The sequence below is a fragment of the Pikeienuella sp. genome, from assembly GCF_046290545.1.
Taxonomy (GTDB): Bacteria; Pseudomonadota; Alphaproteobacteria; order Rhodobacterales; family Rhodobacteraceae; genus Pikeienuella.
The window spans coordinates 1-103,225 of the sequence record NZ_JBKAGV010000014.1 but is presented as its reverse complement, the minus strand read 5'-3'; the positions used below and the strand labels follow the sequence as shown (position 1 = coordinate 103,225).

Sequence of the window (103,225 nt, the reverse complement as noted above, 5' to 3'; positions counted from 1 at the left end):
GATCGACTGGTTGGCAAGCTCCCGGCTGAACGTCGAGATGACGCCGAGTTTGTAGCGGTTCATCGTCTTGCCGCCGAAGGTCGTGCGTTTCACCGGGATCGGATTCGACTCTCCGACCCACGAGCCCGCGAGATCCTCTCGCCCTCCGCCGCGCTGCGGCGTCAGGATCGAGCCGTTCCGACCAAACTGGAGCGCCACGCCCATGGAACGCAGCTGCGCGTAAACCGAGACGGGTTCGAGCGACTGCAAGAAGGCGGCGCTGTCGGTCTCGATCAGCTCGGCGGCCCATCCCGCATTCGTCGTCGTCGCCGGCTCCACCGCCGTTCGAACGATGGCGTCGACGCGCTGATCGTTCGCATAGGCCCGCTCGGCAATGGTGATCGGCGAGACCTGCTTGACGTAGGAGAGGAACTGGACGACCGCGTGCTTGACGAGGAGGTCGCCGGGCTTTTCGTTCTTCACCTGGGCGGGCACGGTCGGCGCGTTTCCGCCGGCGGCGACGGCGCGAGACTGAAGGTTGCGCGCCATGATCGTCTCGGCGCGACGCAACGAGACGAGATTGTCTTCGAGCGCCTTCGACTCGGCCTCGAGCTCGGCGAGCTGAGCCTCCTCTTCGGGCAGGAAGTCGCGCCCGCCGTCGTCATCGACGGCCTTCATGAGCGCGGCGGTTTCGTCCTTGATGGCGGCAAGGCGCTTCTGCGCAGCCTCGATGCGGTCAGCGATCCTCATCGCTTGTCCTCCGGGATTCGTGGGTTTCGGTTTCGGCGGAGAAGCGACGGACTTGTCGCGAGTGCCGGCGAGACGATTGGCGAGCTCCGAGCGCACGGGCGCAGCGGACTTGCTGCGGCGCGAGGAGGTCGGGTTCGTACCGCCGGTCAGAAAACGGCTGATCGTGTCCTCGGAGACGCCGAGGGACTTCGCGGCCTGGATGGCGGCGGGATTTGCGGGAACGCTGCACAGCGAGCATTCGAGGAGCTCGGCCTCGATGAACCTGAACCCGCCGGTCCATTCGTTCTGCTTGTCGAGGATTTTCTCGTAGGCGGAGGGCAGGAAACCGACAGAGACGGCCCGCAGGATGCGCTGCTCAACGAGGGCGCGGAGCTCGTCGATCTGCGCGGACGTGCCGGCGGCGGCCAGCTTGAGGCGCCCGACGAGGCGCTTGCCATCGACGCGGACGTTGTCCCAGACGCCGATGGGCTGGCTCCCGCGATGCTCCCAGAGCGCGATAGGGTTCCGCTGGAAGTTGGCCAGTTGCCAGCCGGCGGCTTCAATCACGTCGCCCATGCGGTCGACCGTCTCGTCCGACATGACGAAGAGGAGCGGATCGTCGGGCGACTGGAGCCCGGCCTTGAAGACCACGGTCTCGGGTTTGGTTCGCTCTAACGGCGCCGGCAGGTCTCGTGGCATGAGCGGTCTTCCGCTGATGCCGGCCTTACCCTGCCCGTGCAGGACCCGTTGCGTGAAACGATGTCAGGACTCATCGTCGTCCCCGTCCTCTTGGGGCGTCCGCTCGCGCGAAGGGGGGCGACGACGGCTGGTCATGGCCGATTTATGCCGAAACCGAGCGCGATATGCAATATGTAGGAGTCTGTCGCTGACAGTCACCGTCCGAAGCGCTATAACTCAACTTCCCCTTCCATTCCGAAGCGCGATTTGCCGGGCGATTTCCCGTTCCAGTGCCTACGGGCCCATCGCCCAGCACCGATGGCCTTTCGATCAATGACCGAGTGCTTGCGGATCGCTAAGACGTTGCTGCGCCCACGATGCTTCTTCTCTTGCGCCGTGCGGCAGTCGGGAATGACCCGTGCGTCCGACGTTCGGTTTAGGCCGCGAAAGGCCAAAAGCTGCCGAAGACGCTAGGCCTAGCGACGCGCAACCAGCGGTGGCTAAGTGAACCCTGCTCGGGTCCCCTCGGGTTGCCGCAGGCACTGCCTGCGCGGCGACCAGTTTCCCGAAGCTGTATACGCCCTGCACAGCAGATCAAATCGGGAACGGATTGCTTCCGCCCGTCCACCATCGCTATGATACGCTCTCAGAATAACGAGCAGCGCACGGGGTCGCAGAATGCCCAGCTTCTACGAGTTTTTCGCTGGCGGAGGGATGGTCCGCGCGGGGCTTGGCAGCGCATGGAGTTGCCTGTTCGCCAACGATTTCGATCCGAAGAAGGCGATGGCATATCAAGCGAACTGGGGCTGCAACGGCGAGCTGAGAATTGGCGACATCGCAGCCCTCTCAGCTTCTGAGCTGCCCGCACGCGCTGACCTGATGTGGGGTTCCTTCCCCTGTCAGGACCTGTCACTCGCAGGAGCCGGAGCGGGTCTAAGAGGGGCGCGATCCGGCACCTTCTACCCCTTCTGGGCGCTGGTTTCTCAGCTTGAGTTCGATCACCGCGCGCCTAGGATCGTTGCCGTCGAGAACGTCGTCGGTGCGCTAACATCCCATAAAGGCCAGGACTTTGAGGCAATCATGCGCACCTTTGAGGATCACGGGTATCGCGCAGGCGCTCTCGTAGTGAACGCGGATATTTTTGTGCCGCAATCGAGACCCCGACTGTTCGTAGTCGGCATTCATTACAGCGTTGACCTGCGAGACGACCTGATAGCCGAAGCGCCGGTGCCTCCTTTTCATAGCACTGGCCTCATTCGGGCAGTTGAACGCCTCCCCGCGGACCTTAGCGATCGCTTTCTTTGGTGGAACATGCCGACGCCGCCCCTGCGGAACACCGCCTTCGCCGACATGATCGAGGAGAACCCCACCGGCGTGACCTGGCACAGCGCTGACGAAACGAACCGGCTGCTCGAGATGATGTCGTCTGTCAACCGCGCAAAGGTCGACGCCGCCAGGCGCGCCGGGCGCCGGATGGTCGGGGGCGTATACCGTCGAACTCGCAAGGACGAGGCAGGCGAGAAGATCGTGCGCGCCGAGGTCAGGTTCGATGAAGTCGCCGGCTGTCTGCGAACCCCGTCTGGCGGCTCAAGCCGGCAGACCATCATTATCGTGGATGGTCAGCGCGTCCGCTCTCGCCTCCTCTCCGCGCGGGAAACGGCCCGCCTAATGGGCCTGGATGACGGTTACGCCCTGCCGCGCAACTACAACGAGGCCTATCACCTGACCGGCGACGGCGTCGCGGTGCCGGTGGTGCGCCACATCTCGGCCCACGTGTTCGAGCCGCTGCTCGGCTTCGAAGCCATTCCAGACGAGACCGCCGATCGCGTTGCGTGAGGGCATGGTGATCCTCAGCGATAAGATCAGCGCGACGCCCTTCGAAACCGAAGACTTGCGTCAGCGCCTTGCCGCCTACCTGGATGCGCCGTTCAAAGGAAAAGACGGTGTTGTTCGTAAGATCGGCGACCATCAGTGGGGTGTCTACGGCTTCTACGACTATGACGGCGAGCCGATCTATGTCGGGCAAACCAACGAAAAGGTGCGCGTGAGAATTCGGCGGCATTTAACAAATCAGCGGACAGATGCAGTGGCGATGTCTGTCCTCGACCCATTCGAGGTGCTCGACATCGAGGTGTGGCCTCTCCCGCAGTTTCAAGGGCGAAGCGGCAAAGATGCGGAGGCGAGGGCGCACCTGAATGCACTCGAACGCCTCATAACCGAGCAGGCGGTCGCGCTGTCGAAGTTCAAAGCGATCCTGAATGAAAAGGACGCCCCTCCGACATCCATAGAGGTGAGCGCCCCCCCTTCATTGCGGGGCGCCATCGTTTCCGAGCGCGTGTTGGAGATCCGCTCGCACCCGGACTTCCGTATTGCACGCCGGGCGCTGATCATGGCTCGCCTTGCGCAAGTGATCTCCGAGAGGAAGGTGCAGGGTGGCCTGCGCCGAGTGCTGCTTACGCAAGCCAAGCGGTTGCAGTGGCTCGCAGCTCGACGGTTTGAAGCCGCCGGCGGCGATACGTTTCAGGTGGATGAGGACGAGCTGTGAATTCATATGCGACGACCGAAACCGGCCCAAAGCCGCCATTCGAGCTCATCGAGAGCAGCGTCCGCTTCTCGACGCTATTACAGTCAACTCAGCGAAAATGAAAGCTTCCTGAAAGCAAGGGTTCTTCGAAAACCTCTTTCGGATGCTGCTAGCAGCATGTTGAGGCCTACGATATATAAAAAAACGGAAAGAAAATAACTCAGTGCGTCTTCGATAACGCGAAGGGCGCTACCTGAGATAGTGAAATTCTACTTCTGTGCGCCGCTGATAAGCGCCAAGGCCCGCCGAAGATCGTCCGCAATCAAACCAGCTATCTCATCGAGGCGTTCAAGACCTGGCGCGCGAGCGGGAAGCGACGACGATTCCCAAGTCAGATCCAACCGACATTCGCTCGTCTGCATAATTGCCTTGATATCGAAGGCTCGAAAGCGACGCTCACTTTCGCTCCGATCGTCGTCGTGGAAGGCGAAACCAGAGCGATAGAGGGTGACAAATTCTTGCAAATCTTCGCGCTGCAACGGTTTCGCTTTCAGCGAAAAGCGCTTGTCCGATCTCAGATCGTAAGCCCAGATGCGTTCAGATATTGATTCATCTCCCGCACCCAATGGTTTCTCAAAGAACAAAACGTTCGACTTCACACCCTGCGCATAAAACAGGCCAGAGGGCAGTCTGAGAAGCGTGTGGACACGGCAAGTTTCAAGAATACGGCGACGAATGGCCGATGCTGCGCCGGTTTCGAACAAAACATTGTCAGGAATCACTACAGCCGCGCGCCCGCCTGGCTTAAGTAGTGACACGATATGCTGGAGAAAATTGAGCTGCTTGTTTGCGGTCTCGACCCAGAAGTCGGGCCGGATGACCGTGAGCGTAGCTTCTCCCCGCGTCGGACGGCGATCTTGCGCATAGGTCACGCTACCCTTGATGCCAAACGGCGGATTCGTCAGCACTACATCAACTTGAGTCTTGGGCGATTCCTTGAGGCTGTCCTTGCAGGCGATTGGCAGTTCGTCGTCCGCATTGCCGCCGACGCCATGTAAAAGGAGATTCATTGTCGCCAGGCGGGCGACCTCCTCCACGAGTTCAACGCCGCGAATCGTTTTGGTCGCAAGTTCGACTTCCTGCTGCCGTGTTATGTCCGGGTTTTTCCGCTTGAGATAATCATGGGCGACGAGCAAAAATCCCGCCGTCCCACAGGCCGGATCGCAAATGATCTCGCCAAGCTGAGGATTCACACATTCCACTATCGCGTCGATGAGCGGGCGCGGAGTAAAATACTGACCCGCGCCGCTCTTCGTGTCGCGCGCGTTCTTCTCTAGCAACCCCTCGTAAGCTTCTCCCTTGAGATCTGCTTCCAATCCTGTCCATTCGGTTTGACCAATGAGATCGACAATAAGCAGACGCAGCTTTGCTGGGTCGCGAATCTTGTTCTTGGCGTTGCCGAAGATGAGGCCGAGCATGCCGCCCTTTTCACCGAGCGCGGCGAGAATACACGCATAGTGCCGGTGCATTTCCTCCGCTCCGAGATTCTCGAGCGAGCGCCATCCAAATTCCTTAGGGACCGGTCCTCCATCCTGTTCGTCGGACATCTTCAGAAACAGAAGATACGTGAGCTGCTCTACATAATCCGGATAAGACAGGCCATCATCGCGAAGCACATTGCAATATTGCCATAGTTTGCGAACGAGAGCTGCTGCGTCTCCGGTTGGCTTGCGCGTTTTCGTCATGCCGCGACCTTCAAAACAATGTCGTTCACCCACCAAAGATGCCGAAATGACTCTACATAGACGCGTGCTGCCGACGCATATTCCTCACGAGCGGCCATTGCAGCGCGCAAGTCCCGGCAGGCATCGAAAAACGCCCCTTCTGCTGCTGGCATTCCGTCAAAGTTCTGCGGCGCTTCACGCTGACCGCGATCGATGAGACGCTCGATTCGATTATAGAGCATCACTCGGGCATCCCGAAATTTGGGCCAGTTGAGATGTAGGTGGAGACGGCTGGCATCAAACTTGGCTTCGGCAAGCGGCTGCCCCTTATATTGCGGCGAAAGATCGACCTCGCCGTTGGGCGCGAAAGTCAGCAAAATGACATCTGCCATCCTGGTCGGGTCGAGTAGCGCGGGCACCTCGCGGGAAAGGTCATCGCCGGGTGCACGGGCGCGAGTCGCCGGGTCGATTAATGGAAAATGCCCTGCCTTCCCGCCAGTCGCGCCGGTCTCGGGATTGGTGCGCGGCCGGTTGGCACGGTGACAACTTAGGCGCAGATTCGTCCAGTCGAACGCAAGCCAGTAGTAGCCTGGGTGGTCCGGGTCTTCCTTCACGCCGGCCTTCGGGCGAAAATGATCGATATCATCGTCCGTGCCGAGGTTCTTGCATTCGACATACCAGCATTTGTCATGGGAGTATGCAGCGAATGCGTCACGCAATGCCGTCCAGCGACTACGATATCGCTCGATCAGAACGGCGCGCTGCGCCGCTTCACTTTCCGCGAGAACCGCCGCACGCGCCTCTTCCAGCGCTGCGATCTGTTGGCGAATATGGGGCCTGATTTCTTCGAGATCAATAAACCGCATCAAGGTGTCTCGGTCTCTTGCCGCAGCTGGTCCACGATCTCGGAGGCTAGCCGCGCACGATCGTGCCGCTGCTCCGGCGTCAATTGGACCTCCTGCGTCCAAGCCGGGTTCTCACGTTCAGTCCACGCCTTCACGAACAGTTCGTAGAGCGGGTCGCGGGTTGTCTGCGCGAAGCCGAGGCCGCTGAGCTTGGTCTTGAGCCTTGCCAGCTCTTCTTCGTCATCCGCGTCGAGCTCCTTCTTCATCGACAATAGCCGCTGTCGATCAAGATCGCTTTGGGTTTTGTGATCGAGCGTGGATCGGAGGCGAAACAGGTCACTGGTTAGGATTGCCGCGACGCCCATGCCGCGCGGATCCTGATCGGGAGCCTCAACGATGGCGTGCCCCTGGGCGCTGCGCCTGAATATCCTCACTTGCGCGCGTTCCAGACCGGCAAACACCAGCGGATCGTGCGACGACATCACGATATGACAACTGTCACGGCCGAGGATGAAACGATCAAGAAATTCGAGATACTGCGTGCTCCAGACTGGATTGAGATGGGTGTCCGGTTCGTCGAGCAGGAACAGCGCCTCCTCTCGCGCCGTGAATTTGAGCAACCCGAGTACCAGCAGCAGTTGCTGCTCGCCTTCGCTCAGATCGCGATAGGTGACCTCTCCGCCGCCAGCCCCTGGCGCCATCCTGACGCGTGTCCGCACCTCTCCAAGCAGCTTCGACAGGTCCATGCTCTCCAGAGCGGTGAAGAAGGCATATTGGTTGCCGTAGGAACGGTAGACCTCTTCGAGGGCGTCGGGCTTAGGAAGGAACAGGTAGAGGTTCTCGACGACTGGATTTTTGGTCAGATCGATAGCCATCCGCCGGCCCATCCGGACCGGCAGCATGGCCTTGTCGTAAAGACGGCTCAGAAACTCCTGGACCTCGCCTACCGCCTTCCAGAAACGCGGATCGCCATCCCTGTTGCCCGGCCATGGCGGCTTCTTGAGCGCGAACAGGACACTGTCAAGGCCGTCGATCTGGAGGTGATCGCGCAGGAAAGCCCGATCATCGTCCGGTCCGGTCGCAGCCTCCATGAAGAAGGCGATAAGTGCGAACTGTCCATGTAGCGTTTGCGAATAGAACAAGCGGCGCAGCGAATTGGGGTCGGCGACCTCCTTGCTACGCTGAGCAGGCGCCTTGATAATCCAGTTATAATAGCGCTCGCGGTGCTTCTCGAAGATCGTTTTGAGCCGATCACTGGGACCAGAATAGTAGCCGAAAACGAAAGCCGGGCGATAGAGCGGGCTGCCGCGCTCATCTTCGGCCATAAAATGACGGCGCGGTAGATCCCTATATTCGGTCTCATTGCGCGACTTCGCACGGAACTGTGGATATTGGTCAGCGACAGCGTTGATCTCGATGTCGTGGTCGCGGCACTGATATTTTAGCTGATATGTGAAGGGTGCTTCCTGATCAAGGTCGAGGTTGCGGAAGATTAGCGAAAGCGCTTCGATAAGGTTTGACTTACCGGAGCCGTTCTCACCGACGAGCACTGTATAGGGCGAGATCTCGTCGAAATCGACATGTAGGTCGCGGAGATTCTTGAATTCCCCGATCGTTAGTTCCTCAAGCCGCATCGATAGTCTCCAACTCGGCGTTTTCGACCCCGTCGCGGACCTGCCGGATGGCGCTGCCGAGTTGCGAGCGCAGCGCGAGATAGAAGAGTTCGACATGCTCGGGTTCGTCACGATCGAAGCCCGCCTGTCCAAAAAGCTCGGGAAGCTTGAGTGGTGTTCCAGCTTCCCGCAGGACCTCTGCAAGATCCGTGTTGGGTCCTTGCCGACGGCTGGCTGATGGACGTTTGACGGTCACGGGCGGAGGTTCCTTTCTTTTGTCGACATCATTGGCCGGTCGCGATTCGGACGGTGGAGGTCCGAGCCGTTCGATCAACGCTGCTGCCGTTTCATCAGCCGGGTCCTGCTCGACGAGTTCGCCGGTGACAGCCGCTGCTAGGAGCTCGGCTTCCATTTCCGGAAGCCGGCTGATCGACGCTTCCACCGCTTGGATCTGCGCCGAGATGGAGGTCAGTCGAAGCCGCGTTTCGGCCACAATACGCCGCTGCTCTTCCAGCGGCGGCAAGGGGAACAGCAGCGCACGGAAGCGCTCAAGGCCGAGATGAGCAATGTTCGTCGACCAACGCGCGATCCGCCGAAAAACACCAGAATGCAAATAATGCCGGAAGACCAGCAGAGCGTAGTCGGGATCGGTCCCGTCGCCAGCTCTAAAGCGTATGAGCGTGTTCTGAAAGCAGGCACCCGGAATCTCTTCGCGATACATAGCCGGGCGCCCGACTAGTTCGGGACTTTGTCCTTCATTTAGGAGAATGTCGCCCGCCTTGAGCGTGTAAACTTCCGCTTCCTCCGGCGTGAAATTCATCTCGAGAACGTCCGATGTATCGATGCGTTCCTCGAAGACATTCGCCACGCGAAGATAAGGCCGCATGTGCGGGCCATGCTGATGTTGCGGCGCGCGCTGCCGTCCTAAGGTGACTTCGCCGGCCGCCGCGACGCGGACCCATCGCCATCCGGGCGGCAATGGTCCTAACGAAACATCCTCAGCTTCGGTCGCACGCTCGATTACGTCGAGCGGGTTGCCTTGCGGACCACCCGATCTTCCGGATGCCAGGTCGTGCAGGCGTTTGTCCCCGGCCTGGTCGGGACGCTGCTCAGCAAGCTCGCCGGCCGCGGCAGCGGCAAGCGTTTCGCGCATTTGCTCACCGAGCCGGTCGAGGGCCGAACGCAGTAGCGTCTCGGCTTTGCGTATGTCCTGAAGTCGCCGGTCCGCGGCGACGGCAATGCGCTGTTGTTCATTCTGCGGCGGCAGAGGGAAGTGCAGCGCAGCAAAACGCGACGCGCCAAGATGCTGAATACCTACGCCTCGCGCCACGTGAGCGAAGACCCCCGATGCCGCATAGTGACGAAATACTATGAGCGCATATCTGGACAGCGCCAGGTGCGGACGGAACCGAACGACCGTGTTCTGGAAGCAGCAAGGGTCAATCTCGCCTCGCCACAACGCTGCGCGGCCGACATGAATTGCGCTTCCCGACGCCTCGGTTAGCAGGATATCGCCGTCTACAAGGGCGAAAATCTGCCGTTCCCTTGGCGTGAAGTCCATTTCCAGTAGATCGCTAAGATCGAGACCGGCGGGAGTGATATTAGCCGCCCGCAGATATTTAGTTGCATGTCGCCCGGTATGCTTGTCGGGTGACCGTTGCCGGCCGAGGCGCACTGCGCCGGCCTGGTCCACGCGGATCATTTCCCAAGACGATGGAATAGAGCGGTTACCTGGCATGATAGTCGTTCGCTTTGCTCATCCGGCCCACCTTCCTTCATGGCCGTGACGAACAAAAATGCAGACCTCTGACGGACAAGATCGGGTGTCTCGATGCGGAATCCTTTGCCGCGTTCAGCCATTTATAGAATTTTACCCGCACAGTAAGGAAGAAGGCAATGGTCCTTCGGGCGGCGGCAGCGAAAAGAGCGAACCCGGCGGGGAGCGAGCTACTGGACGCGCCGGTACATGTCCTTCCCGCGCCAACGCCGTGTGAGTGCCGAGCGTAAACTCCTCAAAAGTGCCGTTTGAAGATTCCCCAGTCTGAGCGCCGGAGCGCCGATCTGCGGGGGGCATGCCTCCCGCAGATCGGCGGCCCAAACACCCCACCTGCAGACCCGCAAAGGAAGGGGCAGGCAGGTGATCACACTGGGAGAGATCGTCTTGATCCACGATTTGAAGCGGCAGGGGCTCAGCGTCTCGGCCATCGCGCGCAAGCTCGGCATGGACCGCAAGACGGTGCGCAAGCACCTCGAGGTCGGCATCGCGTCGCCGGCCTACAGCCCACGGCCGGCGCAGCCGCGGCTGATCGCGCCGTACGAGGATTATCTGCGCGCCCGGATCGCCGCCTGGCCCGACCTGTCGGGCAAGCGGCTGCTGCGCGAACTGCGGGAGCGCGGCTACAAGGGCTGCTACAGCGTCGTCACCGACTTCCTGCGCACCGCCCGGCCGCCACGGACGCAGAGCTTCGAACGGCGGTTCGAGACCGCCGCCGGCAAGCAGGCCCAGGTCGACTTCGCCCAGTTCCGTGTCGAGTTCCTCGACGGTGAGGAGGATCAGCGATCTTCCCAGTGGGAAGATCGCCCGACGAACGGCGTCGTGCGCATCCTGTGGCTGTTCACGATCATCCTCGGCCACAGCCGATGGCTCTGGGGCCGGTTCTGCGCGACGCAGGATCTTCAGACCGTCCTGCGCTGCCATATCGACGCCTTCGCCGCCATGGACGGCGCGCCGTCCGAGCTTCTCTACGACCGGATGAAGACGGCGGTGATCGGCGAGGACGCCAACGGGGTGGTGCAGTACAACGCCTCGCTCGTGGCGCTGCTCAACCATTACGGCGCCGTGCCGCGCGCCTGCAGGCCGTACCGGGCCAAGACCAAGGGGAAGATCGAGCGGCCCTATCGCTATGTCCGGCAGGACTTCTGGCTGGCGCGCAGCTTCCGCAATCTCGACGATCTCAACGCCCAGTTCGAAGAGTGGCGCACGCAGGTCGCCAATCCCCGGGTTCACGCCACGACGAACAGGATTGTCGATCAGCACTTCGCGGAGGAAAAGCCTGCGCTGATCGCGCATCCCGCCATCCCCTACAGCGCGGTGCTGACCATCGAGCGACGCGTCAGCCGCGAAGGCATGGTCTCTGTGGGCGGCAATCTCTACAGCGTTCCCGACACCGCCCGAAAGCGCGTGCTCGACGTCCAGAACCACCCCAGCGAGGTGCGCATCTTCGAGGACGGCGCGCTGATCGCGGCGCATCCGCTGCTGGAAAGCAAGAACCAGCGTCGCGTCGATCCTGCCCATCGGAAGGCGCCGCCTCCGGCGGCGGCGGCCCAGCCGGCGTCAGCGGGCGTGGCGGTCAGGCCGCTGAGCTTCTACGACGCAGTGGCGCGCAGACTGGCTGGCGAGGGGGTCGCGCGATGACCGGCACGCTCGATCGCATTCGCGCCAGCCTCTTCGGCCTGCGCAAGCCCTGCGCCCTGGAGGCGCTCGACCACACCATGCGCCAGCTCGAGCGTGGTGAGATCGGCGCGCTCGAGGCCATCGACGCGCTCCTGTCCCAGGAGCACGCCACCCGTGAGACCCGCCGCATCGGCGTCTCGCTGAAGACCGCCCGGCTGACGCCGCCCAAGACGCTGGAAAGCTTCGACTTCACCTTCCAGCCCTCGCTCGACCGGGGCCGCATCATGGCCCTCGCCCAGCTCGACTTCGTCGCCCGCGCCGAGGTTGTGCACTTCCTCGGCCCACCCGGAACCGGCAAGAGCCACCTCGCCACGGCCCTCGGCGTCGCCGCCGTGAAGGCCGGCAGGCGGGTCTACAGAGCCACGCTGGCGGAGCTCATCGAGGCTCTCGGCAGGGCCGAGCGCGAGGGGCGCCTCATCGAGAAGATTCGATTCCTCGGGCGCAGCAGCCTGCTGATCGTCGATGAGATCGGCTATCTGCCGATCACGCCGGGCGGGGCCAATCTGTTCTTCCAGCTCGTCAACGCCCGCTACGAGAAGGGCGCTATGATCCTCACATCCAACCGCGGCTTCGCCGAATGGGGCGAGGTCTTCGGCGACCCCGTCGTCGCGACCGCGCTGCTCGACCGCCTGCTGCATCACGCCATCGTCGTCCAGATCGAGGGCGCCAGCTACCGCCTGCGCGCCCATGCCGATCTCATCCCCGAGCACACCCGCTCGCACGCCGCAATCACGCCGCCGCCGGCCCCGAAGCGACGGGGCAGGCCGCCCAAAAATGGAGCCGCTCATCACTGATCCCGGCTGATCGCCGAACCCGAAAGTGGGGAATATTCGTTCGGCACTTCTGGGGAACTTTCTTTCGGCATTTACACGCCGCACGAAACTGTACAACATCAAACTGATCGAGCGCCTGAACAAGGACGTGAAGCGCCTCGGACCTCCACGGTAGGGCCGCTCGCAAAACGACAGTTTGTCGCAATCTCGGCCGAAACTCGCGAGGCTGGTACTGGCCCAGAACCGGACACACGTCCTTGACGCCGCGAACGACCGCTTCCCGCCCTTTGTCCAACTTGCGCAACTTCCTGCGATAGCGAACGTTCAATTTCTTTTCCATCGGAGGGGATGGGCCTGATATCCAACCTTATCCACCCTAAGCCATTGTTTTCGTTATGCCCGACTTCGCATCGTCACCGCACGGCGGCTGGAGTCAGCCAGCATCCTCCCTTCCTCCATGTCCATACAGGCTTGCGTTCTGGTGGGCCCGCTCTTGTCGCTCGAATTCCAGCGTCGAATGAGCAATGCCGAACTGGCTCTCAAGCATTCGCTTGATCTCGTCCTTGATGTCCTCGAGGCGCTCCCAGGATCCTGTCTCGAGGACAACATGTGTGTCGAGTGCCGCCGCGTGTTCCTGCATCTGCCAGAAATGAGCGTGGTGGATGTCCGCCACGCCGCCTATGCCGCGCATCGCGTCGACGACAGCGCCGTTGTCGATGTCGGGCGGACTGCCGAGCATCAGTGTGCGAATGGGCTCGCCGATCTCCGTAAACGCCAGGTAGAGGATGTACAGCGCGATACCGATGGTGATCGCAGGGTCGACCCATCGCATGTCGTAGAGGATGATGAGCGCACCACCGATGATGACCGCAACGGACGCCAGCGCATCCGACAGGTTGTGCAGGAACAGGGCGCGGATGTTCACGCTGCCCTTCTGCATCGAGTAGGTGAGCAGCGCTGTCAGCGTGTCCACGGCAAGCGCCACGCCACCGAGGATCACGACCGTCCAGCCGGCGACCTCAGGCGGGTCGATCATCCGCATCCCGCCTTCGCAGATCAGGTAGAAGCCGACGAGGATCAGCGTGGTGTAGTTGATCAGCGCTGCGACGATCTCGATCCGGCCATAGCCGAAGGTCATGCGCTCGTCCGCCGGTCGCCGCGCAATCTTGCGCGCGGCGAAGGCGATGACCAGCGAGGCCATGTCGGAGAAGTTGTGCAGCGCGTCCGCGATCAGGGCGAGGCTGCCCGATAGGATGCCTCCGACGATTTGCGCGACGGTCAGAAGAGCATTCGCCCAGATCGCGACGGAGACGCGGCGATCGCCGGACTTGGGGTCGATATGGGCGTGGCCATGATCATGCGGCATGTGCGTCCCCCTCGTGGCGGTGATTGAGCCGGGCAGTGCCTGGCTTGAGAGGCAACCGCCCATCGCGGATCCTGCGAACCCGAGCATTCATCCAGTGCCGGACGATGTGACGATAGAGCCAATCGCGCAGCTGGCCGAACGCCTGCCGGTGCACGTCATAGAATTGGTCCGGCGTCTCGAATGTTCCCAGATCCCGGGCAATACCGGCTTTCTGGATATACGTGCTGGCCCCCGTCCATTCGACCGGCGGACTGTTCAGGCACTCGGTGCCCGCACCATAGCCGCAGAGGCTGTCGGTGTCGCTGAACGCCCGCTGCAACGCCGCGAGGTACGGCGCGTCGAGGATGAAACCCTCAAGGTCGATCCACGTGTCGCCGGTCTCCACCTCGATCCAGGAATGGAGGATTTCCGCGGGCGCGACCGGATAGACAAGCTCGGGGACGACACCGCGCTGGAGCGCCTTGTGAATGGTGAAGCCATGCAATCTGCACCGGATGCCGGCTCCCCTGAGCAGCGCCATCAGCAATGTGCCCTTGGTGTTGCATTGGCCGAAGCCGTCCACCAGCACCTGTGATGCCGGAATGTCGTCCGCCCGATTGTAGCCGAAGGCGATTTCGTTGCGGACGAAATCGTAGATGGCCCCGATCCGCGCGTCAGGCGGCAGAGCTTTCCAGCCCCGCGCTACCAATAGCGCCGCGATCGCCGGACTCTCGAAATCGAGGAGCCGCGTGGGGGCGAACAATGTGTCTGTTTGAATCATGACATCTCTCCTCGGATCGGTATGGGAGAGATAATTGCTACGGCGACTGTAGCTTCAAGCCCTGAATTCACGCTCCGCGCGGTGCGGCCAGAATGATCGCGGCGCCAACCAGGCACACCGCTGTACCGAATACGTCCCACCCATCCGGCCTATGTCCTTCCGCGAGCCACATCCACAGAACCGATGCCGCTATATAGACCCCGCCATAGGCCGCAAAGGCGCGTCCCGCCGCCACGGTGTCGACCTGCGCCAGAAGCCAGCCGAACGCCACCAGCGCGGCCACGCCGGGAACGAGCCAGAGGGCGGACGCGCCGAGACGCCACCACGCCCAGAAGGCGAAGCATCCGGCGATCTCGGCCAGCGCCGCGAGCGGATAGGCGAAGGCCGCGGGCATCTCAGGCGCCGATCTCGTCGTGGTCCGTCAGGCACTCGGAATGGTCTCGCAGCACCTCCAGCACGCGGCAATCCGCCGTCTGCCCGCCACTGCATTCGTGAACCATGCGCTTGAGTTCGGTGCGCAGGGCTTCCAGACGCGCAAGGCGCTGCTCCACCTGCTTTAACTGCCTGCGCGCGATGGCGTCGGCTTCGTGACACGGGCGGTGGGGGTGATCGCTGAGGTCCAGCAATTCCCGGATCGCTTCGAGGGAAAAGCCCAACTGTCGCGCGTGCCGGATGAAGGCGAGCCGGTCGAGCTCGTCGTCGCCATAGCGGCGCTGGCCACCTTCGGTCCGGCCGGGTTGCGGCATCAGACCGATCTGCTCGTAATAACGGATCGTCTGCACCTTGGCGCCGGTTCTCTTGGCCAGACTGCCGATCGTCAGCATGGGCGCCTCCGTAATGCTTCAGTATTGGTAGGTTTAGGGCCACCGATTGGCAAGACCGTGAGCCCCCACACAGGTCCGTGACGCCGCCGTGACGACGGAACAAGCGGGTTGAACCTCTAGTAACTAAAGGGTCTAAACGACCGCAGAATCAAGAACCACAGGCAGGCCAACGCGTTGCGACTGACATTAGTTCAAAAGATCCTCTGGGGGACTGTGGGCGCTGCGGCGCTTGCGTTCGTCTGGTTGCTGCTCTGGGCTGACTATCGAGTCGACCAGGCCGCGGAGGGCGAGCCTGCGTTTCGTGCGGCGTTCGAACTGACGGATCATACTGGGGTGGTGCGCACGCAGTCTGATTACGAAGGCCGCTGGATGCTGGTCTTCTTCGGATTCGCGAACTGCCCGGACATCTGCCCCACCACGCTCTCCGAGGTCGCCGCCATTATGGAGGGGCTTGGCGACGACGCGGCGAGCGTCCAGCCGCTCTTCGTTTCCATAGACCCCGAACGCGACACGCCGGAGGCTTTGGCCGGGTTCGTCCCTCTGTTCGACGACCGGATCATCGGGCTGACGGGCACGCCCGAGCAGATCGCCGAAATCCCGGAGACTTTCCCGATCTATTTCGAACGCATCGAGGAGGCGGGAGCGCCGGGTGGCTACACCATGGGTCACACGTCGCATCTCCTGCTGTTCGATCCGGAGGCCGGCTTCGCCGCCTCCTGGCCCTACGGCGCCCCGGCGGAAGAGATTCTCGCCGATCTGCGGAAAAGGATCTGACCGATATGACGCGGATTTCCGGCGATACGGCTCTCGGGCTGGCTTGGGCGCTCGCGCTTGCCGCCTCGCTCGCCGTTCTCTTCATCGGCGAGGTGTTGGGTCAGACACCGTGCCTTCTTTGCTGGTATCAACGTGCGTTCATGTTCCCGCTCGCCGTCGTCCTCGGGCTTGGACTCTGGTGGGGCGACCGGCGGGTTGGCCGTTACGGCTTCGCGCTCGCCGCGGGCGGGCTGGCGGTGGCGCTCTATCACACCGGGCTCTACGTCGGGCTCATCCCGGAGCCGATAAGGCCCTGCAGCGCCTCTGGCCCGTCCTGCACCGATGCGAACCAGCTGGTTCTCGGGCTGCCGATTCCAGTTCTCTCACTCGCAGCGTTCGCGCTGATCGGCTTCCTTTCCTTTCGATCCCTCAAGGAGACCACGCCATGAACCGCCGGGCCCTGATCCTCTCCGTTCTCGCTCTTGCGTCCGCCGGGTTCGGCGGCGCCGCGTGGCTCGCCACCCGGCCCGCGCTCACCGCGGCCGACCGTCTGCCGCCGGAAAAGTTTGAGGCGCTCGCGCGCCCGTATTCCCCGGTTCTCGGTCCGAAGGAGGCGCCCGTCACCATCGTCGAATTCTTCGATCCGGCCTGCGAGACCTGCCGCGCCTTCCATCCGATCGTGAAGGACATCATGGAGGAGCACGGCGCGGCGGTGCGCCTGGTGATCCGCTACACGCCCTTCCATGGCGAGGGGTCCGAGGAGGCGATCCGCGTGCTGGAGGCGGCGCGGATGCAGGGCGTCTATGAAAAGGTCATGGAGGCGATCCTAAGGGAACAGCCGCGCTGGGCCTCGCACGGCGCGCCGGAGCCCGACCTCATCCTGCGGATCGCGGGCCGCGCCGGACTCGACATCTCCGAGGCGCGCAAGCAGATGCTGCTGCCCGACATCACCGCGATCCTGAACCAGGACCGCGCCGACGTGGCGGCGATGGGGGTGACGAAAACCCCCGGATTCTTTGTCAACGGCCGCCCGCTCGAACCTTTCGGAGAGGAACCCCTCCGTCGGCTCGTCGCCGCCGAAGTGGCTGCGACGCGGTCATGACAACTGAAAGGGACACGCACATGAAACCGACGCTCTCACTCGCCCTGGCGGCTCTGGCGCTTTTCGCCGCGCCCCTCGCCCCGGCCTTCGCCGGATCGGAGGATGTCGTCGTCGAGGGCGCATGGTCGCGCACCTCGATCAGCGTGAACCGTCCCGGCGCCGCCTATCTGACCATCCGCAACGGCGGAGACGCCCCGGTGACGCTCAACGGCGTCCGGACCGATCTTGCGATGATGCCGGAGATCCACCTCTCGTCCACGAACGCCGCCGGGGTGAGCTCCATGAGCCCGGCGGGCGAGATCGAGATCGCGCCGGGCGCGGAACTCTCCCTCGCGCCGGGCGGGATGCATGTCATGCTGATGAAGCTGCAGCGACCGATGATCGAGGGCGAGACCTTCGACCTGACGCTCACCTTCTCGGACGGCGGCGAGGTGACGGTGACGACGCCGATCCTCGGCGTCGCGGCCCGCGGACCGGGGGGCTGATGCGCCGGGCTACCGTCCTGGCCTGGGGCGGCGCGGGGCTCGGCGCGCTTGGTCTCGCGCTTTTCATCGGGTGGTGGCGGGTGGATGGGCCGGGCGCGCCGGAGCCGCAGGCGCTTCGGCCCGCGGCGCTGACGGACATGACGTTCCGGCTGATCGATCACGAGGGAAGACACGTCGGGCCCGGAACGCTGATCGGGCGGCCTGCGATGGTGTTCTTCGGCTTCACCTACTGCCCTGACATATGTCCGACGACGCTTTCTGAAATCTCCGGCTGGCTCGACGAGCTCGGCGCAGCGGGGGAGGGGATTCAGGCCGTCTTCATTACCGTCGATCCGACGCGCGACACGGTCGATGCGATGGCCGGCTATGTCGGCGCGTTCCACCCGTCGATCAGCGGCTTGACCGGAACGGAGGCTGAGATCGCCCGCGCGGCGGAAGGGTTCCGCGTGCGCTACGAACAGGTTCCGACGGAAGGCGGTGACTATACGATGAACCACACGGCCGGCGTGTTCCTCTACGACGCCGCGGGACGGTTCGTGAGCATTGTCGACCCGCACGAGCCGCGGGACGTCGCGCTGCCGAAGATCCGCCGCGCGCTGGATGCGGCGGCGAGCGGATCATGAGGCTGCCTGAAGACTCGTCCGCTCCGAGAGCGCCGCGACAGCCGCTTGCCGCGTCGCTCCGGTCAGACCGGCGGCGCGATCATCCGGGCCGTGACCTGCCTGTAGGCGAGCCAGCCGAGGCCGAGGAAGACGATGAGGAGCGCGAAGCTCGCCATGCCCCATCCGCCCTCGACCGCGGCGACGAGCCGTTCCCCGAGCAGGTAGCCCCCTCCGACCAGCAGAGAGGCCCAGAGCGCCACCGATGCGGCGTTGAGACTGGTGAACCTAGCCCATGGCATCGATGTCAAACCGATGGGAAACGCCCCGATGGTGCGCATGCCTTTCGGATAGCGGTAGGCGAAGATGTAGAGGCTCCCGTATCTCTCCGCGACGGGGATGGTGCGCAGGACCCAGTCGCGCAGCTTCGGGACGCGGCCGAGGCCGGCGAGACCGAAACGGCGCGCCAGCGCGAAGCGCGCCTCGTCTCCGAGATAGCCGCCGGCGAAGGCGAAGAGTGCGGCGAGCGCGCCGTCGAGAAGCCCGTAGCCGGCGGCGGCGCCTGCGAGGAACGGCAGGGCTCCGCTCTTCAACGCGCAATAGGCGAAGAGCAGAGCATAGACCTGCCAGCGGTTCTCCGAGATCAGCGCCGCGAGACTCTCCATGCTTTCCATCGATTTCTGTCCGTTTCCGCGCTTCGCAGGGACGTAGCGGACGAGGTCGCCTGGGCAACGGGCGGCGGACATTTTCCCTATGCGGCTTTGGAGCGAGGAAGTTGGCGCGCGCTTCGTCCGACCTTGCTCAACTCTCCTGTGATCCGGAGAGTCTAGAATGAGGCCCGCCCTCTTCGGCCTGACATGCGGCGGCATCGCCCTCGCGCTTGATCAGCTCACCAAAGCGGCGGCGATGGCGCATGCTGTCGCCCTGACCGCCGGCCTCCCGATCCTTCCCAGCTTCAACCTCGTTCTTGTGCGGAATGACGGGGTGAGCTTCGGGTTGCTTGGCGGACTCCCGCCATGGCTGCTCGTCACGCTGGCGCTGGCGATCTGCGTCTGGCTTCTGGCGACGATGCTCCGGGCGACGGATCGGATCGAAGCCGCCGGGTGCGGGCTGATTATCGGCGGCGCGCTCGGCAACATGATCGACCGCATGAGACACGGAGCGGTGACCGATTTTCTGGATTTCTACGCCGGCGCCTGGCATTGGCCCGCTTTCAACCTCGCGGACACATTCATTTTTTGCGGAGTGGCGGCGCTACTCCTCGTGAGCGGGAAAGGGCGTCGGCGCCGAGCCCCCGAGTAAGAGAGTCGCTGCGCCGGCTTCATTCTCGCATGGTCCGCCTTCACATGCTGCGTCGGGGCCCTTGAAGCTATAGCAACTTGAGCTGCTAACAGCCAAGCGTGGAAGTGCGAATCGCAGATCTTGATCGCCCCTTCCGGGCCCCTCTGGCGCCTTTGCACAGCATGGGCTCTCCATCGGGAGAACCGCCTTTCACGACAGGCTGACTTCGCAGCGACCAACAATCCGACTGAAGGACGCAACATGAACCGACGAGCGCTTGTCACAGGTTTCGGCGCGGCCGCGGTCGCTGTATTTGGCGCGGCGGCATTTTTCTACGAGACGCCGAAGAGCCCGGCCGAGCTCGCCTGGGAGGCGGACCCGCCGCCGCTTCTCCGCGATCACGCGCCGGTTATCGGCCCGGCGGACGCCCCTGTGACGATCGTCGAGTTCTTCGATCCTTCCTGCGAAACCTGCCGCGCCTTTCACCCTGTCCTGAAGGAAATTCTGGCGGATTTCGAGGGAGACGTGCGGATCGTCGTGCGCTACGCGGCGCTGCACGACGGCTCCGACGAGGCGGTCCGCATTCTCGAAGCGGCGAGGCTACAGGATCTGTTCGAGCCGGTGCTCGGGGCGTTGCTGGAGGCGCAGCCGATCTGGGCGAAACACGGCGCGCCGGATCTTGCCGCGGCCTGGGGCGTGGCGGGTCGCGCCGGGCTCGACGTCGCCCGCGCCATGCAGGACGCACAGTCGCCCGCCATCGCCGAGATTCTCGCGCAAGATGCCGAGGACGTGAAAGCAACCGGCGTCTCCAAGACGCCGACCTTCTTCGTCAACGGCAAGCCGCTGATCGAGTTTGGCCGCCAGCAGCTCTACGATCTGGTCGCGCGCGAGGTGGCGGCGCTCTGAACCGGCGTCGCGCGCTCGTCGATGAAGGCGCGGAATCGCGCGAGCGTCGCCTCGCTCACGTGATGCTCTATGCCTTCGGCGTCCTGTTCCGCCGTCTCGGGGTCGAGCCCGAGAATCAAGAGAAACTCCACCACAATCCGGTGCCGCTCCCGGCAGGCGCGCGCGAGCGCGGCGCCTTCTTCCGTCAGGAACACGGAGCGATAGCGCTCCCGCGTCACGTAACCGTCGCGCATGAGCCGCGCGAGGTTCTTTGCGACGGTCGGTTGGGTGACGCCCATCCGCGCGGCGATATCCACTGGGCGCGCCTCTCCCATCGTCTCGATGAGTTCGGCGACAAGCTCTACGTAATCCTCGACGATCTCGGTCCGATGAGCGTCCCGCGTAGCGCGGAAGCCGCCGGCGCTCGCTTCGGCCGGGTCGGCATCAGCCTCTTTCTCCTTCACGTCACGCATTCGTTCTCTCCGATCCGCGACACGATCTTGACACGTACAAGCCAAGAGAACAAAACTTAGCCATGTCTATCTTATCAAGACGAGTCGTCATCGAATGCCAAGCTGCGTGAGGCGAGCCTCGAACCGATCGCGCCGGATCACCGCAATGGCGCTGTTTTTCTGCGTCTCGGCTCTCTCCGCGGCGCAGGCGACGTCCCTCGCCGAGGCTCCGTGGCGCCCAGAGGCCGCCGCCTGGCGCGCCACGATTTTTCTCGGGAATCTGGCCCCGGTTCCCTGGGATGGGGTCGCCGGCCTGTGGCGCGAACCGGTCGCAGGGTCCGGGGGCGGCCGCCCCCCGCTCGCCGTGCTCGCCGATCTCGCCGGCGAGGAGGCGGCGAAAGACGTGGAGGCGGCGCTTGCGGCCGAGGACCGCGCAGAGCTGTTCGAGGCGGCCTCGCGCGGTCTCGTCGCCGCGCTCCTGAATCGTCTCGATCTTGCGGAGGCGGCGCTCCAAGCCGGAGGTGCGCCGTCTTACGTCGCCGAGGCCCGCGCGATCTACCGTGCCTTCGAGGACGGCGTCGCGGCGGCCGACCCTGCGACCGCGCGCCGGCTCGGACGGGCCTGGCTCGATCTCGCCAGCGCCGCCAGCGCGCGCGCGCGAGCGACGACGGGAGCCGACGCCCTGCGGTTCCGCGCCGCGAAGGCGGAGATCTCGGCCTACGTCGCCCGCGAATACGCGCCGGCGACGTTCGCGCCGCGCGCGCAGCTCTCGACGCTTCCGAATTCCGCAGGCGCGGAGATCGAAGCGCCGGTCTTCCTGCCGCCCGGGAGCCGCATCCAGGATCAGTCGCCGCTGCCGAAGCTTGTGCTCAATTTCGAAGAGCAGGGAATCGACGAGGCCGACCTCCCGCTCGTCGCCTATGGCGACATGCTGTTCGACAGCCCGCTGATCTTCGGCGACCCGGCGCGGACGGCCGGGATCGCCTGCTCGACCTGCCACAACAGGAGCGAGGCGAACCGTGACTTCTTCATTCCGGGGACGGCGCACCGGCCGGGCGCCGCGGATGTGGACGGCGGCTTCTTCAACCCGATCTTCAATGACCGGCGCGACGACCCGCTCGACATCCCGAGCCTCCGCGGCCTCCGCTTCACCGGACCATACGGCCGCGACGGCCGCTTCGCCTCGCTCCGCGACTTCACGCGCAACGTGATCGTGAACGAGTTCGCCGGGCCGGAGCCGACGCCTTTCATGCTCGACGCGCTCGTCGCCTACATGACCGAATTCGACTTCCTGCCGAACCGCCGGCTCGGGACCGACGGCCGGCTCGCCACCGGCGCGTCGGAGGCCGAACAGCGCGGCGAGGCGCTCTTTCGCGCCCCATTCGCCGGGATGGACGGCCGCTCCTGCGCGAGTTGCCATGTTCCTTCCGCCAACTTCCTCGATCGGCAGGCGCATGACATCGGCTCTGTCTCGCCCGGATACGAGGGCGCGCGCGACGGCGCGCTCGACACGCCGACGCTCCTCGGTGCGCGCTTCACCGCGCCCTACATGCATGACGGCGCGCTGCCGACGCTCGACTCCGTGGTCGACTGGTTCGACGCGCGCTTCGCCCTCGGCCTTTCGCCGCGCGACCGGACCGATCTCGTGACCTATCTCGAAGCGATCGGGGACGCCGACGAACCCTTCGAGACGTTCGACGCGCAGCGCACGCGGTTCCGCCTCGCCTTTGAAGAGCTGACGACCTTCGCCTCAACGCTCGCGACGCTCATCCCGCGCCGCGACGCGCGGCACGCGCTCCTTCTCATCGACACGGTCGCCGCCGACCTGGCCGCGGAGACGGCGATCATGGGGAACCTCGACGCGCGCGAGGACGTCTACCGGCTCGCGGCGGCGCTCGACGCCGCGGGGGGCGCGATCCGCGCCGGCGACTGGGCGGAGGCCGAGGCGCAGTGGGGCGAGTTCGGGCGCATCCGGGACAGGATCGACGAGAGGATGTTCTGAGCCATGGCGCCTTCCGTCCCTCACCGCCCGCATCGCCGAACCGTTCTCGCCGCGTTGGCCGCCGGGGCGTTCGCCGGCGCGGCGCACGGAGCCGGCGGGCGGATCACGCTCGCATTCGTGCCTCAGGAGAACCCGGAGAAGCTGCTTGGCGACATCGAGGCGATCACGCGCTGGCTCTCGGCGGAGACCGGGCTCGCCGTCTCAGGCTTCGTCACCGCCGACCACGCCGCCGCGATCGAGGCGCTCCGGAATGGCGACGCCGACATCTCCTTCATGGGCGCGCTGCCCTTTGTGCTGGCGGAGGCGGAGATCGGCGCGGAGCCGCTCCTCTCCGAAGTCTATCGCGGCGCGGCGACCTATCGCGGCCGCATCTTCGTCCTGCGGGACGGCCCGGTGCGGAGCCTCGCCGATCTCGCCGGGCGGAGCATCGCCTTCGCAGATCCGATCTCGGAATCGGGCTATCTGTTTCCGCTTGACCTCTTCGTCGGAGCCGGTCTCGCCGAAGACGCCGCGGCGGCGCGGCGGTTCTTCGATCAGGTCTATTTCGCCGGCGGCTACCAGCAGGCGATGCAGGCGCTCGCCGAAGGGCTGGTGGACGCGGCGGGCGCTAGCGAGTTCGCCGATCTTCTGCTGACTCCGGAGCAGCGCCGGTCGGTGACATGGATCGCCGAGACGGAGCCGATCCCCTCCCATGTCGTGATCGCGCGGCCCGACCTTGACGAGGGCGCGCGAACCGTTGTCGTCGCCGCGCTTCTGCGGCTGAACGAGCCGGCGAACCGGCCGCTCCTCGCCCATCTCTACGGGCCGGAAGGCTATGTCGTCGCCGATCTGGCGGCTTTCGAGCCGGTGCGCGCGCTCGCGCGGCGCCACGGCCTCCTCGAATGAGCGCGCCCGCAGTCGCGCTTGACGGCGTTGGCTTCCGGCGGCCCGGCGCCGCCGCGCCCGCGCTAGAGTCGATCGACCTCTCGATCGCCGCGGGCGAGGTCGTGGCGCTGGTCGGCCCGTCCGGCGCCGGCAAATCGACGCTCCTGACGCTGCTGGACGGCCGTCTCCGGGGCTGGACCGGCTGCGCCACGACGCTCGGCCGCGCCCTTTATCCCGACCGGCCGCCGCCGCGCGCTGCGCGCGCGGAGACTGGCTTCGTCTTCCAGTCCTTCGCGTTGGTCGAGAGGGCGACGACTCGGCGGAACGTCCTCAACGGCCGGCTCGGCCGGATGCCTCTCCTGCCTTCGCTCATGGGCCGCGCGCGGCCCGAGGACGACGCGGCGGTGAGCGCCGCGCTCCGCGATGTCGGGCTTCTCGATGCGGCTGTGACGCGGGTGGACCGGCTGAGCGGCGGCCAGCGCCAGCGCGTCGCCCTCGCGCGCTGCCTGGCGCAGGAGCCGCGGCTGATCCTCGCCGACGAGCCGGTCGCCAGCCTCGATCCGCGCCGCGCCCGGGAGGCGCTGCGCCTCCTCGCCGACCTGGCGATCTCCCGCGGCGCGACGCTGATCTTCTCCTCGCATCAGCCCGCGCTCGCGCTCGAAGTGGCGACCCGCGCCGTCGCGCTCCGCGACGGGCGCATCGCCTTCGACGGTCCCGCGAGGGAGCTGACCGAAACGGCGCTCGAAGATGTCTACGGCGCCGCGCCGCGGGCCTCGCTCCGGCTCGCCGGATGACCGGCCGCGCCGGCGCGCTCGCTTCATGGTGGCCCGGCCTCCTCGTCGCCGCGCTCGTCCTCTGGTCCGCCGCCACGCTGGAGGCGGATCTCTCGCGCGTCGCCGCTGCGGGGCCGCGTCTCGGCGCGTTTATCGCACGCATGGCTCCGCCCGACCTCTCGGTCTGGCCGGAGGTGCTCGACGGCCTCCTCGAGACGCTCCGCATCGCGGTCGTCGGCACGCTCGGCGCGATCCTCCTCTCCGCGATCCTCGGCCCGGCCGCCGCCGCGACCGTATCGCCCGGCTGGATCGTGCGGCCGGCGCGCGTGCTCCTCGCGCTCCTTCGCGCGGTGCCCCTCATCATCGTCGCGATGCTGATGGTGAGCGCGGTGGGGCTCGGCCCGCTGCCCGGAATCCTCGCCGTCCTGATCCACGGGACGGGGATGCTCGCGAAATACTACGCCGAGGCCATCGACGACGTGGATCCGGCGGCGTCGGCGGCGCTTGAGAGCGCGGGCGCCGGCCTGCTGCAGCGTCTCCGTTTCGCAGTTTGGCCACAGATGGCGCCGGCTGCGCTGCGCGACACGATCTTCCGCTTCGAGCTCAATCTCCGCGAGTCACTCATCCTCGGCGTGGTTGGCGCTGGCGGGATCGGGCTTCACATCCAGACCTATGTGCGCTCGTTTCAGTTCGAGAAAGCGGCGACGGCCACGCTCGCCGTCGTCGCCGCCGTGCTGCTGATCGAGGCGCTGAACGGGGCTCTCAGGCGGCGCGTCGCGTGATCGAGGGCCGTTCACTTTCGCGTTACGCAAGTCGAGAGGCTTGACCCTCAAGCGGCCATAGAAAGCAACAAGCCGACCTCAGCAAGCAAGGGAAACCGATCCGCATGAATCTGACCGCATCCACACTCGGCGCGCTCGCTCTTTTCGCGGCGGCCACAATCGCCTCCGCCGAGAGCGATACGACGTTCCGTTATGACGGCGTGACCTATGCCGGGGAGACCCTGCCTCAATCGCTGCGCCAGCGACTCCACGAGATCGCTCTCGAAGCCGCCGAGCGGAGCAGGCAAGAGATCGACCGCTATGTCCTCGACCTCTACGTGACGGAACGCGCCGTTCTCGCAGATCGCCCGGTCGACGATGTCCGGCAGGAGCTGATCTTCGGTCCGCCGCCCGACGAAGCGACGCTTCGCGCCTTCTACGACGACAACAAGGATCGGATCGGCGCGCCGTTCGATCAGGTCAAGGACCAGCTCACCCAGTTCCTCGCCCAGCGGATCGCGCAGGAGAACGTCGTCGCACTGCTCGCGCGCATCGCAGCCGAAAAGGGATATGTAGCCGAAGTCGAGACACCGCGCGCGCCGCAACTTGCGATCGCGACCGAAGGCTATCCTGTAAAGGGCGGGGCCGAGGCCGATGTCACGATCATCGAGTTCGCCGATTTCCAGTGCCCCTATTGCGAGGCGGCGACAACGGCGATCGACAATCTGATGAAGATCTACGGGGACCGGATTCGCGTCGTCTTTCGCGACTTACCGGTCAACCCCTCTGGCGTCTCGCGAAGGGTCGCCGAGGGCGGCGTCTGCGCTGCGGCGCAGGGCGCATTCTGGCCCTATCACGACCGCGCATTCTCGCAGCGCGCGGATCTGACCGCCGAGACGCCGCCGCTGCTTGCCGCCGAGCTCGGCCTCGACGTCGACGACTTCGCCGCCTACCTCGCGGACGAGGCGACCGCCGCCCGCGTCGCCGCTTCGGAAGCCGAGGCGCTCTCCCTCGGCGTTACGGGAACGCCGACCTTCTTCGTCGAAGGCCGGCTCGTCAGCCCCGGACCCGACCTCGAGGCGGCGCTCGCCGCAGCGATCGAGGCGGAGCTGGCGGAGGCGCGATGAAGGGCGCCTGGGCCCCGACCGCATTCCGTCATGATCCGGGATAGGACGCGAACACTTCCGTCGAGCCGTCGCGACGGATGAGGAGAACGTCATAGGGCTCGCGGTCGTCGCCCTGGTCCATGCCGGGCGAACCGAGCGGCATACCCGGCACGGCGAGTCCCACGGCGTCGGGCCGCTCGGCGAGAAGACGGCGGATGTCCTCGGGCGGCACGTGACCTTCGACGACATAGCCTTCGATCGTGGCCGTGTGACACGAGATCGCGTCCTCCGGTACGCCAAGCTTCAGTTTGTGCTGAATAAGCTCTCCAGCCCAGAGGTCGCGGGTGGTCGGCGCGAAACCGGCGGCTTCAAGCCGTTTCGTCCAGGCGAGGCAACACCCGCAGGAGCTGGTCTTCGCCACGTCGATCACGAGCGTTTCACCCGTGCCGACTTGCGCCGCCGCCGGCGCGGCGAGAAAACAGATGATAAGTCCGAGAACTTTCCTGCGATCCATCGTCTTTCCTTCTCCTCGCAGCTCCAGAGACAAGCATGTCATGTAGTTCGACCTGTTTCGAGCGGCCACCGCATCGCACCTCCGGCGGCTCCGGCCTTCGAGGCCGTCATCCCGTTTTCTCTGGATCGAAACGAAGCAGCCGGAGCGCGTTCAGAGTGACCAGCACCGTTGCGCCGGTATCGGCAAGAATTGCCGGCCACAGGCCGGTCACGCCCAAGACCGTAGTGACGAGGAACACAGCCTTCAGCCCCAGCGCGACAGCGATGTTCTGGCGCACATTTGTCATCGTCGCGCGGGCGAGCCGGATCAGCGCGGCGACATCGGTGACGCGGTTGCGCAGAAGCGCGCCGTGCGCCGTTTCCAGCGCGACATCGGCGCCCGAGCCCATCGAAAGTCCGACCGACGCCGCGGCAAGGGCCGGCGCGTCGTTGATCCCGTCCCCGACCATCATCACATGATCGCCTGCTCCGAGGCCGCGGATCGCCTCGGATTTGTCGCCAGGCTTCATGCCGGCGCGGCTCTCCATGCCGAGGCTCTCTGCAATGGCCGCCGCCGTCGCGGCGTTGTCTCCCGTCAGCATGATTGACCGGACCCCGAGCGCCCTCAGCGCATCGACGCCGGGCCGTGCATCCGCCCGCGGTTCATCCCGGAGCGCGAGCCAGCCGAGCGCGGCGCCGTCCTTCAGGACGACCGCGACGGTCTTGCCTTGGCTTTCGAGCGCCGCGATCTCCGCCTCCGTCACGATGTCGAGCGCGCCGCGTTCCCGCGCATGACCCGGAGATCCGACGATCACCTCTACTCCGTCGATATCCGCACGGACTCCGCGGCCCGGAAGCGCCGCGGCCGCTGTGGCGGCGCGCGGGCGAACGCCGCGCGCCGCGGCCGCCTCCTCGACGGCGCGTGCGAGCGGGTGCGCGGAGCCCTGCTCGACGCCCGCGGCGAGCGCGAGGAGTTCGTCCTCCGGAATGTCGAATGCGCGAAGATCCGTAAGCGCAGGAGCCCCCTCTGTCAGGGTCCCGGTTTTGTCGAACGCGACGAGAGTCGTCCGCGCCGCCGCCTCCACGATGGCTCCGCCCTTCATAAGGAGTCCGCGCCGGGCGCCCGCGGAGAGCGACGAGGCCATCGCGGCGGGAACCGAGATCACCAGCGCGCAGGGGCAGCCGATCAGCAGGAGTGCGAGCGCGCGATAGGTCCACTCGCCCCAGTCCGCGCCGAGAGCGATCGGCGGGACGATCGCGACGAGGATCGCCGAGACGACGATCGCCGGCATGTAGATACGGCTGAACCGGTCGATGAACCGCTCGGTGGGCGCGCGACTCGCCTCGGCCTCCTCCACCAGCCGCACGATGCGGGCGATTGTGTTGTCCTCGGCGGCGCGCGTGACGCGGATCGTCAGCGCGCCCTCGACGGCGATCGAGCTGGCGAAGACGTCCGACCCCGGCCCCTTCGCGACCGGAACCGATTCGCCCGTCACCGGGCTCTCGTCCACGCCGGACTCGCCCTCGACGATCTCTCCGTCGGCCGGCAGCCGCTCGCCCGGGCGGACGAGAACGAGGTCGCCGATCTCAAGCGCCGTCGCCGGCATGTCGCGAAGCGCCCCGTCCACGATCCGCCGGGCGGTTTTCGGCACGAGCGCGGCCAGCGCGCGGATGCCGTTGCGGGCGCGGTCGGTCGCGACGCCCTCGAGGAATTCGCCGACTGCGAAGAGAAAGACGACCATCGCCGCTTCGGCGGCGGCGCCGATCACGAGCGCGCCGGCCGCGGCGATGGTCATCAGCATCTCGATCGTGAACGGCTGACGTGCGCGAAGCGCGGCGAAGGCGCGGGCCGCGACAGGAGCGAGGCCGAGCAGGCAGGCCGCGATGAAGGCCCAGTCCGCCTGTTCTGGCGGCAGAACGAGGCTCGCGCCCCAAGCGGCGGCGAGGAGAAAGGCCGTCGTGGCGACGAGTTGCGCCTTCGCGGAGCGTAGCAGCGCCCGGAGCGGGCCTTCGTCGGCGGCTGTCGCCGCGGGCGCCGAAGCGCCGTCGTCCGCTGGAGCCTCCGGCGAGATCCGGTAGCCAAGCGCAGTCACCGCGCGTTCGACATCTTCGGTCGCGCCGCCGGCTCCGAGCCGGAGCCGCAGCCGCTCCGCCATCAGCGACACCTCGACCGCCTCGACTCCGGGAAGCCGGGCGACAGCGCCTTCGACTTTCCGGACGCAGCCGGCGCAGTCCATGCCCTCGACCCGCCAACTGCGAAGGTCCGCCGTCGCCGTTCCGTCCATCACCGTCTCCCTGACCGATTCGGCCCTTGTCCGCTTGGTTCCAGTCAGCTAATGCCTACAGCAACTATAGCTACAAGGGATCTCGGCATGATGACCATCGGCAGACTCGCCACGGCGGCCGGAGTCAAGGTTCCGACGATCCGCTACTACGAGCAGATCGGTCTGCTCGGCGCGGCGGAAAGGAGCGCGGGCAACCAGCGGCTCTACGGACGGGACGCGGCCGACCGGCTCGCCTTCATACGGCACGCGCGCGAACTCGGCTTTCCGCTCGAGGCGATCCGAGACCTTCTCAGCCTCTCGGACCGACCGGATCAGCCCTGCGACGCGGCGGACGCCATCGCCCGCGCGCAGCTCGCGGACGTCACGCGTCGACTGGCTCGTCTGGGTGCCCTGAAAGTGGAGTTGGAGCGCATGATCGAGCAATGCAGCGGCGGTCGGATCGCCGATTGCCGCGTCATAGAGGTCATCGGCGACCATGCGCTCTGCGAGACGGATCATCGGAAAGCGTCCGGCGCGCGCGCGATTGTCTGATCCGCTCTCACTCACTACATTCAGGAAATGAAGTTGGTCCTGCGCACGCTCCTGTTGGCGTTGATTGTCCTCGGCTCCGCAATCCACGGACAGTCGCGGGAGCCGGCATGGCACTTCGAAGGGCCTGCAATCGGACTCGCAAGCAGCGCGAACGGCGCTGCGAAGGACAGTCGATGTCAGCCCACGCATTGCGAGCGCGCCGCCGTGGCGGCCGGTGCGCCGGCGCTACAAAGATCGATTGACGCTCCCATATTCATCGCTTGGGAAGTGTTGGATGCACGCGCTTCGTCAAAGCCCGACCTGGCGCTCGACCCGCCTCCGCCCCGCCTCGCCTGATCCTCGCAAAGGCGCGCCGGCGACGGCGTCGTCTCTGATCCTGTCCGGGCGCCTGTCGCCTGCCGCCGCAACGTACCCGGGGGCAGGTGACACGCCTACGAGAGCAAGGCGAACACAATGGCGTTTTCCGTCGAAGCGAATCGAACCGCCGGCAGCCCTTCCGCCGGGCGACTGAATCCGAAGGCGGGTCCCGCCTTTCTCGCGCTGCTGATCCTCTCCGCGATTCCGGTCTTCTGGAACGGGTTCGCCTCGCTGATGGCCGCGTGGAGCCTGCCCGAGTACAGCCACGGGCCGCTGATCCCCATACTCTCGGCCTATCTCTTCCTCAGGCAGATGAAGACGATGGCGCCAGACACGCCGAGCGCGGCGGAGCGACGGCCGGGCGTCGTGATCGTGATCTTCGCCTATCTCGTCGCCGCCTTCGGGGAAGTGGCGAACATCTATGACATCGTCACCTACGCCCTCATCCTGTGGGTCTTCGGCGTTACGGTGATCGGCTTTGGCTGGCGGCGCGGCTGGCCCTACTGGCACGCCATCCTCCATCTCGGCTTCATGTTGCCGCTGCCTCAGTTCATCTACTGGCAGGTGACGACGCAGCTCCAGTTCATCTCCTCCGAGATAGGCGTCGCGGTGATCCGGCTGATGAACATTCCGGTCTTTCTCGACGGCAACATCATCGACCTCGGCGTCTACAAGCTGCAGGTCGCCGAGGCCTGTTCGGGCCTGCGCTACCTCTTCCCGATCATGAGCTTCACCTATGTGTTCAGCGTTCTTTACCGCGGCCCTTGGTGGCTGAAGGCGATGCTTCTGCTTTCCGCTATGCCGCTGACCGTTCTGATGAACAGCTTCCGGATCGGCGTAATCGGCGTCCTCGTCGACAATTACGGGATTGGGATGGCGGAAGGGTTCCTGCACTATTTTCAGGGCTGGGTGATCTTCGGTGCGGCGATCCTGATCCTTCTCGGCATGGTGCTCGTTATGCAGCGACTGATCGGAGACCGTAGGCCGGTCGCTGATGCGCTCGACATCGATTTCTCCGGGCTCCGGGGCCAGATGGCGCGCAGCCTCCAGGCCGCGCCTTCGCGTGCGCTTGTCGGCTCCGCGCTCATCACGGTTCTGCTGGCCGCCTTCATGCTCGGCGCGCCGGAGCGCGAACTCCAGCGTGTCGAGCGCGCGCCGTTCATCCTCTTCCCCGACAGGATCGACGGTTGGAGAGGCAAGGTGCGCCCGCCACTAGACCCTCAGATCGCCGCCGTCCTCGCTGCGGACGACTACCATGCCGCGCTCTATCAGTCTCCGAGCGAGGCGGCGCCGGTGGACTTCTACACCGCGTTCTACTTCAAGCAGACCGAAGGCAGCGGCATTCACTCGCCGGAGGTGTGTATTCCCGGCGGCGGCTGGGAAATCTCCGAAATAGAGCAGGCGATGATCCAGCTGTCGCCGAAATCGGAAGTCGCTCCCTTCGAGGTGAACCGCGCGATCATCCAGCTCGGCTTGCAGCGCCAGCTGGTCTATTATTGGTTTGAGCAGCGCGGTCGACGGATGACAAACGACTACCTCGTGAAGGCGACCGTGCTATGGGATTCGCTAATGATCGGACGGCAGGACGGGGCGCTCGTGCGCCTCATCACGCCGATCCTGCCGGGCGAGAGCGACGCGTTCGCCGAGGCTCGTCTGCAAAGGTTCATGGAGAGCCTGACCCCGCTCTTGCCGCGTTACATTCCCGGCCGGTGACGCAGATCTGGCGCGCCTCGCCTCACCCCGCCAACCACTATCTGCGCTTCGCCAAGTCTGGTGGACAGCTGCTCTTCCACCGCGTCAACTAGGTCTATGCGCGAACTTCGGTCATCGTCACCACCAACCTCGCCTTCGGCTAATAGCCCAGCGTCTAAGGCGACGCCAAGATGGCGACAGCGCTCCTCGACCGGCTCACCCACCACTGCGGCATCGTCGAAACTGGCAAAGAGAGCTGGCGCTTCAAGAACCGCACCTGATCCCGACCGTTAGGCCATGAGACAGGCCTGACTCGCCTGCGCCGTCTGGATAGCCCCGGCGCGTCGGGCCCGTAGCAAACAGCCGTGAGAGGGGTCCCTTTTGGAAGCCGATCCGGATTTCCGGCTCAGCGCCGATTGACAGCTCAATCGGGGGTGAAGAACCTTGGACCGTCGGGAACGGTTCTGAAAGGTCCAGCCAGCGCGTTAGGCGATGAGAGACTGGACGTCGGCCTCGCCCTCTTCGAGCTTCATAGTCATGAGCCCCACCGCCATCACAAGCGCGATGGCAGGGTCAATGCGACCGTAGCTCTTCGCCTTGTCGAGCTTCCGGTTGTTCGCCGGATCGGCGACCACCTTGACGTTGCCGACCGCCCATCGGAGCAGCGGGTCGGCGCCGTGGACGAGATCGCCCTCCACCACCAGCGCCTCGAGCGCGTCGATCGCCGGGCTCATGTCCTTGAACCCCTGACCGTAGGGCTCGAGCGGCAGCTCCTCCCCCATCTCGGCGACCTCCTTCTTGAGCGCGTCGATCCGCCAGCGGTCGTAGGCGATCCCGCGGAAGGCGTAGATCTGCCAGAGGTAGATGAGCCGCGCGGCGACAAGGGAATAATCCACGACCCGGCCCGGGGTGAGGGTGATGAGGCCTCGGGCGACCCATTCGCGATAGGGCGCGCGATCCCGGCGCTCGCGGTCGTCGACGTTCTCCTCCGGCGCCCAGGACTCGGAGCGGACATGCACCTTTCCCTTGTGCTTCGCGATCATCGTGAAGCTGGTGAGGTCGAGCCGAGATGACAGGTCGAGACCGCCCCATACCTCGCCCTCCTGGAACGCCTCCTCTTCGATCGCCGCCGCGCATTTGTCCCACACCATCGGATCGAAGAGCGAGGCGTGCGCCGCGACGCGCTGGTTCAGCTGGAGGTTCCGGATCGAACCCATCATCGAGGGAAGGCGGATCGCCCTCGTGATCGCCGAGCGCAGATCGGACGCATCGCGATAGGTGCCTAGGCCTGGATTGGAGAGCCGCCAAGCATCCTCGTCGAAGAGGTCCGCCCCCACCGGCGTCGTGTGAAGATGGGCGATGACGGTCTGGTCTTCGACCGTTCCCTTCATCGCCTCCAGCCCGTAGTCGAGGAGCTGCGAGAAGAAATGCGCATCGTCGGGCGCCTGGGTCGAGATGCCGAGCAGGAGTGGCTCCGGCTGCGAGCCGAGCGAGGTCGAGAGCGCGTCGTAGAGGTCCCGCTTCGGCGCCGCGCCCATCTCGTCGTAGACGATCAGGTCCGGGCCGAACCCGAGCTTCGTCTTCGCCTCGGCCGAGACGCATCGGTAGACGCTGTTCATCCCGGGAAAGACGATGCGCTTGAGGCTCTCGACGAATTTCAGCATCGGCGTGATGAAGGGGTTCGTCCGGGCGAGATCGCAGACGAACTGGAAGACCACGCCCGCCTGGTCACGGTCATTCGCCGCCGACATGATGAGGCTGTTCGGTTTCCGGACCGGGCCGACGAGATGCGCGAGCACGATGACCCCGGCCAGGAGCCCCTTTCCGTTCCGACGCGCGACGCTCAGAAAGGCCTGCTTGACCACGCGCCGACGGGTCTCCGGATCCAGCCGGTTGTAGACGTCGCGGATGAAGTCCTGCTGATAGGGATGGAGGCGCAGCGGCTCGCCGATCCGGATGCCCGCCGGAACGCGGAACGTGTGGCCGAAGCCGATGATTTCTCCCGAGGGCAGGCCGATGTCGTCTTCGTCGACGTCGAGGCTCAAGAGGAGCTGGCGCTTCCGGTCGGATACCGGGACCGGAAGCGCCCGGAACTCTTCCCTCACGCGGCTCCGATCAGCTTGAGGTATTCGAGGTCGACCGCCTCTCCGTCCTTCTCGGCGGAGCCGATGCGGGCGCGGGCGGCGGGGCTGAGCCCGAGCGACGAGCCGATCAGGTGGACGTTCTGCACGAGCTGGTTCCGCATCCGGAAGAGCGGGTTCGTGGTCGTTCGCCCGTTCATCGTGACGAGGTTGCCGGTCGTCTTGAGCTTCTCTTCGATCTCGATCAGGTGAGCCTGGAGAACGCAGTAGTTCCGGACGGCGTCATAGTCGGCGAGCGTCAGAAAGCCCTGCATCGACGTCGCGACCCGTCGCCAGATGGTCACCTGGAGCTCCGTCAGGTCGTCAGGGGGCAGCGGCAGGCCGCCCTGCGGCTGAAATTCGTCGTCGAGCGCAGTTTCGGGCGCGCGGCCTTCGAGCACGCGCAGCTTTGCGGACTTTGGAGCCGGTCCTCTCTTTCCCATGGCCACTACCCGTTTCGCTATCGTCGGCTTACGATATGCGACTGAATTATGTCCATTGCGCCCGCAATCGACAACAGGAACGAAAGCGGATCGCCGAGAGGCAGATTTCCGGGATCGTCAGAGCCCGTCAGGTCGGGTTTTCGGGCGAACCCGATCTTCGAGCCCCCACAGATTTTTCAAAACTCCGGGCCGTTCCAATGAAGGGGCGGGGGTCGGCCGGGCTTCGTCGAATTTGAACTTGACCTCCCCCCCCGACCCCGAAGACGACGGCCAGCCGTCGCTGAAGACGAAACGAGCCCGGAAATGATGTAGAAATATAGATCGACGTTGTTTCTTGATCTGTATTTGACGGCGAAAACAAAAAAATCGAATGAGGCTATCGCCTCCTGAGAGATGGTTATTGATCGCGCGGGCGCCTCGCGGTGATCGGGGCGGAGCGGCGAGGCGAGGCGGGGCGGCGAGGCGACGCGGCGAGCCGGAGCACGAGGCGAGGCGGAGCGGCGAGGCGGAGCGGCGAGGCGACGCGGCGCGCGGGGCGCCAGCGCCCGGCGGCGGCGGGTGCCTGGTCGCGCCCGGCGGCGCGGCGGGGCGGAGTCCTCTTTTCGCGCGCGCCGCATTGCGGGGTCACCAAACCTTTTTTGCAATAAATACATGGGTTTATTAGATTTTTTTGCCGCGCGCTTTTTTTCTGAGTGAGCGCCATTGCGCCCGCAGTTTCCGCGCCTATCTATACCGCATCGGCAGGCAATACCGCAGGCCGGGGCGGGCGAAAGTGCCTCGCCAAATCAGCGAAAGGACTACCAGATGTCGAACAATGTTAACGCCGCCGTCGTCGCGATCGAAACCGCCCGCAAGAATGGGCTCGCCGCGACCACGCCGGAAGCCTATGACGCGGCGCTTGACGCGCTGAAGGTCGCCGGAAAGGGCGCGAAGGGCGAGACGCTGAAGGCGGCGATCGCCGCGTTTCAGGCGCTGAAGGCGCAGGGTCGCCCGAAGGTGAAGGTCGATCGGTCGGCGGCGGCGCGTAAGGCGCACATGACGCGGCGCGAGAAGGCGGCGCTCGAGTTCTTCGCCTGATCTGAGCGGGCGCCCCTAGGGGCGCCCGTTCTCTTTCATGGGGCGTCCGTCGGGCGCCCCTATTCTTTTGTGACGGGGCGCCCGACGGGGCGCCCCGTTTTGATTCCAGCGCCCGGCGGGGCAGCGGGGCGCCAGCGCCCGGCGGGGCGGCGGGGCGCCAGCGCCCGGCGGCGGCGGCGGGGGGCGCCCGGCGGGGCGGCGGGGGCGCCGCCCGGCGGCGGCGGCGGCGCGCCCAGCGCCCGGCGGCGGGGCGGCGAGGCCAGCGCCCGGCCGGGCGGCGTCCGGTGAGGCGGCTGAGCGGGCCGCCAGCGCCCGGCGGAGCGGGCGCAGCGCCCGGCGCGGCCGATCGAGCGGCGGCGGCGGCGGCGGCGGCGGGCGGCGGGGCGGGCGTCGGAGACGGCGACGCGGATTCCGACCCGAAATCGACCTGTCGCGCGACGGGCGCCGCGAAATCCACATTGCTTCGCGGAATTGATATTGACGGCGCGCGCAACCGGCGTCGCGAAATCGACGTTGCGTCGAGCTCGAGACGCGATGCGTCAGCTGTCGCGAAACCGACATTGCCTTCGTCCTGGACCATGTTGCGCCTGGGGCGCGCGCCTGGACCCGCGGGAGGTCTCGCTCGATCCCGGTCGCGAGGCTCATGCGCGACGTCGAGGCGAGATCGAAGCCCGTCGCGCCAGGCGCCGCGAAATCGACATTGCGCCTTGACCGGCCGGTCGCGCGCCTGGTCCGCGCGCCTGGTCTTGCGCCATTGCGCCGCCAGTCTTCGGCCTCGTCCGCGCCTCAACTATAGTCAGTTCAGCCGTCAGTCAATAAATGGACCTTACTTGTATTCTATTATTGATATAATTTCGCGCTCTACTTATATATTAGGTGACAAGCGGGGCAATAAAGCAACGCTGGATAGAAGAAAGGGACTGCGAATGTCGTCACCATCATCACGACTGATAGATGCGGCCTTTAACGCCGCAATGGACGAGCTCGAGGCGGAGGGCCGCATCTTCAACATCTTCGTCGACGGCGAGACCCACACGGTTCTTGACGACGAGGGCGTCAACTGGCTCCCGCTGCTGGACGAGAACGAGCCCGACGTGCTCGCCGAGACGGTGATCCCGGCCGGCACGAAGTTCCGCATCGAGCCGCTTGTCGCCACCGCGAAGGACGGGGCGAAGCAGACCTTCTCGCTCGAGTTCGAGGCGGTCTTCGCCACGACGGCGGACCGCGTCGTCGAATACGGACGGCAACGGTATGTCCATTTCTGCCGGAAGAACGGCTGGACGCCGTATCCGTATTACGCCTTCAACAGCTTCGTCGAGGGCGACGGGGTCCAATACTTCTCGCTCAACGCCTGAACGGACAGGCAGGGCGTCGGCGATCCGTCGCGCGGCCTGCCCTTCTTCATCCTACCACCGGAAAATCGACAATGACTTGCAACCAGACACCGAACCGGGCGCGACGCGAGCGCCTGTTCCACGTCTTCGCCTTGGCGGAGACGTCTCCCTGGCCGATCCTGCTCGGCACGCATCGAGCGGCATCGGCGATCCGGGCCTGCACGCTGATCGCGAGGGAGGCGCGCCAGGCCGGAACCGACATCGAGGGCTACGACCTCTACGCCATCTCCGCCGAGATCGACATTGCCGAGCTGGCCGAGTGCGAGCGCCGCGCGCTCGCGCCGTCGCTCGACGCCGCCCAGGAGGATCATTCATGACCACGAAGACCTATGTGACGGCGACCGAGATCGCCGGCTGCGCGCCCGGCGTCGCGGACGATCTGCGGCGCGGAAATCACATTGCGCCGACGCTCGACGTCGGCATGTGGCTTCGCGGGCATGACGGACGCATCCGCAGCGACGCGCGGCGGGTTGTGGTCGCCAAGGCGGAGGCGATCAAGCGCGCGACGTTCAAGCCGAACGTCCTGGCGGACTCGACGAGCACCGAGGAGACCGAGGCGACCTGGTGGAGCGTCGTCGCCACCGAGGCCGGATCGCGCTCGCAATCCTATCGCGAGTATGTCCGGCGCGGGTTCGTCGAGACGCTGGCGACGCAGGATTGCGGATGCGACCGCGCCGCCTGCGGCTGTCGGGTCAACTTCATCGCGACGGCGACGTTCCTTTCGACCGCCGTCGACGGCTCGGAAATCTGGCTGACCGAGACGGTCAGCTGGCGCATCATCTGACAACCACAGGAGAACAGGATCATGGCCAACTACTTCGGATCGTGGCGCTCGAACCACTTCAAGCCCCGCGACCTCGACGCCTTCATCGAATGGGCGGGCAGCATCAAAGGCACGGACTGGGCAGAAGAGAACGGACTCGTCGTCCTCTATCAGGACGACGCCGACGGCGGGTTGCCGTCGATCCGCATGAACGACGACGACGAAGTGGAGATCGACTTCCTTGTGGAGTTCGGCGCGCATGTCGCGTCCGACTCCGTCGCGATCATCATGGAGATCGGCTCGGAGAAGCTGCGCTATCTTGTCGGAACCGCGACGGCGATCCGCGGCGCGGCCGAGGGCGAAGACGGGCCCGAGACCATCCAGATTTCGCTCGAGGACATCTATGAGCGAGCAGAAGCCGCATGGCTGGGCGTCGAAGTGACGCCGGCCAGCATCTAGGGAGAGGCGTCACGGCGATCACCGTGATCGAAAGCAGCATCCCGCGCTCGAAGGAGATCAGGTTCAGTTTCAGCTTCGTCTAACTCGAGAAGAAGCTGATCGGGTCCGAGACCATCACCGACAAGATTGTCAGCGTCCCGATCGTCACAGAAGCGGCGAAGCGGAGCGGCGGCAAGATGGCGGTCGGCGCGCTCGCGGGCGGCGTGCTCCTTGGCGGAGTCGGCGCCGTGGCGGGCGCCGCGCTCCGCTCCGGCGCGACGACCTCGGCGACCTTCCGGATCGAGCTCGACACCGGAGACGTGATCCTCGCGCGGGCCGACACGCGCAAGGAGTTCGACAAGATGCTCGGCCTACAGGCCAAGGTCGAGGCGAGAACGCGGAAGCGCGAGATCGAAGCGGTCAAGGCCGCGGCGGCGCCGAGAGCGGAGGCGAAGCCGCCCACGCCGAAGCTCGATGACAGCGATCCGCTCCGCAACTTCGTGATCGGGATCTTCGTGTTCCTCGTGAGCTGCGCGATCATCAGCGCGTTCTGACCGTGAAGGCGACATGAGCTCGAGCGCGACGCACGCCCGCGGCGTCGTCTTCGATCCGCCAGGCGAGAGCATCGCCGGGCGGTTTGCGATTCCGGACCCGCGCCAGCTGGCGCAGGGCGGCGCGAGCGTGCGCCTGGACCGGGGCGGCGAGGCGCCGAGCGAGCGGAAACAGGGCGGCGGGGCATTTTTCGCGCTTGCATCGGGCGCGAGAGCGCGGGGCGCCACGGGGCGGCGCCGCATCGCGCGGCGCGGCCCCTACGGGCGCGCCCGGCGCCCCTATCAGGCGCCCCACTCCGCCGTTATGGCGCGGGGCGCCGGGCGGCGCCGGCGGGTTATCGGGCGCCCTGCGTCGGCGGGGCGCCTGATGGACAGTCGCGAGCGTGTCGGGGAGCGGCGGCGGAGCGCGCGGCTATCCGCGCCGCGCCCAGGGATGCTGAGAATCGAGATGGACGCCGTCCGCCGAGACCGCCTGCGGCTTCTGTTCGAAGCCCTTCTTGATCCCGTAGGCGTATCGCTCGAACCGGGCCTTCTCGCGCTCATGGCAATCGCGGCAGAGGCGCTGGATGTTTCCGCGCACGAGCGCCAGATCGGGACGGACGCGGCGAGGAATGATGTGGTCCGCTACCGCGCGCGGCGAGTCCGAGCCGCACATGCGACAGGTCGGCTCCTCGCGCATGACCTTCGCGCGCATCTTCGCCCATTCCTTCGACTTGTAAAAGGCCTTGTCGATGGCGGCGGAACCGGGCGGGGGCTTCACTCTTGCGTTGGTCATGGCATGAGAATTACGATGCGCAAAGGCCGCTATTCGGGGGATTTTTGATGCCGGCGAAGAAGGAATGGAAGCCGCTGACGCCGGAGCAGGAGCACCGGCGCGTCCGGCTCAACCAGTGGCTCGAAGCGTCGGGGATGCGCATCGGCCAGGCGGCCGAGGAGCTCGGGATCGAGCGGCGGACGCTCAACTGCTACCTGAGCGGCCTCGAGCGCCGAGGCGAGCCGCTGCCCGTTGGCTGGCATATCTGGCTCGCGGCCTGCGCGATCGCGCACGGCGTCGGTCGCAACGAGGATCTCTGGATGCGGCGAGCGGTCGACGAGAAGGCGGTTCTCGCCGAGGTTCCGCGCGTCTACAGGCTCGCGCTCCAGGCGCACGCGGCGGGCGTCACGGACTGGAAGCCCGAAGACGGATTCCGGGAGGTCGAGCTCGTCGGCCAGCGCCCGCGCCTGACGGTCCGCAAGCAGAGGATCGACCCCGAGCTCAGTCTCGTGAAGCCCGAAGACGTCGAGCCCGAGCGCGAGGCGCCGGCCGAGCCCGAGCCGGGCACGACGCGACGGGGACAACCGAGGAAGATGCGCTAGGCGCCGCGCCGTCGGCGTCGCGCCCGGGGGAACATGACATTGCTCCGTGCGTGCGGAACCGGCGGCGCGCATGGTCAGAAGAGCTTGCCGAGGCGGGCGAAGACGCCGCGCGTGACCGCGCCGACGATCCCGTCCGCCTTGAGGTTCTGCGCCTGCTGGAAGATCTGGACGGCGGCCCTGGTCTTCGGGCCGAACACGCCGTCAGGCACGAGATCGAGCACCTTCTGCATGTCGGCGACGTCGAGCCCGCGCACGCCCTCGCGCAGAACGCGCGTGAGCGTCGGGATCGCGCCGTCGTCCGAGGCCGGGTCCTTCTCGTTCAGGACGGCGAGCACGCGGCGAATGCGGCGGACGCGGTCGTCATGGCCGATCAGACCGCCGTTGACGCGGCGCGTCGCCTTTTTCCAGTTCCCCTCGTCGGCGGCCTCGAAGACGCCGCGGATATCGTAGAACCAACGGGCGACCTTGAGCCCCACCACCAGATCCTCGCGCGCCAGATCGGGATTGCCCTCGAGATCGACGCCGATGGCCTGCCCGGCTTCCCGGAAGTTCGCGCGGCCGGTTAGCATCGTCGGCCCCGAGCCGCGGAACCGGTAGCCGTCGCCGCTTTCGTAGGGCCCGTTGCCGAGACGGTCGCAGTAAACGCTGTTGGCGAGCTCTACCGGGTTCATCGCGCAGCGCGCGGCCTTCGCCGGATCGTTCGCAAAGCGCGACGGCCAGACCTTCGCGAGGCGCTTCTTGCGATAGTGCAGGTCCTCGTCGAAGTCGGTCAGATCCTTGCTCTCATGCCCCAGGTTGGCGAAGAACACGGCGGCCCGGTTCGGCGTCGCGAGAACGCCGGTCAGAGACGGAGCGAACGCCTCGAGCTCCTCGGCCGTGCGCGGCTTCATCTTCGGCATCGCGGCGTCCGCCGCATCCATGATCTCGTCGACGCTCAGCGTCATCGTTCGGTCCTTTCGCTCTCGGAGTCGGATTTGAGGCGCCAGCCGTCGTGCCCGCAGCGCGGGCAGGAGACCGGATCGCCGGGCTTGTCGCGGGGGTCGCGGAACTGCGTCTCGCACCGCTCGCAGACGATGGTGTCGACGCCGACGACCTCGCCGCCGCCTCCAGTCGTCGCGCCAGGCTTTAGGTCGGACCTTCCGGTCAGGAACGCCGCCAGCGTACCCAGGACGAAGAGCATGATCTCCTTGAGCGTCTGGAGCAGCGTCGCCGCCGTGTCGCCGGTGAGCGAGGGAAGGCCGACGACGAGGGTCGGGCCGATCAGCATCGTCGTGACGCCGGTCATGAAGATGAGGAAGCCGATGGCGAGGATGATCGCGACGAGGGTGCGGGCGTCCATCAGCGGAGGCCCGTATCGGCGCAGACGCCGACGACGTAGCCTTCGACGACGAAGACCGGGCCGTCATAGTTGGTCGCATGGAGCTCACGCCGCGTCTCCGCCGCCCAGGCGGCCATGAGTTGAGCGACGGCGGCGCGGCAGGCCTGAATCGTCTGGAATCCGCCGATGGACGAGACTTCGCCCGTCCCGAGCCACATGACGATCAGCAGCACTGCGCTCATGTCTGGCACATACCAGAAAGCCGACTCACAGTCTATTAATCGCTACAGTTGCCTACTATTAAATTCTGGTCGGCATTCGCCTCAAGGATCGCGACTTCGCGCAGGCGTCAGGGCGCGATGCGCTGGCGGGCGGTCGCGCGCCTGGTCAGGCTTTTTAGTACGGTCATATCGGCAAATAATGGTTATTTATTGAATATTTCATTGGATTGCGCGCCAATAAGCCCTTAATTTCTATCTGTCGCCGGGCGTCATCTGCCCGGATCGTCGACCGAGAGCCGGCCCACGGTGCAACGAGCGCACGGGACGCCCGGACTTGCGAGACGGAGGCGCAGGCCTCGATGGTTGGGCGAAGCCCGGCTCCGCCGACGACAAGTCGGATGGCGGAGCGCGTGCGAAGGCCGACGAACCCTCACCACAGGAGACTGACATGAACCAAGTGACGAAAATCGCCGACGCGAAGGCCGGCAAGGCCGGAGCAAAGGAGAAGAAGGCCGAGGAGAAGAAGGCGCCGCCGACATGGCTCAAGGTCGATCCCGACCTCATGCTGGCCGCGACCCTCACGATGTCGACCGATCCGGCGCGGCACTACATCAACGGCATCCATCTCCATCTCGACGAGGACGACACGGCCCGGATCGTGACGACCGACGGCAAGCTGCTGTTCTGCGCGACCATTTTTCTGCCGGCTGGACTGCCGACGTGGCTCGCAGAAGGGCTGACCATCGCCGGAGAGGGCCTGCCTGGTCTTCTCAAGGTCGTGGCGAAGCGCGCCTCCGCCGGGCTCTACATCGAGCCGATGGAGGCGGGCGGTCATCTCTGGATTCGCGACAATGCGGAGCCGGCGATGGCCACCGTGAGTTTCCGCCAGTCGATCGAGGCCGGGGCCTTCCCTGACTATCGCCGCATCCTCAGCACCGACGCTTTCGCCGGCGCCGAAAGCGTGGCCGGTCAGGGCGTCGTGATGGACGCCGGGGTCTTCAAGGTCGCGCAGGCGATCTCGAAGCAGATCCACGACGGCGACAAGAACGATCCTCAGCGGGTCGAGTTCTTCACGTCGCGGACGCAGGCGAACGTCCTCACCTTCACCCGGCCGGGATGCTTCCTGATGGCGATGCCGTTGGAGACCGAGACTGTCCACCGACAGACGCAGCAGGTCCTCTCCGGCTTCACCAACGGAACCGTCGCCGCGCTCCGGGCGCACCGGACGCGGATCGAGAAGGAGCTCTCCCGAGCTTCGACCGAGGCGGATCGCGGGCGGCTCAAGGCGAAGATGGCCGAATACGACGACCGCATCCGCGACGTCATCGTGCGTCTCGGCGGCGGCGCCGGCCTCAGCATCGAGCAGGAGAAGAAGACGCTCCAGCTCGAAGCCGAGCGGAAGGAGGCCGAGGCCAAGATCGACGCGGCGGCGCTCGACGCCGCCGTGAATGACGTCTCCCCGGCGAAGCCGAAGGCTCCGAAGACCGCCCCGACCACGGATGCGGCGGAGGCGCCGAAGGCGGAGGCCAAGCCCGTCGCCGCTCCGGCGGCGGCGAAGCCGGAGGCCCCGAAGACCGCCCCGACCACGGATGCGGCGGAGGCGCCGAAGGCGGAGGCCAAGCCCGTCGCCGCTCCGGCGGCGGCGAAGCCGGAGGCTCCGAAGCCCGCCCCGACCACGGGTGCGGCGGAGGCGCCGAAGGCCGAGGCCAAGCCCGTCGCCGCTCCGGCGGCGGCGAAGCCCGAGGCCCCGAAGCCGGCCGAAAAGCCGGCGGAAGCGCCGAAGGCGGAGAGCAAGCCGGCGACGGCGAAGCTCCACTGACGACGACCCCGGCGGGAGACCGCCGGGGCACACCCCTACCACGGAGACGACCATGAAGATGCACCACACGCTCACGACCGACCGGATCATGGAGGCGTGCCAACGCTACGACGAGTCGCTCGACAATCCGGGCTTCTGCGTCGCCTGCGGCGAAGAGGCCGAGGGCTGCGAGCCCGACGCGCGCGGCTACGAGTGCGAGAGCTGCGGCGAGCGCAAGGTCTACGGAGCCCAGGAGCTCCTCCTGATGACGGCGTGAAGCCGGACAACGGAGCAACAGCGCCGCGGCCCGCCTGGAGCGGGCCGCGGTCAACATCGGATGGAACCTATGAGCATTCTGACATTCAAGACGAGCGACCTTCGCCCGATCGTGGAGCACGCCCTCTCCTCGGAGATGCCGCCGGAGTTCTACGGCCAGAAGGTCACCGGGCCGAGCCTCGCCCTGGTCGGCGATCAGGGCGTCTACCTGATAAGCATCGGGACGCCGGGGCAGATGAAGCCCGACGGGAAGGGCCGCGTCGTCGCCTACGCCGAGGGGATCAATCCGGACGTCGACGACGACTGGTATGACGCCAAGCACAACACCTTCGGCGGCGACGACGGGGCCGACGTGCTGCCGTGGGCGGCGGAGATTCTCCGGCTCATCAAGCTCGACCACCAGACGATCCGCATCCGCATCACCGACGGCGCGCTCGAGCTCGCGCAGTAACCCCGACGCCGGGCGACAGGCCCGGCACCCTGCCACAAGGAGACGACGAATGTTTCACATCTACCAGCCGCTTCCCGACGACGACCAGGTCGCGGAGATCAACCGGCTCGGATGGGGCGGAGGCCCCATGCCGAAGGCCTATGCCAACATCACGACCATGTTCGTCGAGATCGGCGAGGATGAGGCCATCGAGGCGATCATCCGCGCCGCGGTCGAGGCCAACCTGATGCGGCACGCGATGGACGTCGACGCGCCCGCGCTCGCCGACGTCTTTCCGGCGACGAACGGCTACGGGCCCCACGCGCGGAACGTGCGCGACGTGATCCCGCACAAGAGCGGCTCGGTCGGCGACGTCGTGATTAACGCGACGACCAACGGGGGATGGATCACCATGCGGTTCGGCCACCACGAGCTCTCCGCCGAGTTCGTGCGCTGGTTCCGGACGAGGGTCAGCACGAACATCCGGATCGGCGAGGCGGCGGTCGCGACCGCCTCGCAGGACTGCTGAGCGGGAAAGGACAGATCATGCCGAACGACACGACCGTAACCGTGACGAGCGCCGCCGCGCTCCACGCCTTCGCCGCGCAGGTCGCGCGCCTGGACAGCTGGGAGGACATCTGCCGCCGACGCTGGCTCGACGAGAACGGCGAGGAGGGCACGGGGATGAGCGAGGAGGAGCATCTCGCGAGTCAGCAGATGGACCTCGACAATCTCACCGGCGACCACGACACGCTCGAGGCGCTGATCGAGCAGGCGCGCGATCTCGTCGCGCATCCGCTCCATGTGACCGTGCTGGTGATCGAGAACGACGACGACGCCGAGGACGTCGACGAGTGGATATGCCTCAACCGCGCGGCGGCCGAGAGCATGATCGAAGTCGCCTTCCGCGAACGCTTCGTCGATCACGTCTTCATGGAGGGCGACGCGGCGCTCGACGAGGAGGCGTTCCGGGCGAAGTGGAAGGAGAACCACACGATCCGGATCGAGACGCGCACACTTCACGACGTGGCGGCGCCCGCGCCCAAGCCCGGCGAGGAGGCGAAGGCGTGAGCGCGCGCTGGCGTCCCATGAAGAGACTGGCGGCGCCGCCGCCGGTCAACGAGCGGAGCGTCCGCGCCATCCTCGATGCGCATCCCGACGTCGCCGACCAGGCGGCGGCGGACTGGATGATCCGGCGGGTCGAGACGGCGGAGCACTGGACCAACCACGCCTATCATTGCATGGCGATCCGCCCCGAAGAGGACGAGGCGCCCGACGAGCTCAGGCTCACCTGGCTCTCGATCAAGCGGCACGACCGGAAGCCGATCCGGGACTGGCGCGACCTCCAGCGGATCAAGAACGACGTGGTGGGAGAGGATTGCGAGGCGGTGGAGCTCTTCCCCGCCTCGAGCCGTCTCGTCGACAGCGCGAACCAGTATCACCTGTGGGCGCTTCCGCTGGGCGAGCGGTGGCCGCTCGGCTTCCAGACGCGCTTCGTGACGGACACCGTCACGCCGGAAATGAACATCGGTCAGCGACCGCTTGGCGACGACGACCGATGAAATGCGAAGCCGACGGGCGGACGGGCGATGAAGCGTCGCCGTCCGCCCGCCGGCTTGCCGTTCCGCTGTCCGGAACGCCTAGCAAGACACCGAGCGACGAAAGGACAATGCGGCCTGGAGCGCCTCGCAACGATTCCATACCATACGGTTGGCAACGCATTTTTTCATTATATAACAATTAGTTGCAATCTTTCAGGTTTTCCGCTAGGCTATTCTTTCACAGGCAGGAGATCACTATTGACCACAGGACAGGATAAATTAGCGACGAAGCCATACGCTCGGCGGAAGTCGGACATAGAATGGACCAACGCGACCTGGAATCCCCTTGTCGGCTGTTCCCTCGCGAGCCCCGGATGCACGAACTGCTATGCGATGCGGCAGGCCCACCGGATCGAGGCGATGGGCATGAGCCCGGCCTACAAGGGACTCACGAAGCTCGTGAACGGCAAGCCGGTCTGGACCGGCAAGGTCGGGCGCGCGACGAACGCGGCGATGCGCAAGCCCCTCGGGGTGCGCGCGGGAACCGTCTTCTTCGTGAACTCCATGTCCGATTTCTTCCATCCGGACATGGCCGACGCATGGCGCGACGAAGCCTACGAGATCATGAAGGCGACGCCGCATCACACCTATCAGGTGCTCACGAAGAGGCCGGAGATCGCCGTCGAGTATCTCGGCAGGCGCGACCGCTTCGCGGAGCTCCGGAATGTCTGGATCGGCGCGTCCGTGGAACGGGCGCAGGAGACGTGGCGGATCGACGCCCTGCGCCTGGTTCCGGCGGCGTTGCGGTTCCTCTCGGTCGAGCCGCTGATCGCCCGGATCGGCCCTGTCATCGACGTCTCGGGGATCGGATGGGTCATCACCGGCGGCGAGAGCGGCGGGGATGCGCGCCCGGTCGATCTCGAATGGGTGCGCGAGGTTCGGGACGTCTGCGTCGCCGAGGGCGTCCCGTTTTTCCACAAGCAATGGGGATCGTGGCGGTTCAACCCGCTCGTCGTGCGCGACGGACTGACGCCGCGGGAGGCGGCGCGCCGCGATCTCGATCCCGAGGCCAAGGGCGGCGCATCGCTCGACGGCCGGCTCTGGCGACAGATGCCGAACGACCTTCCTCTCGCCCCGCGCCGCGCGGCGAAAGGTTGAAGCCCGGCCCGGCGAGCGGATCGCCGGGCCCCTACCACAGGAGACGCGAATGACCATCGAACTGAACTGGATCATGGATCCCGGGCATGGCTGGCTCATCATCAGCCGCGGAGACCTCAAGGCCGCGGGGCTCACCGAGGCCGACATCTCGCCCTACAGCTACCAGAAGGGCGACCAGCTGGCGCTCGAGGAGGACAGCGACGCCGCGATCTACATCGCGGCCCGTTATCCCGGCGTCCGCGTCGGCGCGATGAAGCACAACGAGACCCTCATCGAGGTCGGAGGCCCGCGCACCTGGGCGTCCTTCGGCACGAAGCCCTACGGCGGATCGTCAACGACCGGCGACGCCGCCTGAGACGGCGGACGGCGGCGCGTTCGGCGCGCCGTCGTCCTCACCGAGAGGAGATTGCGATGGGAATGGACGTGATCGGCCGGGCGCCCGCCACCGAGCAGGGCGCGATGTTCCGGCGAAGCGCATGGGGCTGGCGCGCGCTGGCCGACTACACGATGCGGATCGGCGGCGACGTCGCCGCGAAGTGCGGCTACTGGCACACCAATGACGGCGACGGCCTCGACGCCGAGGACAGCGCCGCGCTCGCGGAGATCATCGGCCAGGCGCTCGAGAGCGGCGAGGCGGAGCGGTGCGTCGTCGAGCGCAAGGCGGCGCTCGACGCTCTGCCGCTCGTTCCGTGCCGCTTCTGCGAGGGCACGGGAGTCCGCAACGACGATGTCGGCCGGAAATCCGGCATGGTCTTCAAGACCGTCGGGCCCGAAGAGGCGGAACGGGTCGACTTTCCGCATCCGCGCATCGGCCAAATCGGGACATGCAACGCCTGCGCCAGCGCGGGCATGAGCCGCCACCCGGACACCCTCTACCACCTTGAGCTCGAAGACATCCGCGAGTGGCGCGCGTTCCTCGCCGCTTGCGGTGGCTTCGAGATTCACTGACCTGCCACAGGAGACCGACATGCCTTACGCCAGCGACCACGGATATTCGATAGAGGGCCAGCTTCCAGGCACGCCGGACATCGGACCCAGGACCCGGAGCCTCGCGCTCGCGCTCGCCTTCGCGGCCGAGCTGCGAAAGGAGATCACGGACGAGAGTGTTGCGGAGGTGGTCCGCCGCAATACGCTCCCGACCTACGCCGCCGCCTGTGCATCGCATGACTTCTGCGACGCGAACATGGTGATGGCGTCCGCCTTCGAGCGCGTCATGGAGCGCCCGTTCGACTTCGGCTCCGAGACCGACATGGATATCTGGAACCGCGCATGGGACGCGGCGCGCCTGTCCGGCTTCGCGACGACCGCTATCGCCTGCACCGGGGAGGCGTGAGCGAGATGCACACCCATCAGTCCATTCCGGAAAAGCAGGCGCGACTGAAACGGCTCATCCGCCTCGCGTCCATCCTCTGTTTCCTCGCGATGGGATCGGCCTGCGTCTCGCTCGCGTTCGCGTTTCTCGGCCGAGGGGAGTGCTGAGATGAAGATGGACAGCACCGAGATCGTGCCGCGCGCGACCCTCGAAATCCTCATCGGCCACCGTGACCGGGCGCTCGCGGGCGCGATCGACGTCTACGAGGCCGCCAAGCGCGTGAACGAGACGGCGGAGAAGGTGACGCCAGACAACGCCTGGAACGCGCCGAAGCTCACGCTCGATCTGGACCGCTCGCCATGGTCGCTCGACGCCTACCGCAAGCGGATCGACGCCGCCGCTTGGCGGCATGTCCTGACGTTCCTGCGGATCAACGACGTGATGGGCTCCAAGGACCGCGAGGCCTTCGCGCGCGATCTGCACGAGAACCCGCCGGAGTTCACCTTCGAGGCGGTCCGCGCCACCATGCAGGACCTCGCCGGACGACGGACGGAAATCTTCGCGCAGGGCGTCGTCGACGTCTTCGAGCGGCTCCACCGCAGCTACAGGACGAACAAGGTCTTCCGCTTCGACAAGAAGATCATCATCGACTACGCGCTCGACACCGATTACGGCGCGTGGTCTTGGCGCTACGGCGTCAACTCGGCGGTCGACCGGCTCAACGATCTGGACCGGGCGATCCATCTCGCGCTCGGTGAGGAGCGGATCGCCACCGCCGGCGACATCGGCTTGAAGGCCATGCGCGAGCGCAAGAAGACGGCGTTCACGCCCCATCTCGAGCTCCGCTTCTTCAAGAAGGGGACCGTCCACGTCCTCTTCCGGAGCCGACCCGCCCAGGACGCGCTGAACCGGATTCTCGCCGCACATTACGGAGATGTTCTGCCGGACGCGCGCGGCGAGCTTCGCTTCTGATTACACACCCTGCCAATGGAGATTGAACCGATGATCTTGAACGAGACGGAGATCGGCGCCGGGACCGAGACGCCGCACGGCTGGAAATGCAGGACGTGCGGATCGGAGGACCTCCTCTTCGACGCCTATGCGGAATGGGACCGGGAGAACCAGGTCTTCACCGTCCAGTCGCTCTTCGACGCCTGCGAATGCGTCGCCTGCGGCGGCGAGACGAAGGCGGTCCGCTTCGAGCTCGCCGCGGAGGCGGGCGCGCCATGAGCCGGAAAGCGCGCTTCTATCGGAGCTGCGTAGACTGGCCGAAGGCGAAGGTCGGCGCGCTCGAAGCCCTGCTGGACGGCGCGGCGACGATCTCGCCGCAGACCTTCTCGCAGGCGACGGACGCCGCCGACCGGGCCGCCGTCTACGCCTCGCTCGGATTCGGACGCTGCAATCCGATCATGCGGGAGCACGCCGCCGGATCCGTGGAGTTCGGATCGGGCAAGGTCTTCGGGCGGAGGGCGTATTTCATGCGCCATTCCCGGATCGAATACATCTTCCTCCGGCCGGCGAAGGAGGCGTCGCGATGATGTCGATCTGGACGGTCAGTGTCGGCACCGTTGATTTCGGCGACCAGCCCGTCGCCCGGCGCCACAAGATCGCGCACGGACGAAGCCGGCCGACGGCGGACCTCCTGACCGCGCCCGACCTCACCGCGCTCCGGACGATGCTGGCCGAGTGCGGGCTCGCGCGCATCCCGCGCGATCCGAACGACGACCCGGTGATCGTGGAGAGCTGGCTGTGACCGCGCCCACGCCGCCCGCCCGCCTGGTCGAGAAACACGGCGAGCAGATCGCCCGGCTTCTGACCGATCCCTCCTTCGCCGACCCCTACGATTACGAGCCGAGTGCCCTGGGCGATCTCTTCGGCCTCTGGCTCGCCGAACACGGGCGCGGCGACGAGGCCGCCCCGATGATCCTTGAAGAGGAGGACCTGCCCGACGACCAGCGCATCTGGCTTGAGCGATTCCTGACGCTCTACCGGCCTTCGGAGGCGGCGGAGGACGAACGCCGCCGCCGCGAGCGCCTGCACCGCCCCGGAGACCATTGAAACCCGTTCTGAAAGTGAACGTCATGTCCAAGAACCCATTAGGCGACGACCTCTACGATTTCGATCCGGACGATCCGTTCGGCGGGCTCCGCCAGCGTCGGCCCGGAAGCCCGGCGCCCGCGCCGCGCCCGGAGGCGGAGGCGCAACCCTATTTCGAGCCTCCTGCGCCGCCGCAGCCCGCGACCGCCAGCCCCGAGCCGATACCCTCGGCGCCGCCGAAGCCGGTCCCGCCGCCGCCGCCACCGGAAGACAAGCCGAAGCCGGCGCCCGATCCGCTCGTCGCCCGCGCGAAGCCGACGCCTGCGCCCTCGCCCGCCCCGAAGCCCGCCGCGGCGCCGACGCCGAAGCCGAACGGGAGCGCGCGGCGCGCCCGGCTCGAGGAGATGGGCGAGGCGCTGGCGCGCGCGCAGCATGCGAAGCTGACCCTGCCGCCGGAGCCCGTCGCCGCGCCCCGCGCCTGGAAGGCCGCGCCCGTGCGCAAGACCGCGCCACCGGCGGAGAATACGGCGGCGAAGCCGGACGAGCGCGCGTGTCAGGCGCGCGGAGCCGGCTGGATCGACTCGGACCAGACGCCGCAGCCTGTCGTCGTGACGCATGACGGCGGCGCGAACGCCTCGCCCCTTTCGCCCGAAGAGATCGCGGCGGTCCTGTCGGGCCTCGCCGTTGTTCTGGCGCGGGCGCGCCGAGTCAGGGAGGCGCGCCCTCTCGTCGTGATCGAGAGCGAGCCGAAGCGGCGGGACTTCCGCAAGATGCGTCTCCGCCGGACGAGGACCTCCACCGGAACGGGCCGCCAGGCCAAGCGGAGGGCGCGCGCATGAACGGGGAGCGCGTGGCGCGGCTCGAGGCCGCGCTCAAGGCGTCGCCGCGCGTGCGCGCCATGCCGCGCTCGGCGGCGGGCCTGCCGATCCCGGTGATCGTGGCGCGCGACCGTGAGGATCAGCCGATCTTCACGGTGAACCACAGCGAGGCGGTGGCGATGGTCGCCGCTTCGGGATCGTGCGGCATCTGCGGGCAGCGCATGGAGGAGGAGGACGTGTGGCTCGTCGGCGGACCGCGCGCCGCCTTCGATCCGCGCGGCGCGTTTCTCGATCCGCCGATGCACCGGGAATGCGCGACCTTCGCGCTCCGCGTCTGCGTCTATCTCGCGACACCGAGCTACCGGGAGGCGAAGCCCGGCGCCATCGCCGCCGCGAAACGCAAGGCGCTGGAGATGGGCTTCGCGACGCGCGAGGCCGAGGGCTCGCCGAAGCCGGATCACTTCGTCCTCATGCGGATCGACGGCATGGTCGGGCTGCGGCGCGACCACGAGCCGCCCCTCTTCATCCCGAACCGGATGCCGCGCGAATGGGAGCTCTGGCGCGACGGCGAGCCCTTCCGCTTCGTGCGAGATCGCAGCCCGTCGAAGCCGACATGGGTGAAGGCGGCGCAGGTCGCAGGCGTGGAGGCGCTGGCGCAGGACGGACTGACCATCAACGACACGAGCCTGATGCACCGGGCGTCGTGGGCCGGGAAGCTCTGCGGCGTCTGGCCGTGGACGATTGGCTTCATCACGGAAGGGACCGCCAACGGTCCAGTTTCGGCATGACGGCCGCCAAGATCGCGCTGCGCAAGACGCGCTTGCGGGTGTTGGACGACGCTGGCGTCGTGACCATTTCGCACCGGTTGGCCGGGGACGCGGACGCGCTGCGCCTGGACAGCCCTGAGATGGAGATAGGCGCGACGCCGCACGTTTGAGAGAGGAGCAGGCCGATGTCGACGTCGTGCGCGCGCTGTCCCGGAAAACCGACATTGCTCCGTTCGCGCCGTGGCGAGCGGCTCAAGCAATCAGCCCCGCGCGATCCGCTCCGCCTGCGGATCATGCTCGAGAACGAGGCCGATATAGCGCATGTGCCCGCCGGAATTGTTCGACGCCTGCCAGCGCCGTGCGAGCCTTCCGCCGAGCATCCGGCACATCTTGTCGATGGCGCGGTCGATCATGTCGTCATGGATCAGGATGCCGCCGGCGACGTTCTTCACGTTCCCGGCGAACCAGTAGAACGCGGTCGGCTTCGCCCCGGCCTTGAGCGCCAGGCCGCTCCCCTCGGTGAGGATGACGCCGATGGTCTCGCCTGGGCGCAGCGGGCGACGGCGGACCAGAATGTAGACCTGTTCCCAGGGCGGTCCGAACCCGTCGAAATCGAATATCGTGTGCTGATAGAGATCAATCGCCCGCATCACGCGGCGATTGTCCCCGACGAAGGCGAGACGATCATCGCGCCACCAGTCGAGGTCGATCCCGACATAGGCGTCGGCGTCCTTCCAGACCATCGCGTGCATCTGGCCGTGCCCGGCGAAGGCGTCGAGGACGTTGGCCGGGCGGCGGGCTTCGCGGATCGCGTCGAGGACGCGGCGGCGGATTTCGGCCTTCGTGCGCTCGGCGCCGGAGCGGACCTTCGCCACCTTGCCGATCGTCAGGTCGCCGCGGGTGTGGAGGCTCATGGGTCAGCTCCCGCTGTCGCGCTGGATCGTGCCGAGTCTCACGTCGATGTCGCCGAGCTCGCCCATGACGGCCTTGAGCCGCTCGAGCGCCTCCGCCTGCCTGGCGAGGGGTCCGCGGATCGTGATCCAGAAGCGGTCGAGCGGCATGTCGGTCGGCAGCTCGAGGATCGGAATGTCGTCGTCCTCCTTGAAGAGGCGTTCCAGCTGTCCCTCGTCGAAGCCGGTCAGGGAGAGATCGAAGCCCGCCGCCTCCAGCTTCTCGACCTCGGCGCGGAGCAGGCTCTCGTCGAAGGAGGAGAGCTCGGTCAGCCGGTTGTCGGCGATCCGGTAGGCGCGCTTCTCGTCCTCGGTCCAGCCCTTCGCGCGCATCGTGGGAATGCGGCTGAGGCCCAGGCGCTCCGCCGCCATGAGGCGGCCATGCCCGGCGATGAGCTCGTTCTTCTCGTCGATCAGCACGGGGATCGTGAAGCCGAACTTCTCGATGCTGAGCGCGATGGCCTCGACCTGTTTCGGGGTGTGGTTGCGCGGGTTCTGCGCATGAGGGTTGAGCTCCGAGATCGGCAGCATCTCGATCTTGGTCGCGGGCCAGGCGCGCTCGCCCCGAACCGTCCTCGCGTCCTCGACCGCGGGCTCCGGCCCGTCCGGTCCGAGCGCCGCCGCCTGAGCCTCGAGCGCGGGCGCGTCGCCTCCCTCCACGACTTCCGCGTCTTCTGCGGCCCGTCGCGCGCGCGGTCGTCTCGCCATGGTGATCTCCCTGCGGTCCTGTGGTCGGATGAGGCCGACGATAGCCGACCGTCATGCGTCATGAAAGCCGCCTTGCGACCCCATCGCCGACCCGCCAGTCCGCCGCCCGGTCTTCATGGTCGCCGCGCGCCTTGTGGGGGCGCCTGTCGCCCGCGTCTCTCCGGCGGCTATAGCTCCTTATGTATCTGTTTTTATTAATTTTTTTGGACATTTAACGGCCTTCGCGCTACAAATTACGCCCGGCGGGGCTGTCCCGCCAGAAAAGGAGACAGAGCATGAAGTATGCGACAGACGTCAAACCGGACGCGGGCGCGATTCGCGCAATCCTGATTCACACCGACTTGCAGCGCGTCGTCGAGACGTGGATCCAGCCCGAGCTCGACGCCTACACGAAGACCATCGGATGCCAGCGGATCGACTTCGCCTATCCGCAATTCCTCTCGGAGCGCGGCGAGACGGTCGTCGTCGACGACGAGGCGATGTTCTCGACCAAGCGCCCGGCGATCTGCTGGACGCTCGGCGCGCCGTGCTTCCAGCCCTATTTCGGTTCGGGCCTCATCGTCGGCACGGACGACGCCACCGGCGAGACGGCCAGCACGTCGTTCGACCTGGAAGAGGTCAGGGCGGCGTTGCGCTTCGCGACGCCGCAGATGCAGATCAACGGCAAGACGGTCTACCAGTCCGTTCCGGGCGACGACTTCCTCATATGGGACGAGGAGGCCATGCGCTTCCGCAAGGTGCGGCGATGAGCGTCGAGGAGGTTCCGACCATGCCCGATCTCGAGGAGATCGGGCGCGCCCTCTTCGGCCACCATTTCCGCAAGGCGTTCATCAACTGGTTCTGCATCAACGAGCGGGCCCTGCGTCGCGGCATGCTGCGCCAGCGCGACTTCTCACCTCAGTTCTGGTCGGACGTGATCGCGGCGCTCGAGCTCTGCGCGAAATGCGGGCCGGCGAACAGGGAGGTCACGACGGAGATGGGCTCGCACGACGAGCGGAACGAGCGGCTGGCCGTCCTGCGCGACGAGTGCGTGATCTGGCGCGATCATCGGATCGCCCAGGACCGGGCGATTTGGCGACGCAAGCAGGAGGCCGCCGGCAGGGACTACGGCGCGCCAGAAGATTGACGGCAGAAACCTACCGACGTGTTTCATATGAAATATGTCGCCTACCATAGGAGAAGATAGACGTGAACCTGAAAGAGAAGACGAGAACCCTCCCGGCGTCGCCCGTCGAGGTCCTGCGCCTCGCCGCCGCCGATCTGCGGAAATGCGGCGAGGACGAGCGGTTCATCTACGATCCGCAGGAATGGCACGCTCCGTCGAAGAACAACCGGACCGGTCAGGAGATTTGCTATGTCTGCGTCGCGGGCGCGGTCATGGCGCAGACCCTCGGCGCAAGGGGCGTGGTGGACATTTGGGCCACGGATTACGCGGACCCTCACATCGTCGCGCGGCTGGAGATGCTTGACGCGGTCCGGCAGGGCAGCTTCGCCACCGCCGTCAAAATGAGCGACGGGACCGAGACGGACGTTCAGGTCGCGCGGGTGCGCCTCCAGATGCGCGACATCCAGTCGGAGAGCTTCGAGGAGCTCGCCGACGAGATCGAGCGCCGCGCCGGCGTGCTCGAGGCGTTTCTCAAGAGCCGGGGGCTGGCGCCATGACCGACTTCGCGAAGATGGAGCCCTGGAACGTGCTTCACGCCGCGGCGGACGATCTCGACGCGCTCGCGGCGGACCCGCGCTTCTACTACAGCGACGCGGAGTGGATCACGCCCGACGATGCGAACGATCCGGAGGGCCGCGTCGCCGTGTCGATCGCGGGCGCGTTCATCAGCCGGTCGCTCGGCGTCGGAGACAGAAACGCGGAAGCGGGCAAATTCATCCACGAGAGGGACCTGCACTATCGGATCCTGATGCTCGCGCAGATCGAACAGGGCGGCTTTCGCATCGCGGTCCGGATGGGAGGCGGGACGCCGCAGGACGCCGACGCCTCGCACTCGGCGCTGTCCTTCCCGAAGAAGCTCGGAACCCTGACCGAGGCGGCGACGGCGTGCCGGACGGCGGCGATGGACCTGCAACAGTTCCTGCGGGACAGGAGGGCCGCCTGATGCCCTACGTGGACAAGCGCTACGGCGCGCTGATCGTCGGCACTGTGGAGATCGTCGAGGCCACCTATCCCATCACGCGCGGCGATGACGGAACGTGGACCTATACGGGGGGTGAAAGCCGCTTCTTCGCCGACGGCGCGATCATCAAGAAGAACGCGGCGGGAGAGGACCTCTTCCTCCGCGAGGACGGGGAGGAAACCCCGGAAAGCCAGCTCGAATGGCGGGACGAGGAGTGATTTCCGCCTGAATTGGAAACGCCCCGCCGCTTTGGAGCCGGCGAGGCGCTTCCGAACGTGCGCCGCAGGCACGGTTCACGTTCTCCCTACCACAGGAGCCTGAGATGTATCTTGAATTTCCTATCGAGTCCACGGCCTACCAGGACTTGAAGACGCTGCACGACGCGGTCGCGGCGGGCAAAAGGACGTTGCCGAGGCAGTTCCGCGACCGGGTGCAGCGCATCGTGGAGAAGGTCGAGCGGACGCGGCGCACCGATCCCTCCGACGAATACGGCATCGAGTCCGTCATGGCCTGCATCGAGCACTTCGACCAGGCGGTGGCGCGCATCCCGAAGCCGGACGGCTTCAAGGACGTGGCCGAGGCCGCGAAGAAGCGGAAGCACCTGCCAAACATCTATCTGAGCACCTGGACGATGGGCGCCGAGAACGGCCACCACATCGACCTGCGGAGAGCCGGAGGCGTCCTCGAGCTGCACGACCCCGTGAGGCTCGGAAAGGAGTTGAAGCGGGCGAAGGGGACGCCGTTCGCGCTCGAGCCGCATTTCGGTTCGATCTCGGCCGGGGGCGCGCTCACGAAGGGCAAGGGGTGGGAGGACGCCATCGCCGTCGGTCTGGTCCACGTCCTCATCAGCCGCGACGAGAACGGGAGCCTGACGTGACAGGGCCGGGGCGGATTTCTATCATCGGAGCGCCACAGAAGGCCCGTCATGGACGACCGTGAGGAATGAGAGCTCGCTCTGGTCAACGCGCAGGTCGCGCTCGCGATCAAGCAGTCTCAGACCGAGTTCTGGAAGGTCGGCCTCGTCGCCGTCGCCGTGACGGCGGCGGTCGTTCAGGCCGCGAACCTCATCTTTGGAGCATGAGAGCGGACCATCTCGACGATCGCCGCCTCTCGAAAGAGACGCGGCGGACCATCGTGGCGGTCCGGCGCCGCGGGGCAAGGCTCGACCGCCTTCTCGACATGTGGGGGACGGCGCTGGCTGCAACGGCGGTCTTGAGCGCGGTGGCCGTGGCGCTCGCCTGAGATCGGGGCCGGAGCGGGGATGTGGAGAGGGCCGGGGCGGACGCTCCGGCCCTTTCGCTTGCGCGCCGCTCCGCGCGGCGCACCGGGGGGCGGCGCCCCGCCGCCGCGCCTGCGCCCCCCGCGCGGGCGCCCGGCGCCCCTATCAGGCGCCCCGCTCCGCCGCGCTGGCGCGGGGTCCGGCGGGGGGCGGCGCCGGGGGGCGCCGGGCGCGCTATTCGACGGGCTTCGGGCGAACGGGCTCATCGTCAGGCGGAGGATAGATCAGGTCGAAGATCGCCTCGGCGGCGGAGAGCCAGCGCCGACGCTCATGCTCGGGCCAGACCGATCCGGGCGGCGGAAGCCGGTCGAAAAGCCCCGCGACGAGAGCGTCCGATCTTGCCGGTTCCGGCTCGCGCGTCCGCGATCCGAGTCGCTGCGGGACGAGGATGGTTCCTTCGCCACTCCTGTCGTTCATCGGCGCGGCCCGCCCGCGAGATCATCGCGAAAGGGCGCCCGGGCTCGAGCGTCGTCGTCGTCGGCCGCCCTCTCCACGAGCGCGGCGACGCGCTCGAACGCCGCCGCCAGACGATCCGCCGCGTCCGCCAGGCGGTTCAGCGCGCCGGTGGTCTCGGCGATCCGGATCAGTTCGACGACGGTCTCGGGATCGAGGTTCTGCGCGGGGCCGGTCCGGGCGGAGACGAAGGCGGCGAAGATCGGGCCCATGCGCTCGGTCGGGTCGCTCATGATCTAGATCCTTCGGCCTGAGCGGCTGTCGCGGTTTCGGCCACCGCGTCCGCGTCCTGTATGACCTCGCGGACGCGCGCGATGCAGGCCTCGGCGGTTTCGTGCGCCTCCGGCAGGAAGTCGAAGACAGGGCCGGTGTTGAGCGAGATGCGGACCCGCTCCGGGCTGGCCGGATCGACCATGACATTGATGATCGCCGCGACGCGGACGATGCGGGCGCGATCGAGACGGACGTAGCCGGGCGGGACCGGGGTCATGACGCCTCGCCCTCCGTCCGCGCCTCCGTCTTTCGCGCGTCCGCGAGGATCCGTCGCGCGCTCTCGAGCCGCGCGGAGAGGTCGACGTAGAGCTCATCCCTGTCGGCAGGCTCGCGCCCGCGCAGGACGACGGCGGCGTCGCGCAGCTGGATCACCACCGCGCGCTCGTCGTCGGGCGAGACCTCGACCTCGCGGACCGACTCAGTTCGCGTCACCAGTCCGAAGCCGAGATCGACGAGGCCGAGGAGCGCGAGCTCTTCATGCGCGGATTCGCGCCGCGCCCGCAGAAGCGCCTGGACGTCCCTGAACGGCTCGTAGGCGCGGCGGAGGCCGACGCGCAGGAGCGTCGACGCGCAGTTCGGGCAATGTCCGTTCTGCATGATCCGACCGACGCGGCTGATCTCCATCGGGAGCCAGACTATCGGCCATTCGTGCTTGCAATGCCCGCAATGGACGACGAGGGGTCGCCGTTCCTCGGCCTCGTCGCGCGGCGCGTCCTTGGGCTGACGTTCGGCCTTCGTCATTGCGCGCCGTCGCCGGAGGCTCGCCCTGGGCGCCGCCGCGCCGCAATGTAGCCGTCGGCGATGGCGGCGACATCAAGGAAGGGGATCGCCTCGCCCACCGCCGCGATCTCCGCGTCCAGATCGGTCTCGATCTTCCGGACGCGCGGATCGGCGTCGAGCAGCATCGCGAGGGCGATGAGCTCCGCGTCGCCGAGGGCGTGGGGTCGGAACATCTCGGGGATCGGCGCGCTCTTCGGCAGGGCGGTGAACTTCGGCACGGTCCTGACGACGGCGCCGAGGCGGACCATCATCTTGAGGGTTTCGGCGGCGAGGGTGGCCGTTCTGGCCGCGCCGGAGAGAAGGTTCGCCATGGTCTGCGAGACGGGGCCGGGGTCGGGGGTCGGGGTGAGCGCGGTCATGATCAGCGCCATCCGATGTCGTCGCCGACGACCGCCATGGACTCGACGGCGGGGCGGCGGGCTGTTCGAGAGGGATGCGGCTCGGGGCCGATCGGTTCGGGATCGGATCGCCGGGCCGGAGCGAGGCGCCAGATGCGGGCGCCGTGGTCGGCCTTGACGCATTGGAGGAGGCCGTTCCTGACCGCGTCGTTCAGCGCGAATGCGGGGCATCGGTCCAAGGGCTTTTCGGAGAAATCGAGCGAGGGGAAGAAATCTGCGAACCGGTCTGATCGTCTGAGGCGGACGATTCCTCCGTCCGCGAGAATGAGCTCCTGCTGTGGCGTCAACGGCATCTTGGCTTCTCCTTTCGTCGCAAGGGGGAGATGACAACGACGTCGATCAGTTGGAGAGGGCGTCCTCCCCTGAAGCGGCTTCGGGTTTCGGGCTCCGCTCGCCCGCCTTGATCGCCTTCACGACGTCGTCGATGACGTCGGGAGCTGCGGCAGGCGCGCGACGCAGAGCCGCGGCGTCGGCCGCGGCGCGGATCATGCGCTGCGCCTCGTCGCCATAGGCGGACCAGCCGATCGGGGCCTCGTCGTTCCACATCTCAGAGAGGGCGAACGCGGCCCGCCAGAACGGCTGCGCGTCTATGGCCTCGCGTACATAGTTGGGATCGGGAGAGGTTCGGACGTTCATGGGTCAGCTCCGTGGTGGTAGGGAGGACGTGAGCCGTTGGGCCATCTCGATGTCGAAGGACAAGCCCGATTCTCTCAATTCGGCGTCGATCCGCTCCATCAGCGCCATGTCGGCTTCGGTCGGCTCATCCTCGTCCGACACGCCGTTGATGAGGAGTGAGCGATGGATCGCCGCGCCGGCGTAGAACGCCTTCTGCATCTCGGCGATCTGGACGGCCGAGGCCTTGTCCGGAATGACCATGAGACGAAACTTCTCCCAGGCGTCGTTGATCGGGCGCTTTGGCGAAGGCGTCTTCGGTTGCGTCACCATTCGATCAGGTTCCCTGAAAACCGGATGCGCCCGAACGGTTCGATTTCGGAGCTCGGCCGGTGCTGCTCCTGCCAGAAGGTCTCGAAGTCCTCGACGGACCGGAAACCGTCGCGCACCGCAAAGGCCTCGTCGATCTCGATCCATTCCCCCACGCCGTCGCCCAGGACGAACGTCGTCGTTTCCGTCAACCAGCTCGGAAGGGTCTCCCGAAAGCGGACCATGCTCGGCTGACCGCTCTCAGGCTTCGGAAATCCGGAGACAAGCATCTCGATCGGGTGAACGCCATTGCAGACCGGATCGGCGTCGAGGATCTTCTTAGCGCGCTTCGTCCGGAGACCGACGTAGAGCTGGAGGCTTTCGCCGATGCGGGGATCGCGATGGCGCTCAAGTCGTATGCTCTGGCGCTTGGAGCCCTGTCGGATCGGATCGACGAAACGGGGCTGAAAGTTGAGCATGACCATCGCGCGTCAGGTCCGGGAGGTCACGGGAGCGTCGAGCGCCTGAGCGCAGGAGAGCAAAATCATGGAACAAGCCTGTGGTCACTTGTGATTGCCGGACATGAGCCCGTTGTCGGCAGAGGATCACCGAACAGACTGCGATGCAAGTCCGACGTGAAGCGTCTGTCTGCAATTTTGCCGCAAGTGATTCGGTTGAAGGGGGGTAAGGGGGGTTTATCTAGATTTGTATTTGTCGCGCGCGGGAAAAGAGTTTCAATGACTTAGGTCCAATTAGTTGGCGGCTAATTCGCATTTTCGCAGGCGCCACATAACGATCCGAGAGGAAACAATCTACTTCATCACGAAACGCGAACAAGCGCCGCCAAGATATCCCCATGACTCACAGGATCGGGTCTTGACGGGCGTGGCTTCAGGCGAAGTCATCCCCATGACTCACAGGATCGACGATTGACAAGTCGAAACGTCGCCGGAGATACCGCGCTCCACGTTTGGCTACTGTCGCACCGTTTCGGCGACCGAACGCACTGCCGACGACTCTCTTCGCCACCGCAACATCACGGATCATGTTACAGTTTCGGTCTCAGCCACAATCCTCCGTGAGAACAAAGAAAGATCACACCCGCAGCCGCCATGGCGTGGGAAGCGAACGCGCCGACGGTCGCCAAGAGAGTGATTCGCGCGGCAATCGGGCAAGGCGCGGCTCCGTCGCGTTTGCGACTTTGCGATTCCTCGCTGATTTCGCCGCTAATTTGATTGCCTACAAAAGCCTACTGACGGTATATGTTCAGCGACTACGACGAACGGGGAGGCCGCGATGGCGAGGAAAGCGATTGTCGCTCAGACCGATGACGATCTCGAATCGGACGCCGTCGTCGATCCCGACGCGCCGGCCGCGGAGTGGCTGACGACCGAGCAGGTCGCGGCGCTCGTGATGATGAACAAGGAGACGATCCGCAGGATGGTCCGGCGGGGCGAGGGCCCGCCCTGCTACGATTTCAGCAATATGCTCCGGTTCCGGCCGGAAGACGTGCGGAAATGGATCGACAGCCGCCGCATCCAGCCGCGTCCGGTCGCCGAGGAGGCTCCAGTCGACGCGCCTGCCGCTGCGCCCGCCGCTGCGCCGGCGAGGCGCTCCAGCCGCACGAAAGCCGACGCTTGACCCGGAGAGGGCCCATGACGACCAGACATCGCAAGCCGAAACCCTTCATCGCGGATCGCGTCGCGCCCTTCGACATCTCGCTGCTGCTCTGCGGAAAGCACGAACGCATCGCGCGGACGATCCGCTTCGAGGATGAGGCGTGGCCGTTCTTCGTGATGAGACTCCGCGAAGGGGCGCTCCTGATGATGGAACGCCTCGGCGAGAAAGAGACGACCCGGTGGAGGACCCCAGGCCGCCGGTTCAGCGTGCGCGAGCTCCTGATCGGCGTCGCCGCCTGGATCGCGGCGCATGGCCCGGCCGACCGCTCCGTCGATCGCTTCCGTCCGCAAGTCGCCCTGGTGGGCCGGTTCATGGACGGCGCCCTGAAATTCGAGGTCGGAGACCCCGACGAGCCGAAGACCATCACCTGCGACTGAGGAGATCGCCATGTTCGACGTCTTTCGCACCGAGCTTCCGGGGCGCATCCTGCCGCGCGAGCCTTGGCTCCTGATCCGTCACGCGCTGCGCGACCTCGCGCTCTGCGAGGCGGACCCGCGCTACGTGATCGACATGCGCACCTGGCATGAGCCGCGCATCGAAGGCCTTTCGGCGTCGGCCTGGGAGATCGCCGAGGCGGGCGAGGCGGGCGTCGGCTTCAAGTGCCATGTCTGCCTTTCGGGAGCCGTGATGGCGAAGACCTTCGGCTTTCGTCCGCATCAGTCCCTTGCCCCGATCAAGCTCTCGGTCGGACAGGTTCACCCTGACGACCAAGCGGGACTCCGCACGATCAACAATTTCCGGAGCGGCCTCCTCTGCGCCGACGTGATGGAAGGCGCGCCGTGGCTCGACACGGACGATCTTTGGGACTGGCTGCACGGGCACATGCCCGAAGCGATCTACTACGACGCGCTGAACCCGCAGGCGTTCCATGACGAGCTCCGCCGCCGCGCGGATCGACTGGAGGCCTATGTCCTCGGACAGGCGTTCGACGCGGCGCCGAGCAAGCCGCTGGCGCCGCCCAGGACAATCACCGAGCTCGTCTTCGGCGACCTCGCCTGACATGGACCCCGCCGCTCTCGAGGAGGCGGCGGCGGCGGCGCCCGGATCGCTTCTCGCGGTCGCAGGCGGATGGATCACAGCGCGGCGACTCGACGGGACGGCGTTTCCGCTCATCGAGCCCTTCTCGCTCAACAACGCCTTCCTGAACACGGCGCGCGCCGCGTCGCCGGGAGCGGCGGGCGTCGCCGCCACCGTCGTCGGCCAGGGACGAGGCAAGACGCGCGTTCTGACGCGGGCGGAGGCGCAGGAGATGCTGAAAGCCGGCCTGCCGGGGAGGGAGCGCGGCGGGCGCGTGAAGAGCCCGGAATACCGGGCGTGGCGCAATCGCCAGTGCATCGCGATCATGCAGGCCGGACCGCGCGTGATGGTCAGGGGTCCGGTGGAGCTCGGCCTCCTCGCGCCCGAGAGCGGCGCGGACGTCGACAACGTCGTGAAGGCCTATGTCGACGCCGCCGTCGAGATGCGCCTCATGGAGGACGACCGGAACGTCCGCGGCTTCGTGATCGGCTGGATCGCCGCGCCCGTCGGCTTCGGTCTCATCGTTCCCTGCCGCACCCATCCCGAACCCGAAAGGATCGCGCCATGAAGGACGACGTCGTCGAGGACAAGAAGGCGGGCGGGAAACCGCCTCCGGGCGAGCCGGCGCCGCCGCCGAACACGTCGAACCGGCTCCATGCGAAGGAGCTCCGGACCTTCATCGACGCGATCGAACGCGCGCAGTCGGAGAAGGACGATCTCGCCGACCACATCAGGTCGATCTACGCCTCCATGTCCTCGCGCGGCTTCGACGTCAAATACGTCCGCTGGCTCATCAAGATGCGCAAGAAATCTCCGAGCGAACGCCAGGAGGAGGAGACGATGTGCGATCTCTACCTCGGCGCCATGGGGATGCGAACGGGCGATCTTCCGCTCTTCGCCTATGTGAACAACGCCGGCGTCGACAAGAACGCGATGGACAGCGTCGTCGAGGCCCTGAAACAGCTGGCGCCGAACGAGGGCTCCATCCAGGTCACCGTGCAGGGGCGGACCGTCACGATCTTCCGCACCGCGAGCGGCGACATCGGGACCATCGAGGGCGCGCTCGGAGACGACGAGCCGCCGCCCGAGGCGATGGAGCCGGCGGAGGGCGCCGTGCCGAAGCGGCGGAAGAAGAAGGGCAAGGAGCTCGATCCGGCGGTCGCCGGCATGTCCGAGGACGAGGCCGAAGAGGCGGGGCGCCAGGCGTTCCGGCAGGACCGCCCGATCATCGCCAATCCCTTCCCGCATAACGATCCGCGCCGCCCGAAATGGGACATGGGCTGGCGCCTCGAGAGCGGCGCCGAAGACGACGACGAGGACTGAATGGCGCGCATGGTCTCCCGACCCGGCGGCCTCTCGGCCTATGCCGATCTCCTTGAGCCTTCCGAGGCGATCGAGCCGGTGCTGTCGCGCTCCGTCTCCGGCGCGCTGACCGAATGGCTCACGGAGATATGGAGCGGCGAGGAGCTCAAGACGGCGGGGCTGACGCCCCGCCGCCGCGCGCTCTTTCACGGCCCGCCGGGCGTCGGGAAAACGACGCTGGCGCATCATCTCGCCGCCAGGCTCGGCATGACCCTCGCCGCCGTCCGGCCGGAGCGCATCGTCGATTGTTGGGTCGGGGCGAGCGCCAAGAACCTCGGCGCGGTCTTCGATCTCGCGCGGACCGATCCGCCGCTGGTCCTCTTCTTCGACGAGTTCGAGAGCCTCGCAACGCTGCGCCTTGATGCGCGGCAGGGCGCGGACCTCCAGCACAACGAGATGATCGGGACGATGCTGGCCCGGATAGAGCTCCATCCAGGGATCGTGATCGCGGCCTGCAACCACGCCAGCCAGATCGACAAGGCCATCTGGCGGCGGTTCGAGCTCCAGATCGAGATCGCGCATCCCGACGCGCGCGGGCGGCGCCAGATCGTTTCCCGGTATCTGGCGCCCTGGGGACTGCCGAAGCGGTCCCTCGCCGCGCTCGCAGCCGCGCTCGAAGGCGCGAGTCCGTCATTGATCCGCGGCCTCTGCGAGAGCGTGAAGCGGTCCATCGTGATCGGGCCGAAGCTCGGCTGGCAGCTTGACAGAAAAGCGACGATCCTCCGCGCCATCGCGGCCGTGGAGCCCGCGCCCGGGGACGGGCGCCCGCGTCTCTGGTCGCTCGGGGCCGACGATCCTGCGCTCCCGACGATCCCTTGGCCGTTGCCGCTAGCAGCCGACATTGAGGACGCGGAGGAGTCTGGCCCGGAGCCGCGCACCGGCGTCGTCACGCCCTTGAGACGGCGATGAAGATCGAGACGGAGCTCGGCGACGTCTATCCCCTCAAGAAGGGGATGCGGTTCCCGAACCTGCATTGGGCGCCGGTCTACATCTCGCAGCTCTTCGAGTCGTCGTTCTGGCGGAAGGTCGCGCCGGAGATCGGTTTCTACGCGATGAACCTCTGGCTCGCCTCGCTCCGATGCGACCCCATCGGCACGCTGCCAGACGACAAGCACGAGCTCCGGAGGCTGGCCCTTTTCGACGGGCGCGTCGACGCCTTCGAGCGTCGCCTGCCGGAGATCATGCACAAGTGGCGGCCGATCATGGTGACCGATGAGGACGGCCGGAAGGAGCGGCGTCTCGCGCATCCCTTCGTCACCACCGTCGCGCTCGACATCACCGAGGCGATGACGGACGGCGCCGCGCGCCGCCTCGCCGCCGAGCACGCCCGCGCCGTGCGTTCGGCCAGGCGCCAGATGAGCGGCGCGCTGGCTCCGCGCCGGATGGTCGACGATCCGCTCATGGTCCGCGAGTTCATGACCCGCATGGAGCTGCACGGAAAGGGCAAGTCGGATGCGCGGCTCGCCCGGCAGATCGTTCACCAGATGGAGATGGAGGACGCCCAGGGCGGCCTCATTCCGCTGATGCAGGGAGACCTCGGAGAATGATGAAGGCCATCAGCCCCGCCGCCGCAGAGACCATCGGGCTCGACCTCCGGGCGAAGCGCGTCGTCGTGATCGCGATCGGCGACGACAACCAGTTCGGACTCGCGGCCTGGGGCCGGACGCCGGTCGATCAGGTGGCGGCGGAGCGATGGATTTCGCTCGGAGAGGGCGAGGCGACGGCGATCAGCATCGGAGAACAGCAGTGATCTACTCGGAGCAGGACCTTCGGCACGAGGCCACGCTGGCGCGCGGATCGTTCCGCGTAGGCATCTGGAAAGGCGCCACCGGCGGCGGACAGGCGCGGGACTATCTCGGCTGGCTCGCCGCTCAGTGGATCCTCTGGACGACATGCGGCGCCGACGGCGACCGGATCACCGCGATGGAGCCCGAGGAGCGTCTCCGGACCTTCGACGCATGGCTGTCGGCGCGCTTCTCCGACACGCCGTCGACCCCGCTCTTCGATCCCGCCGACCTCTTCGACCGGGCCGCGGCGTGAACGGGGCGATGCACCGAACGCCGACGTTCGGGCAAAGGACCGCCCGGGCGCTCGGGTTCCGCTACCACATGCGAGAACTCCCGCCCGAAGCGGAGGGGATGCCCGGCTGGATGATGACCAGAGTGGACGTCTCCCTCAACCTCGGCGACCGGCTGCGGATTCTGGTTTCGGGCCGCGTCGAGTTCGACCTTCGCCAGGCGACCGACGGGCCGGTCGACACCTGCCTGACCGCGACCAGCTTCCGGATTCCAGCGCCGTGGGAGGCGTCGCGCCGCGCCGCGCCGCCGCCTGCACTTGACCGTCCGCCGGAGCCGCTCGTCGAAGGGCAGGACGAGGCGTCCCTCCTTCCCGGCGAAGAGCACGACGTCGGGCGCATGGAGCGTCCGATCTGGATGCGCCTGATGATGGCGGTCGGCGTGGCTCTCAGCGCCGGCCTGGTCGTCACCGCCATCGCGCTCGCGTTCATGACCATCGCGCCCGACCTGTGGGAGTAGCCATGCGGAGCCTCTTTCCTGACCCCGGGGCCCCGAGCCTCGACCGGGACTTCGAGACAGGGGCGTGGCGGCGCCGCGACCGGCCGATGGCGACCGGGCACCACCGCTTCGAGCGTTGGCCGAACGAGAGCTATTTCAGTCTCGAGGCGCGGAACTTCATCGACGTGCTGCGCCGGCATGTCGCGATCCCGAACGCCGTCTGGGAGCCGCACGCCGGGGCGGGACATCTGGCGCGGGAGCTCATCGAGAGCGGCCTTCGCGTCCTCGCCACCGACCTCCACGAATACGATCCGGTCCAGGGCGCGCCCTATATCGGCGTCGGCTACAATTTCCTCGACCAGACCTCGTTGCCGCATGGCGTCCGCGCCATCGTCATGAACCCGCCGTTCGACAAGGCCGAGGAGCATTGCGAGCGCGCGATCTCGCTGCTCGCGCAGGCCGAGGGCGGCGTCGTGGCCTGCCTGAACCGCTCGGAATGGGGCACAGGCAAGCGCCGCGCCGCGCTCGTCCACGATCACCCTGCCTTCGATCTCAAGATCGAGATCGTCAAGCGCCCGATCTGGCGCGAGAAGACAGGCGATCCGCGCATTGACCAGTCGCCGCGGCACTACTTCGCCTGGTTCGTCTGGCGACTCGAGCGCGGCCTCAACGATCCGAAAAGGATCGCATGGGGATGAAGCACCTCACCACCTTCGGCTCCATGACGGTCGTCCAGGTCGAGCCCGGCCATCGCGTCGTGGATCCGGTCTCCGGGCGCGAGGAGATCGTGACCGAGCGGGAGGCGGTCTATCACCGGGACACGATCTACGTGACGCAAGCGGTCTACGAACGCCTCAAGCGTCAGATCGCGCGCCGGCCCGAAGCGGAGACGGGGCGGTGAGCGGCGCGAGGGTCGATCCGCATCCGATCCGCCCGAGGATTCCCCTGCCGGGCATACCGCGCCGCGAGCGCCAGCGGCAGCTCTCCATTGAGCGGCGCGCCCGGTGCTCCGGCGCGTGGGGGCCCTGGCGGACGATCCGGTTGCCGCAAGGCACGGGATCGACGGGATGGGGCGACCAGATGCAATGGATTCACCGCAACGACGCCTTCGCGGGTCTCGAGCGGCGCGTGATCGGTAGCTTCATCCATCTGGCGATCAGTTCCTGCAGCGGCGCGCGACCGACATGGCGGGAGTCGCAGCGGATCAAGGAAGAGCTTCTCGGCCCGACGGTGACCGCCATCGAGGTCTATCCGCCGAAGGCGGAGATCGTGGACGCGGCCGACATGTATCACCTGTGGGGGCTCTACCATCCCCTCGGCTTCGGGCTCCGGGAATGACGAAGGAGGAGCGCGCATGAGCCTTCGCAGTTTTGCTGACGGAACGGTGGTCTCCAAGGCCAAGACCATGGGCGAGCTTGCCCGCCTGCTCGAGAAGTTTGGCGCCACCGGGCAGATGATCGGAGAGATGGACGGATGCGCCACCGTCGCATTCGAGGCGCAGAAGCGGCGCGTTCTGATCCGGGCGTCGCTTCCGAACCCGAAGGACGAGAAGTGGAGTCGGGACGGTCGGGAGCGCCTCCGGAGCCCGTCGCAACGAGAAAACGCCATCCGCCGGGAGACGGACCGGATCTGGCGCGTCCTGCTGATGAGCGTGAAGGCGAAGATGGTCTCGGTTGCGGACGAGGTCGAGACCTTTGAGCAGGCCTTCATGGCGCATGTGGTGATGCCGGACGGCATGACGGTCTGCCAGCACCTCGGTTCTCGGATTGCCGACGCCTACGCCACCGGCAGGACGCCTCCGCTTCTCGGAGCGCCGCAATGAAGAGCGCCTGAGATCTGTTCGTGACCCGGGCCATTGTGGATCATTGGACCGTGTTCGCCGGATGGGAGTCGGCGGACTTCCATCTCAATCATTCCATCCGCGCCATCGAGAAGCGCGCGTCTCCCTCGGTGTATGAGGAGATCGAACCCTCCATCGGGACCTGGGGGCATTGGGGGATCGACTGCAGATCGCAAAGCTGGCGGCTGCTCCTTCGCCGATGCGGGATGTACTACGTGATGGCAAAGTTCATTAACCGGCGCGCCCCGAGCGAATGACGGACGCCGCGGCAGAAAGCTGAACTTCCGTCGGGCCTAGCGCTCAATCTACAACAAATCGTTCGCCCCATTATCACACTGCAGTGCACGATTAGCAGCGCCTCGGGAAGCGGATGGAGCACACTCCGCGCCTACCGAGGGTCTTCCAGCATCAAGAAATGGTCGAATAGGGAAGGGTCGGACGCGGCGCGCCTTGCAGCGATGAGGCTTACAATGAGTCAGGCAAAGAACGAGCCGGTTATCTGAAACCGTCGCAAGCGAATGCCTTGGCGGCATCCGCATGAATTGACTTGCCTGTCGATCGCACCCACATTCCTTGCATGAGAATCGTGCTGGCGCTCCTTCTGCTGGTCTCGATGCTCGTCCCGCTCGGGGCGGGGCATGCCGCAATGGCAAACTCCACGCACCATGAAACAGGTCAGATTTCACATGACTGCGCGGGCGTGGCTTCGAATCACGGAGTCCACATGGGCGGACATTCGGCTCATCCTTCGGTGAGCTGCGATGCCGAGCCGGAGCTGGTCTCCTGTTGCCCGGCGGCGATATGCGGGGCCGCGGCGCGCACGGCGGATGACCGGTGGGACCTCGTCTCGCTAGAAGGCGTAGGCTCCCGGATAGTTTTTCCGGCCGGCGAGGCTCCGAGTGGCCTCGACCACAGCTTCGATCCTCCCCCTCCCCGAGCCTGAACCTCACGACGAAGAGACCATTCGCGCGCGTCGTAGACGCGTGACGATTCCCTCACCGTGAAGTCAGGATCAAATCAAGATGAAGACGAAGCAGCTTTGCGCGGCGCTCGCCGCGATCATACTCCCGCTCGGCCTCGGCGAAGCGGCGCTCGCCGCAGGCGAACATGCCGGCGGCCACGGCAAGCCCGCCTTCGCGTTCGGCGAGCCCGGGGCCAAGTCGAAGGCGACCCGCACCGTCGAGGTCGTCATGCGCGACAATCTCTACGTGCCGGAGACCATCTCCGTCAGCGCGGGCGAGACCGTCCGGTTCCTCGTGAAGAACGACGGCGAACTCGTGCACGAGTTCCAGATCGGCACTTACGACTCCTTCGAGGAGCACGCGCCGATGATGCAGATGATGGTCGATCACGGCGTGCTGGAGGCCAGCCGCATCAACCACGACGTCGCCAAATCCATGCAGGCGTCGATGGGGCACGGGATGCATGACGAGCCGAACTCCGTCCTGCTTGAGCCGGGCAAGAGCGGCGAGATCGTCTGGACCTTCCCGGCGAATGGCGAGATCGCCTTCGCTTGCACGGTTCCCGGCCATTTCGAGGCCGGCATGGAAGGCGCGTTCAACCTGACCGAGTGATCGGAGCGCCGCGCGCGCCGGAAACGGCGCGCGCCCATCCCCAGTTCAGACAAGGAGTCATCGACATGGAGTCGAGACAGATCTTGCGGGCGCTCGCGCTCGGCCTGGCCTCCGGGCTCGCCCTAGCGGGCGGGACGACGGCCGGAACCTACGACATCAGTGTGGACCGCGTGACCTTCGACGTCGGCGGCGTGACCCGCGCCGGCATCGGCTACAACGGCTCGAACGAGCCGATTCAGCTCCGCTTCGAGGAAGGCGAGGAGGTGGAGATCAACGTCACCAACAACCTGTCCGAATCCACCTCGATCCACTGGCACGGCCTGATCCTGCCTTACGACCAGGACGGCGTGCCCGGCATCTCCTACAACGGCATCGCGCCGGGAGAGACCTTCACCTACCGCTTCCCGATCGTGCAGAATGGCACCTACTGGTTCCATAGCCACACCGGCCTCCAGGAACCGAACGGCGCCTTCGGCGCGCTGGTGATCGCGGCGAAGGAGCGCGAGCCCTTCCGCTACGACCGCGAGTACGTGGTCCTGCTTTCCGACCTCCATCCGCACAGCGGCGAGCGGGTGATGCGGAACCTCAAGCAGATGCCGGACTACTACAACCGGCAGCAGCGCACGCTGCTCGACTTCCTCGACGACGCCTCCGAGGAGGGCCTTGACGCCGCGCTCGCCGACCGGTCGCAATGGGGCGAGATGCGGATGATGCCGACTGACATCGAGGACGTGCACGGCTACCGCCCGCTGATCAACGGCAAGGCGCCCGAAGCGCCCTGGACAGCGGCATTCGCGCCGGGCGAGCGCATCCGGCTCCGCTTCGTCAACGCCTCCGCCATGGCCTATTTCGACGTCCGGATTCCCGGCCTCGACATGACCGTGGTCGCGGCGGACGGCAACAACGTCACGCCGGTCCGGGTGGAGGAGTTCCGCATCGCGGTCGCCGAGACCTATGACGTGATCGTGCGGCCGACCGATCCCGGCGCCTTCAACATCCTCGCGGAGAGCGTCGGCCGTGTGGCGATGGCGCGGGGCGTGCTGACATCGGATGCAAGCCTCGCCGCGCCGGACCTGCCCGCGCTCCGCGAACCGCCGCTCCTCACCATGGCCGACATGGCGCTCGATCCGGCGATGGCGGGCATGCATGACGAAATGGCGATGGCCGATATGGACCACTCCGCGATGGGCGAGATGAAGGATGAGGACCTGCCGCCGGGCGCGCACCGGATGCCGGACGGCACGATCATGGGCGGGCCGGGCGAGGACCCGTTCTACGCCGGCGGCTCCGGGCTCACGCCGACAGCAGCCGACGGAGGCAAGTTCCTCACCTATTCCGACCTGAAGGCCGCGAAGCCGCTCTATCCGGATCGCGAGGCGACGCGGGAGATCGAGCTTCGTCTCACCGGCAACATGGAGCGCTACATGTGGTCGATCAACGGCGTCAAATACGAGGACGCCGACCCTATCGTGCTGCAATACGGCGAGCGGGTGCGCTTCAAGTTCGTAAACGAGACGATGATGGCGCATCCGATGCATCTCCACGGCATGTGGTCGATCATCGACACCGGCTCGGGCGAGCGCGACCCGATCAAGCACGTCGTCAGCGTCAATCCGGGCACGGTCGTCTATATGGAGACCGAGGTGGACGCGCCCGGCCAGTGGGCGTTCCACTGCCATCTGATGTATCACCACATGGCGGGCATGATGCGGAAGGTCGTCGTGGAGGGCGGGCCGGAGACGGCGCCGGCGCCCGCCTTGACCGCAGCGCAGCATGGGTGAAGCGGTGAAGCGGGTCCTCATCTGCGCCGGGGTTCTCTCCCCGGCGCTCACTCCCGCCGGCGCTTTCGCCGTCGAGCCCCACGCCATGGTTCTCTGGGGCGTCTCCGCCGAACAGGCGGAGATCCGCCTCAAGGACGGGACCGAGATTCTCGCCTGGGATTTCGACGCGTTCGTCGGCACGGACGAAGTCAAATTCGTGCTGCGGAGCGAGGCCGAATACGATCTCCGCGAGGACGCGTTCGAGTCGCTCGAGAACCAGTTCCGGATCGCGGTTCCGGTGACCCCGTTCTTCGACGCGGTCGCCGGCGTCAGGGTCGAGACGCCGGAAGGAAACGACCGGGTGGACGGTGTGATCGGCCTTCACGGCCTCGCCCAGCAATGGTTCGAGGTCGACCTCGATCTCTTCGTGTCGGACGATCCTTCTGTCCGGTTCGAGATCGAATACGAGGGCCTGATCACGAACCGGCTCATCCTGACGCCGAGCCTGGAGATCGAGCTGCCGCTCTCGGACGATGCGAGCCGGGATTTCGGCGCCTTCGCGCCGACTGTCGAGGTGGGGGCGCGGCTCAGCTACGACCTGATCGACCGTCTCGTCTCTCCTTACGTGGGCGTCCACTACGAGTTCGCGCTCGGCGAGACGGCGGACCGCATCCGCGCCTCAGGCGGGAACCGCGACGATCTCTTCTTTGTCGCGGGCGCCCGCATCCTCTTCTGACCTTTCCGCCCGCGGCCCTGCGTCGCGGGCGGACCCTCCGATCCGACGAGGACGACATGAAACCTCACCATCTTCCTTACTTTCTGGCGCTGGCGGTCCTCGCGGCGCCGACCTTACCCGCCGCGGACGTCACCACTGAAACCGTCTCCGGGCTGGAGATCGAGCGGGCGACGGCGGCGCCGACAGTCGCCGGGGCCGATCTCCGCCTCTCGTTCCGTCTTTACAACAACACCGCCGAAACCCAATGGCTGGTCGGGGTGACATCGCCGCTCGCGGCGGGCGGCGTGCTTGTCTTTCGGTCGCATCACGGCGAGGAAACGGTCGCGGACGGCATGGCCTTGCTCCCCGACGAGACGCTGGACTTCACGACGTCGCATCTCGTCGCGCGCCTCACCGGGCTTCGCGAAGCGGTCTGTCCGGGTGATGACGTCCCCTTTGAACTCGTCTTTCGACGCGGCTCGGCGACGGGAGAGGCGGACGTGCATTGAACCGGGCGCGCCGCCTCGCTCCGGCTGTCGCGATCGCCGGCGTCGCAGGGGCTGCCTTCCTCGCGATCCGCGGACCCGCCGCGCCCGACGTGACTCGAGGCGCGTCGCTCTACGCCGAGCACTGCGCGTCCTGTCACGGCGCCGGGCTAGAAGGCGAAGCAGAGTGGCGGAATCCGAACCCCGACGGCTCGCTCCGCGCCCCGCCGCATGACGATAGCGGCCACACATGGCATCATGGCGACCGGCTGCTTTTCGACTATGTGCGGCTCGGCGGCGCCGAAACGCTCCGGCGCATGGATGTGGGTGGCGTCGTGAGCGGAATGCCTGCCTTCGGAGACATCCTCTCCGACGCAGAGATCCGCGACGTGCTCGCGTTCATCCGCGCATCCTGGTCGCCCGAGATGCGGGCGTTCCAGGCGGCGCGCACCGAAGACGAAGTCCGCTGAGAGCGGCGAGACAAGGAGACTGACGATGCTGAGACGAAGCTTTGTCCTGGGCCTCATGCCCGCCGCGGCGCTTGCCGCTTCCGCGTCGGGCGCCCTCGCGACCTCCGCTCCGCGGCTCGTCGTGTCGAAATCCCCAACCTGCGGCTGCTGCGGCGCCTGGGCGGCGCACATGCGGGCGGCGGGATTCGACGTCGAGTTGCGGGACATGGACCAGGCGAGCCTCGACGCGGTGAAGATCCACGCCGGCGTGCCGCCCGAGCTCACATCCTGCCATACCGGCGAAATCGGGGGCTATGTCGTCGAGGGTCATGTCCCCGCCGACGACGTCAAGCGTCTGCTCGCCCTTCGCCCCAAGTTGATCGGTCTCGCCGTGCCCGGCATGCCGGTCGGCTCGCCGGGAATGGAGATGGGCGACGCGCGCGAGCCCTTCGACACCATCGCCTTCGACGCATCGGGCCGATGGGAGATCTTCGCGCGTCACACCTGACCGGCCGAGATCCGGAGTCAGGCCTCGGGCGCGGGGGGAAAGCCTGCGCGCTCCAAGGCTGCGACGAGGTCCGCACGCGGCCGGCTGGTCGTCACCTCGACGATCCTGTTCGGAGGATCGGCTTCGACGGAGGCCGCAGGGTCGACGCTGCGGATCGCCGCCGTCACCCCGCGGGCGCAGCCGCCGCAATGCATCGCTTCGATCTGAAACCTCATGGAGACCTCCTGTGACGTCGTTCCATCTCGCCAGATGGGGCTTCCCACCATGGCAAGGTCAAGCATCAAAGAATCTTCGCCCGGGGCATTGACCTTCCAATGATGGGAGACCCCAGGTTGAAGAGCGAACATGAGATCGTGAAGGAACCCGCCATGAACGCCCCCGCCAGAACCGGCGCATTCGAAACCATCTCGTTCCCCATCGAGGGGATGACCTGCGCCTCCTGCGTCGGCCGCGTGGAGCGCGCGCTGAAGGCCGCGCCGGGCGTGGTGGAGGCCGCCGTCAACCTCGCGGCCGAGCGCGCCGATGTCCGCGTCACGGCTACGGCTTCGCGCGCGGCGCTTGTCGCGGTGGTGGAGCAAGCGGGCTATTCCGTTCCCTCGGAGCCAGTCGCGCTCTCGATTGAGGGAATGACCTGCGCCTCCTGCGTCGGGCGGGTGGAGCGTGCGCTCGCCGCGGTTCCGGGCGTGACGGCCGCGCGGGTCAATCTCGCAACCGAACGGGCGGACGTGGAAGGCTCGGCCGATCCGGCCGCGCTCGTCGCCACAATCGCCGCGGCGGGCTATGACGCGCGCCTTCTCGGGAAGGACCATGCTGGCGATAGCGGCGTCGAGGCGCGGAAGGAGGCGGAGGCGTCCGAACTCCGGCGAGACTTTGCGCTCGCCGCGATCCTGACCCTGCCGCTCTTCGCGCTCGAGATGGGCGCGCACCTCATTCCGGCGGTGCATCACTGGATCGCGACGACGATCGGGCAGACGCAGAACTGGGCGGTCCAGTTCGGGCTCGCGACCCTCGTTCTCGCCGGGCCGGGCCGGCGGTTCTTCGCGCTGGGGCTTCCCGCCCTCGCGAAGGGCGCGCCGGACATGAACAGCCTCGTCGCGCTCGGCGCCGGGGCTGCGTTCCTTTATTCGACCGTGGCGACCTTCCTGGCGGAGCTTCTGCCGGAAGGCGCGCGCCATGTCTATTTCGAGGCGGCCGCCGTCATCGTCACGTTGATCCTGATGGGCCGCTGGCTGGAGGCGAAGGCGCGGGGCCGGACCTCTGAGGCGATCCGCAAGCTGATCGGTCTCCGCCCGGCGACGGCCCGCGTGCGGCGGGATGGGCGGACGGTCGAGGTTCCGCTCGAGTCCGTCCGGAAGGGCGATCTGGTGGAGATGCGCCCCGGCGAGCGCGTGCCGGTCGACGGTGAAATCGTCGAGGGCGCGAGCTTCGTGGACGAGTCGATGCTCACCGGCGAGCCCGTCCCGGTCGGGAAAGGCCCCGGCGCGCCCGTGACCGGCGGCACGGTCAACGGAGCGGGAGCCTTCGCCTTCCGCGCGGCGGCGGTCGGGGCCGACACGATGCTGGCCCAAATCGTTCGCATGGTGGAAGCGGCGCAGGGAGCCAAGCTGCCGATACAGGCGATGGTGGACCGGATCACTATGTGGTTCGTGCCGGTGGTGATCGCGGTCGCGGTCGTCACCTTCGGCCTCTGGCTGGCCTTCGGCCCGGAACCGGCGCTGGTCCATGCGCTGGTCAGCGCGGTCGCGGTCCTCATCATCGCCTGCCCCTGCGCGATGGGGCTCGCGACGCCCGTCTCGATCATGGTCGGGACCGGCCGGGGCGCGGAGATCGGCGTGCTCTTCCGCCGCGGCGAGGCGCTTCAGCTGCTCCGCGACACGAAGATCGTCGCGCTCGACAAGACCGGCACTCTGACCGAAGGGCGGCCCGCGTTGACCGATCTGGAGCCGGCGGAGGGCTTCGTTCGCGCGGAAGTTCTGGCGCTGGCCGCGGCGGTGGAGGCGAAGTCGGAGCATCCGGTCGCCCGCGCGATCGTCGGGGCCGCAGAAGCGGAGGGCCTCGCGGTCGGCGCCGCGGCGTGGTTCGAGACGGTGACCGGCATGGGCGCGCGGGCCGAAGTCGACGGCCGGCGCATCGAGGTCGGCGCGGACCGGTTCATGGCCTCGCTCGGCATGGACGTCGCGCCCTTCGCGCAAAGCGCGGAGAGGCTTGGCGGCGAGGGCAAGACGCCGCTCTACGCGGCGATCGACGGCCGGCTCGCCGCGATCCTCGCCGTTTCGGACCCGATCAAGGCGGCGACCCCGGCGGCGATCGACGCGCTCCACCGGCTCGGACTCCGCGTCGTGATGGTGACGGGCGACAACCGGCGGACGGCGGAGGCGGTCGGGAAGCGGCTCGGGATCGACGAGGTGGTCGCGGAAGTGCTGCCGGCGGGCAAGGTCGATGCGGTGAAGCGGCTGAAGGTCGAGGGCCGCGTCGCCTTCATCGGCGACGGGATCAACGACGCGCCCGCGCTGGCGGAGGCCGATGTCGGCCTCGCCGTCGGCGGCGGGACGGACGTGGCGGCCGAAGCGGCGGACGTGGTGCTGATGTCGGGCTCCCTCTCGGGCGCGCCGAACGCGATCGCGCTCAGCCGCGCGACGATCCGCAACATCCGGCAGAACCTCTTCTGGGCCTTCGCCTACAACGCCGCGCTGATCCCGGTCGCCGCCGGGGCGCTTCAGCCCGGCTTCGGCCTCTCCCTCTCGCCGCAGCTTGCGGCGGGCGCGATGGCGCTCTCCTCCGTCTTCGTCGTCGGCAACGCGCTGCGGCTCCGCCGCTTCGCGGCGCCGCTCGGAGGAGGTCGGCCATGAACATCGGGGAAGCCGCCCGCGCCTCCGGCGTCTCGGCGAAGATGATCCGCTACTACGAGGAGACGGGGCTCATCCGCCCCGCCGCCCGCACAGCCGCCGGCTACCGCACCTATGGCGAGCGGGATGCGCACGAGCTTCGCTTCATCCGCCGCGCCCGCGACCTCGGTTTCCCCGTCACGGAGATCGCCGAGCTCCTCGCCCTCTGGCGCGACCGGTCGAGGAAGAGCGCTGACGTGAAGCGCCTCGCCGCCGAACGGGCGGCGGAGTTCCGCCGGAAGATCGCGGCGCTCGAGGCCATGACGACGACGCTCGAGCATCTGTCCGCGCGCTGCGCCGGCGATGACCGGCCGGACTGTCCGATTCTCGAGGAGCTGACCGGCGGGGATGCGGACGGCGCCTGGGCGCCGCCCGACGCGCGAGGTCAGTAGCGCTTCACTTCTGCATATTCGCCGCGGCGTGCAGCGTAACCGTCACCGGCGCACTGGTGCGATTGCGCCAGAACTAGCCGTGCTCGCCGTCGAAGGCGGCGGTCAACTCGCCCTCCGAGCCGGTGACGGCGCGGCCGTACCCGTAAGAGATCGACGCGCTGCCCCCTTCGCCATGGAGGTCGACATTCACCGCGCCACCGCGGCGGTTCGCCGCCTATGGTGGCGACGTACTCCCCGCTTCAAGGCAGAGTGTGCCGACGACGTCTACGACACGATCTTAGAGTGCGCGCGCGGCCGGGACATCGGCGCCCCGGAGGCTCGGATGATCGATCATCGCCATGGGAGGTCGGATAGCTTGGGCCGGACCCGCGCGATGGCGGTCGTCGGGGTATCGAGACGGTACTTGAGGAAAACCGCTCCGGCATGATCCTGGCGAGCTACAGCCTCGGCGCCCATCCGGCGCAAGGCGCCGAGGCTGCGGCGCGAAGGCGGAAGCAGGAAGGTCACGTACGGAACTCGGCTGTCGCCACGAGCGAAGTCGAGCGCCGCGCGTGTGATGCAAAGGCCGAGGCCAAAGTCCTGTGGGCGCAGGACAAGGCCGAAGTCCCAGTCCTCGCCTTCCTTCTGAAACCCGCCCCAACCGACATAGCGGCCATCGACGAGGAAAGCCCAGTGACCGAGACCGTCCCGCGCCCAGCATGCTTCCTTGGCGTCGACGAAGGCTCGGGCTTCGGCCTCGCCCCAGGGGCCGGTCAGCAGCGGCATGTGCGCGCGCATGCGCGGGTCCGACATGTGCGCCGCAAGCTCCACAAGCGGAACCTCGGTCAGCCGCGCGAAGCGGAGGACAGGAGCGGCCTCGGTCACGCGGCGCCTCTCGGAGCGATCCTGTCGGGCGCCATCATCCGGGAGAGCGCGCCGCCCCGGCGGCGGAGGAACGCCGCGAGTAAGTCGTTGTAATCGTCTGTGTCGGCTGCGCGGACCGACGGACGGGTCGCGAGCGACCGGCGCCAGAACTTGACCTGTTCGAGACCGCGAAAGACGCCGAAGTCGCCGAAGTCGCCGAGCCGATCGAAGGTGTCGAAGTAGCGGAACACCGGCGCGAAGACCGCATCGACCAGGCTGAACCGGCTCCCGGCGAACCAGGGGCCGGCGCCTAACTGGTTTTCCACGATGCCGAAGCGGGCGTGAAGCGCCGACGCCTTCGCGTCCAGCGCCGCGGCGTCCGGCGCGGCGTAGAACCCGGCGATGTCGTTCAGACATTCGGAACCGAATCCGATCCAGGCCCGATGCCGGGCGCGCTCGACCGGATCGGAAGGGTGGAGCGGATGAGGAGACGTGTCCTCGAGGAATTCGAGGATCGTCGCGGATTCGAACAGCGCCGCCTCGCCGACCTTCAGGACCGGCGTCCGCCCGAGCGGCGAGAGCGCCAGGAACCAGCCCGGCTTGTTCGCCAGATCCACTGCGATTCGGTCGCACGCCACGCCCTTTTCGGCAAGCGCGATGGCGATGCGCTGGACATAGGGGCAGAGCGCATGGCTCACGAGGGTGATCGCGTCTTCCATGGCTTGAGCTCCTTCGCTTCCGGGTCGGAACCGGCCCGCGCGGATCGCCGCGCGGGCCGGCTCCACGCGTCGATGGCGTCAAAGGTCCTTCGCCGCCTTGTGCTCGATCGTCTTCCAGGTCTCGGCGGCCTTGGCGATCGTGCCGGCCTCGTCCTTCCGGAAGGCGTGATAGATCTCCTCGTTGAGGAAGACATAGAGCTTGTCGTCGACGACGGCGGCGAAGTTCGGGTCGCCGTCGAACTTCTTGCCCACCGACACGCCGAAGGTGCAGAAGCCGCCGTTCTGCACTTTGTAGCGGGCGGGGTTCGCCTCGAACGCCATCCGGTTCGCTTCGGACGCGAAATAGTAGGACACGCCGTCCTGCACCACAGTCTGGGCCGCGACGCCCTCGACGTTCCGGCCCTGGTCGAGCAGCGCGACCGGGTCGGAGCCGTGCAGCGCGAGCGGCGCGCCGGCGGCGGTGAGGCCGGGCGCAACGTTGACCTCGTCGGCGGCCATGGCCGGCCCGAAGGCGAGAAGCGCCGTCAGGGCGGCGGCGGTGAAGGTGAGGTTCCGAGACATCTGGATCGTCCTTTCGACAGGGTTTGGGAGCCGTCGCCGGCCCGTTCCGCATCCGAGGGCGCCGCCGGGCCTTCTGGTCCCGGGCTCGGCCGCCTCGAACGCCCGCCCCGTTTGCCCTGAAGCACCCGGCCTGTTAATGCCGGGAAGTCCGCGTTTCCTGCCCAATCGTCCGTGTTGCTGGACGACCGCCGAGTTTCGTGAGCATAGTGGCGGCATGTTGGACCTGCTCAGCGACATTCTCACCCGCCTCTCCCTCCGCGGAACGCTCTATTTCCGCACGAGCTTCACGGAGCCATGGGGCGTGCGTGTGCCCGCCTTTCGGGACGTTGCGCGGTTCCATTTCGCCCATCGGGGCGAGGCGCTTGTCCGGGTCGAGGGCGAGCCGGAGCCCGTTCGCCTGGCGCAGGGCGACCTGATCGTGATCCCGCACGGGGCCGCTCATGTCCTCTCCTGCCGCCATACCGGGCCGGACGCCGCGCTGCCGCTCGACGACGTGCTCTCCCGTTCGGGCTTTCCGGGGCACGGAACGCTCGTCTGGGGCGGAGACGAAAGCCTGCGCGACACGCAGCTCATCTGCGGACATTTCGCGCTGGCCGAGGGCTCGCGGCACCTCCTGTTCGACCGCCTGCCGCCCTTCATCCATCTTCGCGGCTATGGCGAGGAGGCGGGGCCCTGGCTCGAGGCGACGCTCAAGGTCATCGGGGCGGAGGCCGGCGGCGCGCGCCTCGGCGGGGACCTGATCGCGCTCAAGATGTCCGAGGCGATCTTCGCCCAGGCGATCCGCGCGCATATCGAGACCGCCCGAGAGTCCGAAAGCGGCGTCGCGGGCTTCGCCGACCCCCATCTTGCCCGCGCGCTCACGGCCTTTCACCGGTCGCCGACGACGGACTGGACGGTGGCGCGCCTCGCGCGCGAGGCGGGGCTCTCGCGCACCGGATTCGCCGAGCGCTTCTCGGCGCGGCTGGGCGTGACGCCGATGGCCTATGTCACGTCCTGGCGGATGCAGATCGCGCGCGAGGCGCTTGTCGCGCGGGGGCTCTCGGTCGCCGAGGCGGCGGAGCTTTCGGGCTATGCGTCGGAATCGGCGTTCAGCCGCGTCTTCAAGAAGGAGATCGGCGTCTCGCCCGCAGCCTTCCGCCGCTCAGGCTACGGGGAGCAAGAGGCGGCGTGATGTATCGTCCGAGGGATCGGACGATCTGCGTGGTTTCCCGGACCATCTGAAATTCATCGTCCTCAGGCCAGTCCCTAAATCGGGGAGGTCGGCGTCAACAGCCGCCGCTCGCCTCCTCAATCGAAAGGACCTTGCGCCATGCGCTTCGTCACCAAGACCATCCATGCCTGGCTCGACTATCCGGTCGCGCTCGCGCTCGTCGCTCTCCCGTTCCTGCTCGGGCTTGGTTCGTCCAACCCCCTCGCCCTGACGATCTCGCCCGTCATCGGCCTCGCCGCCTTCGCGCTGACCGTCTTCACCGACCATCATCTCGGGGTGGTGCGCGTGCTGCCCTACAGGCTGCACCTCGCCGTCGATCTCGCCGTCGGCGTCTTGTTTCTGATCCTTCCCTTCGCGCTCGGCTTCGAAGGACTCGACGCCGCCTACTACTGGCTGAACGGCGCCGCCGTCGTCACGGTCATCGGACTCTCCAAACCCGAAACCGAGCCGGTTTCGGCCTGACCCCTCTCATCGAAAGGACTCTTCTCATGGCTCGCATCACCCAGGTCTCCGACGCCGCCGACACTCCCGAGGCCGCCGCGCTCTTCGCCGCCATCAAGGGCAAGGTCGGCATGGTTCCGAATCTCTACCGCGTCGCCGCCAACCAGCCGAAGGTTCTCGCCGCCACGCTCGACCTGAGCGAGACGCTGGCGGGCGGCGGATTCGACGCGCGATCACGCTCGCCGTCGCCGGGCGAATGAATGCGATTATTGCGCCGCCGCCCATGCGGCGATCTCCGCCGGGCTGAAAGTCCCGCCCGCTGCGTCGTAAACCTAGAATACGATCTTTGCCAGATCAATGCCGATGATGGCAACTTCTCCCATGGAAACCCTCTCCTTCAGCTTGAACTTCGACACCAAGAGTTCGGCACATCTCGGTGCCGTCAGGAGAGAGCGGCATCGATCCATGTCTACAATAAGTAATTGACATCAATATATTGCCGGTCAACTAGCGTCGAGCACTCTTTGTCATGTTCGTCGCGCTTGCCGGTCTACCGACACCCCGGCGGGGGGCCTGCGGATTGCTCCGCTCTGACCAGTGCTTCCAGCGTCGCCGTCCGGATTGTGCCGACCACAATGGTGCGACCGACAACCAGTGCCGGCGTTCCCGGAAATGCAAAGCGTCGGACGAGGGCTGCGCTCGTGCGGAGCTCGCGCGTCGTGGCGTCGCTCGCCATATCCGCAAGCAGTCGATCCGCGTCGATCCCTGCGGATTGCGCCACGTCCCGCAGGTAGGCCTCGCTCGGCGCGAAGCTCGTGCGCTGCAGTCGGCGGTTGAATTCGGTCTGCGCTCCCTGCCGTCCCGCTGCGATCGCCGCGCGCGCCGAGGTTTCCGACGCCGCGCCGAGGATCGGCCATTCGTGGCGGCGGAGGTGCACGCCACCGCGGGCCTCGGCCTCCAGCGCATTCAGGTCCTCTGCAAGAAGTTCACAATTGGGACAATTGTAGTCGGAGAAGAATGCGACGGGCGCGACTCCGGGCTGGAACTTTGGCCGGCCGAAAAGAGCGCTGCAGAAATCCACCTCGGGGATGATGTCGTCCGTCTCGGCAACCTCAACGGACGCACCGACCCCGGCGAAGGGATCGATTGCGCCGGTTGTCGAGCCGACAAGGCTCAAGCGCCGAAATCCGGGCGGATCGTCCACCGGAATGAAGCCGAGATCGTCCGTCGCCCGGTTGATCAGCCAGGAAGCGCCGCGGAAGAACGCGACCGCTCCGACCCCCGCTGCGAGAAGGACTAGCAGGTCGCGCCGGCCGCTTCTTGCAACGGCCCGTTGCGGTGCATCGGGCACGCCATCCTTGGCCTCGGTCATCCGATGCGTCCCAGAGCGGGAAAGGCGTCCAGAAGCCAGTAGGACATTGCGCTGAGTTGGCCTGTCATCATCGCCACTCCCATCAGAACCATGACTGCGCCCGCGCCCTGGTGCAGCCGGCGCCCGATCCGCCCCACGCCCCGCAATCGGCCGGCGAGCCTGTCGGTGAAACCCGCCACGATCAGGAACGGCACGCCCAGACCGGCGGAGTAGATCGCGAGCAGCGCGACGCCCTGGCCGACCGTTGCGCTCGCCGCGCTGGCGGTCAGGATCGCGCCAAGTATGGGGCCGATACACGGCGTCCAGCCGAAACCGAAGGCGAGCCCCAGTACGTAGGACGCGGCGGGCCTGCCGCCGGGAATGTCGAGATGGAAGCGCAGATCCCGCTGCATGGCGCCGATCCGCGCCGCACCGATCATGAAGAGCCCAAACAGGATCACGATGCCGCCGCCGACGAGATTGAGTTCGTAGCGCCACTGCAGCAGCGCTTGTCCGAGGGCCGTCGCGGACGCGCCGAGGATCATGAATATGGTCGAGAAGCCGAGGACGAAGCAGAAGCTGAGCCAAAGCGTCTGTGCCCGGCCGGACGCCACGCCGCCTGTCGCCGTCCTTCCGGCGATGTAGGACACATAGCCCGGCACCAGCGGCAGGACGCAGGGCGATGCGAAGGAGATCGCCCCAGCCAGCAGAGCCGCAGTCATCCCGAGAAGCGACAGGTCAGCCATGCGCGACCTCCACAGGTTCGCGCCGCCACGGCCGGGCACCGGTGGCCCAGCAGTAGCCGACGACCGGGATGACGATCCATTGCAGGGTCGGGCTCAGCCCGGCGTCGATCACCGGGATCACCGGCATCATCTCGCGATAGGCCCAGGCCTCGCGCAGCTCGATGTTCAGCCACTCGCTGAAGATCGTGTAGGCGACGCCGGAGATCACCGCGCCCCCAAGCACGCGGCGCCCGCGAATGCGCGGCCAATACGCGCTGCCGAACACGCAGAGCGACAGCATGATCGTGCTGAGCGTGATCAGTATGTCGCCGCCCGTGCAGTGGACCGCCGCAAAGACGAGTTCGCCCGGGGTCCCGGTGAGCCAGATCGTGTAGAGCGGCAGGTGCGCGAATTCCCAGGCCAGGTGCGCAATGGCGGCGAAGACGAAGTAGCGACGCAGCGCATCGAGCCAGTCCCGTCCCGGCGCCGCGCCGGTCTCCAGCCCCGCTGTCATCGGAACGCCCCGAACAGTCGGTCCAGCAGTCCGGGTTCGGGCGGCGGCGCGTTGGTCAGACCGTTGATGTAGAGCACCAGGTTGATGCGCCCGAACGCTGCTCCATGGAAAATGCCGGCATGACGCCCGCCCCGGTCGATGACATGGACCATGGGAGCATCCGCCCCGCGAGCGGAGAGCGCCGCGAAGGCCGCGGCGGCTGCCTCCACCGTTTCGTCAGAGGGCATGACTGACCGCCAGTTCCCGGCCTCCCCGTCAGGATCGGGCGCTGCGTCACCGCCAACGGCCAGGAACTGGTCCATCTCGCGCATCGGCGTGACGTTCACCGCATCGCGAACCTCCTGCAGAAGCGTCTGCTGATCCGTACAGGGCGCGCCGCACCCATCGGGCCGGAAGCTGAGCACGACGATCCGGTCGGCAAGCCCTGACAGATCCTGGCTGGCGCCATCCGCCCCGGTGAGCGCCAGCGGCGGCATGCGGCGTGAGTCCGTGGGCTCGAAGGCAGGTTCCTTCGCCGCCATCACCTCGTCGAGACGGTCGCCGGGATGGTGCGCGGCGGCCGGTGCGGCGCCCGCGAGGAGCAGCAGGGCAAGGAGCGCAGGCAGCCTCATGGCTCCCCCTCCGGCCCGGTCGCCGCCACGCCGAGCACGGGGACTTCAACGGTGATCGCTCCCGCGCGCTCGAAGGTCAGGGTCAGCGGAAACGAGGCGCTTTCGTCGAGCCTGCCCGCGAGCCCCATCAACATCAGATGCATCCCGCCGGGAGAAAACCGAACCGTCTGTCCCGCCCCCAGATCGAGCGCGTCGAGATGGATCATGCGCGTGACCGAATCCGCATCTGTCTCGGAGGCGTGGATCATCACGTGATCCGCAACCGGCGTCGTCGCGGACAGCAGTCGGTCGTCCGCATCGCTGCGCAGAGTGAGGTAGGCCGCCCCCGGGCGGGAAGCGAGAATGCTGGACCGCGCCCAGGGGTCGCTGACTGAAACATCTGCCGTGACCTCGGTCGAAAGCAGCGCAAGGCCGCAGAACAGGAACGATAGCAGGCGCATGGCTTACCCCTTCTCGATCAGCCAGGACAGTGTCGCTGCGAACTGGTGCACGGTCTGGTCATATTCCCGAAAGGCCGCCTCGAAAGCGCCGTTGGGGCGCATCAGATAGATGATGCCGGAATGGCTCACCATATAGCCGTCCGCGTCGGTTTCATCTTCTAGGCGTTCGGCATAGGCGCGGAAATTCGCCACCGCCTCGTCGACTTGCGCCTCGGTCCCGGTTAGGCCGACCAAGCGGGGATGGAAGGCCTCGACATAGGCGGTCATGACATCCGGCGTGTCGCGAGCCGGATCCACCGTGATGAAGATCGGCGTCACCTGCGCGGCGTCGGGGCCGAGCGCATCCATCGATTGCGCCAAGTATGCCAGCGTTGTCGGGCAGATATCCGGGCAATGGGTGAAACCGAAGAACACCAGCTGCCACTGGCCGTCGAAGCTGTCCGCCGTCACCGTCTGGCCGGTATGATCGGTCAGGGTATAGGCGTTGACGATCGCGGCCTCGCCGGTCACACGGGGCGCGGGCAGGTCGGGTGGGGTGAAGGCGCGCCAGAGAACGGCGCCGCCGAAAGCCAGGGCGGATCCGGCAACGGCCGCCCAGAGCAGGCGCCGAATGCGTCGCAAGCCATCGGAGTTGGAAGGGGAGTTCATTGGATCGGGTCCTTCGGGGTAGCCGCCCGGGCGGCGGGTGCGGCCCGGGCGTTTCGATGTCAGCCGCCCTGAGGCGCGGGCGTTGCGTCCTGCCCGGCAGGAGGCGTCGCAGCGTCGGGATGGCCGGGCTGATGATGCGCCATCTGCTGCATCATCTCGGTGCAGGCGGCCATCATCGGACCCATGGCCTGCATCATCTGCATCATGCCCATCATGCCCTGCATGTCGCCGCCCATCATGCCCTGCATCTGTCCCTCGGGCATGGCCGGGGAGTCGCCCTGCGCCAGGGCGGCGGATGTGGCGAGGCCGAGGCTCAGAACGGCGGCCATCGCGTATGTCTGCATCGTCTTCATCGGATTGCTCCTTCTGGTGGTGGGGCGAGGATCAGTCCCTCGCGGTTTCCGGACCGGCGTCCGAACGTGTCGGGGCGGCACAGGATTTCGAGCCGCCCATCATGCAGAGCCCCAGCCCGCACATGACGGCGCAGGGGGCGACGGCGAGGATCAGGGGGGCAGCGCCGATCGCGGCCACCCAGCCCCAGTTGAGCCACAGCCCCGCGCCGATCAGCGCCATAGCGCCGAGGATGAGGCCGCGGCGTCCGAAGGGAATGGAGAAGCCCCCGGGTCGGGTGGCGCCTTGGTCAAAGGATGTGTCAGGCATGGTCATCTGTTCCTTTCGGCGATGATGGTCTGGAATTGTGCGATCGCCGCCGCGCTGTCCCATTCGGCGGGGCCCGTCAGGCGGCCGCGTTCGCGCCCCTGCCGGTCGATCAGCAGGGTCGTGGGCAGTCCGATGACGGCGAAGGCGAGCATCGCGCGGATATCCTCGGCGAGGTACTGGCCCAGATGTCGGATGCCGATCTCGTCATAGAAGCGCCGCACCGGCCCCAGCCCCGCACGGTCGATAGAGAGGGGCAGGACGTGGAAATCGTCACCGCCAAGCTGCGCCTGCAGACGGTCGAGCGTCGGCATCTCCTCGCGGCATGGCGCACACCAGGTGGCCCACACGTTGAGCAACACCACGCGGCCCCGGAAATCCGCCAGCGTCAGGTCCCGCCCGTCGCCATCAACGAAGGGCGGCGAGAGCATCTCGCGCGGGGTCTCGTGTAGCCGCATCAAGGGTCGTGCGGCAGCGGGTGTGGCGGCAAGCGCCAGCGCACCGGCCAGCAGGTCGCGCCGCCTCATGATCCGTCCTCCGCCTGTAACCGGCGGACGACGGGCAGGATCTCTTCCTCGAGCACGCGGCGGTCGAACGGCCCGACATGTTTGTAGGCTATCCGTCCCGAGGCATCGATCACAAAGGTCTCGGGCAAGCCGTACACGCCCCAATCGATGGAGGCGCGTCCGTTCCGGTCGGCCCCGATCCGGGTATAGGGGTCGCCGAGTTCGGCGAGAAACCCGAGCGCCGCGTCGGGAGCGTCCTTGTAGTTGATCCCGTGGATCGGAACCGTCCCGGTCTCGGCCAGTTCGACCAGCAGGGGCATCTCCACACGGCAGGGCACGCACCAGGAGGCCCAGACGTTCACGATGGAAACCACGCCGCGCAGGTCATCCGACGAAAGACCGTCGTCGCGCCCTTCGATCGGCGGCAGGGCGAATTCCGGCACGGATCGACCGATCAGCGTCGAGGGCAGCCGGTCGTCCTTGTTCCAGAGCCCCCAGTAGAAGGCCGCGCCGAGCAGCGCCGCGATCCCGAGGGGGGCCATCGCTATCAGCCGTCCAGCGACGGGGCGAGCGACATGACGGGCCTCGTCGTTCATGAGCCGCCCTCGTCATTCGCCGTCACTTCGGCCTGGAATCCGCGCTCGCGCTCAGGCCAGGTGCTCTTGATGAAGGCCAGAACCGCGGCGATCTCGTCATCGGACAGGATGCCCTCGAAGGCGGGCATGTCGCTCTCGTAGCCGGGCACGATCGCGCTCACACCGAGCCTGGTGATCGTGAACAACGGGCGGTCGGCATGGTGCCAGGTATGGCCGCTCGCATCGTGCGGCGGCGCAGGCATCCGGCCGTTCTCGTTTCGCCTGCGCCAGTCGGGCTGGCCTTCCAGGTTCGCCCCGTGGCAGGAGGCGCATTTGGCGGCGTAGACCTCCTGCCCAAGCGCAAGCTGCGCCGCGGTGACCGGCTCGCCGAGGAAGGTCAGGCTCTCGGCGTCCGGCGCTTGTTGAGCCGCCGCGATCCAGCCTGCCGCACCGATCGCCGCCACAAAAGCGGCTGCTGTGAAGGAGCCCCGGCGCTTCATGCGGGCCTCCGCAGATACTTGATCAGCGCCGCCACCGCGAGAATCAGCACTGCGATCAGCAGCAGCAGGACAAGTCCGCCGCCCAGCATCATGCCCATCATCGGCCCGCCCATCATCTGGCTCATGCAGTCGCCCATCAGCCTGCCGCCCCGGTACTGTCGCGCCAGGCCACCACCCACGCGGCGACAAGCGCGAAAAGGACATGGCCGACGAGCGCGACCCAGGTGATGCCGGTGAAGCCGAGGAAGGCGGGATTGCCGGCGACGAGATGCGCCACGACGTAGAGCGCAAAGATCCAGAGCAGGACGCCGTAGAGGACGGCGGGGACCGCCCAGCCAAGCCCCGGCGCGAGCGTGCGCGCGATGGGCCGCGCGAGCACCATCCAGCCCAGCGGATAGGCGACCATCCCCGCGAAGTAGTGCAGGAATTCCGCCCCCGGCCGATAGGGTGCGCCGAACAGCGTCTGGATCACGTTGTTGGCGAGCGGAACCGGCGCAAGATTGGCGAAGCCCAGCATCGGGCTGAGGCTCTGGCCGAAGAAGTCGAAGGCGACGGTGGCGCAGGCGCCCGCCAGAGCCATGGTGACGAGGCCGGGCACCGTGAACAGCGCCCGGACGGCGCCCGCGATGGCGGCGCCCAGGGTCGTCGACGGGTTGATTGCGGTGTCATTCATCGGCGTAGACCTCCACTCCGTTGGGCCCAAAGGCATAGGTGCGCAGGGTGCCCGTTTTCGCGGGCGCCATGCCGGGGGCGTTGGCGGGCATGCCCGGCAGCGTGATGCCGGTGATGTCGGGGCGTTCCTCGAGCAGACGCTCGATGATCTCGACGGGAACGAGGCCGCTGACGAGATAGCCGTCGATCATGGCGAGATGGCAGCCCACACCCTGCTCGGGCACGCCCGCGGCGACGGAGCGGTCGACGAAGTCATGATCGTCGATCACGGTGACCTCGAAGCCTTCGGCCCGCAGGTATTCCGCGTAGGCGTCGCAGCAGCCGCAGCCGGGGCTGCGCCAGATGGTGACCGGCTCGGCGGCGAGCGCCGGGGTGGCGAGGGCCAGGAAACCGGCCAGGGCGAGACGTTTCATGTGATGTCCTTTCATGTGGTGGGGAGCGCGGCCCACGAGGCCCCGCCGTCATGGCTGAGGATCACGCCGTCCGAGGTGGCGGCGGCGATCCGGGATGGCTCTGTCGGGTGAACGGCGAGCGCGGTCGCGACGTGGCCCGATCTCCGCGACCAGGTCACCCCGCCATCGGCGGACGCCCAAAGGCCCGAGGGCAGCGCGGCGACAAGTCGTTCCGGGGCAGCCATTGCCGAGGCGAGGGCCAGCACGGGCTCGCCCTCGGGCAGCGGGGCCTCGGGCGCGGGCGGCGCGCCCGCGACCAGCGCATCCATTGCGTCGCCCGCCACCATGTCCTGCCAGCGGCAGAAGCAGTCGGGCACGCGGGTCAGGCCGCGCTCGGTGCCGGCGTAGATCCAGATGCCGCCCATGCCTGAGGCGAGATTGACAGAGGCGAGCGTCAGCACCTCGCGCTCGGCCTCAGCGATCCAGGGGCGGTCCATCACGAAGGACCAGTATTCCCCTGCATCTTCACTGCGCCATAGCCCGTCGCCCGCCACGGCGGCATAGAGCGTGTCCGGGGTGCCCGCCGCGATGGCGAGCGCAGCTACCTGCGCCTGCGGCAGGCCTCCCGATGCAGCGCGCCATGTCCCGCCGCCATCGTCGGACCGGTCGAGCCCGCCGCCGTCCAACGCCGCGAACAGCCGCCCGGCCCGCGCGGGGTGACTGGCGAGCGCCCGGATATGGGCGCGTGGCGTGGCCAAGGTCGCAGAGACGCCGCCCGACAGGTCGTGCCGCCACACCTGCGCGCCCGCGACGACGAGCGCATCGCCGTCGAAGGCCAGTGTGGAGGCTGCAGCGCCCCCAGCCTGCGCCCACCGCGCTGGAGACAGCCCGGAAAGGGCCACACCGCCCAGCATGGCGAGCACGTGGCGCCGTCCGAGCGGCGATCCGGTCACTGAGTGCACGTTCATCATCGCTTTCCCCTCAGGCCACACGGATCACGCCCATCATCCCGCTCGCTTGGTGCTCGAGGATGTGGCAGTGGAACATCCAGTCGCCCGGATTGTCGGCGACGAAGGCGATCTCGACACGTTCGCGCGGAGCCATCAGCACCGTGTCCTGCCATTCTCGATGGGGCGTTGGCGTCCCGTTGCGGCTGATCACACGGAAGGAATGGCCGTGCAGATGGATCGGATGGTGAAAAGCTGTGGCGTTGGTCATGGCGATGACGTGGGACGCATCGCGCGCCAGCGTCAGCATCGGGTCGAGGATATGACCTTCAGCCGCCACGCCATTGACGAACCAGATGCCGCCATCGTGCATCCGGTTCATCATGCCGCCGCCCATCATGCCCCCAATGCCGCTTCCACCGGAAAGGCCCATCTGGCGTTCGACCATCCCGCCCATCATGCCGCCGGTGAAGGTCACCTCGTGACGCCGGGCGCGCGCGAGGTCGGGTTCGGACAGCGGGTTCGGGGCCAGCGCCATGGACCAATCGGGCGGCGCGTCGCGCAGCGGCGTCTCCGCCACGGCCAGATCGACGAGAGCATAGGGGTCCTGCGCGAAGAACCGGTCGATGACGGAGATCGTTTCGCCCGGCCCGACGGTCACGTCGAGCATCAGGTCGGCGCGCATGGCCGGACCGAGGACCACCCGCCCTCCGGGCGTCGCGTGCGGCGTGACCGGTTGGCCGTCGAGCGCGATCACCTGCGGCGCGAGATCGCCGAAATCCAGAGCGAAGATGCGGGCATTGGCGGCGTTGATCAGGCGCAACCGGATCCGCTCGCCTGTCCGCACCGGCACGGCGTCGGGGATGCGACCGTTGATCGTCACCGTATTGCCGAGCCGCCCGGCATGGCTCATGTCGTGGAACCCGCCGAAATCGGCCGCGATGGCGGCGTCCTGCGTCAGTCGCCAGTCGTCGAGCACCCAGGCTAGTTCGCGGTCTGCGCGCGGCGGGGTCTCTTCCTCGACGATCAGCGCGCCGTAGAGCCCGCGGCCCACCTGCTCGAAGCTGCGCTGGTGCGGATGATACCAGAACGTCCCGGCATCGACCGCGTCGAACGCGTAGGCGAAAGCTTCGCCCGGTGCGATGGGCGCCTGCGTCAGATGCGGCACACCGTCCATGCCGTTGGGCACCCGCAGCCCGTGCCAGTGCACGGTGGTTTCCTCGGCCAACGCGTTCTCGACCTCGATACGAAGACGCGCGCCCTGCCGCACCCGGATCTCGGGGCCGGGCACGGCGCCGCCATAGCACCAGACGTCGCTCGCGCCCCAGGGTTCGGGGACCAGCCTCGCCCGACCCGGCGCGGCGCGCAGAGTGAATGCGTCTAGGCTATCGGCCCGGGCGGGGTGGAGGGAAAGCGCGGCGCCCGCCGCAGCACTGCCCACCAGAAAGCCTCGGCGCGACAGCGCCGGTGTGAATTTCGATCTCATGTGTTTGTCTCATCTGATGCATGCCGTCGAGCGCGCGCACGGCGCATGAGCATTGCGTCTCGAGGCGTCGGTTAGACGCGCAGAGACGCGGAGACGGTCGCAAGCGCGCCCTTGCGGGCGTCCGGCCGTCGGATCAGATGAGGATTCGGGGAGGGAAAGGGTCCGGAGGCGCTCTTAGCCCGCGTGGGAGCAGCATGCCGAGAGGCCGGTCCCGACGCAGCAACTGCGGCATGACTTGCGATACACACGCCGCCTTCAGGACTGCGAACGCAGGCGACGTGCAAACCAGATCGCAACTTGCGTTCGCGTCGCTGCCGCCGTCTTCGGGGCAGCCTTGACAGTCGGGCATCGACATCGCGCCTCCGTCGGCCATCGCCATGTCCAACGCCATCGCGTTCGCACTCACCGCGTGAACAATCGTGCTCGCGGCGAACACCGCAAGAAACACGAAGGCAATGAGCGAGGCGAGATTACGCATTCTCAATGATATACTGCCGGGTTCATCCAATGTCCATTCACGAACCAGTGCCAACGTCCGGGGTCGATATCGATACCGGAAATCGGTCTCATCCCGCACAGCAGGACAGCTTGGCCACATCCTTGTCGAAGGTCTGCGCAGCGAGCCTCACGCCCTCGACCGTGGTGAGGTAAGGGAAGATCGTCTCGCCGAGCGACTTTGTCGTCATGCCGAACTTGAGCGCCAGGACGAGCGTCTGGACACTGTCGGCTCCCTCCGGCGCCATGATCACGCCGCCCAGCAGGCGGTCGTTCGCCCGGTCCGCGACGAGCTTGATCAGCCCGCGCGTGTCGCGGGCGGCGAGCGCGCGAGGCACGTTGTCGAGAGCCAGCACGCTGGTCTTGACGTCATGACCCGCCGCGCGCGCCCGGCGTTCAGTCAGTCCGACGCCGACGACCTGCGGATCGGTGAACACCACCCAGGGCATCGCTACGTTCTCGTAGCGCTCCGCCCCGCCCAGCACGGCGTTGCGGGAAGCGAGCTTGGCGCCATAGGCGGCCATGTAGACGAACTGGTCGCGGTCGGTCACGTCGCCCGCCGCAAAGATGCCGGGCTTCGTGGTCTGCATGTCGTCGCCAACCCGGATCGCACCGCGTGCGTCGGTCTCGACGCCCATCTCCGCGAGGCCCAGCCCCTCGGTGTTGGGTGCGCGTCCCGTCGTCAGGACGAGGTGGTCGGCCGTCAGTTCGCGCTCCGCGCCATTCTCCGTCACGGTCAGCACCGCACGGTCCCCGTCGCGCCGCGCGGCATGATAGGTTGCGCCGTCAAGAACCGTGACACTTTCAGCGCGCAAGACCTCGGTGAGCGCCTGCGCCACCTCTGGCTCGGTGCGCGGCAACAGGCGCGAGCGGCAGACGATGGTGACGTGGGTGCCCATCCGCGCCATCATCTGCGCGAGTTCCACGCCGATATAGCCGCCGCCGAGAAAGATCAGGGTCTCGGGCAACCGGTCCAGCTCCAGCAGCGACGTGCTGTCGAGCGATAGTGCTTCCTGGACCCCAGGGATGTCGGGCACGGCGGGTCGGCCGCCGGTGGCGACGATGACCTTGGGTGCGGTGATCCGGCGCCCGCCGACCTCGACCCCGCCGGGGATGAGCCGCGCCGGACCCTCCTCGATATAGGTTACACCGTCGTAGCCCGGCAGCAAATCCGCGTACTTCTTCTGGCGCAGCGTCGCGACCAGATCGTCCTTGGCCGCAACGAGAGCGTTCCAGTCGGCGACCTTCGCTTCGCCGACGAGGCCAGGAAACCGCGACGCCGCCTGCGCGCCGTGTAGAGCCTCGGCTGCGCGGATCATCGCCTTGGAGGGTACGCAACCCACGTTCACGCAGGTGCCGCCGATGGTGCCATGCCCGATGAGCGCGACGCGCTTTCCTCCTTCCGCGGCGGTGATGGCGGCCGAGAAGCCGGCCGATCCGGCGCCGATCACGGCAAGGTCGAAATCGCCCTTGGGCGCGCAGTAATCGTCTTTCATCAGGTCATCCATCCGTTCGAGTGTTCAGTCGCCGCTGCCGTCTCCAGACCGCGCACACGGTTAGTGCGACGAAAAACGCGAGCGCGGGCAGCAGAACGCAGTCGAGCCAACCCAGCCAGGCCGACAGGCCCACGGCGCCCAGAAGCACCACGAGTACCGGCGTGAAGCAGCAGAGCGCCGCGATGACGGTGCCTACGATCCCTGTCGCGATCAGCTTGCGGTCGGTCTGCCCGGTCATTCCGTCAGCCCGAGACGCGCGCCGGGTAGCCTGCATTGGTCGATGCGATTGCGATAGCGTCGGCGCTCGTCGCGGCGGTCTCGAAGACGACCGTGGCGGTGCGCGCCTCGAAGTCGATCTCGACGGCGCGCACGCCCTCTACGCCCTCCATCGCGCGCTTCACGGTGATCGGGCAGAGTGCGCAGGTCATGTTGTCGACCGCGAACGTGACAGTCTGCTCGGCGGCGACGGTCTGCGCGGCAACAGGGATGACCGTGACCGGCGCGATGGCGGTCAGGCCGAACAAGGCGAGTGCAAGGATCTTCTTCATGCGGATGTCCTTTCGGGGTCAGTAGAGATGCGGGGCCCACCAGTCGATGGTGAGTGCCGCGACAACGAGGATCAGGGAGGCACAGAGCGCGGTCTTGGTGATCCGCGCCGAGGACGGGCGCGCGCAGTAGGAACCGGGCTCGCAGACGGTTGGTTTGCGGAAATAGACCTGCCGGAACCCGACCGCGATGAAGCCGAGCGCGATCACGGCGAAGATCGGCTTGTAAGGCTCCAGCGCCGTCAGGTTGCCGATCCAGGCCCCCGAGATGCCGAGGGTCAGCAGCACCAGCGGCCCGATGCAGCAGGCCGAGGCGAGAAAGGAGCCCACCACCCCGCCCGCCGCGAGCCAGCCCTTTTGGGCCGGGTGATCCGCGCCCGTGCTGTCCGTTCTGTCGTCTGTCAGCGCCATGTCGCGCACCTCTCGCCTGTGATTGACGAGAGGTGTAGGGTCTGTAGGAACTACAGGCTCAAGGGAAAACTTGTCCATGACAGATCACGAGCGCGAGAGCGGCTTCACACGCGGCGACCTGGCCCGGGCGACCGGCTGCAACATCGAGACGATCCGCTATTACGAGAAGACCGGCCTGCTGCCTGACCCGCCCCGCACGGACGCCGGCTACCGGATCTATTCCGCCGCGCACGCCACGCGCTTGCGCTTCATCTTGCGCGCCCGCGAACTCGGGTTCTCCATGGAGGACATTCGCGGGCTGATGGGGCTCGAAGACGGCGCCGCGCCGACCTGCGCCGAGGTCAAGGAGCGGACGGAGCGCCACCTTGCGGATGTGCGGGCGAAGATCGCAGACCTCAGGCGGATAGAGAAAGTGCTCTCAGTGACTGCGGCTCGATGTTCTGGAGAGGATGTCCCGGACTGCCCGGTTCTGGAAACGCTCGAAGGCTCGTGACTACGCCGGGCTTCGCAAGATCGGGCTGAGCCAGGATCACTACACAGGCCCGCTTGATTTTGCGTGAACCAATATTTGGCGGTTATATACGCGAGCACCGATCCCCCAAGCAGCTCTACTAGCCAGTAAAATACAGCATAGATGCCGAGTGTGTCTATTTTCTTATAATAAGTCATGATAAATTATTGCATACACCGGCATTTCTTTATGGAGCCAATCCGAAGACTGGATCCATTGCGCTATTTTGTCGCGTATTTGCGTCGCTGAGAGTCGGCTTTGCTGTGCGAGACCACTACTCAGCCGGGCTAACGGCGATGCGCTCCGGCGTTAAGGTCACTTCCCTCGGCAGACCGCGGCTCTTCGCGATCCCCCAGACGGCCGGTATCACCACGAGCGTCAGCACGGTTGAAGACACCATGCCGCCGATCATCGGCACGGCGATGCGCTGCATCACCTCCGAGCCGGCGCCCTCGCTCCAGAGGATCGGGATCAGCCCGGCCATGATCGCGACCACGGTCATCATCTTCGGCCGCACCCGCTCGACCGCGCCGACCATGATCGCCTCGCGGAGGTCCGCGCGGGTGAGCGCCATGCCGGCGGCGGCGCGGCGGGCGCGGAGTTCCTCGAGCGCATGATCGAGATAGATCAGCATGATCACGCCGGTCTCCGCCGCGACGCCGGCGAGCGCGATGAAGCCGACCGCGACCGCGACCGACATGTTGAAGCCGAGCCACCACATCAGCCAGACGCCGCCGACCAGCGCGAAGGGGAGCGAAAGCATCACGATCAGCGTCTCGGTCAGCCGCCGGAAATTGAGGTAGAGCAGAAGGAAGATGATGAGCAGCGTGACCGGCACGACGATCATCAGCCTCGCCTTCGCGCGTTCGAGATATTCGAACTGGCCGCTCCAGGCGATGTAGGTGCCGGTCGGCAGATCGACCGCGGCCCGCACCGTCTCCTGCGCCTCGGCGACATAGCCGCCGAGGTCGCGCCCGACGATGTCGACGAAGATGTAGACCGCGAGCCGGCCGTTCTCGGTCCGGATCGAGGTCGGTCCGCGCGAGAGCGAGATCTCGGCGACCTCGCCAAGCGGAACGGCGCCGCCGCCCGGCAGAGGGACGGCGACCTCGCGCGCGATCGACTCAGGGTCGGAGCGGAGCGCGCGGGGATAGCGGATCACCACGTCGTAGCGCTCCCGTCCCTCGACCGTCCGCGTCACCATGCGAGCGCCTAGCGCGGTCGCGACCACCGCCTGCACGTCGCCTATGGTGAGGCCGTGGCGGGCGAGCTGCGCCCGGTCCGGCGCAATGTCGAGGAAATAGCCGCCGATCACCCGCTCGGCATAGGCGCTCGACGTGCCCGGCACCTCGCGGAGCGCGGCTTCGATCTCCCGCGCGGTCCGCTCCATCGCGGCGAGGTCGTCGCCGAAGACCTTCACCCCGACAGGAGTGCGGATGCCGGTCGCCAGCATGTCGATCCGGGCGCGGATCGGCTGCGTCCAGGCGTTGGAGACGCCGGGGAACTGGAGCGCGAGGTCCATCTCGGCGCGGAGGCTGGCGAGCGTCACGCCCTCGCGCCATTCGTCCTTCGGCCGAAGGTTGATGATGGTCTCGAACATCTCGGTAGGCGCGGGGTCGGTGGAGGTCAGCGCGCGGCCGGCCTTGCCATAGACCGAGGCGACTTCCGGGAAGGTCCGGATGATCCGGTCCTGCATCTGGAGGAGCTCCGCCGCCTTCGTCACCGAAAGGCCGGGCAGCGTCGTCGGCATGTACATCAGCGTGCCCTCGTCGAGATCGGGCATGAACTCGCTGCCGATCCGCCCGGCCGGCCAGGCCGTCGCCGCGAGCGCCCCGAGCGCGAGGAGGATTGTCAGGCCGCGCGCCCTAAGTACCAACCGGATCACCGGCCGGTAGAGCCAGATCAGCAGCCGGTTCACCGGGTTGCGATGTTCGGGCACGATCCGGCCACGCACGAAGATCACCATCAGCGCCGGAACCAGCGTGACCGAGAGGAACGCCGCCGCCGCCATCGCGAAAGTCTTGGTGAAGGCGAGCGGCCCGAACATCCGCCCCTCCTGCGCCTCGAGCGTGAAGATCGGCAGGAAGGAGACGGTGATGACGAGCAGGCTGAAGAAGAGCGGCTTGCCGACCTCGCTCGCCGCCTCGATCAGCACCTCGATTCGCGGTTTCTCCGGCGCGGCGCGTTCGAGATGCTTGTGCGCGTTCTCGATCATCACGATGGCCGCGTCGATCATCGCGCCGACGGCGATGGCGATGCCGCCGAGGCTCATGATGTTGGCCCCGATGTCGAGCGCCTTCATCGCCGCGAAGGCGATCAGGATGCCGACCGGCAGCATCAGGATCGCGACCAGCGCCGAGCGGAGATGGAGGAGGAAGACGACGCAGACCGCGGCGACGATGAGGCTCTCCTCGATAAGCGTAACCGTGAGCGTGCCGATCGCCCGCTCGATCAGGGCCGAGCGGTCATAGACCGGCACGATCTCGACGCCCTCGGGCAGGCTGGAGCCGATCTCGGCCAGCGCCGCCTTCACGCCCTCGATCACGGTCAGCGTGTCGGAGCCGTGGCGCTGCAGCACGACGCCGCCGGCGACCTCGCCCTCGCCGTCGAGATCGGCGATGCCGCGCCGCTCGTCGGGCGCAAGCTCCACCCGCGCGACGTCGCGGACCCGAAGCGGCGCGCCCGAGGCGGAGCGGAGCACGATGTTTTCGATGTCCTCGACGCCGCGGAGATAGCCGCGGCCGCGCACCATGAACTCGAACTCGGAGAGCTCCACTGTGCGCCCGCCGAAATCCATGTTGCTGGCCGCGACCATCTCGCGGAGCCCGTCCAGCGTAATCCCTTCGGCGCGAAGCCGGTTCGGGTCGACGACGATCGCGTATTGCTTCACGAAGCCGCCGATGCTGGCGACCTCGGCGACGCCGTCGGCCTTCGAGGCGCCGAAGCGCACCACCCAGTCCTGCAGCGAGCGAAGCTCGGCGAGCGTCATTTCTTGCGCAACCAGAGCGTATTGATAGACCCAGCCTACCCCGGTCGCGTCCGGCCCGAGGCCGGGCGTGACGCCGGCGGGCAATCCCCGCGCCGCAGTGTCGAGATATTCGAGCACGCGCGAGCGCGCCCAGTAGGGGTCCGTCCCGTCCTCGAAGATCACGTAGACGAAGGAGACGCCGAAGAAGGAAAAGCCGCGCACCACGGTCGAGCCCGGTACGGTCAGCATCGCCGTCGTCAGGGGATAGGTGACCTGATCCTCCACGACCTGCGGCGCCTGACCCGGATATTCGGTGTAGACGATAACCTGCACGTCCGAGAGATCGGGGATCGCGTCGAGCGGCAGGGTGCGGATGGCCCAGAGCCCGGCGCCGACCGCGAAGACCGTGCCGATCATCACGAGAAAGAGGTTGCGGGCGGACCAGGCGATTATGTTGGCGATCATTCCGCATCCTCCGCGGGGGCGAGGGCGCTCAGCGCGGCCTTCAGGTTGCTTTCGGCGTCGATCAGGAAGTTCGCCGCCGTCACCACGCGCTCGCCGGCTTCGAGCCCGGAGCGGATCTCGACATAGCCGCCGCCGCGCGCGCCGAGCGTCACCGGGCGCGGCTCGAACCGGCCCTCGCCGAGCGCGACGAGCACGACCTGGCGCTCGCCGTCGTCGATCACGGCGCCGTCCGGCGCGGCGATCACCGGCGCCGCCGGGCCGGCCTCGATCTCGACATCGGCATACATGTCGGCGAGGAGGGCGCCGTCCGGGTTCGCGAGCTCGATCCGCACCTTCACCGTCCTTGTGTCGGGCGAGACCTCGGAATAGATCAGCCCGACCCGCCCCTCGAAGCGGCGCGAGGGCAGGCTCCGGACCCGCACCTCCGCCCGCGCGCCCGGCGCGACGCCGCCGATCTCGTATTCCGGCACTTCGGCGAGCACCCAGACGACCGAGATGTCGGCGAGCCGGAACATTGTCATGCCCGCCTCCATCATCATGCCGGGCGCGGCGTTCCGTTCCATCACCACGCCGTCCGAAGGCGCGGTCCAGGTGAGGGAGAGCGGGACCTGCCGGTCCGCCTCGAGCGCGGCGAGGGAAGCTTCGGGCATCCCGAGATTGACGACGCGCTGCCGCGCGCCGGCCATCGCGCGCTTGTCGCCGCTAGAGAGCGCGCTCAGATAGAGCGCGGCGGCGGCGGAGATTTCCGGCGAATAGACCTGGGCGAGCGCCTGGCCGGCGCTGACGCGCGCGCCCGTCGTCACGTCGGCCACGGTCTCGACGAAGGCGTCGCTCCGGGTCGCGACGACGGTGACGCGCCGCTCGTCGAGCGCGACGACGCCGGGCGCGCGAACGGGGCGGATCAGCGCGCGCCGTTCCACGACTTCGGTGCGCACGCCCGTGCGCTGCAGCTTGCCCGGCGAGAGCGCGACGACCGGCCCCTCGTCGATCTCGCCGTCGAAGACGGGGATGTAGTCCATCCCCATAGAATCCTTCTTCGGCGTCGGGGAGGTGTCCGGCAGCCCCATCGGGTTGCGGTAGTATAGGATGCGCGGCGCGCCGCTCCTCTCCGCCTTCGCGGGCGCGGGCGGCTCATCGAAGCCGAGGTCCTCGCCTGCGCGGACGGCGAGGAAGGCGCGCCCGTCCGGCGTGGACTTCGGCCCGGCCGACCAGACCGGTCTCCCGTCCGGGTCGCGCCAGTAGAGGACGGGCCCTGTCGCCGCCGCGGCGTCCGGGCCCGGAGGCGGCGCGCCTGGATCAGGCGCGATCGCGGCGAAGGCCGCGACGAGCCTCTCGGGCATGGGGACGGGCAGCCGCCCGCCCCCAGCCCAGAAGCCGCCGAGCCCCGCCGCCGCAAGGGCGGCGAGGCCGAGCGCCGACCGGGCAACCCCGGTCACGGCGTTGCCGTCAGTTCGAGGCGGGCCTCCAGCGTGCCCTCCTCGCCCTGAACCTTGGCGCCGAGCGAAAGCCGCCAGCCGCCCGCCATCACCAGATCGGTCCTGAAGAGATAGACGCCCGGCTCGGTCGAGGGCATCGCCTCGATCGGCGAGGTCATCGTTTCCATGCCGTCCGGGGCCATGTCGATCCGCGTGGCGAAGATCACGGCGTCAGGAACGAGCGCGCCGGTCCGCTTGTCCACCAGACGGACGGCGATCACCGCGCCGTCGCCCTTCGCGGCGGTCGGCTCGACGAGCTGGAACTCGTAGTCGCTGATATCGGCGGCTAGGGGTTTCGGGAAGGCGAGGAATAACCCGAGGGCGAGCGCGAGCGCAGCCGCCGGAGCGACGAGAAAGTAGGGCAGGTTCATGAAGTGAGTCTCCGAAGGGAGTTCGTGACCCGCGGTCGCGCGACAAGAGCGACGACCGAAGGGGGCGACGCCGCCGCGCCGCGCAAGGAACGCGCGAGCGGCGTCCGGCGCTCAGGCGCCGGCGGAGATCCGATGTTTTGGAGGCTGCGGGGGTGGCGGCATGGCGCGCGCGCGCAGCGACCGCTCCAAGGTAGGATCGACCACACCCGAAAGTTCGAAGAGCCTGACTTGAGCCACGATCCCCAGGATGCCGTTCATGCATTTGGCCGCACAGTGCGCTGGAACCAGGCAGAGCTCGTCGCACTCTTCTGCTGACATGTCAGGGCAGCAATCCATGCCTGCCATCGACATCTCGGCGTTCATGATCACCGGTTCCGTATCGGTGGCGCTCATCGCCATGGGCGACTGCGTCGCGGCCAGCGAGGCGGCGACAAACGCAATAACACAGAGGAACTTGAGGACAGCGTTCATACCGAAATGAGAACAGCCTTGTGCGCAAGATGTAAACGGCATTCCTTGTCGCGCATGACACCATTGCGTGAACCGCATGGAAACATCGAGTCGCAGAGTCTTGAGTGGCAGGATTTAAGGGTACGCAGCTTCGGCGCTTGCTCTCTTGCGGGACGCACGCTCAACCTCCGTGCGCCCGCTCCTACACCCGCAAGATGCCAGAATATGCGATCATCTCTGGACCGCCAGCCCGCCGTGCCAGCCTCTCTCCATCGTCGGAAAGCGGAAGGCCGTCGCAGACGAGCGGCGTCTCTGGCCCGAGCTCCGAGGACATGTCGGCGAGCATCGCACTCAAGTTCTCATTTGCGAGCAGCTATCGAACAGCGACGGCCCAGCTTTGCTCGACCTTGTTCTATCTGACTTGGAGCTCGCGCATTACGCCCGCGTGGCGCGCAATACCTCGGCGACAAGCGTCGGCGCGCCGCACATCCGGCACCGGTTGTACTATTTCGCGGTCGATCTCGACGGCGTGGCGCGACCCTTTGCTGATGGACCTCTTTACCTAGCTGGAATTGGACTGGTCGCTGACGCGGGTGGCGCATCTGGTCAGTTGGACCAGCCCGTCGTCGCGGGACTGGATGGACACGTCAGGCCTGGCGAAGGCGGGCGAGGACGGCCAGCAGAGGCTCGACCAGCTGGCGCGCCAGGGGTTCCTCGCGGCGTCGCCAACGGCGACGAAAGGCAACGCGGACAGCGGGCAGACGGCGCCACCAGGCATGAGCTCGACGGGGCGGAAGGCCGACGGGACGAAGGAGCAGGCGACGCTCAACGCCATCGCGGCCCTGACGCACTGGCTCACCGCCACCACCACGAACGACGGACGCGGCCAGGAGGCGGACGAAAAGGCGGCACGGGGTCGAAAGCCGGGGCTTACGCTCGTCGAGAAGGCCCGCCTGGTCGGCCCGGCCCGGTTAACGGTTTCTGGCGAAATGAGGCCTGGCTCTTCTGCCGGGACGACCGGTGGCGCCCTGTTGAACCCGGCTCATTCCCGCTGGCTTCAACGACTCCCGACCGCGTGGGACGAGTCCGCGCCTACGGGAACGGCCTTTGCGCGCTGCAAACCGAAGCCTTCGTGATCGCCGCCCGCGACGCGATCTCGACATTGCGGCGAGGGGGCCTGGGAGCCCGGAAATAGACCTATGCGGGGCGCCTCCGGCCTTGCGCCGGGCGCCGCGCCGCACGGGCGCGCGCCGGGCGCTGGCGCGCCTCACGATACGGGCGCGCCTTCGGCGCCCTTCCTCGCGCCGCTCCGCCGCGCTGGCGGGGCGCGCCGGGGGGGCGCACTTAACCCATGTCGGGGGGCGAATCGCGGCGGGCATGGGCATAGCCGAGAAAGTCTCCTGGACGGCCCGCTTCGATCCACTCGCGGTAGAGCTCTTCCTAACGCTTGCGCTCGGCGGCGGTTGGACGGCCGCCGCCGACGCGCTGGAAGACGCCTTCACGGATCGCCTTCTTGCGACGGGTCCAGCCGTCGTCCTCCGCGCCGTCCGGCCGAGGCTCCGGCCGGTCCTTCATGCGGCGACTTCGGCATTGCGCACCGCCCGCCACGCGCGGAACTGATCGCGCAGCGGCGCATCGAACATATCCGGGAGCTTCTCGAACCGGCACTCCAGCCACACAAGCAGATCGCTCCATAGGTCCAGAGCCTCCTTTCGCTCCACGACCATCAGACTGCGGTTATAGACGGCGGTCACTCCGCCGCCCTTGATCGTATGGGAGAGGATCGCATCGCAAACATGCGGGAGAACGCCGAGGTCCGTCAGATGGGTCGGGATCGTTCTGCGGAAATCATGCTGCACGAAGGGCGCATCGGCGATTGCTTCGAGCTTTAGCTGCCTCCACTTCGAGACGTTCCCCGCGGGATCATAGCCCCAGATGCGCCCTGTTTCGTGGATCGCCCCGGCGATCTCCAATCCCCGCAGCGCCATCTCCGAAAGATGCACATGATGGGCGGCTCCCACCTTCATCCGTTCTCCGGGAATCGTCAGGCTCGTGCGGTCAGCCGAGAACTCACTCATTTCGATATCGGCGGCCTCGCTCAACCGCAGCCCTGTCGCCAGAAGAAAGATCATGAATCCAGCATATCGCCGATCCATCCCGCTCTGATAAATCGTCAGCCCCTTCATCAGCCGGGACAACTCGCCGAGCCCGAGGAACCGCTCATTGTTGACCTTCAACGCCGTCTTCTCGGCACGGCTGAACGCCTTGATCTGGCTCGGAATGAGGTTCGCGGTGCTGTCGGACCGCTCCGAATACCACCGCGCAAAGGCCGCCACCTGCACGCGCAGGCGCTTTCGGACCTTCAGGTTCGGCTCCTTATTGAGGAACGCCTCAAGCCCCCGCTTCGAGAGATCGGCAATCGGAACGAGCTCGAAGGCGGCTATGATCCGGCGCCAGACGGGCAGTGCATTGGCGCGCGTTGTCTCTGCCCATTGAGGATGCCTTTCTTCCCAATAGGCCCGCATCGCATCCGCTACGGATACGAAGAGGTCCGGGTCCTGCGGGATGCTCGAGACCGCCGTCATGTCGGACGGCGCCAAAGGGGCGTTCTCCGATGTCTTCGGTATCGACCCCGTCTTGGGCGAGGGCGCCGGTTGCGGCCTTGATGCGCCCAACTGATCTCGACGCTCTTCTTCGCGGGCCGCGGCTCGGGCTTCTTCGACGCCGAACGTCTCGGCATCGAAGACGCCCAGGACCGTCTTCTTCAACTTCCCGCCGATCCATCTCTGGAATAGGAAACTACGGCGCCCGGCCGTGGACACCTTGAGCTGAAGCCCTTTGAACTGCGTATCCGTATAGTATTGGATTTTCGATTGCGGCTTTATCTTGTCCAGCGCCGTATTAGTGAACAGTATCTTCATCTGCGTCTCCAAAGCACGCATTGATGGGAGGGCGGGGATTGGTCGTCGCCGCCCGGCGGTTCTTGTCAGATGCTCGCAGAAAGACGCCAAGGCGCGGAACCCGCGGATCGAGCCACATCCGATCATCGCCGGACCGGGCTCCCTCTTCCGCAACTCGACGCATGGGCGATTTCTCCTACGACCCTGGGGCGGCGCCTGGTCCAATTGCCAAGCCGGGCGCCGCTCCCACACAATTCCTACCGCAAACGCCCCGCCGGCGTCTACCGCAATCCTACCGCAAGGCCGAATTGCGGTAATTTTTTAGGCATTTTCCCCGCCGCAACTAACGGCTATTGCCGCGATTAGTGGCATCAGTGGCGCTTCAATCCCGCCTAAAATAAGGGCATTGTCTATCAACCATCTGAAATCATTAAAATTTATATGGCAACAGCACATGGCTCTGACTCCGTTAGTCCTGGTTCGAATCCAGGTTCCCCAGCCAACCTCCCGACAGAACGCGCTCTCCGCCCTCGCCAAGGACCGGAAACTCCCGTTGTCTTCGATGGTTAAGGCGGAGAAGGCGTTACTGCTGCTCCGGCGCGGAGGCCGAAATTGGCTCTCAAAGGGCCGACATTCTCCGGCGGGTGCAACTGCCCGAACGGTAACCGGCCGCTCTTGGCCGCCTGCATTTTCGCGGTCTGATCTGCGATGAGACGTCTCTGAGGACGTCGACAGCGACGTCCATTGGATCAGGGGCGTCGATGC

General features: G+C 66.8%; 139 protein-coding genes and 2 pseudogenes (1 of these 141 cut by a window edge). 81 read left to right on the top strand and 60 right to left on the bottom strand.

From position 1 onward, the window contains the following. Positions 1-1,359: the 5' portion of a phage major capsid protein gene (locus ACE37J_RS12215; protein ID WP_409711531.1), read on the bottom strand. The gene continues 657 nt to the left of window position 1, outside the view; the window shows 1,359 of its 2,016 coding nt (coding positions 1-1,359); the start codon lies at positions 1,357-1,359; the stop codon falls past the left edge of the window. A gap of 705 nt (positions 1,360-2,064) precedes the next feature. On the opposite strand from ACE37J_RS12215, the gene ACE37J_RS12210 reads away from it, so the two are divergent. Beyond that, complete coding sequence (locus ACE37J_RS12210) at positions 2,065-3,222, top strand: DNA cytosine methyltransferase (RefSeq protein WP_409711530.1); 1,158 nt, start codon at positions 2,065-2,067, stop codon at positions 3,220-3,222. Between the two features lie 4 nt (positions 3,223-3,226). Beyond that, the gene (locus ACE37J_RS12205; protein WP_409711529.1) at positions 3,227-3,931 is read left to right on the top strand and encodes a GIY-YIG nuclease family protein; all 705 of its coding nucleotides are present in this window, start codon (positions 3,227-3,229) and stop codon (positions 3,929-3,931) included. 248 nt (positions 3,932-4,179) lie between these two features. Here the strand turns inward: ACE37J_RS12205 and ACE37J_RS12200 are convergent, their stop codons facing one another. From ACE37J_RS12200 to ACE37J_RS12185, 4 genes are read right to left on the bottom strand one after another with little or no spacing between them, the layout of a single operon-like run. Beyond that, positions 4,180-5,655 carry an N-6 DNA methylase gene (locus tag ACE37J_RS12200; RefSeq protein WP_409711528.1) on the bottom strand — a complete coding sequence of 492 codons (1,476 nt, stop codon included), beginning with the start codon at positions 5,653-5,655 and terminating at the stop codon, positions 4,180-4,182. Next, on the bottom strand, positions 5,652-6,500 hold the full coding sequence (locus ACE37J_RS12195; protein ID WP_409711527.1) for a hypothetical protein: 849 nt from the start codon (positions 6,498-6,500) through the stop codon (positions 5,652-5,654). Before ACE37J_RS12195 ends, ACE37J_RS12200 begins: the two co-directional genes overlap by 4 nt. Continuing rightward, on the bottom strand, positions 6,500-8,113 hold the full coding sequence (locus ACE37J_RS12190) for an AAA family ATPase (protein ID WP_409711526.1): 1,614 nt from the start codon (positions 8,111-8,113) through the stop codon (positions 6,500-6,502). Before ACE37J_RS12190 ends, ACE37J_RS12195 begins: the two co-directional genes overlap by 1 nt. Next, positions 8,103-9,794 (bottom strand): restriction endonuclease subunit S, encoded by a 1,692-nt coding sequence (locus ACE37J_RS12185; protein ID WP_409711525.1) that lies wholly within the window; start codon positions 9,792-9,794, stop codon positions 8,103-8,105. The genes ACE37J_RS12190 and ACE37J_RS12185 overlap by 11 nt, the downstream gene beginning before the upstream one ends. Positions 9,795-10,229: 435 nt before the next feature. On the opposite strand from ACE37J_RS12185, the gene istA reads away from it, so the two are divergent. Both istA and istB read left to right on the top strand, forming a co-directional pair. Beyond that, complete coding sequence (gene istA, locus ACE37J_RS12180) at positions 10,230-11,507, top strand: IS21 family transposase (protein WP_409711524.1); 1,278 nt, start codon at positions 10,230-10,232, stop codon at positions 11,505-11,507. Next, positions 11,504-12,340 (top strand): IS21-like element helper ATPase IstB, encoded by an 837-nt coding sequence (istB, locus tag ACE37J_RS12175; RefSeq protein WP_409711523.1) that lies wholly within the window; start codon positions 11,504-11,506, stop codon positions 12,338-12,340. The genes istA and istB overlap by 4 nt, the downstream gene beginning before the upstream one ends. Before the next feature lie 412 nt (positions 12,341-12,752). Here istB and ACE37J_RS12170 read toward each other — a convergent pair whose 3' ends face one another. The 4 genes from ACE37J_RS12170 to ACE37J_RS12155 all read right to left on the bottom strand — a co-directional run bounded on the left by ACE37J_RS12170 (position 12,753) and on the right by ACE37J_RS12155 (position 15,269). Then, the gene (locus ACE37J_RS12170) at positions 12,753-13,685 is read right to left on the bottom strand and encodes a cation diffusion facilitator family transporter (RefSeq protein ID WP_409711522.1); all 933 of its coding nucleotides are present in this window, start codon (positions 13,683-13,685) and stop codon (positions 12,753-12,755) included. Beyond that, on the bottom strand, positions 13,675-14,445 hold the full coding sequence (locus tag ACE37J_RS12165) for a transglutaminase-like domain-containing protein (protein ID WP_409711521.1): 771 nt from the start codon (positions 14,443-14,445) through the stop codon (positions 13,675-13,677). The genes ACE37J_RS12170 and ACE37J_RS12165 overlap by 11 nt, the downstream gene beginning before the upstream one ends. Positions 14,446-14,512: 67 nt before the next feature. Then, positions 14,513-14,839: a YnfA family protein gene (locus ACE37J_RS12160; RefSeq protein ID WP_409711520.1), complete on the bottom strand. Its 327-nt coding sequence runs from the start codon at positions 14,837-14,839 to the stop codon at positions 14,513-14,515. 1 nt (position 14,840) lies between these two features. Next, positions 14,841-15,269, bottom strand: a complete 429-nt coding sequence (locus ACE37J_RS12155; protein ID WP_409711519.1) for a MerR family transcriptional regulator — start codon at positions 15,267-15,269, stop codon at positions 14,841-14,843. Positions 15,270-15,443: 174 nt separating this feature from the next. Between ACE37J_RS12155 and ACE37J_RS12150 the strand changes: the two genes are divergently transcribed. Genes ACE37J_RS12150 through ACE37J_RS12130 form a run of 5 tightly spaced genes read left to right on the top strand, consistent with a single transcriptional unit; the run spans position 15,444 to position 18,232 of the window. Next, the gene (locus tag ACE37J_RS12150; protein WP_409711518.1) at positions 15,444-16,043 is read left to right on the top strand and encodes an SCO family protein; all 600 of its coding nucleotides are present in this window, start codon (positions 15,444-15,446) and stop codon (positions 16,041-16,043) included. Between the two features lie 5 nt (positions 16,044-16,048). Beyond that, positions 16,049-16,471, top strand: coding sequence for a disulfide bond formation protein B (locus ACE37J_RS12145; protein WP_409711517.1), 423 nt, complete (start codon positions 16,049-16,051; stop codon positions 16,469-16,471). Continuing rightward, positions 16,468-17,124, top strand: a complete 657-nt coding sequence (locus tag ACE37J_RS12140; RefSeq protein WP_409711516.1) for a DsbA family protein — start codon at positions 16,468-16,470, stop codon at positions 17,122-17,124. The genes ACE37J_RS12145 and ACE37J_RS12140 overlap by 4 nt, the downstream gene beginning before the upstream one ends. 20 nt (positions 17,125-17,144) lie before the next feature. Then, positions 17,145-17,609 (top strand): copper chaperone PCu(A)C, encoded by a 465-nt coding sequence (locus tag ACE37J_RS12135; RefSeq protein ID WP_409711515.1) that lies wholly within the window; start codon positions 17,145-17,147, stop codon positions 17,607-17,609. After that, positions 17,609-18,232, top strand: coding sequence for an SCO family protein (locus ACE37J_RS12130; RefSeq protein ID WP_409711514.1), 624 nt, complete (start codon positions 17,609-17,611; stop codon positions 18,230-18,232). The genes ACE37J_RS12135 and ACE37J_RS12130 overlap by 1 nt, the downstream gene beginning before the upstream one ends. 62 nt (positions 18,233-18,294) lie before the next feature. Here the strand turns inward: ACE37J_RS12130 and ACE37J_RS12125 are convergent, their stop codons facing one another. Beyond that, positions 18,295-18,873 carry a DedA family protein gene (locus ACE37J_RS12125; protein ID WP_409711513.1) on the bottom strand — a complete coding sequence of 193 codons (579 nt, stop codon included), beginning with the start codon at positions 18,871-18,873 and terminating at the stop codon, positions 18,295-18,297. Between the two features lie 166 nt (positions 18,874-19,039). On the opposite strand from ACE37J_RS12125, the gene lspA reads away from it, so the two are divergent. Continuing rightward, positions 19,040-19,510, top strand: a complete 471-nt coding sequence (lspA, locus tag ACE37J_RS12120) for a signal peptidase II (protein WP_409711512.1) — start codon at positions 19,040-19,042, stop codon at positions 19,508-19,510. A 240-nt stretch (positions 19,511-19,750) separates the two neighbouring features. After that, entirely contained in the window at positions 19,751-20,395 is a 645-nt protein-coding gene (locus ACE37J_RS12115; protein ID WP_409711511.1) for a DsbA family protein, read from the top strand. Here the strand turns inward: ACE37J_RS12115 and mntR are convergent. Then, positions 20,359-20,847: a manganese-binding transcriptional regulator MntR gene (gene mntR / locus ACE37J_RS12110; RefSeq protein WP_409711510.1), complete on the bottom strand. Its 489-nt coding sequence runs from the start codon at positions 20,845-20,847 to the stop codon at positions 20,359-20,361. The genes ACE37J_RS12115 and mntR overlap by 37 nt on opposite strands. 145 nt (positions 20,848-20,992) lie before the next feature. Between mntR and ACE37J_RS12105 the strand changes: the two genes are divergently transcribed. The 5 genes from ACE37J_RS12105 to ACE37J_RS12085 all read left to right on the top strand — a co-directional run bounded on the left by ACE37J_RS12105 (position 20,993) and on the right by ACE37J_RS12085 (position 26,353). After that, positions 20,993-22,828 (top strand): cytochrome c peroxidase, encoded by a 1,836-nt coding sequence (locus ACE37J_RS12105; RefSeq protein ID WP_409711509.1) that lies wholly within the window; start codon positions 20,993-20,995, stop codon positions 22,826-22,828. A gap of 54 nt (positions 22,829-22,882) precedes the next feature. Beyond that, positions 22,883-23,713: a phosphate/phosphite/phosphonate ABC transporter substrate-binding protein gene (locus ACE37J_RS12100; RefSeq protein ID WP_409711508.1), complete on the top strand. Its 831-nt coding sequence runs from the start codon at positions 22,883-22,885 to the stop codon at positions 23,711-23,713. Next, positions 23,710-24,486, top strand: coding sequence for a phosphonate ABC transporter ATP-binding protein (locus ACE37J_RS12095; protein ID WP_409711507.1), 777 nt, complete (start codon positions 23,710-23,712; stop codon positions 24,484-24,486). Before ACE37J_RS12100 ends, ACE37J_RS12095 begins: the two co-directional genes overlap by 4 nt. Further along, positions 24,483-25,247, top strand: a complete 765-nt coding sequence (gene phnE / locus ACE37J_RS12090; RefSeq protein WP_409711506.1) for a phosphonate ABC transporter, permease protein PhnE — start codon at positions 24,483-24,485, stop codon at positions 25,245-25,247. The genes ACE37J_RS12095 and phnE overlap by 4 nt, the downstream gene beginning before the upstream one ends. A 104-nt stretch (positions 25,248-25,351) precedes the next feature. After that, positions 25,352-26,353 carry a DsbA family protein gene (locus ACE37J_RS12085; RefSeq protein ID WP_409711505.1) on the top strand — a complete coding sequence of 334 codons (1,002 nt, stop codon included), beginning with the start codon at positions 25,352-25,354 and terminating at the stop codon, positions 26,351-26,353. Positions 26,354-26,381: 28 nt separating this feature from the next. Here the strand turns inward: ACE37J_RS12085 and ACE37J_RS12080 are convergent, their stop codons facing one another. Together ACE37J_RS12080 and ACE37J_RS12075 are read right to left on the bottom strand one after the other, a co-directional pair. Then, entirely contained in the window at positions 26,382-26,846 is a 465-nt protein-coding gene (locus ACE37J_RS12080; RefSeq protein ID WP_409711504.1) for a DUF411 domain-containing protein, read from the bottom strand. Positions 26,847-26,952: 106 nt separating this feature from the next. Continuing rightward, a complete protein-coding gene (locus tag ACE37J_RS12075; protein WP_409711503.1) occupies positions 26,953-29,109 on the bottom strand; it encodes a heavy metal translocating P-type ATPase in 2,157 nt (718 codons plus the stop codon). An 87-nt stretch (positions 29,110-29,196) separates the two neighbouring features. On the opposite strand from ACE37J_RS12075, the gene ACE37J_RS12070 reads away from it, so the two are divergent. The 4 genes and pseudogenes from ACE37J_RS12070 to ACE37J_RS12055 form a co-directional block, all read left to right on the top strand. Then, positions 29,197-29,640 (top strand): MerR family transcriptional regulator, encoded by a 444-nt coding sequence (locus ACE37J_RS12070; protein ID WP_409711502.1) that lies wholly within the window; start codon positions 29,197-29,199, stop codon positions 29,638-29,640. Positions 29,641-29,667: 27 nt separating this feature from the next. Then, on the top strand, positions 29,668-29,976 hold the full coding sequence (locus ACE37J_RS12065; RefSeq protein ID WP_409711501.1) for a hypothetical protein: 309 nt from the start codon (positions 29,668-29,670) through the stop codon (positions 29,974-29,976). Between the two features lie 117 nt (positions 29,977-30,093). Further along, positions 30,094-31,710: a VPLPA-CTERM-specific exosortase XrtD gene (xrtD, locus tag ACE37J_RS12060; RefSeq protein ID WP_409711500.1), complete on the top strand. Its 1,617-nt coding sequence runs from the start codon at positions 30,094-30,096 to the stop codon at positions 31,708-31,710. Between the two features lie 38 nt (positions 31,711-31,748). Further along, positions 31,749-31,970: pseudogene (locus ACE37J_RS12055) on the top strand (ATP-binding protein); the annotation flags it as partial. 204 nt (positions 31,971-32,174) lie between these two features. On the opposite strand, the gene ACE37J_RS12050 reads toward ACE37J_RS12055, so the two are convergent. Next, positions 32,175-33,794: a terminase large subunit gene (locus ACE37J_RS12050; RefSeq protein WP_409711499.1), complete on the bottom strand. Its 1,620-nt coding sequence runs from the start codon at positions 33,792-33,794 to the stop codon at positions 32,175-32,177. Beyond that, entirely contained in the window at positions 33,791-34,210 is a 420-nt protein-coding gene (locus ACE37J_RS12045) for a phage terminase small subunit P27 family (RefSeq protein ID WP_409711498.1), read from the bottom strand. The genes ACE37J_RS12050 and ACE37J_RS12045 overlap by 4 nt, the downstream gene beginning before the upstream one ends. Before the next feature lie 846 nt (positions 34,211-35,056). On the opposite strand from ACE37J_RS12045, the gene ACE37J_RS12040 reads away from it, so the two are divergent. The 6 genes from ACE37J_RS12040 (at position 35,057) to ACE37J_RS12015 (ending at position 38,478) form a co-directional block, all read left to right on the top strand. Further along, entirely contained in the window at positions 35,057-35,329 is a 273-nt protein-coding gene (locus tag ACE37J_RS12040) for a hypothetical protein (RefSeq protein WP_409711497.1), read from the top strand. 974 nt (positions 35,330-36,303) lie between these two features. After that, the gene (locus ACE37J_RS12035; RefSeq protein ID WP_409711496.1) at positions 36,304-36,684 is read left to right on the top strand and encodes a hypothetical protein; all 381 of its coding nucleotides are present in this window, start codon (positions 36,304-36,306) and stop codon (positions 36,682-36,684) included. 71 nt (positions 36,685-36,755) lie between these two features. Continuing rightward, positions 36,756-37,040: a hypothetical protein gene (locus ACE37J_RS12030; protein ID WP_409711495.1), complete on the top strand. Its 285-nt coding sequence runs from the start codon at positions 36,756-36,758 to the stop codon at positions 37,038-37,040. Next, positions 37,037-37,507, top strand: coding sequence for a hypothetical protein (locus tag ACE37J_RS12025; RefSeq protein WP_409711494.1), 471 nt, complete (start codon positions 37,037-37,039; stop codon positions 37,505-37,507). Before ACE37J_RS12030 ends, ACE37J_RS12025 begins: the two co-directional genes overlap by 4 nt. A gap of 21 nt (positions 37,508-37,528) precedes the next feature. Then, entirely contained in the window at positions 37,529-37,945 is a 417-nt protein-coding gene (locus ACE37J_RS12020) for a hypothetical protein (protein WP_409711493.1), read from the top strand. Between the two features lie 176 nt (positions 37,946-38,121). Continuing rightward, complete coding sequence (locus ACE37J_RS12015) at positions 38,122-38,478, top strand: hypothetical protein (RefSeq protein WP_409711492.1); 357 nt, start codon at positions 38,122-38,124, stop codon at positions 38,476-38,478. A 409-nt stretch (positions 38,479-38,887) separates the two neighbouring features. On the opposite strand, the gene ACE37J_RS12010 is transcribed toward ACE37J_RS12015, so the two are convergent. Continuing rightward, a complete protein-coding gene (locus ACE37J_RS12010) occupies positions 38,888-39,250 on the bottom strand; it encodes an HNH endonuclease (protein WP_409711491.1) in 363 nt (120 codons plus the stop codon). A 47-nt stretch (positions 39,251-39,297) separates the two neighbouring features. On the opposite strand from ACE37J_RS12010, the gene ACE37J_RS12005 reads away from it, so the two are divergent. After that, entirely contained in the window at positions 39,298-39,831 is a 534-nt protein-coding gene (locus ACE37J_RS12005) for a helix-turn-helix domain-containing protein (protein WP_409711490.1), read from the top strand. Positions 39,832-39,905: 74 nt separating this feature from the next. On the opposite strand, the gene ACE37J_RS12000 is transcribed toward ACE37J_RS12005, so the two are convergent. Genes ACE37J_RS12000 through ACE37J_RS11990 form a run of 3 tightly spaced genes read right to left on the bottom strand, consistent with a single transcriptional unit; the run spans position 39,906 to position 41,391 of the window. After that, positions 39,906-40,775, bottom strand: a complete 870-nt coding sequence (locus tag ACE37J_RS12000) for a glycoside hydrolase family 19 protein (protein WP_409711489.1) — start codon at positions 40,773-40,775, stop codon at positions 39,906-39,908. Continuing rightward, a complete protein-coding gene (locus tag ACE37J_RS11995) occupies positions 40,772-41,170 on the bottom strand; it encodes a hypothetical protein (RefSeq protein WP_409711488.1) in 399 nt (132 codons plus the stop codon). Before ACE37J_RS11995 ends, ACE37J_RS12000 begins: the two co-directional genes overlap by 4 nt. Further along, positions 41,170-41,391: a hypothetical protein gene (locus ACE37J_RS11990; RefSeq protein WP_409711487.1), complete on the bottom strand. Its 222-nt coding sequence runs from the start codon at positions 41,389-41,391 to the stop codon at positions 41,170-41,172. The genes ACE37J_RS11995 and ACE37J_RS11990 overlap by 1 nt, the downstream gene beginning before the upstream one ends. Before the next feature lie 427 nt (positions 41,392-41,818). Here ACE37J_RS11990 and ACE37J_RS11985 point away from each other — a divergent pair, with 427 nt between their 5' ends. From ACE37J_RS11985 to ACE37J_RS11900, 18 genes are all read left to right on the top strand, one after another. Next, complete coding sequence (locus ACE37J_RS11985; RefSeq protein ID WP_409711486.1) at positions 41,819-43,189, top strand: hypothetical protein; 1,371 nt, start codon at positions 41,819-41,821, stop codon at positions 43,187-43,189. Positions 43,190-43,241: 52 nt separating this feature from the next. Continuing rightward, positions 43,242-43,445: a hypothetical protein gene (locus ACE37J_RS11980; protein WP_409711485.1), complete on the top strand. Its 204-nt coding sequence runs from the start codon at positions 43,242-43,244 to the stop codon at positions 43,443-43,445. 69 nt (positions 43,446-43,514) lie between these two features. Then, positions 43,515-43,895, top strand: a complete 381-nt coding sequence (locus ACE37J_RS11975; protein ID WP_409711484.1) for a DUF3085 domain-containing protein — start codon at positions 43,515-43,517, stop codon at positions 43,893-43,895. 49 nt (positions 43,896-43,944) lie between these two features. Beyond that, positions 43,945-44,403, top strand: a complete 459-nt coding sequence (locus ACE37J_RS11970; protein WP_409711483.1) for a hypothetical protein — start codon at positions 43,945-43,947, stop codon at positions 44,401-44,403. Positions 44,404-44,420: 17 nt separating this feature from the next. After that, positions 44,421-44,945 (top strand): hypothetical protein, encoded by a 525-nt coding sequence (locus ACE37J_RS11965; protein ID WP_409711482.1) that lies wholly within the window; start codon positions 44,421-44,423, stop codon positions 44,943-44,945. Between the two features lie 17 nt (positions 44,946-44,962). Beyond that, the gene (locus tag ACE37J_RS11960) at positions 44,963-45,436 is read left to right on the top strand and encodes a hypothetical protein (RefSeq protein ID WP_409711481.1); all 474 of its coding nucleotides are present in this window, start codon (positions 44,963-44,965) and stop codon (positions 45,434-45,436) included. 27 nt (positions 45,437-45,463) lie between these two features. Beyond that, entirely contained in the window at positions 45,464-46,573 is a 1,110-nt protein-coding gene (locus tag ACE37J_RS11955; protein WP_409711480.1) for a phage Gp37/Gp68 family protein, read from the top strand. Between the two features lie 49 nt (positions 46,574-46,622). Next, positions 46,623-46,928, top strand: a complete 306-nt coding sequence (locus tag ACE37J_RS11950) for a hypothetical protein (RefSeq protein WP_409711479.1) — start codon at positions 46,623-46,625, stop codon at positions 46,926-46,928. A 62-nt stretch (positions 46,929-46,990) separates the two neighbouring features. Further along, positions 46,991-47,521 carry a hypothetical protein gene (locus ACE37J_RS11945; RefSeq protein WP_409711478.1) on the top strand — a complete coding sequence of 177 codons (531 nt, stop codon included), beginning with the start codon at positions 46,991-46,993 and terminating at the stop codon, positions 47,519-47,521. A 19-nt stretch (positions 47,522-47,540) separates the two neighbouring features. Then, entirely contained in the window at positions 47,541-47,906 is a 366-nt protein-coding gene (locus ACE37J_RS11940) for a hypothetical protein (RefSeq protein WP_409711477.1), read from the top strand. A gap of 147 nt (positions 47,907-48,053) precedes the next feature. After that, positions 48,054-48,857: a DUF4942 domain-containing protein gene (locus tag ACE37J_RS11935; RefSeq protein ID WP_409711476.1), complete on the top strand. Its 804-nt coding sequence runs from the start codon at positions 48,054-48,056 to the stop codon at positions 48,855-48,857. A gap of 30 nt (positions 48,858-48,887) precedes the next feature. After that, complete coding sequence (locus ACE37J_RS11930; protein WP_409711475.1) at positions 48,888-49,115, top strand: hypothetical protein; 228 nt, start codon at positions 48,888-48,890, stop codon at positions 49,113-49,115. After that, complete coding sequence (locus tag ACE37J_RS11925; RefSeq protein ID WP_409711474.1) at positions 49,112-49,423, top strand: hypothetical protein; 312 nt, start codon at positions 49,112-49,114, stop codon at positions 49,421-49,423. Before ACE37J_RS11930 ends, ACE37J_RS11925 begins: the two co-directional genes overlap by 4 nt. After that, a complete protein-coding gene (locus ACE37J_RS11920; protein ID WP_409711473.1) occupies positions 49,420-49,638 on the top strand; it encodes a hypothetical protein in 219 nt (72 codons plus the stop codon). Before ACE37J_RS11925 ends, ACE37J_RS11920 begins: the two co-directional genes overlap by 4 nt. After that, the gene (locus tag ACE37J_RS11915) at positions 49,635-49,943 is read left to right on the top strand and encodes a hypothetical protein (protein ID WP_409711472.1); all 309 of its coding nucleotides are present in this window, start codon (positions 49,635-49,637) and stop codon (positions 49,941-49,943) included. The genes ACE37J_RS11920 and ACE37J_RS11915 overlap by 4 nt, the downstream gene beginning before the upstream one ends. Before the next feature lie 23 nt (positions 49,944-49,966). Continuing rightward, positions 49,967-50,761, top strand: a complete 795-nt coding sequence (locus ACE37J_RS11910) for a hypothetical protein (protein WP_409711471.1) — start codon at positions 49,967-49,969, stop codon at positions 50,759-50,761. Further along, on the top strand, positions 50,758-51,528 hold the full coding sequence (locus tag ACE37J_RS11905) for a hypothetical protein (protein WP_409711470.1): 771 nt from the start codon (positions 50,758-50,760) through the stop codon (positions 51,526-51,528). The genes ACE37J_RS11910 and ACE37J_RS11905 overlap by 4 nt, the downstream gene beginning before the upstream one ends. Then, positions 51,525-51,677: a hypothetical protein gene (locus ACE37J_RS11900; protein WP_409711469.1), complete on the top strand. Its 153-nt coding sequence runs from the start codon at positions 51,525-51,527 to the stop codon at positions 51,675-51,677. Before ACE37J_RS11905 ends, ACE37J_RS11900 begins: the two co-directional genes overlap by 4 nt. A 90-nt stretch (positions 51,678-51,767) precedes the next feature. Here ACE37J_RS11900 and ACE37J_RS11895 read toward each other — a convergent pair whose 3' ends face one another. Next, positions 51,768-52,421 carry a hypothetical protein gene (locus ACE37J_RS11895; protein ID WP_409711468.1) on the bottom strand — a complete coding sequence of 218 codons (654 nt, stop codon included), beginning with the start codon at positions 52,419-52,421 and terminating at the stop codon, positions 51,768-51,770. A gap of 3 nt (positions 52,422-52,424) precedes the next feature. Further along, a complete protein-coding gene (locus ACE37J_RS11890; protein WP_409711467.1) occupies positions 52,425-53,165 on the bottom strand; it encodes a ParB/Srx family N-terminal domain-containing protein in 741 nt (246 codons plus the stop codon). Positions 53,166-53,440: 275 nt separating this feature from the next. Between ACE37J_RS11890 and ACE37J_RS11885 the strand changes: the two genes are divergently transcribed. From ACE37J_RS11885 to ACE37J_RS11855, 7 genes are all read left to right on the top strand, one after another. After that, on the top strand, positions 53,441-53,914 hold the full coding sequence (locus tag ACE37J_RS11885; protein WP_409711466.1) for a hypothetical protein: 474 nt from the start codon (positions 53,441-53,443) through the stop codon (positions 53,912-53,914). After that, positions 53,911-54,291, top strand: coding sequence for a hypothetical protein (locus ACE37J_RS11880; protein WP_409711465.1), 381 nt, complete (start codon positions 53,911-53,913; stop codon positions 54,289-54,291). Before ACE37J_RS11885 ends, ACE37J_RS11880 begins: the two co-directional genes overlap by 4 nt. A gap of 62 nt (positions 54,292-54,353) precedes the next feature. Next, on the top strand, positions 54,354-54,827 hold the full coding sequence (locus tag ACE37J_RS11875; RefSeq protein ID WP_409711464.1) for a hypothetical protein: 474 nt from the start codon (positions 54,354-54,356) through the stop codon (positions 54,825-54,827). After that, the gene (locus tag ACE37J_RS11870) at positions 54,824-55,273 is read left to right on the top strand and encodes a hypothetical protein (protein ID WP_409711463.1); all 450 of its coding nucleotides are present in this window, start codon (positions 54,824-54,826) and stop codon (positions 55,271-55,273) included. The genes ACE37J_RS11875 and ACE37J_RS11870 overlap by 4 nt, the downstream gene beginning before the upstream one ends. Then, positions 55,273-55,509, top strand: a complete 237-nt coding sequence (locus ACE37J_RS11865; RefSeq protein ID WP_409711462.1) for a hypothetical protein — start codon at positions 55,273-55,275, stop codon at positions 55,507-55,509. The genes ACE37J_RS11870 and ACE37J_RS11865 overlap by 1 nt, the downstream gene beginning before the upstream one ends. A 104-nt stretch (positions 55,510-55,613) precedes the next feature. Continuing rightward, entirely contained in the window at positions 55,614-56,168 is a 555-nt protein-coding gene (locus ACE37J_RS11860) for a hypothetical protein (RefSeq protein WP_409711461.1), read from the top strand. A gap of 200 nt (positions 56,169-56,368) precedes the next feature. Further along, the gene (locus tag ACE37J_RS11855) at positions 56,369-56,533 is read left to right on the top strand and encodes a hypothetical protein (protein WP_409711460.1); all 165 of its coding nucleotides are present in this window, start codon (positions 56,369-56,371) and stop codon (positions 56,531-56,533) included. Between the two features lie 211 nt (positions 56,534-56,744). Here ACE37J_RS11855 and ACE37J_RS11850 read toward each other — a convergent pair whose 3' ends face one another. From ACE37J_RS11850 to ACE37J_RS11810, 9 genes are read right to left on the bottom strand one after another with little or no spacing between them, the layout of a single operon-like run. Then, positions 56,745-56,987, bottom strand: coding sequence for a hypothetical protein (locus ACE37J_RS11850; RefSeq protein WP_409711459.1), 243 nt, complete (start codon positions 56,985-56,987; stop codon positions 56,745-56,747). Further along, positions 56,984-57,256, bottom strand: a complete 273-nt coding sequence (locus ACE37J_RS11845) for a hypothetical protein (RefSeq protein ID WP_409711458.1) — start codon at positions 57,254-57,256, stop codon at positions 56,984-56,986. Before ACE37J_RS11845 ends, ACE37J_RS11850 begins: the two co-directional genes overlap by 4 nt. Then, a complete protein-coding gene (locus ACE37J_RS11840) occupies positions 57,253-57,513 on the bottom strand; it encodes a hypothetical protein (protein WP_409711457.1) in 261 nt (86 codons plus the stop codon). Before ACE37J_RS11840 ends, ACE37J_RS11845 begins: the two co-directional genes overlap by 4 nt. Beyond that, positions 57,510-58,037: a hypothetical protein gene (locus ACE37J_RS11835; protein ID WP_409711456.1), complete on the bottom strand. Its 528-nt coding sequence runs from the start codon at positions 58,035-58,037 to the stop codon at positions 57,510-57,512. The genes ACE37J_RS11840 and ACE37J_RS11835 overlap by 4 nt, the downstream gene beginning before the upstream one ends. Further along, positions 58,034-58,435: a hypothetical protein gene (locus ACE37J_RS11830; protein WP_409711455.1), complete on the bottom strand. Its 402-nt coding sequence runs from the start codon at positions 58,433-58,435 to the stop codon at positions 58,034-58,036. Before ACE37J_RS11830 ends, ACE37J_RS11835 begins: the two co-directional genes overlap by 4 nt. Before the next feature lie 2 nt (positions 58,436-58,437). Beyond that, positions 58,438-58,767 carry a hypothetical protein gene (locus ACE37J_RS11825; RefSeq protein WP_409711454.1) on the bottom strand — a complete coding sequence of 110 codons (330 nt, stop codon included), beginning with the start codon at positions 58,765-58,767 and terminating at the stop codon, positions 58,438-58,440. A 46-nt stretch (positions 58,768-58,813) separates the two neighbouring features. Further along, complete coding sequence (locus tag ACE37J_RS11820) at positions 58,814-59,110, bottom strand: hypothetical protein (RefSeq protein ID WP_409711453.1); 297 nt, start codon at positions 59,108-59,110, stop codon at positions 58,814-58,816. A 3-nt stretch (positions 59,111-59,113) separates the two neighbouring features. Then, on the bottom strand, positions 59,114-59,419 hold the full coding sequence (locus ACE37J_RS11815; protein ID WP_409711452.1) for a hypothetical protein: 306 nt from the start codon (positions 59,417-59,419) through the stop codon (positions 59,114-59,116). Further along, entirely contained in the window at positions 59,413-59,880 is a 468-nt protein-coding gene (locus ACE37J_RS11810) for a hypothetical protein (RefSeq protein ID WP_409711451.1), read from the bottom strand. Before ACE37J_RS11810 ends, ACE37J_RS11815 begins: the two co-directional genes overlap by 7 nt. Before the next feature lie 811 nt (positions 59,881-60,691). On the opposite strand from ACE37J_RS11810, the gene ACE37J_RS11805 reads away from it, so the two are divergent. The 21 genes from ACE37J_RS11805 to ACE37J_RS11705 all read left to right on the top strand — a co-directional run bounded on the left by ACE37J_RS11805 (position 60,692) and on the right by ACE37J_RS11705 (position 73,298). Further along, positions 60,692-61,036: a helix-turn-helix domain-containing protein gene (locus tag ACE37J_RS11805; protein ID WP_409711450.1), complete on the top strand. Its 345-nt coding sequence runs from the start codon at positions 60,692-60,694 to the stop codon at positions 61,034-61,036. Positions 61,037-61,050: 14 nt separating this feature from the next. Then, complete coding sequence (locus tag ACE37J_RS11800; RefSeq protein WP_409711449.1) at positions 61,051-61,452, top strand: hypothetical protein; 402 nt, start codon at positions 61,051-61,053, stop codon at positions 61,450-61,452. 10 nt (positions 61,453-61,462) lie between these two features. Then, positions 61,463-62,074, top strand: coding sequence for a hypothetical protein (locus ACE37J_RS11795; protein WP_409711448.1), 612 nt, complete (start codon positions 61,463-61,465; stop codon positions 62,072-62,074). A gap of 1 nt (position 62,075) precedes the next feature. After that, positions 62,076-62,660 (top strand): hypothetical protein, encoded by a 585-nt coding sequence (locus ACE37J_RS11790; RefSeq protein WP_409711447.1) that lies wholly within the window; start codon positions 62,076-62,078, stop codon positions 62,658-62,660. Next, positions 62,657-63,415, top strand: coding sequence for a DUF2312 domain-containing protein (locus ACE37J_RS11785; protein ID WP_409711446.1), 759 nt, complete (start codon positions 62,657-62,659; stop codon positions 63,413-63,415). The genes ACE37J_RS11790 and ACE37J_RS11785 overlap by 4 nt, the downstream gene beginning before the upstream one ends. Further along, positions 63,416-64,363: an AAA family ATPase gene (locus ACE37J_RS11780; RefSeq protein ID WP_409711445.1), complete on the top strand. Its 948-nt coding sequence runs from the start codon at positions 63,416-63,418 to the stop codon at positions 64,361-64,363. Beyond that, complete coding sequence (locus ACE37J_RS11775; RefSeq protein ID WP_409711444.1) at positions 64,360-65,001, top strand: hypothetical protein; 642 nt, start codon at positions 64,360-64,362, stop codon at positions 64,999-65,001. Before ACE37J_RS11780 ends, ACE37J_RS11775 begins: the two co-directional genes overlap by 4 nt. Beyond that, positions 64,998-65,204, top strand: a complete 207-nt coding sequence (locus tag ACE37J_RS11770) for a hypothetical protein (RefSeq protein WP_409711443.1) — start codon at positions 64,998-65,000, stop codon at positions 65,202-65,204. The genes ACE37J_RS11775 and ACE37J_RS11770 overlap by 4 nt, the downstream gene beginning before the upstream one ends. Continuing rightward, positions 65,201-65,494 (top strand): hypothetical protein, encoded by a 294-nt coding sequence (locus ACE37J_RS11765; RefSeq protein ID WP_409711442.1) that lies wholly within the window; start codon positions 65,201-65,203, stop codon positions 65,492-65,494. The genes ACE37J_RS11770 and ACE37J_RS11765 overlap by 4 nt, the downstream gene beginning before the upstream one ends. A 68-nt stretch (positions 65,495-65,562) precedes the next feature. Further along, entirely contained in the window at positions 65,563-65,988 is a 426-nt protein-coding gene (locus ACE37J_RS11760) for a hypothetical protein (RefSeq protein ID WP_409711441.1), read from the top strand. An 86-nt stretch (positions 65,989-66,074) separates the two neighbouring features. Then, complete coding sequence (locus ACE37J_RS11755; protein WP_409711440.1) at positions 66,075-66,665, top strand: hypothetical protein; 591 nt, start codon at positions 66,075-66,077, stop codon at positions 66,663-66,665. After that, entirely contained in the window at positions 66,662-66,868 is a 207-nt protein-coding gene (locus tag ACE37J_RS11750; protein WP_409711439.1) for a hypothetical protein, read from the top strand. Before ACE37J_RS11755 ends, ACE37J_RS11750 begins: the two co-directional genes overlap by 4 nt. After that, positions 66,865-67,305, top strand: a complete 441-nt coding sequence (locus tag ACE37J_RS11745; RefSeq protein ID WP_409711438.1) for a hypothetical protein — start codon at positions 66,865-66,867, stop codon at positions 67,303-67,305. Before ACE37J_RS11750 ends, ACE37J_RS11745 begins: the two co-directional genes overlap by 4 nt. Before the next feature lie 16 nt (positions 67,306-67,321). Continuing rightward, positions 67,322-67,789, top strand: a complete 468-nt coding sequence (locus ACE37J_RS11740) for a hypothetical protein (RefSeq protein WP_409711437.1) — start codon at positions 67,322-67,324, stop codon at positions 67,787-67,789. A gap of 20 nt (positions 67,790-67,809) precedes the next feature. Continuing rightward, the gene (locus ACE37J_RS11735; protein ID WP_409711436.1) at positions 67,810-68,064 is read left to right on the top strand and encodes a hypothetical protein; all 255 of its coding nucleotides are present in this window, start codon (positions 67,810-67,812) and stop codon (positions 68,062-68,064) included. A 765-nt stretch (positions 68,065-68,829) separates the two neighbouring features. After that, positions 68,830-69,381 (top strand): cupredoxin domain-containing protein, encoded by a 552-nt coding sequence (locus tag ACE37J_RS11730; RefSeq protein ID WP_409711435.1) that lies wholly within the window; start codon positions 68,830-68,832, stop codon positions 69,379-69,381. Between the two features lie 65 nt (positions 69,382-69,446). Beyond that, positions 69,447-71,162, top strand: a complete 1,716-nt coding sequence (locus ACE37J_RS11725; RefSeq protein WP_409711434.1) for a copper resistance system multicopper oxidase — start codon at positions 69,447-69,449, stop codon at positions 71,160-71,162. Then, complete coding sequence (locus ACE37J_RS11720) at positions 71,155-71,877, top strand: copper resistance protein B (protein WP_409711433.1); 723 nt, start codon at positions 71,155-71,157, stop codon at positions 71,875-71,877. Before ACE37J_RS11725 ends, ACE37J_RS11720 begins: the two co-directional genes overlap by 8 nt. A 56-nt stretch (positions 71,878-71,933) precedes the next feature. After that, positions 71,934-72,365 (top strand): copper chaperone PCu(A)C, encoded by a 432-nt coding sequence (locus ACE37J_RS11715; protein WP_409711432.1) that lies wholly within the window; start codon positions 71,934-71,936, stop codon positions 72,363-72,365. Continuing rightward, positions 72,362-72,811 carry a c-type cytochrome gene (locus ACE37J_RS11710; protein WP_409711431.1) on the top strand — a complete coding sequence of 150 codons (450 nt, stop codon included), beginning with the start codon at positions 72,362-72,364 and terminating at the stop codon, positions 72,809-72,811. Before ACE37J_RS11715 ends, ACE37J_RS11710 begins: the two co-directional genes overlap by 4 nt. A 25-nt stretch (positions 72,812-72,836) precedes the next feature. Then, positions 72,837-73,298 (top strand): DUF411 domain-containing protein, encoded by a 462-nt coding sequence (locus tag ACE37J_RS11705; protein ID WP_409711430.1) that lies wholly within the window; start codon positions 72,837-72,839, stop codon positions 73,296-73,298. A gap of 17 nt (positions 73,299-73,315) precedes the next feature. On the opposite strand, the gene ACE37J_RS11700 is transcribed toward ACE37J_RS11705, so the two are convergent. Then, positions 73,316-73,513 carry a heavy-metal-associated domain-containing protein gene (locus ACE37J_RS11700; protein ID WP_409711429.1) on the bottom strand — a complete coding sequence of 66 codons (198 nt, stop codon included), beginning with the start codon at positions 73,511-73,513 and terminating at the stop codon, positions 73,316-73,318. A 153-nt stretch (positions 73,514-73,666) separates the two neighbouring features. Between ACE37J_RS11700 and ACE37J_RS11695 the strand changes: the two genes are divergently transcribed. Continuing rightward, positions 73,667-76,147 (top strand): heavy metal translocating P-type ATPase, encoded by a 2,481-nt coding sequence (locus ACE37J_RS11695; protein ID WP_409711428.1) that lies wholly within the window; start codon positions 73,667-73,669, stop codon positions 76,145-76,147. Then, positions 76,144-76,575 (top strand): Cu(I)-responsive transcriptional regulator, encoded by a 432-nt coding sequence (gene cueR / locus ACE37J_RS11690; protein WP_409711427.1) that lies wholly within the window; start codon positions 76,144-76,146, stop codon positions 76,573-76,575. The genes ACE37J_RS11695 and cueR overlap by 4 nt, the downstream gene beginning before the upstream one ends. Before the next feature lie 330 nt (positions 76,576-76,905). Here the strand turns inward: cueR and ACE37J_RS11685 are convergent, their stop codons facing one another. The 3 genes from ACE37J_RS11685 to ACE37J_RS11675 form a co-directional block, all read right to left on the bottom strand. Continuing rightward, positions 76,906-77,367 (bottom strand): hypothetical protein, encoded by a 462-nt coding sequence (locus tag ACE37J_RS11685; protein ID WP_409711789.1) that lies wholly within the window; start codon positions 77,365-77,367, stop codon positions 76,906-76,908. A 68-nt stretch (positions 77,368-77,435) separates the two neighbouring features. Continuing rightward, positions 77,436-78,137: a glutathione S-transferase family protein gene (locus ACE37J_RS11680; RefSeq protein WP_409711426.1), complete on the bottom strand. Its 702-nt coding sequence runs from the start codon at positions 78,135-78,137 to the stop codon at positions 77,436-77,438. Between the two features lie 78 nt (positions 78,138-78,215). Next, positions 78,216-78,698 (bottom strand): YHS domain-containing (seleno)protein, encoded by a 483-nt coding sequence (locus ACE37J_RS11675; RefSeq protein ID WP_409711425.1) that lies wholly within the window; start codon positions 78,696-78,698, stop codon positions 78,216-78,218. 214 nt (positions 78,699-78,912) lie between these two features. Between ACE37J_RS11675 and ACE37J_RS11670 the strand changes: the two genes are divergently transcribed. The 3 genes from ACE37J_RS11670 to ACE37J_RS11660 all read left to right on the top strand — a co-directional run bounded on the left by ACE37J_RS11670 (position 78,913) and on the right by ACE37J_RS11660 (position 80,609). Beyond that, positions 78,913-79,869: an AraC family transcriptional regulator gene (locus tag ACE37J_RS11670; RefSeq protein ID WP_409711424.1), complete on the top strand. Its 957-nt coding sequence runs from the start codon at positions 78,913-78,915 to the stop codon at positions 79,867-79,869. A 138-nt stretch (positions 79,870-80,007) separates the two neighbouring features. Further along, on the top strand, positions 80,008-80,370 hold the full coding sequence (locus ACE37J_RS11665) for a hypothetical protein (RefSeq protein ID WP_409711423.1): 363 nt from the start codon (positions 80,008-80,010) through the stop codon (positions 80,368-80,370). Positions 80,371-80,396: 26 nt separating this feature from the next. Continuing rightward, positions 80,397-80,609 carry a hypothetical protein gene (locus ACE37J_RS11660; RefSeq protein ID WP_409711422.1) on the top strand — a complete coding sequence of 71 codons (213 nt, stop codon included), beginning with the start codon at positions 80,397-80,399 and terminating at the stop codon, positions 80,607-80,609. Positions 80,610-80,899: 290 nt separating this feature from the next. Here the strand turns inward: ACE37J_RS11660 and ACE37J_RS11655 are convergent, their stop codons facing one another. The 20 genes from ACE37J_RS11655 to ACE37J_RS11560 form a co-directional block, all read right to left on the bottom strand. Next, positions 80,900-81,721 (bottom strand): DsbA family protein, encoded by an 822-nt coding sequence (locus ACE37J_RS11655; protein WP_409711421.1) that lies wholly within the window; start codon positions 81,719-81,721, stop codon positions 80,900-80,902. Then, complete coding sequence (locus ACE37J_RS11650) at positions 81,718-82,446, bottom strand: cytochrome c biogenesis CcdA family protein (RefSeq protein ID WP_409711420.1); 729 nt, start codon at positions 82,444-82,446, stop codon at positions 81,718-81,720. Before ACE37J_RS11650 ends, ACE37J_RS11655 begins: the two co-directional genes overlap by 4 nt. Next, positions 82,439-82,939 carry a hypothetical protein gene (locus ACE37J_RS11645; RefSeq protein WP_409711419.1) on the bottom strand — a complete coding sequence of 167 codons (501 nt, stop codon included), beginning with the start codon at positions 82,937-82,939 and terminating at the stop codon, positions 82,439-82,441. Before ACE37J_RS11645 ends, ACE37J_RS11650 begins: the two co-directional genes overlap by 8 nt. Beyond that, positions 82,936-83,550, bottom strand: a complete 615-nt coding sequence (locus tag ACE37J_RS11640) for a cytochrome-c oxidase (RefSeq protein WP_409711418.1) — start codon at positions 83,548-83,550, stop codon at positions 82,936-82,938. The genes ACE37J_RS11645 and ACE37J_RS11640 overlap by 4 nt, the downstream gene beginning before the upstream one ends. Continuing rightward, the gene (locus tag ACE37J_RS11635) at positions 83,547-83,990 is read right to left on the bottom strand and encodes a copper chaperone PCu(A)C (RefSeq protein WP_409711417.1); all 444 of its coding nucleotides are present in this window, start codon (positions 83,988-83,990) and stop codon (positions 83,547-83,549) included. Before ACE37J_RS11635 ends, ACE37J_RS11640 begins: the two co-directional genes overlap by 4 nt. A 3-nt stretch (positions 83,991-83,993) precedes the next feature. Beyond that, entirely contained in the window at positions 83,994-84,638 is a 645-nt protein-coding gene (locus ACE37J_RS11630; RefSeq protein ID WP_409711416.1) for an SCO family protein, read from the bottom strand. 59 nt (positions 84,639-84,697) lie between these two features. Further along, positions 84,698-84,991: a hypothetical protein gene (locus ACE37J_RS11625; RefSeq protein ID WP_409711415.1), complete on the bottom strand. Its 294-nt coding sequence runs from the start codon at positions 84,989-84,991 to the stop codon at positions 84,698-84,700. A gap of 31 nt (positions 84,992-85,022) precedes the next feature. Continuing rightward, entirely contained in the window at positions 85,023-85,298 is a 276-nt protein-coding gene (locus ACE37J_RS11620; protein WP_409711414.1) for a hypothetical protein, read from the bottom strand. A 2-nt stretch (positions 85,299-85,300) separates the two neighbouring features. Next, a complete protein-coding gene (locus tag ACE37J_RS11615; protein WP_409711413.1) occupies positions 85,301-85,822 on the bottom strand; it encodes a TlpA family protein disulfide reductase in 522 nt (173 codons plus the stop codon). Then, positions 85,819-86,343: a DsbE family thiol:disulfide interchange protein gene (locus ACE37J_RS11610; protein ID WP_409711788.1), complete on the bottom strand. Its 525-nt coding sequence runs from the start codon at positions 86,341-86,343 to the stop codon at positions 85,819-85,821. The genes ACE37J_RS11615 and ACE37J_RS11610 overlap by 4 nt, the downstream gene beginning before the upstream one ends. Before the next feature lie 50 nt (positions 86,344-86,393). After that, entirely contained in the window at positions 86,394-86,876 is a 483-nt protein-coding gene (locus tag ACE37J_RS11605; RefSeq protein WP_409711412.1) for a c-type cytochrome, read from the bottom strand. Continuing rightward, a complete protein-coding gene (locus tag ACE37J_RS11600; protein ID WP_409711411.1) occupies positions 86,873-87,013 on the bottom strand; it encodes a hypothetical protein in 141 nt (46 codons plus the stop codon). Before ACE37J_RS11600 ends, ACE37J_RS11605 begins: the two co-directional genes overlap by 4 nt. Next, entirely contained in the window at positions 87,013-87,549 is a 537-nt protein-coding gene (locus ACE37J_RS11595) for a hypothetical protein (RefSeq protein WP_409711410.1), read from the bottom strand. The genes ACE37J_RS11600 and ACE37J_RS11595 overlap by 1 nt, the downstream gene beginning before the upstream one ends. After that, positions 87,542-87,961 (bottom strand): DUF411 domain-containing protein, encoded by a 420-nt coding sequence (locus tag ACE37J_RS11590; RefSeq protein ID WP_409711409.1) that lies wholly within the window; start codon positions 87,959-87,961, stop codon positions 87,542-87,544. Before ACE37J_RS11590 ends, ACE37J_RS11595 begins: the two co-directional genes overlap by 8 nt. Before the next feature lie 11 nt (positions 87,962-87,972). Then, the gene (locus ACE37J_RS11585; protein WP_409711408.1) at positions 87,973-88,911 is read right to left on the bottom strand and encodes a WD40/YVTN/BNR-like repeat-containing protein; all 939 of its coding nucleotides are present in this window, start codon (positions 88,909-88,911) and stop codon (positions 87,973-87,975) included. A 10-nt stretch (positions 88,912-88,921) separates the two neighbouring features. Continuing rightward, positions 88,922-90,373: a multicopper oxidase family protein gene (locus ACE37J_RS11580; protein WP_409711407.1), complete on the bottom strand. Its 1,452-nt coding sequence runs from the start codon at positions 90,371-90,373 to the stop codon at positions 88,922-88,924. 566 nt (positions 90,374-90,939) lie between these two features. After that, positions 90,940-92,376, bottom strand: a complete 1,437-nt coding sequence (gene merA / locus ACE37J_RS11575) for a mercury(II) reductase (RefSeq protein ID WP_409711406.1) — start codon at positions 92,374-92,376, stop codon at positions 90,940-90,942. Further along, complete coding sequence (gene merF, locus ACE37J_RS11570) at positions 92,369-92,602, bottom strand: mercury resistance system transport protein MerF (protein ID WP_409711405.1); 234 nt, start codon at positions 92,600-92,602, stop codon at positions 92,369-92,371. Before merF ends, merA begins: the two co-directional genes overlap by 8 nt. Before the next feature lie 4 nt (positions 92,603-92,606). Then, positions 92,607-92,912: a heavy-metal-associated domain-containing protein gene (locus ACE37J_RS11565; RefSeq protein WP_409711404.1), complete on the bottom strand. Its 306-nt coding sequence runs from the start codon at positions 92,910-92,912 to the stop codon at positions 92,607-92,609. An 18-nt stretch (positions 92,913-92,930) separates the two neighbouring features. After that, positions 92,931-93,320: a mercuric transporter MerT family protein gene (locus tag ACE37J_RS11560; protein ID WP_409711403.1), complete on the bottom strand. Its 390-nt coding sequence runs from the start codon at positions 93,318-93,320 to the stop codon at positions 92,931-92,933. 76 nt (positions 93,321-93,396) lie between these two features. Between ACE37J_RS11560 and ACE37J_RS11555 the strand changes: the two genes are divergently transcribed. Next, a complete protein-coding gene (locus ACE37J_RS11555; RefSeq protein ID WP_409711402.1) occupies positions 93,397-93,813 on the top strand; it encodes a MerR family transcriptional regulator in 417 nt (138 codons plus the stop codon). Between the two features lie 292 nt (positions 93,814-94,105). On the opposite strand, the gene ACE37J_RS11550 is transcribed toward ACE37J_RS11555, so the two are convergent. The 4 genes from ACE37J_RS11550 to ACE37J_RS11535 form a co-directional block, all read right to left on the bottom strand. Beyond that, positions 94,106-97,264 (bottom strand): efflux RND transporter permease subunit, encoded by a 3,159-nt coding sequence (locus ACE37J_RS11550; RefSeq protein ID WP_409711401.1) that lies wholly within the window; start codon positions 97,262-97,264, stop codon positions 94,106-94,108. After that, positions 97,261-98,700 (bottom strand): efflux RND transporter periplasmic adaptor subunit, encoded by a 1,440-nt coding sequence (locus ACE37J_RS11545; protein WP_409711400.1) that lies wholly within the window; start codon positions 98,698-98,700, stop codon positions 97,261-97,263. Before ACE37J_RS11545 ends, ACE37J_RS11550 begins: the two co-directional genes overlap by 4 nt. Beyond that, positions 98,697-99,110 carry a FixH family protein gene (locus tag ACE37J_RS11540; RefSeq protein WP_409711399.1) on the bottom strand — a complete coding sequence of 138 codons (414 nt, stop codon included), beginning with the start codon at positions 99,108-99,110 and terminating at the stop codon, positions 98,697-98,699. Before ACE37J_RS11540 ends, ACE37J_RS11545 begins: the two co-directional genes overlap by 4 nt. A 111-nt stretch (positions 99,111-99,221) precedes the next feature. Then, positions 99,222-99,581, bottom strand: a complete 360-nt coding sequence (locus tag ACE37J_RS11535) for a hypothetical protein (protein WP_409711398.1) — start codon at positions 99,579-99,581, stop codon at positions 99,222-99,224. Between the two features lie 169 nt (positions 99,582-99,750). Here ACE37J_RS11535 and ACE37J_RS11530 point away from each other — a divergent pair. After that, a pseudogene (locus tag ACE37J_RS11530) lies at positions 99,751-100,068 on the top strand (DNA cytosine methyltransferase); the annotation flags it as partial. 64 nt (positions 100,069-100,132) lie between these two features. Continuing rightward, positions 100,133-100,696 (top strand): hypothetical protein, encoded by a 564-nt coding sequence (locus ACE37J_RS11525; RefSeq protein ID WP_409711795.1) that lies wholly within the window; start codon positions 100,133-100,135, stop codon positions 100,694-100,696. Positions 100,697-101,000: 304 nt separating this feature from the next. Here ACE37J_RS11525 and ACE37J_RS11520 read toward each other — a convergent pair whose 3' ends face one another. Both ACE37J_RS11520 and ACE37J_RS11515 read right to left on the bottom strand, forming a co-directional pair. Then, positions 101,001-101,135 carry a hypothetical protein gene (locus ACE37J_RS11520; RefSeq protein ID WP_409711397.1) on the bottom strand — a complete coding sequence of 45 codons (135 nt, stop codon included), beginning with the start codon at positions 101,133-101,135 and terminating at the stop codon, positions 101,001-101,003. Further along, positions 101,132-102,481 carry a site-specific integrase gene (locus ACE37J_RS11515; RefSeq protein ID WP_409711396.1) on the bottom strand — a complete coding sequence of 450 codons (1,350 nt, stop codon included), beginning with the start codon at positions 102,479-102,481 and terminating at the stop codon, positions 101,132-101,134. The genes ACE37J_RS11520 and ACE37J_RS11515 overlap by 4 nt, the downstream gene beginning before the upstream one ends. Positions 102,482-103,225: the final 744 nt, after the last annotated feature.

Excerpts from the sequence above, each read along its gene's own strand:
- ACE37J_RS12210 (WP_409711530.1), top strand. The coding sequence starts at position 2,065 with ATGCCCAGCTTCTACGAGTTTTTCGCTGGCGGAGGGATGGTCCGCGCG.
- ACE37J_RS12205 (WP_409711529.1), top strand. The coding sequence starts at position 3,227 with ATGGTGATCCTCAGCGATAAGATCAGCGCGACGCCCTTCGAAACCGAA.
- ACE37J_RS12200 (WP_409711528.1), bottom strand. The coding sequence starts at position 5,655 with ATGACGAAAACGCGCAAGCCAACCGGAGACGCAGCAGCTCTCGTTCGC.
- ACE37J_RS12195 (WP_409711527.1), bottom strand. The coding sequence starts at position 6,500 with ATGCGGTTTATTGATCTCGAAGAAATCAGGCCCCATATTCGCCAACAG.
- ACE37J_RS12190 (WP_409711526.1), bottom strand. The coding sequence starts at position 8,113 with ATGCGGCTTGAGGAACTAACGATCGGGGAATTCAAGAATCTCCGCGAC.
- ACE37J_RS12185 (WP_409711525.1), bottom strand. The coding sequence starts at position 9,794 with ATGATCCGCGTGGACCAGGCCGGCGCAGTGCGCCTCGGCCGGCAACGG.
- istB (WP_409711523.1), top strand. The coding sequence starts at position 11,504 with ATGACCGGCACGCTCGATCGCATTCGCGCCAGCCTCTTCGGCCTGCGC.
- ACE37J_RS12170 (WP_409711522.1), bottom strand. The coding sequence starts at position 13,685 with ATGCCGCATGATCATGGCCACGCCCATATCGACCCCAAGTCCGGCGAT.
- ACE37J_RS12165 (WP_409711521.1), bottom strand. The coding sequence starts at position 14,445 with ATGATTCAAACAGACACATTGTTCGCCCCCACGCGGCTCCTCGATTTC.
- ACE37J_RS12160 (WP_409711520.1), bottom strand. The coding sequence starts at position 14,839 with ATGCCCGCGGCCTTCGCCTATCCGCTCGCGGCGCTGGCCGAGATCGCC.
- ACE37J_RS12155 (WP_409711519.1), bottom strand. The coding sequence starts at position 15,269 with ATGCTGACGATCGGCAGTCTGGCCAAGAGAACCGGCGCCAAGGTGCAG.
- ACE37J_RS12145 (WP_409711517.1), top strand. The coding sequence starts at position 16,049 with ATGACGCGGATTTCCGGCGATACGGCTCTCGGGCTGGCTTGGGCGCTC.
- ACE37J_RS12140 (WP_409711516.1), top strand. The coding sequence starts at position 16,468 with ATGAACCGCCGGGCCCTGATCCTCTCCGTTCTCGCTCTTGCGTCCGCC.
- ACE37J_RS12135 (WP_409711515.1), top strand. The coding sequence starts at position 17,145 with ATGAAACCGACGCTCTCACTCGCCCTGGCGGCTCTGGCGCTTTTCGCC.
- ACE37J_RS12130 (WP_409711514.1), top strand. The coding sequence starts at position 17,609 with ATGCGCCGGGCTACCGTCCTGGCCTGGGGCGGCGCGGGGCTCGGCGCG.
- ACE37J_RS12125 (WP_409711513.1), bottom strand. The coding sequence starts at position 18,873 with ATGGAGAGTCTCGCGGCGCTGATCTCGGAGAACCGCTGGCAGGTCTAT.
- lspA (WP_409711512.1), top strand. The coding sequence starts at position 19,040 with ATGAGGCCCGCCCTCTTCGGCCTGACATGCGGCGGCATCGCCCTCGCG.
- ACE37J_RS12115 (WP_409711511.1), top strand. The coding sequence starts at position 19,751 with ATGAACCGACGAGCGCTTGTCACAGGTTTCGGCGCGGCCGCGGTCGCT.
- mntR (WP_409711510.1), bottom strand. The coding sequence starts at position 20,847 with ATGCGTGACGTGAAGGAGAAAGAGGCTGATGCCGACCCGGCCGAAGCG.
- ACE37J_RS12105 (WP_409711509.1), top strand. The coding sequence starts at position 20,993 with ATGGCGCTGTTTTTCTGCGTCTCGGCTCTCTCCGCGGCGCAGGCGACG.
- ACE37J_RS12095 (WP_409711507.1), top strand. The coding sequence starts at position 23,710 with ATGAGCGCGCCCGCAGTCGCGCTTGACGGCGTTGGCTTCCGGCGGCCC.
- phnE (WP_409711506.1), top strand. The coding sequence starts at position 24,483 with ATGACCGGCCGCGCCGGCGCGCTCGCTTCATGGTGGCCCGGCCTCCTC.
- ACE37J_RS12085 (WP_409711505.1), top strand. The coding sequence starts at position 25,352 with ATGAATCTGACCGCATCCACACTCGGCGCGCTCGCTCTTTTCGCGGCG.
- ACE37J_RS12080 (WP_409711504.1), bottom strand. The coding sequence starts at position 26,846 with ATGGATCGCAGGAAAGTTCTCGGACTTATCATCTGTTTTCTCGCCGCG.
- ACE37J_RS12075 (WP_409711503.1), bottom strand. The coding sequence starts at position 29,109 with ATGGACGGAACGGCGACGGCGGACCTTCGCAGTTGGCGGGTCGAGGGC.
- ACE37J_RS12070 (WP_409711502.1), top strand. The coding sequence starts at position 29,197 with ATGATGACCATCGGCAGACTCGCCACGGCGGCCGGAGTCAAGGTTCCG.
- ACE37J_RS12065 (WP_409711501.1), top strand. The coding sequence starts at position 29,668 with ATGAAGTTGGTCCTGCGCACGCTCCTGTTGGCGTTGATTGTCCTCGGC.
- xrtD (WP_409711500.1), top strand. The coding sequence starts at position 30,094 with ATGGCGTTTTCCGTCGAAGCGAATCGAACCGCCGGCAGCCCTTCCGCC.
- ACE37J_RS12040 (WP_409711497.1), top strand. The coding sequence starts at position 35,057 with ATGTCGAACAATGTTAACGCCGCCGTCGTCGCGATCGAAACCGCCCGC.
- ACE37J_RS12035 (WP_409711496.1), top strand. The coding sequence starts at position 36,304 with ATGGACGAGCTCGAGGCGGAGGGCCGCATCTTCAACATCTTCGTCGAC.
- ACE37J_RS12030 (WP_409711495.1), top strand. The coding sequence starts at position 36,756 with ATGACTTGCAACCAGACACCGAACCGGGCGCGACGCGAGCGCCTGTTC.
- ACE37J_RS12025 (WP_409711494.1), top strand. The coding sequence starts at position 37,037 with ATGACCACGAAGACCTATGTGACGGCGACCGAGATCGCCGGCTGCGCG.
- ACE37J_RS12020 (WP_409711493.1), top strand. The coding sequence starts at position 37,529 with ATGGCCAACTACTTCGGATCGTGGCGCTCGAACCACTTCAAGCCCCGC.
- ACE37J_RS12015 (WP_409711492.1), top strand. The coding sequence starts at position 38,122 with ATGGCGGTCGGCGCGCTCGCGGGCGGCGTGCTCCTTGGCGGAGTCGGC.
- ACE37J_RS12010 (WP_409711491.1), bottom strand. The coding sequence starts at position 39,250 with ATGACCAACGCAAGAGTGAAGCCCCCGCCCGGTTCCGCCGCCATCGAC.
- ACE37J_RS12005 (WP_409711490.1), top strand. The coding sequence starts at position 39,298 with ATGCCGGCGAAGAAGGAATGGAAGCCGCTGACGCCGGAGCAGGAGCAC.
- ACE37J_RS12000 (WP_409711489.1), bottom strand. The coding sequence starts at position 40,775 with ATGACGCTGAGCGTCGACGAGATCATGGATGCGGCGGACGCCGCGATG.
- ACE37J_RS11995 (WP_409711488.1), bottom strand. The coding sequence starts at position 41,170 with ATGGACGCCCGCACCCTCGTCGCGATCATCCTCGCCATCGGCTTCCTC.
- ACE37J_RS11990 (WP_409711487.1), bottom strand. The coding sequence starts at position 41,391 with ATGAGCGCAGTGCTGCTGATCGTCATGTGGCTCGGGACGGGCGAAGTC.
- ACE37J_RS11985 (WP_409711486.1), top strand. The coding sequence starts at position 41,819 with ATGAACCAAGTGACGAAAATCGCCGACGCGAAGGCCGGCAAGGCCGGA.
- ACE37J_RS11980 (WP_409711485.1), top strand. The coding sequence starts at position 43,242 with ATGAAGATGCACCACACGCTCACGACCGACCGGATCATGGAGGCGTGC.
- ACE37J_RS11975 (WP_409711484.1), top strand. The coding sequence starts at position 43,515 with ATGAGCATTCTGACATTCAAGACGAGCGACCTTCGCCCGATCGTGGAG.
- ACE37J_RS11970 (WP_409711483.1), top strand. The coding sequence starts at position 43,945 with ATGTTTCACATCTACCAGCCGCTTCCCGACGACGACCAGGTCGCGGAG.
- ACE37J_RS11965 (WP_409711482.1), top strand. The coding sequence starts at position 44,421 with ATGCCGAACGACACGACCGTAACCGTGACGAGCGCCGCCGCGCTCCAC.
- ACE37J_RS11960 (WP_409711481.1), top strand. The coding sequence starts at position 44,963 with ATGAAGAGACTGGCGGCGCCGCCGCCGGTCAACGAGCGGAGCGTCCGC.
- ACE37J_RS11955 (WP_409711480.1), top strand. The coding sequence starts at position 45,464 with ATGAAGCGTCGCCGTCCGCCCGCCGGCTTGCCGTTCCGCTGTCCGGAA.
- ACE37J_RS11950 (WP_409711479.1), top strand. The coding sequence starts at position 46,623 with ATGACCATCGAACTGAACTGGATCATGGATCCCGGGCATGGCTGGCTC.
- ACE37J_RS11945 (WP_409711478.1), top strand. The coding sequence starts at position 46,991 with ATGGACGTGATCGGCCGGGCGCCCGCCACCGAGCAGGGCGCGATGTTC.
- ACE37J_RS11940 (WP_409711477.1), top strand. The coding sequence starts at position 47,541 with ATGCCTTACGCCAGCGACCACGGATATTCGATAGAGGGCCAGCTTCCA.
- ACE37J_RS11935 (WP_409711476.1), top strand. The coding sequence starts at position 48,054 with ATGAAGATGGACAGCACCGAGATCGTGCCGCGCGCGACCCTCGAAATC.
- ACE37J_RS11930 (WP_409711475.1), top strand. The coding sequence starts at position 48,888 with ATGATCTTGAACGAGACGGAGATCGGCGCCGGGACCGAGACGCCGCAC.
- ACE37J_RS11925 (WP_409711474.1), top strand. The coding sequence starts at position 49,112 with ATGAGCCGGAAAGCGCGCTTCTATCGGAGCTGCGTAGACTGGCCGAAG.
- ACE37J_RS11920 (WP_409711473.1), top strand. The coding sequence starts at position 49,420 with ATGATGTCGATCTGGACGGTCAGTGTCGGCACCGTTGATTTCGGCGAC.
- ACE37J_RS11910 (WP_409711471.1), top strand. The coding sequence starts at position 49,967 with ATGTCCAAGAACCCATTAGGCGACGACCTCTACGATTTCGATCCGGAC.
- ACE37J_RS11905 (WP_409711470.1), top strand. The coding sequence starts at position 50,758 with ATGAACGGGGAGCGCGTGGCGCGGCTCGAGGCCGCGCTCAAGGCGTCG.
- ACE37J_RS11900 (WP_409711469.1), top strand. The coding sequence starts at position 51,525 with ATGACGGCCGCCAAGATCGCGCTGCGCAAGACGCGCTTGCGGGTGTTG.
- ACE37J_RS11895 (WP_409711468.1), bottom strand. The coding sequence starts at position 52,421 with ATGAGCCTCCACACCCGCGGCGACCTGACGATCGGCAAGGTGGCGAAG.
- ACE37J_RS11890 (WP_409711467.1), bottom strand. The coding sequence starts at position 53,165 with ATGGCGAGACGACCGCGCGCGCGACGGGCCGCAGAAGACGCGGAAGTC.
- ACE37J_RS11885 (WP_409711466.1), top strand. The coding sequence starts at position 53,441 with ATGAAGTATGCGACAGACGTCAAACCGGACGCGGGCGCGATTCGCGCA.
- ACE37J_RS11880 (WP_409711465.1), top strand. The coding sequence starts at position 53,911 with ATGAGCGTCGAGGAGGTTCCGACCATGCCCGATCTCGAGGAGATCGGG.
- ACE37J_RS11870 (WP_409711463.1), top strand. The coding sequence starts at position 54,824 with ATGACCGACTTCGCGAAGATGGAGCCCTGGAACGTGCTTCACGCCGCG.
- ACE37J_RS11865 (WP_409711462.1), top strand. The coding sequence starts at position 55,273 with ATGCCCTACGTGGACAAGCGCTACGGCGCGCTGATCGTCGGCACTGTG.
- ACE37J_RS11860 (WP_409711461.1), top strand. The coding sequence starts at position 55,614 with ATGTATCTTGAATTTCCTATCGAGTCCACGGCCTACCAGGACTTGAAG.
- ACE37J_RS11855 (WP_409711460.1), top strand. The coding sequence starts at position 56,369 with ATGAGAGCGGACCATCTCGACGATCGCCGCCTCTCGAAAGAGACGCGG.
- ACE37J_RS11850 (WP_409711459.1), bottom strand. The coding sequence starts at position 56,987 with ATGAACGACAGGAGTGGCGAAGGAACCATCCTCGTCCCGCAGCGACTC.
- ACE37J_RS11845 (WP_409711458.1), bottom strand. The coding sequence starts at position 57,256 with ATGAGCGACCCGACCGAGCGCATGGGCCCGATCTTCGCCGCCTTCGTC.
- ACE37J_RS11840 (WP_409711457.1), bottom strand. The coding sequence starts at position 57,513 with ATGACCCCGGTCCCGCCCGGCTACGTCCGTCTCGATCGCGCCCGCATC.
- ACE37J_RS11835 (WP_409711456.1), bottom strand. The coding sequence starts at position 58,037 with ATGACGAAGGCCGAACGTCAGCCCAAGGACGCGCCGCGCGACGAGGCC.
- ACE37J_RS11830 (WP_409711455.1), bottom strand. The coding sequence starts at position 58,435 with ATGACCGCGCTCACCCCGACCCCCGACCCCGGCCCCGTCTCGCAGACC.
- ACE37J_RS11825 (WP_409711454.1), bottom strand. The coding sequence starts at position 58,767 with ATGCCGTTGACGCCACAGCAGGAGCTCATTCTCGCGGACGGAGGAATC.
- ACE37J_RS11820 (WP_409711453.1), bottom strand. The coding sequence starts at position 59,110 with ATGAACGTCCGAACCTCTCCCGATCCCAACTATGTACGCGAGGCCATA.
- ACE37J_RS11815 (WP_409711452.1), bottom strand. The coding sequence starts at position 59,419 with ATGGTGACGCAACCGAAGACGCCTTCGCCAAAGCGCCCGATCAACGAC.
- ACE37J_RS11810 (WP_409711451.1), bottom strand. The coding sequence starts at position 59,880 with ATGGTCATGCTCAACTTTCAGCCCCGTTTCGTCGATCCGATCCGACAG.
- ACE37J_RS11805 (WP_409711450.1), top strand. The coding sequence starts at position 60,692 with ATGGCGAGGAAAGCGATTGTCGCTCAGACCGATGACGATCTCGAATCG.
- ACE37J_RS11800 (WP_409711449.1), top strand. The coding sequence starts at position 61,051 with ATGACGACCAGACATCGCAAGCCGAAACCCTTCATCGCGGATCGCGTC.
- ACE37J_RS11795 (WP_409711448.1), top strand. The coding sequence starts at position 61,463 with ATGTTCGACGTCTTTCGCACCGAGCTTCCGGGGCGCATCCTGCCGCGC.
- ACE37J_RS11790 (WP_409711447.1), top strand. The coding sequence starts at position 62,076 with ATGGACCCCGCCGCTCTCGAGGAGGCGGCGGCGGCGGCGCCCGGATCG.
- ACE37J_RS11785 (WP_409711446.1), top strand. The coding sequence starts at position 62,657 with ATGAAGGACGACGTCGTCGAGGACAAGAAGGCGGGCGGGAAACCGCCT.
- ACE37J_RS11780 (WP_409711445.1), top strand. The coding sequence starts at position 63,416 with ATGGCGCGCATGGTCTCCCGACCCGGCGGCCTCTCGGCCTATGCCGAT.
- ACE37J_RS11775 (WP_409711444.1), top strand. The coding sequence starts at position 64,360 with ATGAAGATCGAGACGGAGCTCGGCGACGTCTATCCCCTCAAGAAGGGG.
- ACE37J_RS11770 (WP_409711443.1), top strand. The coding sequence starts at position 64,998 with ATGATGAAGGCCATCAGCCCCGCCGCCGCAGAGACCATCGGGCTCGAC.
- ACE37J_RS11760 (WP_409711441.1), top strand. The coding sequence starts at position 65,563 with ATGCGAGAACTCCCGCCCGAAGCGGAGGGGATGCCCGGCTGGATGATG.
- ACE37J_RS11755 (WP_409711440.1), top strand. The coding sequence starts at position 66,075 with ATGGCGACCGGGCACCACCGCTTCGAGCGTTGGCCGAACGAGAGCTAT.
- ACE37J_RS11750 (WP_409711439.1), top strand. The coding sequence starts at position 66,662 with ATGAAGCACCTCACCACCTTCGGCTCCATGACGGTCGTCCAGGTCGAG.
- ACE37J_RS11740 (WP_409711437.1), top strand. The coding sequence starts at position 67,322 with ATGAGCCTTCGCAGTTTTGCTGACGGAACGGTGGTCTCCAAGGCCAAG.
- ACE37J_RS11730 (WP_409711435.1), top strand. The coding sequence starts at position 68,830 with ATGAAGACGAAGCAGCTTTGCGCGGCGCTCGCCGCGATCATACTCCCG.
- ACE37J_RS11725 (WP_409711434.1), top strand. The coding sequence starts at position 69,447 with ATGGAGTCGAGACAGATCTTGCGGGCGCTCGCGCTCGGCCTGGCCTCC.
- ACE37J_RS11720 (WP_409711433.1), top strand. The coding sequence starts at position 71,155 with ATGGGTGAAGCGGTGAAGCGGGTCCTCATCTGCGCCGGGGTTCTCTCC.
- ACE37J_RS11715 (WP_409711432.1), top strand. The coding sequence starts at position 71,934 with ATGAAACCTCACCATCTTCCTTACTTTCTGGCGCTGGCGGTCCTCGCG.
- ACE37J_RS11705 (WP_409711430.1), top strand. The coding sequence starts at position 72,837 with ATGCTGAGACGAAGCTTTGTCCTGGGCCTCATGCCCGCCGCGGCGCTT.
- ACE37J_RS11700 (WP_409711429.1), bottom strand. The coding sequence starts at position 73,513 with ATGAGGTTTCAGATCGAAGCGATGCATTGCGGCGGCTGCGCCCGCGGG.
- ACE37J_RS11695 (WP_409711428.1), top strand. The coding sequence starts at position 73,667 with ATGAACGCCCCCGCCAGAACCGGCGCATTCGAAACCATCTCGTTCCCC.
- cueR (WP_409711427.1), top strand. The coding sequence starts at position 76,144 with ATGAACATCGGGGAAGCCGCCCGCGCCTCCGGCGTCTCGGCGAAGATG.
- ACE37J_RS11685 (WP_409711789.1), bottom strand. The coding sequence starts at position 77,367 with ATGTCGGACCCGCGCATGCGCGCGCACATGCCGCTGCTGACCGGCCCC.
- ACE37J_RS11680 (WP_409711426.1), bottom strand. The coding sequence starts at position 78,137 with ATGGAAGACGCGATCACCCTCGTGAGCCATGCGCTCTGCCCCTATGTC.
- ACE37J_RS11675 (WP_409711425.1), bottom strand. The coding sequence starts at position 78,698 with ATGTCTCGGAACCTCACCTTCACCGCCGCCGCCCTGACGGCGCTTCTC.
- ACE37J_RS11670 (WP_409711424.1), top strand. The coding sequence starts at position 78,913 with ATGTTGGACCTGCTCAGCGACATTCTCACCCGCCTCTCCCTCCGCGGA.
- ACE37J_RS11665 (WP_409711423.1), top strand. The coding sequence starts at position 80,008 with ATGCGCTTCGTCACCAAGACCATCCATGCCTGGCTCGACTATCCGGTC.
- ACE37J_RS11660 (WP_409711422.1), top strand. The coding sequence starts at position 80,397 with ATGGCTCGCATCACCCAGGTCTCCGACGCCGCCGACACTCCCGAGGCC.
- ACE37J_RS11655 (WP_409711421.1), bottom strand. The coding sequence starts at position 81,721 with ATGACCGAGGCCAAGGATGGCGTGCCCGATGCACCGCAACGGGCCGTT.
- ACE37J_RS11650 (WP_409711420.1), bottom strand. The coding sequence starts at position 82,446 with ATGGCTGACCTGTCGCTTCTCGGGATGACTGCGGCTCTGCTGGCTGGG.
- ACE37J_RS11645 (WP_409711419.1), bottom strand. The coding sequence starts at position 82,939 with ATGACAGCGGGGCTGGAGACCGGCGCGGCGCCGGGACGGGACTGGCTC.
- ACE37J_RS11640 (WP_409711418.1), bottom strand. The coding sequence starts at position 83,550 with ATGAGGCTGCCTGCGCTCCTTGCCCTGCTGCTCCTCGCGGGCGCCGCA.
- ACE37J_RS11635 (WP_409711417.1), bottom strand. The coding sequence starts at position 83,990 with ATGCGCCTGCTATCGTTCCTGTTCTGCGGCCTTGCGCTGCTTTCGACC.
- ACE37J_RS11630 (WP_409711416.1), bottom strand. The coding sequence starts at position 84,638 with ATGAACTCCCCTTCCAACTCCGATGGCTTGCGACGCATTCGGCGCCTG.
- ACE37J_RS11625 (WP_409711415.1), bottom strand. The coding sequence starts at position 84,991 with ATGAAGACGATGCAGACATACGCGATGGCCGCCGTTCTGAGCCTCGGC.
- ACE37J_RS11620 (WP_409711414.1), bottom strand. The coding sequence starts at position 85,298 with ATGCCTGACACATCCTTTGACCAAGGCGCCACCCGACCCGGGGGCTTC.
- ACE37J_RS11615 (WP_409711413.1), bottom strand. The coding sequence starts at position 85,822 with ATGAGGCGGCGCGACCTGCTGGCCGGTGCGCTGGCGCTTGCCGCCACA.
- ACE37J_RS11610 (WP_409711788.1), bottom strand. The coding sequence starts at position 86,343 with ATGGCCCCCCTCGGGATCGCGGCGCTGCTCGGCGCGGCCTTCTACTGG.
- ACE37J_RS11605 (WP_409711412.1), bottom strand. The coding sequence starts at position 86,876 with ATGAAGCGCCGGGGCTCCTTCACAGCAGCCGCTTTTGTGGCGGCGATC.
- ACE37J_RS11600 (WP_409711411.1), bottom strand. The coding sequence starts at position 87,013 with ATGGGCGACTGCATGAGCCAGATGATGGGCGGGCCGATGATGGGCATG.
- ACE37J_RS11595 (WP_409711410.1), bottom strand. The coding sequence starts at position 87,549 with ATGAATGACACCGCAATCAACCCGTCGACGACCCTGGGCGCCGCCATC.
- ACE37J_RS11590 (WP_409711409.1), bottom strand. The coding sequence starts at position 87,961 with ATGAAACGTCTCGCCCTGGCCGGTTTCCTGGCCCTCGCCACCCCGGCG.
- ACE37J_RS11585 (WP_409711408.1), bottom strand. The coding sequence starts at position 88,911 with ATGATGAACGTGCACTCAGTGACCGGATCGCCGCTCGGACGGCGCCAC.
- ACE37J_RS11580 (WP_409711407.1), bottom strand. The coding sequence starts at position 90,373 with ATGAGATCGAAATTCACACCGGCGCTGTCGCGCCGAGGCTTTCTGGTG.
- merA (WP_409711406.1), bottom strand. The coding sequence starts at position 92,376 with ATGGATGACCTGATGAAAGACGATTACTGCGCGCCCAAGGGCGATTTC.
- merF (WP_409711405.1), bottom strand. The coding sequence starts at position 92,602 with ATGACCGGGCAGACCGACCGCAAGCTGATCGCGACAGGGATCGTAGGC.
- ACE37J_RS11565 (WP_409711404.1), bottom strand. The coding sequence starts at position 92,912 with ATGAAGAAGATCCTTGCACTCGCCTTGTTCGGCCTGACCGCCATCGCG.
- ACE37J_RS11560 (WP_409711403.1), bottom strand. The coding sequence starts at position 93,320 with ATGGCGCTGACAGACGACAGAACGGACAGCACGGGCGCGGATCACCCG.
- ACE37J_RS11555 (WP_409711402.1), top strand. The coding sequence starts at position 93,397 with ATGACAGATCACGAGCGCGAGAGCGGCTTCACACGCGGCGACCTGGCC.
- ACE37J_RS11550 (WP_409711401.1), bottom strand. The coding sequence starts at position 97,264 with ATGATCGCCAACATAATCGCCTGGTCCGCCCGCAACCTCTTTCTCGTG.
- ACE37J_RS11540 (WP_409711399.1), bottom strand. The coding sequence starts at position 99,110 with ATGAACCTGCCCTACTTTCTCGTCGCTCCGGCGGCTGCGCTCGCGCTC.
- ACE37J_RS11535 (WP_409711398.1), bottom strand. The coding sequence starts at position 99,581 with ATGAACGCTGTCCTCAAGTTCCTCTGTGTTATTGCGTTTGTCGCCGCC.
- ACE37J_RS11520 (WP_409711397.1), bottom strand. The coding sequence starts at position 101,135 with ATGAAGGACCGGCCGGAGCCTCGGCCGGACGGCGCGGAGGACGACGGC.
- ACE37J_RS11515 (WP_409711396.1), bottom strand. The coding sequence starts at position 102,481 with ATGAAGATACTGTTCACTAATACGGCGCTGGACAAGATAAAGCCGCAA.